Below are 113,506 nucleotides of genomic sequence, written 5' to 3' on the forward strand. Positions count from 1 at the left end.
AGACCCGATGGGGGTACGGGCCGCACCGGCAATTACCACTTCAACCATGGTTCCTCTCCTTGAAAGCGTGTTTGACAGGTTGTTTCACCCGTCCCTGCCCTCGGGCGTCAGATTAGGCGGAACCGGTCGGCCGGCGCAAGCCGGGCACAGGCCAATTCCCGCCCCGCGCGTACTATTGTCATGGATCAATCCCGCTTTCCCAGCAAAGTTTCAGCCGCAACCTTTTCTGGCGCCCGGCGGGGGAATACCAATGTAAACAGGGCCCCGCCCTCCGGCGCGTCCCCAACCGTCACCGTACCGCCCAGGCGCACGGTGACGATGGAATAAAGCAGGTAGAGGCCGAGCCCGGACCCGCCGCTGCCGCGCCGGGTGGTGAAGAACGGTTCAAAAATCCGCTCCCACAGGCTGGGGGGAATCCCCTGCCCGTCATCGCTGTAAACCAGTTCCACCCGATCCCCCGGCAGCAGCCGCGCCGACAGGCGCAGATGGCCCGGCCGTTCATCGGGATAGCCGTGCATGATGCTGTTCATCACCAGATTGGTGATGACCTGGGCCACTGCCCCCGGATAGCCATCCAGCTCGATCGCCTCAGGAATATCAACAGCCACCTTATGCTGGGCGCGGCGCAGATGCGGCGACAGGCTGGCCAGCACCTCCGCACTATACGGACCCAGCCGGAAAGCGCGGCGGGCGTCGCTGGACTGATCCACCGCCACATCCTTGAAGGACTGGATCAGCTCACCCGCCCGCAAGGCGTTGCGCTCGATCAGGGCGGAAAGCTCTTCCACCAGCCGCAGATATTCATCCAGCTCATGGCGGCGCAACCGGCCTTCCGCCACCCGTGCCACCAGTTCCCGCGTTTCCGCGCGCAGCTGGGAGGCACCGGTAACGGTCAGGCCGACGGGTGTGTTCACCTCATGCGCCACGCCGGCCACCATGCTGCCCAGGCCGGCCATCTTTTCCTGCAGCAGCATCTGCGATTGCGCGGCGCGCAAGTCGGCCAGCGCCTTTTCCGCCGTGCGCCGCTCGGCCACGGCGGCATCGCGGGCATCGCGCAGCCGGCGCCGGGTGCGCGTGCGCGCCGACTGCGCCGACAGGGTCGCCAGGATCATCAACACAATCGCCGTCACCATCAGGGCGAATCGCGAATGGAGATCAGGCGGCACCGGGGGCCGATAGAGCTGGCACAGATAGGTGCCGATGATGACCAGGGCGAATCCGCCGAAAAACACCAGAATGGCCCGGTTGCCACCGAAATTGCCCGTCGTGACCACCCCCACCAGGAACAGGGGCAACAGGGGGGAATGCAGTCCCCCGGTCAGATTCAGCAGATAGGCAATGGCCGTCAGCCCCATCAGGTTGTTGGCCAGCGTCACCGCATGAAAGCGGCCGGTCAGCCGCACCAGCACCAGATTGGCGGCCAGCAGCGTGGCATAGATCATCCAGGCCAGACTGGCCGGGGTGGACGGCCCCTCCTTGATGATCCAGACGCCGGAAATCACCAGCAGCCCGCCCAGAATCAGCAGGGTGATGCGCACAAAGGCGCGGGCGCGCTGAAGCTGGTTTTCATCAAAGCCAGGCTGGCGCATCGCGGTGGGGATGAACAGGTCGGTGACACGGCGCAGTGCCGCCGCCAACCTTCCCTGCAAACCCAATCGCGCCATCCCGCACCACCTCTCCGGTCAGCCCCATTCCAGGCTGAACGATATCGGGTGAAAGCTCAATCGCAACCGCGCGAGTTTTCGTGAAACTTTCGCCATTTATGACAAGGGTAGGCCGGAGGGCGGTTACAGCCCGTGGTGCTGGCGGGCCATCAGGCACGCCTCGTCCCCCGGCAGGCAGTCCCGGCAGACAATCGGCCGCAGCGCATAGATACCACAGCCTGTCGCCTCCCCCACCTTGCCGGTGAGCGCGACACAGCGATCCCCCTCGCAGCGCATCCCCGACCCGTTGGCCGCCACCATGGCCGGGGGAATGCGGGCAATATCCGCATCATCTTCCAGCGTGAAGCGCGGCCATTCGGCGGAATAGGCGCAGCAGGCGCCACAGGCCTGACAGTCAAAATCCGCCAGCGCTGGCAACCCGTCCCAATCATCCATGGTCTGTCCCCCAGCCCGCAAAAGGCATCCCCGCAGATAGGTGCATCACGCTGCTTTTTGCAAGCCTGCCCGTTAACACATGGCCGCCAGAACCACGAAATCCGGTATTGCCCTTGCAAGCGGGGGCGGGAGCGTCCATATCAGGCGGGTCATTCTTCCTACGGACTGCCGGCCTGCTGCCTTCGGGTTTCCAGATCGACGACCCATCTGGACACGTCTGATGCGGCGCGCCGGTGGCGTGCTGCCATCCCAAATCGAAGGAGAGGCACAATGCCGATCGGTTCCGTTAAGTGGTTCAACAGCACCAAGGGTTTTGGTTTCATTCAGCCGGAAAATGGCGGTTCGGACGTGTTCGTCCATATCTCCGCCGTTGAGCGCGCTGGCATGTCTTCCCTGAACGAAGGCCAGAAGGTCTCGTTCGAGGAAGAGCGCGATCCGCGCCGGGGCAAGACCTCCGCCGTCAATCTGAAGGCGGTCTGATCGCCGCAAGGCATCGGAATTGGGAAGGGGGACGCCGGGCAACCGGCGTCCCCCTTCTGCTTTATACCCTATCGTTTCAAGGAGTTGGCCCCATGGCCAAGAAGAAGGCGCCGGTGGAAACCGGCCATGTGCTGTTCGACGTCTATTATCAGGACGGTCAGCGCACCTCCAACCGCAAGGTTCCCCGTGCCCTGGTCGGCGGCCTGGATGGCGAAGATCCGGTGCGTGGGTTCATTGAGGAACAGGATCGGGAAATTGCCCAGATGTCCGGCAAGCCGCGCGGGCCGATCAAAAGCATCTCCCGCTCGCCAAACTGATCCTGTCGGGGCATTGTGCGGGCCTTATCCAATTCTTCTGCTGAAACACGCCCGCCATGCCTGAAATACTGATCGATGCCGATGCCTGCCCCGTGAAGGAGGAAACCTTCCGGGTTGCCCTGCGCTATGGGCTGACCGTGTATCTGGTCGCCAACAGCCCGCTGCGCGTGCCGGCGGAAGGCGATGTGCGGCTGGTCGTCGTCTCTGACGGGTTTGACGCTGCCGATGACTGGATCGTGGAAAAGGCGGCGAAGGACGATATCGTCATCAGCGCCGACATCCAGCTGGCCAAGCGCTGCCTGGACAAGGGGGCCCGTGTCGTCGGCCCCACCGGCCGGTCCTTTACCCCGGCCAATATCGGTTCCGCCCTGGCCAGCCGCGCCCTGATGCAGGATTTGCGCGACATGGGGGTGGTACAGGGCGGCAATGCGCCCATGTCCAAATCCGACAAATCGGCCTTCCTGCAGGAACTGGACCGGGTGATCAACGCGGTCAAACGCGGCCGGCCTTCCTGATCGTCACCTGGCCGGCGGCAGCGACCACAGCTCCCGCGTCGTGCGTTCCAGCCGCAGGGCCAGTTCCCGCATCACCGTGATGGCGATATGGGGGAACTCCATCAACATGCGAAAAAACGGGTCGCGGGCGATGCGCAGGGCAGTGACCGGGGCGATGGCCTGGGCACTGGCAATGCGGGGATGGTCGCACAGAATGCCGATCTCCCCCACGATGCCGCCCGCCGGCACATCGACAAAATCCCGCCGGCCGGTCGGCGTATCCACCACCAGCTTCACCTGCCCTTCCAGAATCAGGAAGGCCGCCTCCGGCGCCTCCTCCTGGCGGAACAGCATGTCGCCCGGATTGAAACTGACCCGCTCGCTGGTAAAGGCCAGCAGCTTCAGTTTCGACAGCTCAATATCGGCGAAGATGGGCAGGCGGCGCAATGCCTCCACCTCCGCAGCCAAGTTGGCGGCCATTATTCCCCCATGTTCCCCGATGCCGGTTGGTTCCGGTTTTTCCTTTGATTACCATAGTGGTGACTGATGACAGTCGCCTTGTCCAGCTTTGCCGCCCTGCAACAATGAACGCTGCACCGCCCCCTGATCTATTCTTCTGGGCCCAGCCGATGGCGCCGGGCGATGCAGAACGGCTGTTTGCCGCCGCACAGCGGCTGGCCGCGGGCGGCTGGAACGTGCAGCTGGCCTGGGGCGGGGAAGGCCCGCCGAGGTCGGGCCCGGCGCTGACCGTCGCCGCACTGACCCCGGCTGCCCATTGGCGGGCCGATCAACCAGAGTTGATTCTGGAGGGAGAAGGCAGGCTGGCGGGCCATGCCTGGAAGAAACAGCGCGCCGCCAGCCTGCTGGCCCTGTTCGCGCGCAGCCGGCCGGCCCTGCTGCTGCTGGACCGGTTTCCCTTCGCCCAGCAGGCTTTCCGATATGAGCTGCGGCCCATGCTGGAAATTGCCAGCCGCCGCACCCCCAAGCCCCGCATCGCCAGCCTGTCCACCGGGAACGGGGTGGCCGAACCGGCAATGCGGGACCTGATTGACCTGATCATCTGCGACCCGGCTGACCTGCCGCGCCCCTGATCGCTTACGGTTCGGCGGAAACCTGCACCGCCAGCTTGCCGGTATTGCCACCGCTGAACAGCTTGGCGAAAGAGGTCAGGGTATTTTCCAGCCCCTGATCCAGGTCCACCTTCCATTTGATCTTGCCGGCCGCCACCCAAGGGCCCATCTCGGCATACATTTCCGCCATGCGGGGCGCATAATCCAGCACCAGGAACCCTTCCATCCGCGCCCGGCGCGATACCAGAATGGACAGGTTGCGCGGCCCCGGCTGCGGCTCGGTGGCATTATATTGGCTGATGGCGCCACAGAAGGGGATGCGCCCCTTGATGTTCAGCAGTTCCAGCACCGTCTCGGTGATTTCCCCGCCGACATTTTCGAAATAAATATCCACGCCCTGCGGCACGGCGGCGCGCAGCTGCTTGCGCCAGCCCTGGGCCTTGTAATTCACGGCGGCGTCAAGGCCCAGCTCCCCGGTCAGCCAGTTGCACTTCTCCTCCGACCCGGCGATGCCGACGGCGCGGCAGCCCTTCAGCTTGGCAATCTGCCCGACCAGGGAGCCGACGGCACCGGCGGCGGCAGAGACCACCACGGTCTCCCCTTCCTTGGGCTTGCCGATATCCAGCAGGCCGAAATAGGCCGTGGCCCCCGTCATGCCCAGCGGCCCCAGATAGGCCAGCAGCGGCAGACCGGGGATATTGGGCACCTTGCCCATGCCTTCACCATTGGTGATGACGTAATCAGCCCAGCGCCCCATGCCCATGACAATGTCGCCAACCTTGATCCGGTCATGGTTGGAGATATCCACCACGCCCAGCACCAGCCCGCGCATGGTGGTGCCCAGCGGCACCGCCGGCAGATAGCTGTCATATTGCATCCAGACCGCATTGGTCGGGTCCAGCGACAGATAGATGGTGCGCACGCGATATTCGCCCGGCCCCGGTTCCGGTGCCTTCTCTTCCCGCAGGCTCAATACTTCCGCGAAATTGCCACCCTTGGGGCGGGCGTCCAGCAGCCAGTGCCGGTTCACGGCGGGGTCAAAGGCGGCCATGGTTTCCTCCGTCCATCATTGCACCGGACCGTTGATCCGGCCCTGCCGCAGCATCGTTCAAACGCCTGTTCGAGACAACCGATTTCCATCCGTCGATAGAACGAAGGAATTATATCTAAAACGATTTCAATATCGATATTTGCCAACTGTGCGCCGCCCCCTGCCCGCTGTACTATGCGGGAAAAATTGAAAAACAGCGCAACCGGCAGGCAGGAAGCGGACAAACAGGTATGGCCCTGGGTTTACCAAGCTTTGACGAAGCAACGGAACGGCGTTTCGACGAATGGCGGGAAGCCCGACTGCGCGATGCGCTGGCCTGGCCGATCGGTGCGGGTGCCCTCTCCCTGCTGACCTTCGTCATCTGGGATCTGGTGCTCGACCCGTCGCGCTTCTGGCTGGTGGTGCCGATCCGGCTGGCCGCGTCGGCATTGATGCTCTGGTGCGCCTGGTGCATTTCCCATCGCCCGGCGATGCCGTTGTTGCCCATGGCAATGGTGGCGGTGACCGCGGGCACCGGCTGTGTGGGGCTGACCCAATATCTGTTGCCCGATGGTTTTGTGTACGGCCCAGCCGGGCTGGCCATCTTTCCCACCGTCTCGGCCATTTGCGTCACCCGGGCGCAGTTGGTGCCTCTGGTCAACCTGCCCTCAGCCCTGCTGGTGGGCTTGTTGCTGTGGGCGGATGGGCTGACGGGCTTTCCCCTGTTCAATACGCTCAGCTTCTTCGCCACCGGCATTTTTGCCGCCTATGTGCTGGCCCATGCGCTGGAACGGACCGCCCGTTATGGCTTTCGTCTGGAATTGCAGCTGGAGGGGGAGGCGCGGCTGGACCCGCTGACCGGCATCGCCAACCGCCGCCGGCTGGAGGAACAGGGCGAACAGGAAGTGGCCCGCGCCCGCCGTTTCAAGCGCCCGCTGACCATGCTGCTGCTGGATTTGGACCATTTCAAATCCATCAATGACCGGTACGGCCATGCCACGGGTGACCATGTGCTGCAAGCGGTGGCGCGGCTGGTGGGCAATAATCTGCGCCAGACCGACCTGTTCGCCCGCCTGGGCGGGGAGGAGTTCGTCGCCCTGCTACCGGAAACAGACCTGGAGACGGCGCAGAGTCTGGCCGAACAATTGCGCCACCTGCTCTCCTTCACCCCCTTGCGCCATGAGGGGGCAGAGATTGAGGTGACGGCCAGTATCGGGGTTGCCGCCTATTGCCCGGAACTGTCCAGCCTTGCCGCCATCCTGCGCGCCGCTGACGAGGCGCTCTACGCCGCCAAGGCGGGCGGGCGCAATCAGGTGGTGGTGGTGCGCCGGGCAGCAGCCGGCTAAAGAGGCTTTCGCCGAAAGTCCATCTGGCAGACCCTAAGCTTTACTGCGTTTAATCCCTCTGCGGCCGCCCCAAAACAGGAAACAGCCCATGAGCTTCGCCACCGCCGACCTTGTTGACCAGCATGAACAGGTGATCAGCAGTTGCAGCACGCAGTTTCGCAATGTCGGCGGCCATGCCCGCTTCTTTGGCAAGGTGCGCACGGTGCGGTGCCACCGGGACAATGCGCTGCTGAAATCCCTGCTCTCCACCCCAGGTGACGGGGCGGTGCTGGTGGTGGATGGCGGCGGCACGCTGGCCTCTGCCCTGGTGGGCGATATCATCGCCGGGCTGGCGGTGAAAAATGGCTGGGCCGGCATCGTCGTGCACGGCGCCATCCGGGATTCCGTGGCCATCAGCACCCTGCCGCTGGGCGTCAAGGCGCTGGGCACCAACCCGCTGAAAAGTGCCAAAACCGGTGCCGGGGAAGCCGACATCACCGTGCATTTCGGTGGCTGCGACTTCACCCCTGGCCAATGGCTCTACAGCGACGAAGATGGCATCGTGCTGCTACCGCAGAAGGCCTGAGACTCAGGCCGTCCGCTTCAGCCGGGCAGCGAAGAAGCCATCCATGCCGCCCTGGTCCGCCAGATGGCCGGGATGGCAGCGCACGAAACCTTCCGGCGTCAGCAGGTCGGCCATGCCGCCCACCTCATCGGCGGTGACCGGCACCACCTTCATTTCCGGGCGGCGATAGAGCAGGTTGGTGATCTGCACCTCCCCCTCCTCCGGCTGTAAGGAACAGGTGCAGTAAACCAGCACGCCGCCCGGCTTCAGCATGTCGACAGCGCGATAGAGCATCCGGGACTGGATGCGGCCCAGCTTCTCCACATCCTCTTCATCCTTCAGCCGTGCGACATCGGGATGGCGGCGAATAGTGCCGGTGGCGCTGCAGGGTGCATCCAGCAGCACGGCATCGGCCGGTTGTTCCGGCCGCCATTCGGTGGCGTCGGCCACGACGGTGGTGACCTGACCGGCAAAGCCCAGCCGTTGCATATTCTCCGTCAGCCGCAGCAGCCGCTTGTCGGAACGGTCAACGGCGGTGACCTGGGCACCGGCAGCGGCCAACTGCGCCGTCTTGCCGCCGGGGGCGGCACAGAGATCCAGCGCCTGCTTGCCCGACAGATCGCCGAACAGCCGGGCCGGGATGGCGGCGGCGGCATCCTGCACCCACCAGACCCCGTCATCGAAGCCGGGCAGTTCCATCACCTGCCCACCGGCGGGGCGGCGGATGCTGCCGGTGGGCAGCAGCACCCCGCCCAGCTTTTCCGCCCAGGCGGCAGCATCACCCTTCACGGTGATATCCAGCGGCGCTTCGTTCAGCTGGCTTTCCACGATGGCGCGGGTGGGGCCGGTGCCGTAATGCTTGCGCCAGGCCAGCCACAGCCAGTCCGGCGTGTTCAGCCGGCCGGCATCCTGGGCCGCCAGCATGGTTTGCCCATCCCGCGCCAGCCGGCGCAGGACGGCGTTGATCAGGCCCTTATAGGGGTGCTGCTTGCGCTGAATGGCCAGTTCCACGCCCGTATCCACGGCGGCATGGGCCGGCGTGTTCAGGAACAGCAGCTGAGCCGCACCTAAGCGCAGAATATCCTGCACCACGGCCTTCAACTGCTGGCCCGGCTTGTCCAGGCAGGCGGCGATGCAGGCATCGATCTGGCCCAGCCGGCGCAGCACGGTGGCGCACAGCAGGCGCACAAAGGCGCGGTCGCGCGCCTCCAGCAGACGGATGCCGCGATGGCCTTCCCAGGCATCATCAAACGGCACGCGGCGCGACAGCACAGCGGAAACCAGATCAAGGGCGGCGATGCGCGCGGCCAGCGCGGCATCGGTGGCAGGGGTCTGTTCAGTCATGGCAGGCGGATTTAACGCGGCGCAAGCCGCTTGTCGAACGCCGATCACGCACGGGTGACCCATGATGGGCGCCGTCCCCCTGGATTTTACCCGGCCCCTCACCCACCTTATCCATCAAGTCGATTCCTTATGATCCGGGAGTGTGTTGCATGGGTACGCAAAGGGCCGTACTGGCCGGCGGCTGTTTCTGGGGGATGCAGGATCTGATCCGCAAGGTGCCGGGCGTGGTGACCACCCGCGTCGGCTATACCGGCGGCGGTCTGGCCAACCCCACCTACAAGGATGTGAAAACCGGCAAGACCGGCCATGCGGAGGCGATCGAGATCAGCTTCGACCCCGAAAAGCTGACCTATCGCCGGCTGCTGGAGTTCTTTTTCCAGATTCATGACCCGACGACGACCAACCGTCAGGGCAACGATATCGGTACGCAATACCGTTCCGCCATCTTCACCCTGGACGACACCCAGGCCGAAACGGCGCGGCAGGTGACGGCGGCGGTGGAAGCCTCTGGCCGCTGGCCCGGCAAGCTGGCGACAGAGATCACCCAAGCCGGCCCCTTCTGGGAAGCCGAAGATTTCCACCAGGATTATCTGGAACGCACCCCCAACGGCTATACCTGCCATTGGGTGCGGCCGGATTGGGTGCTGGAGGGGAATACCAGTTCCCATTGAACAGAACACATCGGCAAGTGGTACAGCATAGCCACTCCGCCAGAGGTGGCTCCGGTCATTAAAATAAAACCCTGTCATCGGTTCCGATCACGGGGACACGGTATCCGTGAAACCCGGGCAAGGGAGGATCAGGGATTAGCCCCCTCATCCTCCGTTTTCTCTTGTGTTTGTCCAGCCGCAGCAGAGGCTGCTTTGGCATCGGCAAATTTTTTGTCACACTCTTCCAGACCAGATTGCCGGGTCCAGCCGGTGCGCGAAAGTCGGGCGGCTGCCTTTACACGCGCACGGGCATATTCCTGATCATCATTGACCTTGCAGGCAAAAGCGGCACGCACATTGATCCAAAAGTCACTGGTCGGATACTGCTTTTCCAGAGCATCCAGGCCAGACAGCACCCGGCGCCATCGCATCCCAACCTTACTGATCATATCCAGATCATCGTTCTCCATATTAAGGTACATCCAGTATAAACGGGCATAAACCATATCCCCTTGACCTGTCGGTGCAGCAGCGGCCATATCTTCGATAAACTGACGAACTTCTTCGAAAGAGCCTAACCAGCGCGGCATAAGAATGCGCATCATCGCATGATGAGCGCGGTAATATTCTGGAAAGGCGGCGGCGGATTTATCAAAAATGGCGCGCAGCTCCTCTTTTGGACGGGAAATAGAAAGCCCGATACTCATTGAAAGACTGTACCAAACGGGATTATTGATCGCCTGTAGCTCGATATCCTTCAGCACCGTTGCCGCCATAAGGCTACGCGCCTTGAATGCTGCCATGGCCTGCGCTGTCACACCACTGGCGTAATCATGTCCCCGCGCGTTCCATGCCCATTGATCATAAGCCATCACTTCAACAAAGGCTGCCGCCAGGGAGTTGGGGTAGGAACGCCGCCAAGCGATAATCCGTCCAATCAGCTGGTCGCCCCGCAAGTTACCGTAGGAAATGAGGTCATCCAGACCCACAATAAGCGCATTCAAGCTGGAGCCGCCGTCTGGCAGATCAGAAAGCTTGGCGAGATAGCGTGTGAAGCGCCCCTCCAGCGCCTCATAATCCTCGGCCAGAAATTCCCGCTGGGACTGGCAGGAAATGGCATGAAAAAGCGCCGGACCATCATCCTTCCGATCCGTGTCAGCAACACCGGGACCGAGAACAGGAGGGTGTTCAACGCAGACGGCTTCATCTCCAAAAAGCCGCCGGTGTACATATTCCAATGCCGTGTTGCTGGCCAAACTGCTGGGGACATGGCTCATCGCGGTCCGCAATCGCAGAACCTCCATCCGGGCCAAGGCGACGTCCAGGCTATCCACGATTTCCTGAACTTTCTCCGGCGCCGGTAGCGCGTTCCGGCTTTCGTCGACCACAAGCTGGGCCACAGCCCGGCGGGCGCGTACAAAACCAAGGGTCGCTGCCGCGATCTCAGTCTGCTCGCCGGTCAGGCTCGCATCTTCCTTCAATAAGCGCTGCTCCGCGTCCCGCCAGAACGGCAGTATTTCCTTCTCTATCTGATCTGCCAGATCGCGGGGACTGATTTGCCCGGCGCCGGACTGTTGTACCAATTGCATCCATAATTCTTCACGACGGCTCCCCCCTTCCACATACCAGGCATGGGCCTGCATATATTGTTCCAAGGGTGCCAGTTGCAGGTTGGTGCCGCGCATGTGGGCATAGCTGCCGCCAAAGACCAGCAAAATGACCGCCAGCACGCCGCCGCCCTGTGCCCACGACCAGCGCTCCGGGCCGCGAATGCCCAGGGGACGTGCCGCAATCGAGCCCAGCCCCAGCCCGGCCAGAAGCCCACCCACATGGGCCGCGTTGTCGATACCGGTATTCAAGAAGCCGCTGGTCAGGGAGAAAACCAGAAACACCAGACTGCTGAGCCAGTGTGAACGGATCAACGGTCCCGGCACCCGGCGATAGTGGCGCAGCAAATAGGCAATGAAGAGTCCGAATACACCATAGATGGCGCCCGATGCCCCTACCCCGACCACGGTTGGATTCCAGAGCAGGCTGGCAAGGCTGGCCATGACGGCCATGACCAGATAAAGCAACCCATAGCGCCAGCGGCCATAAAGCCGCTCAGTCAAACGACCGACGCCCGCCAGCGCCCACATGTTGACCGCCAAATGCAGCCAGTCCAGATGCATGAAACTGGTGGACAGCAGGCGCCACCATTCCCCGCTGGCGGTCAAAGGGCCGTAATTGCCGCCCCAGGCCAGTATGTCGCCAGCGTTGAAAGCGGACAGACGTTCCCCTTTGACGGCCATGGCGGCGAAGATTGCGATATTCAGCAGGACCAGCGCATAGGTGACCCAGGCATATCGCCCACTGGCTTCCAGCGCTTGGGAAAACGCCCGCAATGCTGCCCAATTCTGATCGAATCCGGCGCTGTGCCCACCGGGCAACCGAGGTGCCAGCGCCGCTGCTCCCCCCGGTGACAGATGAAGTTCCACCTGCCCCCAACGCCCATGGTCAAAACGGATGAAGCCATCCGGCTGCACCACCACATTGCGGATTTTTGCGAATGGCAATCGGAGAATTGTCTGTGTCGCCATGCCTAGCCAGTTACGGCGCCAGCCGTGCAGAACCAGACAATCCGCCTCGACCGCGATCAGCCCTTCACCAAAAAGGGGCATACGCTGTTGAACGGCCATCCACCAGCCGATCACCCCCCCACGGGTCGTAAAACGCACCTTCCACGGACCGTCCGTCGGCTCATCGGTTGCTTGGGAAGCCGTGTTTCGGCGTTCGATTTCTGCCAGCACGCCTGCATGGTCGTGCGGGCGGGAAGCCGGATCAATCAACGACAGCAGATCATGCAGCTGAGATGTTGAATAGCTGCTGAAATTGATATGACTTACCTCTGTGCCCGTCTGTGGAGCAGTGTTCGTCACGTTTTCTTCTCCGGCAGCAACCAGAAGCCGCCCAGACGGCTGAAATTGGAGCATTTTCAAAAGCATACTCAATAATTGATGGATTTTGTAGTCAGAACTTAATGTTATTTCCGGTCACATTTCACTGGTCTTAAGAAAACCTGCTTGGATGAGAGGGGCTTTGCAGCCTAAGCAAGGATAAGGCCGGGCGACCACGGTAGCCACCCGGCCCACCTTTTACCGTTTCAAATACCGCTCCTCCAGCGCGCGCTGGCGGGTTTTCAGGGATTGTTCCACCCCGTTAATGAAAACCCGCTCGGCCAGCACCATCGGCTCCAGCGGGTCACCACCCCACAGCACCAGATCGGCGGGTTTGCCCACGGCGATCTGGCCGGCGCTGCCCGTACCGCCAAACAGCGCCGCCGGGCGGCCGGTGATGGCGGCCAGCGCCTTGTCTCGCGGCATCCCATAGGCCACCGCCGTGCCGGCCTGGAACCGCACCTGATTGGCATAATGGCCATCGGCGCTGCCGGTCAGGATCACCACCACGCCGGCCTTTTCCAGCAGGGCGGCATTGTCCAGCCGGGCATGTTGGGTTTCAAACCGGCCCGGCAGGTTGGTGGTGGGCTTGATGATGACGGGCACGCTGGCCGCGGCGATTTCCCCCGCCACCATCCAGCCTTCCTCCGCCCCCATCAGCACCAGCCGCAGCTTTTCCTCCCGCGCCAACCGCAGGGCGACGCGGATATCGGCGGCGCGGTGGACGGCCAGGAACAAGGGGGCTTCCCCCCGGACCACGGGCAGCAGCGCCTCCAGGTCCAGCCGCGACAGGCTATATTCCCGCGTGCCGCCCTGATTAAAGGCCCCCTTGTTGGCGGCGTAATGGCGCACATCCTCCAAAGCGGCCTTCAGGATGGCAACGGACAGCGCACGGCTGCCGCCGGCACTGCTGGCGGCACTTTCGCCAAAGGGCAGAGCCACGCCCAGACGGGGTTTCACCACGATGTCCGGAGCGGCCCCCAGATGGATCAGCGCCGGCTGGCCCTGGAACAAAGGTTCATCGACATGGCCCGCCGTCTCCCCATCATGGATATGGGCACCATCGCCAAAGGCCACGGCGGGCATCACCACGGCGCGGGTGATGCCACCCGCCCGCGCCAGCGGGATCAGGCTGCTGGCCGGGTTGACGGCGTAGGAGGGATCATAGGCCACGCTGATCCGGGGATTGGCGGCATTGCTGTCATTGGTCTCCTTGACCGCACTCACCTCCTCAATCCCGATATCGGAGGAGGAGACGAACAGGCCCGGCGTCACCACCTTGCCCTTGCCCTCCACCAGCGTGGCCCCCGCCGGCACGGCGGCACCCGGTGCCGCCGCCGTGACAATGCCATCCTTGATAATGATGGTAGCGTCGGGGGTGGAAACACCGCTGCCATTCACCAGGGTCGCCCCCTGGATGGCGATGGTTTCCGCCCCCGCTGTCGTGCCCAGGCCGGCCAGCAGCACGGCCCCGCCAAGAAGCATCTGTTTGAAGCCGCGCATCATTTCGCCCCCTTGCCCTGGAAGATTTCCGCCCCCGCCTGTCCCAGCTCAAAATCAGAGCGGGGTTCCGCAGGCGGGTGGGCGCGGTCGAATTGCGGCACGCCATCGATATAGACCAGATCGGCCAGCGTATAGATGCTGAAGGGATTGCCGTTCCACACCACCACATCGGCCATCTTGCCGGGTTCCAGCGTGCCGGTCTTGTCCTGCACGCCGATGGCCTTGGCCGGGTTGGCGGTGATCCAGCTGATCGCCTCCTCCTCCTTGATGCCAAGGCCCAGATAATTGCCCTCCGCCATGGCTTGGGCGGCTTCCTTGGGCAGATACTGGATCAATGTTTCGTCATCGGAATGAATGACGGCACAGGCCCCGGCCCGATGGACCATGGCGGCATTGGCCGGCACCCCGTCATAGGCTTCCATCTTGAAGCCCCACCAATGGGCCCAGGTGGCGATACAGACATTATCCTGCTTCAGCAGGTCGCTGATCTTGTAGGCCTCGGTGGCATGGTGGAAGGCCGCGACGCGATAGCCGAATTCCCGCGCCACCTCCAGCATCACCGACATTTCGTCGGCGCGGTAGCAATGATTCTGCACCAGGATATCGCCGGACAGCACGCCGGCCAGGGTTTCCAGTTGCAGGTCACGCTTGGGCGGATCGGGCTGCTTGTCACCCTTGGCCTCCTGCTTTTCCTTGTAATAGGCGTCCCATTTGCGGCGATATTCCGCCGCCTCAATCCAGGCCGCGCGGTACCCCGCCACATTGGCCATGCGGCTGCCAGGCGCCCGGCCCTTGTCGCCATAGACGCGCTTGGGATTCTCCCCGCAGGCCATTTTCAGCCCATAGGGGGCGCCGGGGAATTTCATCTCCATCACATTGCGGGCGGTGACATTCTTCACCGTCACGCTGCGCCCGCCGAACAGGTTGGCCGAGCCGGGCAGCAGTTGCAGCGTAGTGACACCGCCGCGCAGCGCCCGTTCAAAGCCGGGATCTTGCGGCCAGACCGAATGTTCGGCCCAGACCTGGGCCGTGTTCGGGTCCGTCATCTCATTCCCGTCGGAATGGGCCTCCACGGCCGGGGAGGCATAGACCCCCAGATGGGAATGCATGTCGATGATGCCGGGGGTGATCCAGCGGCCCGCCGCATCCACAATCGTGGCCCCCGCCGGCACGGGCAGGCCCGCCCCCACCGCCTCAATCCGGCCATCGCGGATGATGACGGTACCGTTTTCAATCCGCGCCCCGGTGCCGGTCAGCACCGTCGCCCCGGTCAGCGCCACCAGCCCGCTGGCGGCGGGCTTGTAACGGCTGGGGAACGGGTCGCGGCTGCTGGCCGCATCCAGCCCCGGCGCCAGCGCCTGCTTGTCCCCACCCTTGTCCTTGTTCCCGGAATGCCCGGTTCCCTGTCCGGTGGCGCAGCCAGCCAGCAGCAATGCCAGCCCCGTCACCAACCAGCGACCGCCCCGCGACCGCATCATGTCCGACCCCGTCTTGTTTGTGTATGGATCTTGCTTTGGGGTGCAGTGTGACGGGCCAATCACAACCGCGTCAATGGCCTGGACGCCGCCCGCGTCACCGGTTAAGCATTCCGGTCAAAGCGCAACATTGAACCAACAGGGTACGACGCCATGCACTTCATTCTGGAATGTATCGACAAGCCGGATTCGCTGGACCTGCGCATGGCGACCCGCCCGCCGCATCTGGAATATCTGACCAGCCTGTCCGATAAGATCACCATCGCCGGCCCGATTCTCAGCGAAGACGGCAAGCCCGTCGGCAGCCTGCTGATCCTGGACGTGGCCGATAAGGCCGAGGTGGAGGCGATTGCCGCCGGTGACCCCTATGCCAAGGCCGGTCTGTTCGCCAGCGTAACGATCCGCCCCTTCCGCAAGGTTCTGCCGGCCTGATCGACCAGGGGACGATAAGAAGATGGCCCATTGGCTGGTAAAATCCGAACCGTTCAAATATTCCTGGGACCAGTTCGTCAAGGATGGGCGCACCCATTGGGATGGGGTCCGCAACCATCAGGCCGCCAAGAACCTGAAAACCATGGCGGTGGGCGACCGGGTGTTCTTCTACCATTCCAATGAGGGGCTGGAGATTGTCGGCATTGCCGAGGTGGTGGCCACCGCCTATCCCGACCCCAGCGACCCCGCCGGCCGCTTCGTGATGGTGGACCTGAAGCCGGTGACACCGGTCAAGGCCCCGCTGACCCTGAAGCGGATCAAGGATGATCCGGTGCTGTCGGAAATGCAGCTGGTCAAGCAGTCCCGCCTCTCCGTCTGCCCGGTGACGGATGATCAATGGGCCTATGCCTGCGGCCTGATGGGTGTGCCAGCGTGAGCGGCGGGGGCCGTTTTCTCTGCCATCTGACAGAGATACCCGACGGCACGGCGCGCGGGTTTGACTGGGATCGCGGCGGTGAACGGCCGGTGCCGATCCTGGTCTTCCGCCGGGGGGAGCAGGTTTACGGCTATCGCAATGCCTGCCCCCATATCGGCGTACCGCTGGAAATGGACCCGGACCGGTTCATGAACCGCGAAGGCACCCACCTGCAATGTAGCACCCATGGTGCCCTGTTCCGGGTGGATGACGGGATGTGCGTGGAAGGCCCCTGCCTGGGCCGGCCGCTGCGGCCCGTGCCGCTGGTGGTGGATGGTGAAGGGCGTGTGATACCCGCCGGGGGGTAACCCCTTACCCCGCCTTGGCCAGTACCGCCTGCATGTCCTGGGTCGCCACCTGGATGCGTCTGGCCAGCAGGCGGGCATCCTGGGCGGCTTCCTGCACGGGGAAGCCGCCGGGGCCGGGTGCCAGACGCAGCAGCGTGTCCAGCGCCAGCAGGCTGGTGCGCAGGCCCAGACGGGAAAGCTCTGCCTCCGTTCCGGAAACCTCTGCCACGCATTCCGGCTTTTCGCCCGCCATGCCCCATCCCCCGTTTGGTTGCCCAACCTGTCCGGCTGCGCAACGGCTGGCTTTTTATATATCACAGCACGCGTCCGAATGCACGCACGCGGGCGGAGAGGACAACCAGCCGCCGGCTTCCTTGTCCACGCGACGAATGTACATGTTCCAAAATAGCTTAGGCTTGCTTACATAAGGTTACCGACGCCGGGTTGGGGGACGATTGAACCGCCATCCGTTCCGCCGGCCTATGGTCGAGAAGAACCGCAGCCATTGCCCACCGGGCAACCCGGACGGCGCTGCGACAACAGTGGGAGATTGAACGCCATGAGCAGCCCGACTTTCTTTCCGGTAGCGGAAGAAACCGCCCGCGGCGCCTGGGTTGACGCCGCCAAGTACAAGGAAATGTATGAGCGGTCGATTTCCGACCCGGACGGGTTCTGGGGCGAACATGGCAAGCGGATCGACTGGTTCACCCCCTATACCAAGGTGAAGAACACCAGCTTCGAAGGCGATGTCGCCATCCGCTGGTTCGAAGATGGCACCACCAACGTTTCCTATAATTGCATTGATCGCCACCTGGCAACGCGCGGCGACCAGACCGCCATCATCTGGGAAGGCGACAACCCCGCCGACAGCGCCCACATCACCTATCGCCAGCTGCATGAAAAGGTCAGCCGGCTGGCCAATGTGCTGAAGGCACATGGGGTGAAGAAGGGCGACCGGGTGACGATCTATCTGCCGATGATCCCGGAGGCAGCCTATGCCATGCTGGCCTGCGCCCGCATCGGCGCCATCCATTCCATCGTCTTTGGCGGCTTCTCCCCTGACAGCCTGAAGGACCGGGTCGAGGGCTGCGAAGGCAAGATCATCATCACCGCTGATGAGGGTCTGCGCGGCGGTCGCAAGGTGCCGCTGAAGGCCAATGTCGACAAGGCGCTGGAAAGCCTGCCCGACGTCTCCTCCGTCATCGTCGTCAAGCGCACCGGCGGCAATGTCGCCTGGAAAGAGGGCCGCGATTACTGGTACGAGGAGGAGATTGCCAAGGTCTCCGCCGATTGCCCGGCAGAGGTGCTGAACGCGGAAGACCCGCTGTTCATCCTCTATACCTCCGGTTCCACCGGTAAGCCCAAGGGCGTGCTGCACACCACCGGCGGCTATCTGGTCTATGCGTCGATGACGCATCAATATGTGTTCGATTACCATGATGGCGACATCTATTGGTGCACCGCCGATGTGGGTTGGGTGACCGGTCACAGCTATATCGTCTATGGCCCGCTGGCCAATGGCGCCACCACGCTGATGTTTGAAGGCATCCCCAACTATCCCAGCGTCAGCCGGTTCTGGGAGGTGATCGACAAGCACAAGGTCAATATCTTCTACACCGCCCCCACCGCCATCCGCGCCCTGATGCGTGAAGGCGAAGGCCCGGTGAAGAAGACCAGCCGCACCTCCCTGCGCCTGCTGGGCTCGGTCGGGGAACCGATCAACCCGGAAGCCTGGCTCTGGTACCATTCCGTGGTCGGCGATGGCCGCTGCCCCATCGTGGATACCTGGTGGCAGACGGAAACCGGCGGCATCCTGATCACCCCGCTGCCGGGCGCCATCGGCCAGAAGCCGGGGTCGGCCACCCTGCCCTTCTTCGGCGTGAAGCCGCAGGTGGTGGATAATGAAGGCACGGTGCTGGAAGGGGCGACGGAGGGTAATCTCTGCATCGCCGACAGCTGGCCGGGCCAGATGCGCACCGTTTATGGTGACCATGAACGGTTCGTGCAGACCTATTTCAGCACCTTCAAGGGCAAGTACTTCACCGGCGATGGCTGCCGCCGGGACGAGGATGGCTATTACTGGATCACCGGTCGCGTCGATGACGTGATCAACGTTTCCGGCCACCGGCTGGGCACGGCGGAAATCGAAAGCGCCCTGGTCGCCCATCCCAAGGTAGCCGAGGCGGCGGTGGTCGGTTACCCGCATGATCTGAAGGGCCAGGGCATCTATGCCTATGTGACGCTGAATGCCGGCGAGGAAACGTCGGATGAGCTGCGCAAGGAGTTGGTGGCCTGGGTCCGCAAGGAAATCGGCCCCATCGCCACGCCGGACCTGATCCAGTGGGCGCCCGGCCTGCCCAAGACCCGCTCGGGCAAGATCATGCGCCGCATCCTGCGCAAGATCGCCGCCAATGAGCATGAGGCGCTGGGCGATACCAGCACGCTGGCCGATCCCAATGTGGTGACGGAGCTGGTGGGCAACCGCATGAACCGCAGCTAAGCCCAAGGCACAGCCGCGATACAGGGAAGGCCGGCATCATTGCCGGCCTTTTCGTTCCCGATCCACCGCCGCATACAGGGCAGCATAGCGCTGGGCCTGCACCACCGGGGCATATTCCCGTGCCGCCCGCTGCCGCCCGGCCTGGCCCATGGCGGGCAGGTCGGCCCGCCGGCGCACCGCCGCCGCCAGGCCGACCGCCAGAGCGTCGGCATCGCTGCCGGGCGCCAGAAAGCCGGTGACGCCCGGCATGATCATGTCAGGCACCCCGCCACTGTCGAAGCCTACCACTGGCCGGGCGCAGGCCATCGCCTCCAGCACCACATTGGGCAGGTTATCCTGCCGGCTGGGCACCACCAGCAGGTCACAGGCGGCATAGAAACCGCAGAGATCAGCATCGCCGGATTGCGGCCCGGCATTGACGCAGGGCACGGAAAGGGGGACCGACGGCACCTCCCCTTCCCCGGCGACCAGCAAGGCCAGCCGGTCCGGCAGGCTGGGGGCCAGCTGGTTCAGCGCCTGCATCAACAGATCCAGCCCCTTGCGCGGATCGGCCAGCAGGTGGGAGACAAAGCCCAGCGTCAGCACATTATCCGCAATGCCCAGCCGGCGGCGCAGCGGCGCGCCATCCGCCGGCACCAAGGCGCGGATATCCACGGCATTGGGAATGACATGGATGGGCAAACCGGCGAACAGCCGGCTGTTCGCTGCCTCCGCCGCCAGCCAGCGGCTGGGGCTGACAAGATGGACCGGGCCGGGAAAGGCCGCCAGTGCTGCCCGTTTGCGGGCCAGCACCAAGGCCGAAAGATCATCGGCCACCGCCGATCCCAGCATCGGACAGCGGCCGCAGGCCATGGTGAAGCCCCGGCAGGCATCGGCGTAATGGCAACCGCCGGTGAACGGATTCTGATCGTGCAGCGTCCAGATCAGGCCCTGGTCCGGCCGGCGGCGGCGGAAGAACAGCGGCCAGTCCACCAGACCGCGCACCCAATGCAGGTGGAAAATATCGGTGGGCGGCAGCCGATCTTCCAGCAGATCGGCACGGCCCGCCAGACCGCTGTGGAAGGGCACGAATCCAGGCCCCTGAAGGGCAGGATAGGCCGCCAGCTCCGCCTGCCCTTCCGCCTCTCGCGCGGCCCAGGCCGCCTGCTCGGCAGCATCGCGCGGGCGCACCGGGGTGATATCGGGATCGTCACTATCCTTGCGAGCAACCAGAAACTGATGCGCCACGCCAATTTCCCGCAGCCCCTGATGCAGCCGATAGGCGGCGCGGGCAGCACCGCCGGCAATGTCAAACGTGTTGAGTAAGGTGATCCGCATCATGCCCACCCCATTGCGGAGCTGGCGCTGATCATATTGGCAATCAATCCCCCATGGATTGATTGTCCTTGGTGCCGAAAATAGGGTAGCATTACTCTGCTTTCGTCGAAATTTATGCTGGCGCCCCCGTGATGATGCCCCGTTATTCGGACCTGGCTTCCTATCTGAACACAGGCGGCAAGCCGATCTTCTTTGTCCATTGCGTGAAGACCGCCGGCACCTCGTTGAACGGCTATCTCACGCGGATGGACGGGCGCAGCCGGATGACCACCTATTATATCGACCGGCAATATACCGACCTTCTGCTGGCAGAAGCGGCACAGCCCGGTTTTTATGACAGCCACCATGCCACCCACCTGCCCTTCTCTGTGCTGGCGCCGATATTGGACCGGCTGGATGTCAGCCGGTTTCACTGGCTTGTCTGTGTACGCGACCCGGTGGCGCGGCAAATCTCCCATTATCGCTTCCTGCGGAAGATGCAGCATCTGCCGCTGATCCAGAATAACTGCATCGATTTTTCCTCGCTGGAGGCCTTTACCGACAGTATGCCGCGCAACAGCCAGTGCCGCTTCTATCATTCATCCGGACAGGCCGCCGATGCCATCGCCTTTCTCGACCGGCTGGATGTGCAGGTGGTGCCGGTGGAATTCATGAGCGCGGTGATCGATGATATTTATGTGCAGCGCGGCCTGCCGCCCCTGCAGGAAATCCGCGCCAACCGCACCGATCAGGAACCGCCGGCCCGCGACCTGTCGCCCACCGCCGCTGCCCTGATCGCTGAGCGCTTCGCCCAGGATGATCTGCTCTACCGCACCTATCATGCCCGCGTCGCCCCGCTGATGGCGGGGCTGGGGCGGCCGGTGCCGGTGGCGACATTGCAGCCAGGGGACGACCTGTCCTTTCTGCGCCCGGCGGCCCAGGCGGGGCAGTTATATATTTTCGGCAGCAGCCGCGTGGCCGAACAATTGCTGGGCCGGCTGCGCCAGGCTGGGCTGCAGCCGGCCGGTTTCATCGACAGCACGCGGGACGGCACACTGGCCAGGCTGCCGGTCTGGCGGGCCGACCAGCTGGACAGCGCGCGCTGGCAGGCCGCCAGCGTACTGATCGCGGCAGAGGCCTTTGGGCCGATTCATCGTTTGGCCCAGACCCGGGGCTGCCGCCAGATCATCGATGCCTTTGACTACGCCATCCAGAAGGAGATCTGGCGTGTCTGACGCCAATCCGCTGAAGCGGCAACATTCAGGGAAGCGGGGGAACCGAGCAGAAAATAAAAGAAAAACCAACTGCGATTAAAGGCAGATCAATACAAAATCAGGCAGGGGAAAAGAATGCATGAAAAACCATCAACGGTACGCGGATCTTTCATCTTACCTATCCACCGGCGGGAAACCGTGGTATTTCCTTCATTGTCTAAAGACAGCCGGAACCTCTCTTGTTCACTATTTTATGCGACTTCACGGGCGGGGTCATTGCAGTTTTCACTATGATGAACGTCAATCAGTACCAAAGCTGCTGGAGGCCCTCAGCCATCCGATAGAGCGGCTGCATCATCGCGCAAGCCATTTGCCCCTCGCCTTCATGGGGCCATTCCTGGACCAGATCGGTCGTCAGCATTTCCATTGGATGACCTGTGTGCGTGAACCGATGTCACGGCAGTTGTCATTGTACCGGTACCTGCGGGATCGGCAGGATCGGCCCATGCTGCAGAATCTCGGCCTGGATTTCAGCAGTCTGGAGCGTTTCATCGACGGCACCCCCCGCAACAGCCAGTGCCTTTTCTATCACCCGTCGGGGCGGGCCGATGCTGCGCTTGAAGCGTTGGATAATTTGGGCACACAGGTGATTCCGCTGCCTTTTCTGGGCACGGTGATCGACGCCCTGTTTGCCAGCCAGGGCGTGGCACCGCTGGCCCCCATCCATATCAACCGGTCACGCCGGGATAGCCGCGACGCCGATATCAGCCCCATGGTGGAGGCCATGATTGCGGAGCGCTTCGATCAGGATCAGTTGCTGTATGACACCTGTTACCAACGCGTCGCCCCGCTGTTGGCGGGGCTTGACCCTGCACGCCCAAGGGTAGAGACACTCACGCCAACCGATGGGCTGGAGAGGCTGCGCAGCATCACCGGGCCACTGCATATTTTCGGCACCAGCGCGCCGGGCCAGGCGCTTTCCGGGTGGCTGAATCAGGCCGGCATACGGGTCAGCGGCTTCCTGGACAGCCGCAGCCGGGGAGAAATATTGCTCGGGCGACCGGTGCTGCGGCCGGGCGTGCTGGACGCCACCCGGTTCCAGCACGCTACAGTGCTGATCGCGGCAGAAACCTATGGCCCGGTTTACCAACTGCTTGCCGCCCATGGAGGCGGCCGGATCATTGATGCATTTGATCTGGCAAAGGCGCTGATGCCGGCCCTGCGGGTGGGGGCTGAAGCCACCCACCCGCTACGGCCTGTCAATGCGCCCCGCCTTCCAGGTACGCCGCCCGCACCTCCGGGTTGGCCAACAGTTCCGGCCCCGCCCCCTGCAACACCACTTGCCCCTGCGCCAGCACATAGGCCCGGTGGGCCAGTTTAAGCGCGTGATAGGCGTTCTGCTCCACCAGCAGAATGGTCATCCCCCGCGTCTTGTTGAGATCGGCGATCACATCAAAGATGCGGCGGATGATCAGCGGCGCCAGCCCCAGGGAGGGTTCATCCAGCAGCAACAGGCGCGGCCGGCTCATCAAGGCGCGGGAAATAGCCAGCATCTGCTGTTCCCCGCCCGACAGCGTGCCGGCCCGCTGGTCCCGGCGTTTTTGCAGGATCGGGAACAGGTCGAAGCAATAGGCGATGTCGGCATCAAAATTGGCCGGATCGCCCAATGTGGCGCCCAGTTGCAGGTTTTCAAACACCGTCATGCGCGGGAAAATGCGCCGGCCTTCCGGCACCTGGGCGATGCCCAGCTTGGCCGTTTCATGCGGCGGCAGATCGACGATGGACTGGCCATCGAAGATAATGCTGCCCGCCGCCGGCTTGGGCTGGCCGCAGATGGTCATCAGCAAGGTGGATTTGCCGGCCCCATTGGCCCCGATCAGGGTGACAATCTCCCCCTGTTCAACCGTCACATCCACGCCGCGCAGGGCCTCGATGGGGCCGTAATTGGTGCGCACCCCCGTCAGTTGCAGCAGGCTCATACCCGGTCTCCTTCGCCCGCCACATCGGCGATATCCGCCGCCACCACGGGCGGCAATTCTTCCTCATCCGGTTCACCCAGATAGGCCTTGATCACGCGCTCATCGGTGCGGATTTGCGCCGGCGTGCCCTCGGCAATCTTGCGGCCATATTCAACGACATGGATATGGTCGGAAATGCCCATCACCAGCGTCATGTCATGTTCGATCAACAGGATACCGATGCCGAATTCGGCCCGGATACCCTGAAGCAACTCCCCCAGTGCCGCCGTTTCGCGCGGGTTCAGACCGGCGGCTGGTTCATCCAGGCAGAGCAGCAGCGGATCGGTGTTCATGGCACGGGCGATTTCCACCCGCCGCTGCATCCCATAGGAAAGGTTGCCCGCCTCCTCATTGGCGACAGCTGCCAAATCCAGCCGGTTGATCCAGAAGCGGGCGCGTTCAATCGCCTCCTTCTGCGCGGTGCGCCAGCCCTTCAGCCCCAGCAGCCCGGCAATGCCCAGCACCGATTTTTGCATCAGCCCGACATGCTGGGCCACCAGCAGGTTTTCCAGCACCGTCATGCGCGGGAACAGCCGGATATTCTGGAAGGTGCGCACCACCCCGTGGCGCGCCACCTGATAGCCCGGCAGGGTCTGCAAACTGACCTTGCCGCGCGTCGGATGGGCCAGCGACAGCTCGCCCGAGGTGGGTTTGTAAAACCCGGTCAGGCAGTTGAAAATGGTGGTCTTGCCGGCCCCGTTGGGGCCGATCAGGGCGGTGATGCGGCCGGTATCAGCCGACAGGTTCACGCCATCCACCGCCACCAGCCCGCCAAACCGCATGGTCAGGCCGGTGACATTCAGCAATGGTTCGCTCATGTCTCAGGCCCCCTTCTGATCCAGCTTCACGGTCGGCACCCGGGTGGACAGCAGCCCACCGGGGCGCCAGACCATGATGGTGATCATGGCAAGGCCGAACACAATCATGCGGTAATCGGCAAATTCACGCCCCAGTTCCGGCAGCATGACGATGAACAGGGCGGCGATGACCACCCCCACCTGGCTGCCCATGCCGCCCAGCACCACGATGGCCAGGATCAAGGCGCTTTCGATAAAGCCGAAGCTTTCCGGCGACACAAATCCCTGACGGGCAGCGAAGAAACAGCCGGCAAAGCCGCCCATCATGCCGCCAATGGCATAGGCCGACACCTTGCTGGCCGTGGGGTTGATGCCCAGCGACCGGCAGGCGATTTCATCCTCCCGCAGCGCTTCCCAGGCCCGGCCCACCGGCAGGGCGCGCAAGCGGTTGATCACCCAGACCGCCAGACAGACCAGCGCCAACACGATCAGATAGAGGAACATCAACCGGTGTTCGCCGGAAAAGCTGATGCCCGTCACCTCATGGAAGCTGCCCATGCCTTCCGGCGGGCGGCGGTCGAACGACAGGCCGAACAGGCCGGGGCGCGGAATGCCCGACACACCGTTCGGGCCACCGGTCAGCCCCTGCCAATTCAGGATGACGATGCGGGTGATCTCCCCGAAACCAAGCGTGACAATGGCCAGATAATCCCCGCGCAGCCGCAGGATGGGCAGCGACAGCACGGCCCCGAACAAGGCGGCGATCAGGCCCGACAAGGGCAGGCAGACCCAGAAATCCAGGCCGAAGAATTTCGACAACAGGGCGAAGCTGTAGGCCCCGATGGCATAGAAAGCCACGAAGCCCAGATCCAGCAGCCCTGCCAGCCCCACGGTGACATTCAGCCCCAGCGCCAGCAGGATATAGATCAGCACCGTGGTGCCCAGGTCGATGATGTACCGGTCGCTATAGGGCATGAAGGGCAGCGTCACCGCAAACAGCAAGGCTGCCACCATGAAGGCCCGCGTCAGCCGGGCCGCCAGCGTCGGCGCCCCCGCGACCACGGGTTTTGCCTGCTTCTTCGGCCGGCTGGCGGCGCGCGCGGCCAGCGCATCGCGGGCAAAGCCCAGCAGCAGCCGACCGATAAACACCAGCCCGACCGCCCAGGCCACCCAGGACCAGCGGCTTTCCACCACCAGTCCCTGGTCGGTGGAAATGGTGTGCAGGCCGATAAAGGGGATGGACAGCACCAGCGCCAGCCCGGCGGCAGCAACGCTGTCCTTCAGTTTTGTTTCAATGGGGGTCGCCATCTCACACCTTCTCGATGTCGGGGCGGCCCAGCAGGCCGGTGGGGCGGAAGACCAGCACGGCGATCAGCACGCTGAAACTGGCCACATCCTTATAGGCACCGGAGATATAGCCGGTGAAGAACGCCTCGATCAGCCCGATCAGCAACCCGCCCAGCATGGCCCCCGGCAGGGAGCCGATGCCCCCCAGCACGGCGGCGGTGAAGGCCTTCATCCCCGCCAGGAAGCCGATATAGAAATCGATTACCCCGTAATACATGGTGACCAGCACACCGGCCACGGCGGCCAGGGCTGCCCCCATCACGAAGGTCAGGCTGATGGTCCGGTCGACATTGATGCCCAGCAGCCCCGCCATGGTGCGGTCCTGCTCACACGCCCGCTGGGCGCGGCCCAGGGCGGTGCGGTTGATCAACTGGGTGAAGCCATACATCAAGGCGAAGGTCAGCACGATGATGAATAGCTGGATATAGGAGATGGACAGCGTAAACCCGTCCCCCTGCCACAGGCTGATGCCACCATTCATCACCGGGGCCAGCGGCTTGGGCCGCGATCCTTGTGTCTGCATCACATAATTCTGCAGGAAGATCGACATGCCGATGGCGGAAATCAGCGGCGCCAGCTTGGGCGCGCCACGCAAGGGGCGATAGGCCACCCGCTCCACCGTCCAGCCATAGGCCGCGGTGAAGAAGATCGAGACCAGCAGCACCAGCAACAGGGCCAGCGGCACGGCAACAATCCCCAGCGCCGACAGCAGGGAGAAGGTCGTCACCGCGACGAAGGCGCCGATCATATAGATTTCGCCATGGGCGAAATTGATCATGCGGATGATGCCGTAAACCATCGTATAGCCGATGGCGATCAACCCATAAATGGCACCCAAGGTGATGCCATTAATCAGGTATTGGAGAAACGTCCCCAGCGCTGACGCGTCCATGTGCCCCCATATGTCCGATACGGCCGGCGGTACCCTATTCATGGCCGGTGGCGTGGCCTTGCTCGGGAACTTCTTCCGGCACCCGGATGCACGGTAACGAACCGACACGCCCCCTTCAAGCATGGCGCGAATTGTCAGGGGGACATTTGTGGCCAGGACGCGGGTATCCCCGCCCCTGCGTGCCCCGCCGGTTGCCTATGCGGTGGGCGCCCGCACAGGGTGTTTGCCAGATGAGGTTATAGCTGTTAGGTTCCGCGCCGCTCGATTCCAAAGTTTGAGAAGCGTGTCATGAAGGTCAATGCGAACACCATGCGCAAGGGTCATATCCTTGAGCATAACGGCCGTCTCTATGTCATCACCGGCACCCAGATCGTGCAGCCCGGCAAGGGCGGCGCCTTCATTCAGCTGGAAATGAAGGACGTGAAGTCCGGCAACAAGAATATCGAGCGTTTCCGCACCGGCGAAGCCGTTGAGCGTGCGCGTCTCGACGATCACGAGATGACGTTCCTGTTCGCTGAAGACGACAACTTCACCTTCATGGACAAGGAAACCTTCGAGCAGGTGACCATCGGCGGTGACATCATCGGCGACGGCAAGATCTTCCTGCAGGACGGCATGGAAGTGGTCGTGCAGTCCTTCGAAGGCGCGCCGCTGTCGGTTGAACTGCCGCAGACCGTGACGCTGATGATCACTGAGGCTGACCCGGTGGTGAAGGGCCAGACGGCCTCTTCTTCCTACAAGCCGGCCCTGCTGGAAAATGGCGCCCGCGTCCTGGTGCCGCCGCATATCGATTCCGGTACCCGCATCGTCGTCAATATCGAGACGGGCGAGTATCTGGAACGCGCCAAGGATTGATCGGTACCTCCCGTTTGCCGTCTGACGGCGACCGGCTGGACCGTTCCTTCGCATAAGACGCCCGCGCTGAATACACAGCGCGGGCGTTTTGCTTTTGATATAAGGCTCTGAAATGTGGCCGCGACGACCGCGCGCCCTTCAGCGTTCGACCCGTTCTTAGACATTGTGGAGTGTTCGACCATGGCAGCCCGTTCGGCCATCCTGAACGTCATGACCCGTGCGGCGGAAAAGGCCGGTAAGGCCATCCTGCGCGATTTTGGTGAGGTCGAACATCTCCAGGTCTCCCGCAAGGGCCCCGCCGATTTCGTCTCCGCCGCCGATCAGAAGGCCGAGCGCATCGTGCGCGAAGAGCTGCAAAAGGCCCGTCCCGATTTCGGCTTCCTGATGGAAGAGACGGGCGAGATCATCGGCAAGGACACGTCCCACCGTTTCATCGTCGATCCGCTGGACGGCACCACGAACTTCCTGCACGGCGTGCCGCACTGGGCCATTTCCATCGGGCTGGAGCGTGAGGGCGAGATCATCGCCGGCGTCGTCTATGAACCCGTGCATGACCAGATGTTCTGGGCCGAAAAGGGCGCCGGTGCCTTTCTGAATCACCAGCGTCTGCGCGTCTCCAACCGCCGCGTCATGGCCGATGCCCTGATTGCTACCGGCATCCCCTTCAAGGGCCATGGCAATGCCAAGGAATTTCTGGTGCAGCTGGAAGCGCTGATGGGCCAGATTTCCGGCATCCGCCGCTTTGGTGCCGCCTCGCTGGATCTGGCCTATACGGCAGCCGGCCGTTTCGACGGCTTCTTTGAAGCCGACCTCAAGCCGTGGGATCTGGCCGCCGGCATGTTGATGGTGACGGAAGCCGGCGGCTTTGTCAGCGAGATCGGCCAGGGCAAGAGCCCGCTGACCTCCGGTTCCATCCTGGCCGCCAATGCCAACCTGCATTCGCATCTGGCCGTGGTGCTGCGCAACGCCGGCAAGCCCAAGGCCCCTGCCCCCGCCGCGCAGAAGTAATCCCTCTCTCAGCCCGCCCCCTCGGCGTCATACCAACGGCACGAAATCGCCGGCGCCAGCATCCGCTGGCTTGGCTACGCCGCTACCAAGCGGCGCGGCGGCGGTCGCCACCGACCGACGGTCATGAATTATGTCCGTCGGTTTCTGGCGGGGCGGTTCTGTTTGGCGCGCGGACAAGCGTCACATCGGCCAGCGTGCCCGGCTTCAACTGAAAGCCCGCAACGGCCAACTGGTCCAGCACCTGGCTGAATAAATGATCGGCCAGCCCCACCTGCCGCAGGGTCTGGCGGAAGCGGCACAGCGTCGTTTCGTCCGGCGTGCCGCCATCCAGCGTCAGGCCGCAGAAGCGGCGAAACGACACCCGGTCTAGCAACGCCTCTTCCAGCCCCGGATCGGACAGCCCGTACCATTGCGCCAGCAGCAGCGCCTTGAACATGGTCAGCGGCGCATAGGGCGGCCGGCCCGTGCCGGCGTGACGGACCTTATTCACCTGCCCCTCGATCAACCGCCAATCCACCAGGGCGGCAATGCGTTCCAGCACCGCCACCCGGCCAATGCCGGGCGGCAACAACGCATCAATGAAACTATGCTGGTTCATGGGGGGCTTTGGCAACGGTGACAAGGGCCAGTGTTGTAGCGCCCTTCGATCATCTGTAACAGATGAAAGGGCCCATTCCCATTGCTGCGCAGGGCCACGCTCCATTGAAGACCGCCCCATTTGGGAGCATTATGGATAAGCATAACAATTTTTTCAGCCAAACCGCATCGCAGGCCAACCTGAAATTATCATGATAATTAAGCATTTAGCCGGAAATCTCAAAATGATCGAAAACCGATTCATATAATTGTATTTATATACATATTTGCTTGTTTCAAGGCGTACGCCACGATAAGGTCTACCCCGAAAGAGGGGGAAAGCAGAATCACCCCCCATAAAGCGCGGAAATTGAGTGAAAGCTCTTCCATTAGATGAACAGGGGGATTAAGTGATTGATTATACAAAAAAGGTAGTCACTGCATCCATTCTGTCCCTCCTGCTCGCCGGGTGCCAGACAACCTCGGGCGGGAACAGCGTTCCGACGGGTGCCGCAGCGGGCGGCACCAGCGTGAATGCGCAGGCATCGTTGCAACGCTGCAGTGAACCGCTGGGGACATTGGCCATTGACGACGGGCGGGAACAGACATGGTGGGGCCCCTTCATGGCTGCCACGCAAGTTACAACACTTGAACCCATGATCCGGCTGATCGTTGCCCAATCAAATTGCTTCGTCATTACATCCATGGGCAATGCACGTCAAACGTCGCGCATGGAAAAGATGACGAATACTCAGCGTAGCGATGAATTCCGCGTCGGCTCTAAGCAAGAAAAAGGCCAACGCGTTGCCGCCGATTACTGGCTTGAACCCGCGATTGTCTTCGGTGAAAACAACACTGGCAAGATTGGTGGTGCCATCGGCGGGGCTCTGCTCGGCTCCTTGGGCAGTGCGATTGGCGGCACAATGTCCACAAAAAGCGCCACCACCACGCTGTCGCTGTTTGATGTCCGCACGCAGGTGCAGCTCAGCATTTCTACCGGCACCGCCGAAGCATCGGATTTCGGCATGATGGTCGGTGCTATCGGTGGTGGTGCTGGTGGGGCGCTTGGCGGTTACACGAAGACACCCGCCGGCCAGACAACCGTGGGCTCTTTCGTCAACGCCTATAATGATATGGTCGTTGCCCTGAAAAATTACAAAGCACAGGAAGTGCGCGGTGGTCTTGGCACTGGCGGTACATTGAAGGTCGGCAATTGAACTTTTGTATTCCGTGGGGGAGTTGCTTACTCCCCCACAGTTTTTCTCCGGGTAACGTAAATCAAAAAAATTCAGACGGTTGATTATCGCATTTTTGCGCCTCTAGGACGTGATACCAATCCGCCGAATGATTGACCCTTGGTCAACCCTTCAGCGGGCTCAGGCGCCGGCGCCAACATCCGTTGGCTTGGCTAACGCGGCACGAGCCGCGCGGCGGCAGTCGCCGCCGATACCAATCCACCGTGAGCCAAGCTCAAGGCGGATTGGTATGACATCAGGGCAGGCGGAATGATGACAAGATACATGCGGCTATTCCCCACCCTGCTGATCGGGGTGGCCATAGCGGGTTGCACCACGAGCAGCCCGCAGCAGCAGACGGCGCGTATTTGCAACAGCAGCGGCTGTGTGGATCAGGATCGGAACATCCAAACCTTTGTTCCGCAGGATGATCCGCGTTTCTCCCCGCCCCGCGATGTGGATAGTTATGCTGGGGAGAGGCTGGCCGACCTGGAGGCCAGTGCCAATGCCGGTAATCCCATTGCTGCCTATAAAAGGGGCATCGCGGCGCTGTCCGGCATTGGCGCTGGCGGGAAAAGCCCGGCGGAGGCAGCACGCTGGTTCCGTCTGGCGGCTGACGGTGGGCATACCTGGGCAGCCTATCGGCTGGGGGAGATGTACCGCAACGGTACAGGCGTTCCCCGCAACCTGGAGCTGGCGCTGAGTTATCTCAATGGCGCCGCCCAGGCCCGTCAACCCCTGGCAGCCAATAGTTTGGGGGTCATGGCCCTTAACGGCGAAGGTGTCGGCAAGGACACGGCCCGGGCCGCAGAATGGTTCACCATCGCCGCCGAACAGGGCGTCGCAGATTCACAGTATAATCTGGCATTGTTGACCTTCCAAGGCGATGGCATCCGCCAGAACCTTTACAATGCGTTGCAATGGATGCGGGCGGCAGCTGCCAATGGCAGCGCCAAGGCACAGACAGCAGTCGGCCGCCTCTATATGACCGGCCTGGACACGATGGGACAGGATATCAAGGAAGCAAAGAAGTGGCTTGGCATGGCCGCCGACAAGGGCGACCCGGAAGCGCAGAAGCTGTTGAGCGAACTGCTGCGTGAGGAAAAGGAGTATCGGGATTACCAGCGCCGGTTGACGGAACTGGCGGCACAAACCGCCGTCTATTGGGCCCAGGCTACCCTGGTGCGCGAGTTGAACACCACCACTATCCGGCATTACTGGTACTGGTGAAGGGCCGATGGCCCCATCCTATTATCGTGTAATCAGGATGGGGCCGCAGGGGCGCTGCTTTACCGCTTCAACCCGCCCATCAGCATATACTTGATCTCCAGATAATCCTCGATCCCGTACTTGCTGCCTTCGCGGCCGGTGCCGCTTTCCTTCACCCCGCCGAACGGGGCCACTTCGGTGGAAATGATACCTTCATTGATGCCGACAATGCCATATTCCAGCGCTTCCGCCACCCGCCAGACCCGGCCGATATCCCGGCTGTAGAAGTACGCCGCCAGACCAAATTCCGTGTCATTGGCCATGGCGATGGCCTCTTCTTCGTCCTTGAAGCGGAACAGCGGGGCCACCGGGCCGAACGTCTCTTCCTTCGCCACCTTCATTTCCGTGGTCACGCCCGTCAGGATGGTGGGCTCAAAGAAGCTGCCACCCAACGCATGGCGCTTGCCGCCCAGCGTCACCTTGGCGCCCTTGGACAGGGCATCGGCAATATGTTCTTCGGCCTTGGCCACGGCGGCATCATCGATCAGCGGGCCGGTAGTCACGCCCTCTTCCAGGCCATTGCCGATCTTCAGCTTGGACACCGCCTCGGCCAGCTTGGCGGCAAAGGCGTCATAGACGCCATCCTGCACCAGCAGCCGGTTGGCGCAGACGCAGGTCTGGCCGGCATTACGGTATTTCGACGCCATGGCCCCCAGCACGGCGGCATCCAGATCGGCATCATCGAACACGATGAAGGGGGCATTGCCGCCCAGTTCCATTGAGACCTTCTTCACCGTGCCAGCGCATTGTTCCATCAGCACCTTGCCGATTTCGGTGGAGCCGGTGAAGGACAGCTTGCGCACGATGGGATTGCCCGTCATCTCCCCGCCGATGGCGCGGGCCGAGCCGGTCAGCACCGACAGCACACCCGCCGGCACGCCCGCCCGTTCCGCCAGCACCGCCAGGGCAAAGGCGCTGTAGGGGGTGGCGGTGGCGGGCTTGATCACCATGGGGCAGCCGGCGGCCAGGGCCGGGCCGGCCTTGCGGGTGATCATGGCGGCGGGGAAGTTCCAGGGCGTGATGGCCGCCGTCACCCCGATCGGTTCCTTGGTCACCACAATGCGGGCATCGGGCTTGAAGGTGGGGATGGTGTCGCCATAGACACGCTTGCCCTCCTCCGCGAACCATTCGATGAAGCTGGCCGCATAGGCGATTTCGCCCCGGCTTTCCGTCAGGGGCTTGCCCTGCTCAGCCGTCATCAGAATGGCCAGATCCTCCTGGTTCGCCATCAGCAGCTCGAACCATTTGCGCAGGATGGCGGCGCGTTCCTTGGCGGTCTTGGCCCGCCAGGCCGGCCAGGCCTTGTTGGCGGCTTCAATGGCGCGGCGGGTTTCCGCTGCCCCCATCTCCGGCACGGTGCCAATCAGGGCGCCGGTGGCCGGATTGGTCACATTGAGGGTGCGCCCGCTGTCGGCCCTCACCCACTCGCCGGCCAGGAACGCCTGGGTGCGGAAAAGCGACGGGTCTTTCAGGGCCGGAAGGCCGGTGCTGCTGCTCATGCTGTTTCCATCCTGCAATTTTGATGGTGGGGCCGCCGGGGCGGCCTTGATGTCGTGAAGACATAGGCCCCTGACAGGTGGGCATGGCAAGAGCGCAGGGAAGGATCGACCGCAGGGCGGTAACGGTTACATCGCTTCCCCGTCAGGCGATGTAACCCGGCCCCGACAGTGGTAACCGTTACCGCCGTCGATCCTACCCCTTCCGCGCCTTCAGCGCCGCCTTGGCCTTGCGGTAGCGCGCGGCCCAGCCTTCCTTCACCACCTCGTCCGGGCGGGTGATGACCAGGGCATCGTCGGGCACATCGCGGGTCACCACGCTGGCCGCCGCCGTATAGGCACCGTCACCCAGTTCCACCGGGGCCACCAGCGTGCTGTTGGAGCCGACGAAGACATTCTCCCCGATCACCGTGCGATGCTTCAGATAGCCATCATAATTGCAGGTGATGGTGCCGGCACCGATATTGCTGCCGCCGCCAACATCGCTGTCACCCAGATAGGTCAGGTGATTGGCCTTGGCCCCCGGCCCCATCTTCGTGTTCTTCAGTTCCACGAAATTGCCGACATGCGCGCCTTCCCCCACCTCGCTGCCGGGGCGCAGGCGCGCATAGGGGCCGATGATGGCGCCTTTGCGCACGATCACCCCTTCCAGATGGCTGAAGGCGCGGATTTCTACCCCGTCTTCCACTGTCACACCCGGCCCGAACACCACATTCTGGCCCACCGTCACGTCACGGCCCAGCAAAGTGTCGGCAGCAAACCACACCGTATCCGGGTCCAGCAGGGTGGCGCCATTGGCCATGGCGGCCTGGCGCAGACGGTTCTGGAAAATCTTTTCCACGCCGGCCAGTTCGGCCCGGGAATTCACGCCCAGCGCATCCTCCACCGGGCCTTCCACCACGGCGCAGGCATGGCCCTGGGACCGGGCGACCGCGACGGCATCGGTCAGGTAATATTCGCCCTTGGCATTATCATTGCCGATGGCGTCGATCAGCCCCGTCATCCGCGCCCCGTCAAAGGCCATGAAGCCGGCATTGCACAGGCCGATGGCGCGTTCGGCCGGGCTGGCATCCAGGAATTCGACAATCCGTTCCAGCCCGCCATCAGCCCCCTGCACCAGCCGACCATAGGCACCGGGATCGGCCGGCCGCATCCCCATCACCACCACGGCGGGATTGCTGGCCCCATTGCGGGTGGCCACCATGGCGCGCAGCGTCTCCACCGTGATCAGCGGCGTGTCGCCATAGAGCACCAGCACATCACCGGTGAACCCCTCCAGCAGCGGCAAGGCGGCCTTCACGGCGTCCCCCGTGCCCAACTGGTTTTCCTGCACCATTGTGGCATGGGGTGCCACAGCCTGGGCCACATTCTCCATCCCCGGCCCCACGACGACGACGACGCGTTCAGGTGCCAGCGCCTGGGCAGCATCCAGCACATGGCGCACCATGGGCAGGCCGCCCAGCGGGTGCAGCACCTTGGGCAGGGCTGACTTCATGCGCGTACCCTTGCCAGCGGCAAGAATGATGCAAGCGATCGGTCGTTCGGTCATGGCAATCCGCCCATGGCTGCGATAGGGGAACTTGTGCTGGGTGTAGCATAGAGCACCCCGCTTCCGACAAGATGCCTGCGATCTGAACAGAGGTTTTATCCGCCATGCCCACGGCCGACCGCTTTCCCGCCTTATTGTTCGATTTCGACGGCACGCTGATCGACAGCGCCCCCGATATCGCCCTGGCACTGAACCAGCTGCTGGCCGAATCCGACCGCCCGACCTTGACCCTGGATCAGGTAAAGGGCCTGATCGGCGATGGGGCCCCCCGGTTGGTGGAACAGGCCATGGCCGTCACCGGCCACCCGGTGGCGGGCGACGATCTGGCCCGGCTGACCGGGCGCTATCTGGACATCTACGGAGCCCTGCCGGCGGACCCGGCCTGCGTCTACCCCGGCGTGGCCGAGACCCTGGCCGCCTTGAAACAATCCGGCCACCATCTGGCGCTTTGCACCAACAAGCCGGCAGGCATTTCGCTGGAACTGCTGCCGGCGCTGGGGCTGGGCAATCTGTTCAACGTGGTGGCCGGCGGCGACACCGCGCCCCGCCGCAAACCCCACCCCGATCCGCTGCTCTGGGCGCTGGACAAGCTCGGCTGCCGTCCCGATCAAGCGGTGATGGTAGGCGACAATGGCAATGACGTGGCCGCCGCCCGCGCGGCGGGAATACCGGTGATCGCCGTCGCCTATGGCTATCCGCGCATGGCCCTGGCCGATCTGGGGGCCGATTGCATCATTGAACAGTTTGCCGATCTGCCGGCGGCATTGGCGGGGTTGTGAAGGGGGGCGTCGACCCCACCAAGACATTCGCCAGTAGAGAATTTTTTTACTTGACGCATTTTCTCTATCGGCGAATATCTGAGCATGAAACTCGCACTCAGCAAAGCCGCCTTGAAGGGCCTGTCGAAGATGCCGCCAAAGGCCCGCGCGACCATGATGACGAAGCTGGAAACGGTGGCGGCATCGCCTTTCGCCAACCACCCGTTCGACGTCAAGGCGCTGACCGGCGTGCCGGACACGTACCGTATCCGTCAGGGGGACTGGCGCGCCGTATATGCGCTGGTGCGTGTTGAGGACACGATGATGGTGATCATCATCGACATCCGTGGAGAGGTGTATAAATGAACGCCATTACCCCCCTGGACATCACCGCCGATACGGTCACGTTGGCCCGCGCCGATTATGACGCCCTGCTGACGGAGTTGGAGGAAGCGCGGGACATCGCCACCGTGCGGCAATTCAACGCCGATCTGGCCGCCGACCGCACGGAAACCCTGCCCTGGGAGATGGCCCGCACTCTGCTGGATGGGGCCAACCCGGTCCGTGTCTGGCGCGAGCATCGCGGCATGACTGCCCGCGCACTGGCCGCCGCCGCCGGCATTGCACCGGGCTACCTGTCGGAAATTGAAACGGGTAAGAAACCGGGCAGCGCTGCCGCACTGAAGGCCCTGGCCACGGTCCTGCGGGTAGATATGGAGGATCTGGTTCCTGACAGCGCCCCAACCGCCGATACCGCCGGCTGAGTAATCACTTCATTTCGCACACTTGCATTTCGGTTAAAAAGCGAAGCGATAGCCTGTTACCATAGGACCACGCCCGGCGGACGGGCAACCATTTTATGGAGATAACAATGAGAATAGAAATAATACAGGACAAAAATAAACTGTCACCCCTTCAAGAAACACTTGACAATGAAGTATCAGCCGCATTTCCAAATTACGACGGTATAGTTGATATATTTTATACTCGAAATCCAACATATTTTGGCGCGTTTGAAGATAATCATCTTATCGGAGTTGCCACTATAAGCGGAACAATTGATAACACATGTGAGCTTTATAAACTTTATATATCACCTACACATAGAAACCGTGGTTATGGCGAGTCACTCTTGAGACACGTCTTGGATGAAATAAAACGCTCGGAAGTGAATCGAGTATGTGTAGAAATATCAGGTAGCAGTTTAAGTTTTTGGAAAAAAATTGTTACTATCTTTCAACTTGATGTGGACGTAATTCCTCCGAAAAATTTTATAATAAAATTATCGTAATTTATCATTGAGCTTCCAAACAAATGATCTCTGATGTAGCTCTGCTCCGAAATGGACCGACGCCATAATTAGAGCCCCTTTGAAGGCGCTGGCGACCATTGAAGCCGACCCGGTCGAGCACCTGATACGTGTCGTTATAGAGAGTCAGAGGAAGGAGCGTGCCTTAAACAAGGCTCGCTAAGTCAGCCGTCAGGCGGCCCGCTATTGTAGCCTTATCCTGGTTAAATTATCCGATGTGCAGATAGCCTAAGGCCCAATCGTGGGTGTGGCAGTCCAAAGATGTGCGGCGTCAATGGCTGTCCCCAAGCCCCCCCTCACCCCACCCTATCCAACTTGGCCAGATGCACCATCACCGGCCCCAGCGGGCTGTCCATTTCCAGCCGCACCGGCACCGCTGGGCCGCCGGGCGTGGCGGGGGCGATCCACAGTGTCACCTCCCGCCCCGCACGCCGAGCCCCTTCCCCGTCGCGGTCACGCCGGTCGGGGCGGTTCTCCTTCCATTTGCCGGCCAGCGGCTTATACGTCACGGCACAGCGCCGCGCCGGGCCGCTGAACACCGACAGGTCGCTGGCCACCACCTGATCCTGCCCCCGGTCGCTGAAAGCCAGATCATAGCGCTGGCGCCCATCATAGACCGGCACAGTCAGGTCGCACGTGCCGCCCCGCCCCACGCGGTCCAGCACCGCCACAATGGCCGACACCGGGTCCAGCGTGCCCTGGCGCAGTTCATCGGGCACCGGCTCCCGGTCCTTTTCCGGTGCCGGGTCGGCCAGGGACAGCAGGGGCGCCCCGCCCACCGGATAATCCAGCGTCGTCAGGCGCGGTTCATCCCGCCAGGCCCCATGGGCGGTGAAACGCACCGGCTGCGGCATCCCCGTCCCATCCAACCGACCATAGGCACGCACATCGGTTTTCCAGTTGGCGATCCGACCCAAGAACCCATCCGTTTGTAAAGACAGACCCACGCGATACATCTCCGCCAGCGGGCCGATATGGGCGCCGGCATCAATCACATGCACCCCGCCGACATAGATGGCATAGGTCAGCCCCAGATCGCCCGGCTGGGCGCTGGTGGCCGGTGCGGTCGGCGGCGGCAGGGCCGGAACCGCGGGGTTGCCGGCACTGCCCCCGGCAAAGGCCAGCAGGCCGACGCCAAGGCAAAGCGGGGCGAGCAGGCGGGAACGTGTCGCACGCATCGGGCAGGTTTCCTGTTCGTCCATGGCGGCCATTGCTGACAAGGATGGCAACGTTGCCCACCGGGTCAACCGCCCCGGTGCCAAAAAAAATCGCAACACCCTGTTTTTTCCCTTTGACACCCCCGCCAACCCTCTTTATAAGCCCGCTCCACCGACGGCGACGAACGAACGAAACAGTTCGAACGAAGCGTCAGATGGACGGATGGGCGCGTAGCTCAGCGGGAGAGCATCGCCTTCACACGGCGGGGGTCGCAGGTTCAATCCCTGCCGCGCCCACCATCCGATCCAAGATTTGCACGATATGTGCCGAACCCCACCTGGGAAACCGGGTGGGGTTTTTGCTTTGTCCCCCAACATCATTTCTCCAACATACTGATCTTCCTTGCGCGTGACCGAACAAGGAGGATTTCGTGTTCCCTCAGCGCCGGGCGCTGCCATCCGGCAGCTTGGCTCACGGCGCACGAGCGCCGGGCTGGCGGTCGCAAGCCTCCACTCTGCCGAGGGTAGACCCTCCGCAGAGTGACCGCAGAACTATCGAGTCGACCTGACGGCCCGCCTGCGGCAGCCTGTCGCACGACCTAGGTCGCATTTCCTCTGCCGCCGCACCCTGCCATGCCTGATCCGATTATATCCGTGAAAACAGGCGTTTGGCGTCGGGGCTGCTGTGGGGTGGCTGTCCGGTGCCGCTTCTGCCGCTGGTAATGACCGGTGTGTTTCTGGCCTTTCCCCGCCGTTCAGCGTTTCATGGTGAACGGGAGGAAAGGGGGAGAAACACCCCCGGCACCTGGGAGAGACTGAATGCCCAAATCCATCCAAAACCTGATCTGGATCGCCATCGGGGTTTTCGGGGCCGCCTGTCTGGGCGGCATCGCCATCCATCGGGGTGAAACCATCAATGCCTTCTGGTTCATCGCGGCCGCCTTCGGCATCTATGCGGTGGCCTATCGTCTTTATGCCGGCTGGATCTGCACCAAGGTGCTGATCACCGATCCCAGCCGCGCCACCCCGGCGCTGCGCATCAATGATGGGCGCGATTATGTGCCCACCCATCGTTGGATCACCTTTGGCCACCATTTCGCCGCCATTGCCGGCGCGGGGCCGCTGGTGGGGCCGACGCTGGCGGCCCAGTTCGGCTATCTGCCGGGCACGCTCTGGCTGCTGACCGGTGCGGTTATCGGCGGCTGCGTGCAGGATATGGTGGTGCTGTGGGCCTCCACCCGCCGCGATGGCCGCACGCTGGGCCAGATGGCGCGGGATGAGCTGGGGCCGGTGGCCGGCGGTGCCGCCCTGGTCGGCACGCTGATGATCATGGTGCTGATCGTGGCGGTGCTGGGGCTGGTGGTGGTGAACGCCATGAAGCACAGCCCCTGGGGCACCTTCACCGTGGCCATGACCATTCCCATTGCCATCCTGGTTGGCATCTATATGCGCAATATCCGGCCAGGCCGGGTGCTGGAAGGCTCCCTGATCGGTCTGTTCCTGCTGCTGGCCGCCACGGCGGGTGGCGGCTGGGTGGCGCATCACCCGGTGCTGGGGCCGATGTTCAATTACGAGGGCACGACGCTGGCCCTGCTGGTCATCGGCTATGGCTTCTTCGCCGCCATCATGCCGGTCTGGCTGCTGCTGGCCCCGCGTGACTATATCTCCACCTTCATCAAGATCGGGGCCATCCTGCTGCTGGCCTTTGCGGTCATCATCCTGCGGCCGGAGCTGCACATGCCGGCGCTGACCCAGTTCACCGACGGCACCGGGCCGGTGGTGGCGGGCGGGCTTTACCCGTTCCTGTTCATCACCATCGCCTGCGGTGCCGTTTCCGGCTTCCACGCGTTGATCAGTGCCGGCACCACGCCCAAGCTGATCATGTCGGAACGGGATCTGCGGCTGGTCGGCTATGGCTCCATGGCGATGGAAAGCTTCGTCGGCGTCATGGCGCTGATCGCCGCCTGCGTGCTGGACCCCGGCGTCTATTTCGCCATCAACAGCTCGGCCGGCATTGTCGGTTCCACCCTGGAACAGGCCACGGCGACCATCTCTTCCTGGGGCTTCCCGGTGGAAGCGCAGCATATGATGGATCTGGCCAAGGAGATGGGGGAAACCACGCTGCTGGCCCGTACCGGCGGTGCGCCCTCGCTGGCGGTCGGCATGGCGCAGATTTTCGCTGGCGCCTTCGGGCAGAGCCTGCTGGCGCTCTGGTACCATTTCGCCATCATGTTCGAGGCCCTGTTCATCCTGACGGCGGTGGATGCCGGCACCCGCGTGGGCCGCTTCATGTTGCAGGATCTGCTGGGCAATATCTGGAAGCCGCTGGGCAATACCGCAGCGCGCGGGCCTGCCATCATCTGTTCGGCCGTCTTTGTCGCCAGTTGGGGTTATTTCCTCTATATCGGCGTCATTGATCCCTATGGCGGCATCAATATCCTCTGGCCGCTGTTCGGCATTTCCAACCAGATGCTGGCCGCCATCGCGCTGGCCATCGTCACCACCATTCTGGTGAAAAAGGGCCAGGCGCGTTATGCCTGGGTGACCGGCCTGCCCATGGTCTTCCTGGCCATCACCACCAGCTATGCCGCCTGGCTGAAGCTGTTCGATCCCGATCCGCGCGTCGGCTTCCTGGCCGGGGCCAACACGCTGGAGGCCAAGCTGCAGGCCGGCACGCTGACCGGCAAGGCGCTGGAATCGGCCCCGCATCTGATCTTCAACCAGCGGCTGGATGCCGGGCTGACGGTGTTCTTCATCGTGGTGCTGTGGGTGGTGATCATCGAAATGGCCCGCATTTCCATCCGCCACCTGCAGGGCAAGCCAGTGCCGGCCCTGTCGGAAGTGCCCTATGTGAACGAGGCGACCCTGCCCCACCCGACCGGCGTGGGGGGCCACTGACCATGATGGCGGGGCCTGCCAGCTTCCTGAAAACGGCCTGGACCGTGCTGCGGGAAGTGTCCGGCGATGCGGCTTACGAGAATTATCTCACCCGCCACCAGGAACGCCACCCGGACCAGCCGGCGCTGGACCGGGAGGCATTCTACCTGTCGGAACTGGACCGACGCTGGAGCGGGGTCAACCGCTGCTGCTGATCGGCAATCATGATAATGGCGGGCGGTCAGTGACCGTCCGCCATTATCATGTCAAAAGCAGGCGTGCGGACAAAAAGGGCCGCATATCCATCCTTATACCAATCTCCCTTGATCGTGACCGATCCAGGGAGATTTTTGTTCCCTCACGCGCCGGGCGGCGGCATCCGCCGCCTGGGCTTGACAGCGGGCACGAGCCCGCGGGCCAGCGGTCGCTGGCCTCCAATCCGCCAAGGGTCGAACCCTCGGCGGATTGGTATTATATGGACCTCGACCAGGACAGTACTTGAATGCCCGCCCCCACCGTTCCACCGCGCTTCGATGTTGAGACCTTGCGAACCTTGGCCGGCGACCGGGCATTCGTGCGGGGGCGGGATTATCACCAGGCGGGACAGGTCACCATCCTGTCGCTGGATGCGAACCGGGTACTGGCCCGGGTGGCGGGCAGCGAGACCTATCGGTCCGTGCTGACAGGCACGGGCAAGCGGATCCGCGGCGAATGCACCTGTCCTGCCTTCGGGGATTATGGCTTCTGCAAGCATCTGGTGGCCGTCGGCCTGACTGCCAATGACGCGACCAGCGCGGGTCTCCCCCCGTCGAGCAACCCGCTGGATCGCATCCGCCGCCATCTGCGGGGACTGGATATCGACACACTGGTCACGATGCTGACCGAGCTGGCCGCGCAGGACGATGCGCTGTTCCATCGGCTGGACCTGGCCTCCATCACGGCCGAGGGGGATGACGAAGCGCTGCTGACCCGCTTCCGGCAAGCCATCAACGACGCCACCCGCACAAACGGCCATGTTGATTATGGGGAGGTCGACGATTGGGCAGCGGGGGTGGAGGCGGTGCTGGACGCCATCGCCGACCTGATTCCGGCCGGCAAGGCCGCCCTGGCCCTGCGGCTGGCCGACCATGCCGACTCCCGGATCGGGGACGCCTTGGCCGATACCGACGAAGACGGGCAGGGCTCCGGCCTGCTGGAACAGGTTGCCGCGCTGCATCTGGATGCTTGCCGCGCTGCCCCTCCGGCCCCCATCGATCTGGCCCGCGACCTGTTCGAGCGGGAGATGGAGGATGAGTGGGGCCGTTTCAGCGGCGCCGCCGAAACCTATGCCGATATCCTGGGTGAGGCCGGTCTGGCGGAATATCGACGGCTGGCCACCGAGGACTGGAACCGGCTGCCGACCCTGTCCCCAGGGCGCAAGGCGACCTATGGCGCGGACACGGGGCGGTCACGCCTGATGGCGATCCTTGATTTCTTCGCAGCGCGCGATGGCGATGTCGAAACACGCATCGCCATCCGCGCCAAGACGCTGCAAAATCCCTGGCACTATCTGCAATTGGCGGAATTCTGCCTCTCGGCTGGGCGGCCGGCGGCGGCCCTGCAATGGGCGGAGGATGGGCTCTGGCTGTTCGAAGATGATCGCCCCGATGAACGTCTGGTCAAGCTGACGGCAAAGCTGCTGCTGGATGCCGGGCGCCCCGAGAAGGCCGCATCATTGTTGTGGAAATGCTTCACGCGGCAGCCCAGCCTGGATCTCTACCGGTATGTGCATGGGGTGCTGGGTCCGGCTTTCCGCGATCGCGCCATCGACTGGCTGCGCGGGAAGCTGGCCAAGGCAGTCCCTGGGAACGGTTGGGACTTTACAGCCGACCTTCTTGTCCGGGTGTTGCTGGAAGAAGGCCTGGTGGCCGACGCCTGGGACACCGCCCGTCGGCACCGCCTTTCCGACGGGCTGCTTCTGTCGCTGGCCGCCGCCGGGGAGGCGACACACCCCGGCGATGCGCTGGTCATCTATGCCGCGCATATTGACAAGCTGGTCGAACAAGGCGGCAACGGCAACTATGCCGAGGCCTGCCGACTGCTGGCCCGCATGGCCGCCCTTCAGGCCCCGGCCGCGCAAGCGGCCCTGGTGGAGAAGCTGCGCAGCCGGTTCAAAGCCAAGCGCAACTTTATCAAGCTGCTGACGGGCACGAAAGCTTGACCATCGGTCATGATTTCGTACTGCTGGTGTTATTTTTCAAACACTTTAAGAGAAACCATCAACATTGATCAATTATTGAGAATTGCAATAAATAGTTAAATCATTGAAATTGATCAATAAATTGTAATTTGATGAATTTGACAATCAAATAACAAGGAAATACACTTTTGTTGCAATCATGAATTGCGGTTAACCAGACAGAGAACGGAGATACCAATGTCCATCCCCTCCATCGCAGAACTAAAAAAACAAAAAGTTCCCGCCGAACAGCTAGCAGCGGCAATAGAAAGTATTAAAAATAGAATTAAATCATCGAAAAATAACAATCAAAAAAATCCACCAGAGACAATCATATCACATGCTATAATTATTATCCAAAATATCGATTACCAGGTGTGGGACGTTAATGCAAATCCTGATTTAACTAAATATACTTTATTATTTATTATAGAAAACACAGATACAGCATTCAGTTTTGTTGGAAACGCATTCAATAAAATTCCTAACGATGCCAGCGCGATCGGTTTTGGCTTGTGGGCTGGCCCCACTTTCGAAGGCGCAGCTTCCCTGATCTTTGATACAACAACGGATCCAACGCAACCCATCGCTGGCATCGTCGACAGCTCAGGCACTCTTCATGGGTGGGTAGCGTTTACTGCCTATGATCCAAATACGCCGCTGGAGAACGTCAGCGGCTACCTGTCTCAGATTCAAAACAACTGAAACTATACCCTACCTGTCGGAACTTGACCGACGCTGGAGCGGGTCAACCGGTGCGGTTAAACACCGGTACCAAGCATAAAAAAGGCGCCGGGGGATCGCTCCCCCGGCGCCTTTTCTGTGCCCCAGCGCTGCTTACCAGCTTTTGCGCAGGCCCGCCTGCACCGTCCGGGTGGCGCCATACCAGCACCAGGAGGCGGAATAGCAGGAGGTGACATGCGTCTTGTCGAACAGGTTGTTGATGCTGGCATCAAACCGCCAGCCTTCAAACCGGTCCGACAGCCGTGCCAGATCGTAGCGCAGGGCCAAATCGACCAGGGTGTATGAGGGCACACGGAAACTATTCTCCGCGTCGCCCCAGCTTTTGCCGACGTAACGAACACCGCCCCCCAGGCCCAGCCCCTGCAAGGCGCCTTCCTCAAACCGGTTATAGAGCCAGAGGCTGGCCGTATCATCGGCCACGGCCACCGGGGTCTTGCCCTTCAGGCCGCTGTTATCCTTGGTATATTCCATATCCAGATGGGTGTAGGCGGCATTCACCTCCAGCGTTTCCGTCAGGCCCAGCCGGCCTTCCAGTTCCACCCCGCGTGACCGCGCCTCCCCGGTCTGGATGGAAAAGCTGGGATGATCCGGGTCGGTGGTCTTGATCTTGTCGCGGGTCAATTCAAACACGGACAGCGTCACCAGGGTGCGCTGGTCGCGGCTTTCATATTTCACGCCCCCTTCCAGCTGATCGCCATTGGTGGGGCTGAAGGTCTTGCCGCTGAAATCGACGCCGCTTTCCGGCTCGAAGGACTGGCTGTAGCTGATATAGGGCGCAAAACCGCTGTCGAAATGGTGCAGCAGACCGACGCGGTAGGTCGTCTTGCCCTGGTCCACCTTCTCTTCCGCCGGGGCCGGCACGGTATTTTTCGTGCTCTGCTTGTACCAGTCATGGCGCAGGCCCGCCAGCAACACCCAGTTGCCCAGCTTCATCTGATCCTGCAGATAAAGCCCCGTCTGTTTCTGGTCGATATCCAGGTCATAATAGGGGGCCGGCATGGCCACTGCGGTGCCATAGACCGGGTTGAACACATCAATGCTGCCGGCGGTGCCATAGCCGATTTCCATGCTGGCGTCGGTATTTTGGTAGTCCAATCCCGCCAGGGCATTATGGCTGACGGGGCCAGTGTTGAATTTGGCTTTCAGCACCGTATCAACCCCCACACCCGACGTATCCTCAATCGAATAAACAGAGCCGCGGGACAGGGTGCGGTTGTCGCTGGCCAAGGTACCGGAATAGACTTGGCGGTAGAAACTATCCACTTCCTGCCAGCGCAGATTCTGCTCAACGCTGAACACATCACTGAACCGGTGTTCCAGTTGATAACCCGCCATCACCTGGGTGCGGTTATAGCGGTCGAATGCTGGCTCCCCATCGTAAAAGCGCACCGAAACCTTACCCAGCGGGTTGTTCAACACCGAGCCCACGGCCGGCACACCGCCATAGCCGTCGGATTTCGGGTCGCGCTGGTAAAGCCCCAGCAGGGTGATACTGGTGTCCTCTCCCGCCTTCACGGTCAGCGAGGGCGCAAGCGAGACGCGTTCATTTTCCGTATGCCGGGCCTGCCCATCGCCTTCGCGCCCGGTGGCAACGACGCGGTAAAGCACCTTGCCCTGTTCATCCAGCGCCCCACCCAGATCGGCGGAAAGCTGGTGATAGGCGCGGGTGCCGACGGACAGTTCCACCGAATTGACCGGATCGGCCACCGGCTTTTTGCCCACCAGATTGATCAGGCCGCCCGGCCCGCTGGTGCCATACAGCACGGAGGCCGGGCCCTTCAGCACCTCCACCCGTTCCAGGGTGGAAACATCGGGCTGCATCATGGCGTACCAGCCGGCATACATGCCCGACAGGCCGTTATAGAAGACGTTGTTTACCGCAAAGCCGCGCAGGGTGAACTGGTCATAACGGGTGACGACGCCACCGCGCGTTTCCGGCGTGATGCCGGCCGTATAGCGCAGGGCCTGATTGACCGTGACCTGCCCCAGCAGATCCATGCGGTCGCCGTCGATGACGCTGATAGAGACGGGTGTTTCCACCAGTGGCGCGTCGCTTTTGGTGCCGGTCCGGGCCTGTTCCTTGTGGCCGATCACCACAACCTCATCCGTTGCGGTCGCCATCTCCGCCCAGGCCGGCCCGGCGGCTGCGACCATGGCCGCCAGCGCGGCACCGGACATCAGCCTTCCCTGCCGCACCATCTTCTGTCGCTGTCTCATCAACCCCTCACCCCTTACCAATCATGCGCCCCATCAATCAATAATGCGAATTACTATTAATATCTCTTTATGGCTACAGGAATGTGTGTTGGCCCTGTAAAGGTCAGCCATGTTTGCAGCGCAGCGAAAAAGGGCCCTAAGTCCCTGTTCAGCGAGTGGATTCACGCTCCAAAGCGATTCCGCTTTAATCCGCCAAAGACCGATCTGCCCCCGAGCGCGGGAAGACGAAACGCTGATAGACCCAGCCCACGCCGATCAGGCTCAACCCCAGGCCCAGGAAGGAGAGGATACGGGGAACCCCGTCCAACCCGGACATATCCAGCAGGAACACCTTGGCCACCGTGCCCAGCAGCACCGCCATGGCCGTATAGCGAATATCGGCCCGCCCGGTGCGAATACCCAGCAGGATCAGGCCCGCTGCGGCCAGCAGCCCCACGCCCGAATAGGCATACATCTCCCAATCCGACGGCCAGCCGGCCACAGCGATGGAAATGATATTGCCATGGAAAAGCTGCCGCACCGCCAGCAGGGCATAGGTGAGCAGCAGCAGCAAGGCCGGCGCATCGATCACCACACGCCTGATCGGCAGGTGAGACAGCAAGCGGCGGCGAACCAGCAGCAACATGCAGGCCGGCAGCAGATAGGCCAACAGCAGCAGGTTCAACAGCGGCCATGGCCCCACCGCCGCCCCGCTCCATAGCGGGTTCAACGCCAGCACCTGCAACGCGAAAATATGCAGCAGCGCCAGCCCCGTCATCCCCACGCCGAACCCGCGGACCCAGCGCCCCCGGCCCGGCATCAGGGCGCCAAGGCCGGCCACCAGCCAAACGACGCCGCGCAGTGCCACTTCCAGCAAATCAACCCGGTCCTGGCTGTGCAGCGTCCCATTCGTCAGAACACGGATTTCCAGGCTGGCCGCCGCCACGGCCAGCACCAGGGCTGACACCAGCAACCCATCCGCCGCGCTTGTCCCCTGTTCCTTCCGCGCCAGCCGGGACGCCAGATAGATCAGTGCCGCCGATCCCCCCATCGCCCAGACGGGCCAGTGCAGCAAGCCTTGCAGCGGATAATCCAGCACCGCCCCGTTCAACATGAACCGCGCCAGCACCGTGCCGGTCAGCAAACCAGTGGCCCGCAGCAGGTTCTTCGCCGCCATCATCTGCGCCAGCACTACGCCCAGCGGGATCAGCGGGGCGACAGCCAGGGTCAGGGCCGCGCCTTCCAGCCAGAAGGCGGGCATCACCCCCAGCAGCAACAGGCCCATGGCCGCATAGAGGGTCAGCGCCGGCCCGGCCCGCATCGGTGCGCGGGACAGGCTGGCTAGCCGTGCCCGCACCGTCGGCCAGCCCAGGGCCAACCCAGCCAGCGCCAACAGCAGCACGGCCAGGGGTAGAATGGCGAAGGTCCGTTCCTCCAGCCACAGCAGGCGCAGCGCCGCCAGGGCCAGCACCGCCGGCACCACGGCCCCCGACAAGGCCACAATCAGGGGGCGGCGCACCCAGCGCACGCCGGCCAGCGTCAGCCCCAGATGCACCAGCACCAGGGGCAGCAGGGGTGCAAGGTTCCCCTGTTCGGACACCAGCGCCCACAGGCCATTCAGCAGCACCGTCCCCGCCGCGATGGGCCACAGCATCAGGCACAGCGGCCCCCGTCGCCCCAGCCAGCCACTCAGCGCTGCCATCAGCCCCGTCGCCACCCAGACAGCCAGTGGCATATCCGTCAAGATCGGGATCAGCAGCAATTCCATGGCCGTCAACACGGCCATCACCAGACAGGCACGCTCAAATTGCCGCCGCAGCCGCCAGCGCCCGCGTTCCACCAACGCCAGCAGCAGCAGGGGCAACAAGGCCAGCCCGCTGACCACCCAATAGGCCAGACGGGCGCTTTCCGCATCCGGCAGATCAAAGATCATGCTGCCGGTCAGCAGCCAGTGGAAAAAGCCCCCGACCAGCAGCAACCAGCCCCTGCCCAAACGCGCCGCCACCCCATAAAGGCTGGCCAGCAGCACAGCAACCCAGGCGGCATCGCCCAGCGATTGGCCATTGCCCAGCAATAACGGCAACAGCAGCCCCCCGGCATAGGCCAGCAGCGCGACAAAGGGGCCATGGCGCAGGGCCAGCGGAAACCCGGCCAGACTGGTCACAGCCAACAGGGCGAAGGTCGCACCGGGGGTGATCAGGCCATGCACCGCGTGGCTGGCATAAATCGCGGCGAACAGCACGGAAAGGCCGGCCGCCACCAGGGCCACCGGCACCTGATCGGGTTTCAGAAAACCCAGGGCGCGGGCCATGGGCCGACGGGACAGCCATTCCCCCGCCCCCATCAGGGCCAAGCCCAGCAGGCCGGTCAGCCCCATACGCGGCCCCGGCCCCAGAATGCCATTTTCAACCGCGTAGCGGGCCAGGAACAGGCCCGAGAGCGCCAGCGTCAACGCACCCAGCCAGACCAGCCAGCGGGTGGTGAACATCTTCTCGAACCCCTGGCCTTCCCCGTCCGCCTGGGGTGGCGATGGCGTCATTGGCGGCTGGGCTGCCCCAGTCACCGTGCGTTCTGGCGGGGCTGGAGACAGGGGCTTGGGTGGTTCAACTGCCGCATCCACAACCCTATTCGCCGGGGTCGGCGCAGCAGCGACAACCGCCCTGGCAATCGGCGGACGTGCCGCAGAGGCCGGTGGCAACCCTTCCTCCGTCAGCTTCTCCAGCGCTGTGCGGAGCCGCTGCACTTCTTCCGACAATTTCTGCTGTCTGACAGCGACCCAGAGAACAAGGCCCAGAAACAACAAAATGATGAAGGAGAGGGAGAAATCTTGACCGGCCATTGCTTGCGGCTTTCGCGGTTGAGCCGGGCATGGTTGTGGAATTAACCACGCCAGTCAACCAGCCGGCCCAGACCTGCCCATCAGGGGTAAGCCCCTACCGGCTATCCAGCTTCAGCTCAATGCGCCGGTTGCGGGCCAGCGCGTCGGCGCTGTTGCCCGGTTCCAACGGCTGATATTCACCAAAACCGGTGGCCGCCAGCCGTTCCGGCGGCACGCCCTGGCTGATCAGGAAATTCACCACCGAAATGGCGCGCGCGGTGGACAGTTCCCAATTGCTGGCAAAGCGGGGGGAGCGGATGGGCACCACGTCGGTATGCCCGTCCACCCGCAAGATCCAATTCAAATCCTTGGGCAATTTGCCGGCAATATCCAGCAGCGTGCGGGCCAGATTGCCAAGCCGCACCTGGCCCGCCTCCCCCAGATCGGCGCTGCCACTGTCGAACAGCACTTCGGACTGGAAGACAAACCGGTCGCCGACGATGCGCACATCATCGCGGTTGCCCAGCACCTCCCGCAGCCGCCCGAAAAATTCGGAGCGGAACTTGGCCAGTTCCGCCACCTTGCCGGCCAGCGCCGCGTTCAGCCGCTTGCCCAGGTCGGCAATCTGCACATCCTGCGCCTTGGCCTTGGTTTCAGAGGCCTCCAGGGCGGCCGCCAGATCGGCCAGTTGCTGGCGCAGGGCGGCAATCTGCTGGTTCAGCAGTGCCACCTGATCCTGTGCTGCCGCCAGCGCTGCCTTGTCGCTCTGCGTGCTGTTCATCTGGGCGGCCAACTGGTCGCGTTCCCCGCCCAGCGCGTTCAACTGGCCCTGTAGCTGTTCCTTTTCCGACAAAGTGGCGCGCAGCCGTTCGGTCAGGGCCGCCATGTCGCCCTGCATCTTGGCGCTATTATCCTTTTCCAGCGCCAGCGCCTCGGCCAGGGCGGCGATGCGGCTGTTCAGGTCGGCCAGTTGCCGGTCACGCCCGGCCAGCGCGTTGGACAGGTAGAACTGGCCCAGCACAAAGACCATCAGCAGGAAGACCACCACCATGATCAGGCTGGACAGCGCGTCCACCCAGCCGGGCCAGATATCCACCCTGTCGCGCGAACGGCTGAACCTTGCCATGATCAGCGATCCGTCTCAGCCTGACGGGCGGCGATGGTACGGGCCAATATCTTGATCTCGTTGCGCAATTCCTGGGTTGTCTGCTGGCGGCCCTGCACCGTCTCCTCCAGGATGCGGGCGGTATAGATTTCCAGGTTGCGGATATGGGTGCGGGTGGCATCGTCAATGCCCAGGCTGCCGCCGCCGGAAAGCCCATCCGCCAGCTTCTCCAGGATGGGGCGCATTTGCAGGTTGCTTTCCGCCAGCCGTACCATCAGCGACTGTTCGGTGCGCATCTGGTCGGTCAGGGTGGCCAGCCGTTCGGTCAACTGCATCAGATGCTGGTTCTGCGTCTTGCGGCCATCCTCTGCCCCGGCCATGGTATATTGCAGCCGTTCGATATTCTCCGCCGTCTGTTCCAGCAGGGCCTGGAGATAGGCTGGCACCGGGGCGCCACCCTCCCCCGTTTCCGCCAGCGCACCGCTGGACAGCCTTGTCAGCCCGGCCAGCCAATCCTCCAGCTCTGTATAAAACCGGTTCTGTGCCTGGCTCGCCTGCAATTCCAGGAACCCCAGTACCAGCGACCCGGCCAAGCCGAACAGGGAGGACGAAAACGCCATCCCCATGCCGCCCAGCGGCGCGGACAGGCCCTGCTGCAATTTGGCGAACATCTCCGCCGCATCGCCGGCCCCATCCATGCTGAGCCCGCTGATCACCCCGCCGATGGAGGAGATCGTATGCAGCAGGCCCCAGAAGGTGCCGAGCAAACCCAAGAAGATCAGCAGCCCGATCAGGTATTTGGAGGTCTCCCGCCCTTCATCCAGGCGGCTGCCCACCCCATCCAGCAGCGACCGGCTGGCCACCGCTGACAAGGTGAAGCGGCCGGCGTGCCGTTCGCCCAACATGCGGGCCATCGGGGCCAGCAGGCGCGGCGTGGGGGCGGGCCGGCCGGCCTGGAAGGCATCCAGCCAGGCCACTTCCGGGCGCAGCACCAGCACCTGGCGGAAAATGAACCAGATGCCCAGCAGCAAGGTGAACAGGATCAGCGCATTCAGCGCCGGATTGGCCAGAAAGGCACCCAGCAAGGTCGGCGACAGTACCGCCGCCACCACCGCCACCATCAAGGTGAAGCCCGCCATACGGGTCAGGAAGCGCTGCGGCGGGGTGGCCGGCGGCAGGGCCGGGGCCGGTTGCGATGGGGGGCGGCGGTGGTCGGCGGACAGGTTCGTCATGGGCGAAACACCAGATCGACTCGGTCAGGGGGCGGGGCCTTTGGGTCGGGCACCGGCAGCGGCTGGCCGGGGGCCGGTGTGGATACCAACGTCCCGTCGGCGAAGATGTTCAGGCGCAGCGGATCGATCCCGCCGGAAACCAGCCGGTCCCGCACCGCCCGCGCCCGCAGCAGGGCCGTACGCCGGGCATCGCTGGCCCGGTCGGCCGGGCCCGTGGCATGGGCGTGGACATCCAACCGCTCACCGGGCCGGACCTTCAACCTTGCAGCCACATCGCCCAAGACGGGGATCATGCCATCATCCAGGCTCTCCGCCCCGGCGCGGAACAGCAGGGTCAGGCTCCCCTGCGCCACCCGCGCGGGCAGCCCCCCCGCCTCCGCCACGGCGGCACTGACGGGCAGGCGCGGCGGCGGCAGCGTATAGGGGGCGGCGGCCGGTATCTCCCCCTGATCAGCCGGTGCCGGCAGGGGGGCGACATTCAGGTCCGGGGGCTTTGGTACCGGCAGCGGCGCGCGCTGGGCCGCCGGTTTGGTGGCAGCGGGAACCGCCTGTGCCAGGGCCGGTGCGGTAACCCCCAGGGCCACGGCCATCGCCAGCAACGCCATCAGGGGACGCGCAGCGGCAACAGAACGGGTGGCTTGGGGCGGGGTGGTGGGGTGCGGGCGTGTCATCACGGCCGACATGGAACCTCACAATTATGGCCCGGAAATGTCATGGCGTGCCAAAGGTACGCCGAGACCGACCTTAAAGCAGGGGCAGCGGCGGCTCAACCCTGCTGCCTTCCCTTCCCCTCAATGGCATTGGCCGATGGAGCCCGGGCCGCAAACCTTGATCCCGTCGGCCCAGGTGGCACCGCTCAGGTCGGCATTGCGCAGATCGGCCCCACCGATCAGCGCCCCGGTCAGGTCGGCGCCCACCAGCTTCACCCCCACCAGCTTGGCATTACGCAGGTCGGCCCCGGCCAGTGTCGCCCCCGTCAGGTCGGCATTGGTGAAATCCGCCTCGATCAGCCGGGCCCGGTCCAGGTGCGTCTGCGTCAGTTTGGCGCTGAAGAATTTGGCGCGATAGGCATCGCTGCCGGTCAGGTCGGCGCCGGACAGATCGCTGCGCATGAAGGTGGCCTCTCGCAGCATGGCATCCGTCAGCACCGCCCCTTTCAGGTCGCGCCCATCCAGATAGCAGCGGCGCCAGTTCACCGCCGCTGCTGCCGGGTCGGTGCAGGCGGCCAGGGCCGGACCGGCCAGACAGGACAGCAGCAGAAGGGCCAGGGCGATGAAAGGGAACTTATTTTTGAATTTGTGCATGAAACTGAAGATAAGCAGCCGCCCCCGTTCTGCCAATAGCAGGCGCGTCCCTTTCCGCTGCGTCGTCCCTGCCCGCCACCCCAAGCAAAGATGGAAAGAATAGCGGGTCATTGAACGCATCATTTGCGTCTTCCGCGCCACTGACGCACATTCCGGTATTAACGGGGCGGGATGGGGCGTGCAGGATCATGCGGGCATGGGGCCAAACGGGCCGTGCGGGTTTGATGCGATGGGCGGGGCTGCCCCTTATCGGCTTGCTGCTATTCTCGCTGCTCTGGTCGGGCATCAGCGCTGCCCTGGAAAGCCGGCCGCTGGCACGGGACGGTGTGCTGGATCTGCGCGGCTGGGATTTTGGCCGGCAGGGGCAATTATCCCTGCAAGGTGACTGGGATTTCTGGCCCGACCGGCTGGTCGGGCCGCAGGAAATCGCCGATGGCAGCGCCCCGCCCCCGGACCGTTTGGCCGTGCCCGGCCGCTGGACCAACCAGACCATCAATGGCCGCCCGCTGACGGCCGAAGGCATCGGCACCTACCGGTTGCGCGTATTGCTGCCACCGGGGGCGCCCGCCCTGGCCATGCGGCACAATCAACGTTTCGTTGCCTGGAATATCCTGATCAATGGCGCACCGGTGCTGCGCGCAGGCCATGTCGGCCCCGATGCCGACAGCACCGACAGCGTCGGCCAGCGGGCCATCGCCGCCATCGCCCCCGGTAAGGGGGAGCTGGATATCATTGTGCAGGTGGCCGCCTTTGGCGGCTATGGCGGCATGCCGCGCGCCCTGCTGCTGGGCAATGCCGACAGCGTCTATGGTGACTGGCAGGTGGAACTGGCGCTGCGGGCCGCCTTTCTCAGCCTCTGCCTGTCCATCGGCATTCTGTATCTGATTCTGTTCCTGCTGCGCCCGCGGGACCGGATTTGTCTGGTCTTTGCCGTGATGTCCGGGGCCATCGCCCTGGTACAGGTGACATCCAACACCCCGCTCAGCAGTGAATTGCTGGGCGACCAGTCGGGCAAGCTGCTGGGGCTGTTGAACAATACCATGTTCCCCGCTGTCTGGCTGTCCTGTCTGGCGGGGGCGGCATTGCTGTTTCCCGGCTGTCTGCGCCGGGCTATGGTCTGGCCCACGGTGGCGGCGATCTGCGCCGTTCCGGTGGTCAGCCTGTTCACCTTGCAGGTGCCCTGGCTGTTGACGGCGGCGGCGACACTGGGCCTGCTGCTGTCCATGGCCACGCTGTTGACCGCCACCTTTATCGCGTTCCGGCGACAGATCGCCCTGGCCCTGCCCATGGCCCTGGCCTGGACCGTGCTGGGGCTGGCCAATCTGGCCCTGACCCATCGGGTCGGCTTCAATGGCGTGATGGAGGCGGGCTATTGCTTCATGCTGCTGATGCAGGCCTCCATGCTGATCGACCATCTGCGCCATATGCTGGATCAGGCGCAGCAATCGAACGCCCGGCTGGCGGCAATGAATGGCGACCTGGAAGATCAGGTGCAGGACCGCACCCGCCACCTGACCGATACGGTGGACCGGCTGCGGCTGGCCCAGGAACGGCTGGTCCAGTCGGAAAAGCTGGCCAGCCTGGGCCGGCTGGTGGCCGGGGTGGCGCATGAGGTGAATACGCCCGTCGGCACCGCCCTGACCACCGCCACCCACCTGTCCACCCAGGTGCGCGATGCCGAACAGTCAATGCGCGCCGGCACCCTGACCCGCCGCCAACTGGCGGATTTCCTGGCGGAGACGCGGGAGGCCGCCAGCCTGCTGACCGCGACGGTCGAACGCACCGCCGCCATCGTGCAAAGCTTCAAGCAGGCCATGGCCGACCGCACCGATGACCGGCCCCGCCGCTTCGATCTGGCCGATCTGGCCCGCGAACTGCGCCCCACGATGGAAACACGACTGACCAACCGGCCAGTGACCGCAGCGGTGGAGATACCGCCCGGCTTGCTGCTGGAAACCTATCCCGGTGCCCTGGCCCAGGTGCTGGGCCAGCTGATTTCCAACGCGCTGGACCATGGCTTTCCCGCCGACCGTTCCGGTCACATCCAGATAACGGCCAGCGCCACCGCCGATGATTGGGTGGAAATCCGGCTGGAGGATGATGGCGTGGGCATTGCCGATGCCATCAAGCCCCGCCTGTTCGAACCTTTTGCCACCACCGGCCGGGCGGCCGGCCGCACCGGCCTGGGCCTGCACATGGCCTATACGCTGGTCACTGGCCTGCTGGGGGGCAGCATCAGCATCATCGACCGGCCCGGCGGCGGCACCAGCGCCCTGATCCGCCTGCCCGCCGCCGACCAGGAAGCCCCCCTGCCCCCACCGCCAGCCATGCCCACATGACGATATTTTTCCTCGATGTTCCGGCATGGGCACGAAATTACAGCCATTTCAGCGTGTATTGGCTGCTGGTTCCTGTCGGTATCCAATTGGATCAAGTTACGGAAACAACGCCTGCGCTAGCCGAATGACATTGCCTGCGCCCGCCGCTATGGTGCGGATGCCCCTTTTCCCAGCAACCGCCCTGTCTCAATATGCCCATGAAGCGCTGGTACCGGCGACATTCCCTTGCCCTGCATTGGCTGTTCGCCGCCTTGGCACCCCTGCTGTTTCTGGCCGGAACCATGGTAAATGTACCAGCCGCCAAGGCACAGGTGGTGCTGCCCTCCATCAAGAAAGACCTCTCAACCGGCAAGGCCGCACAGCCGGTGGCGGTCAATGGCGTTCTGGATCTGCGGCACTGGGACTTTCAGCGTGACGGGGCGGTTTCGCTGTTTGGCGACTGGCATTTCTGGCGTGATCGGCTGGTGGATACCAACGCGATCCAAACCGGCACGGCCCCACCCCCCGGCCTGTTGGCCGTTCCCGGACGCTGGACCGACCAGAGCGTGGATGGGGTGCCGCTGACACCGGAGGGGGTGGGCACCTATCATCTGCGCGTCTTGTTGCCGGCACATGCCCCCGAGCTGGCCATCCGGCATCGACAGCGTTTCATCGCCTATAACATGCTGATTAATGGCAAGCGGGCACTGTACAGCGGCACGGTCGGGCTTGATCCGCAAAGCACCGACACTTTTGGCAACCGCGCCATCAGCGTCGTTTCCCCCTCCCAGGGCGTGCTGGAGATCACGGTACAGATGGCCGCCTTTGGCGGCTATGGCGGGATACCCGGCATTCTCCGGCTGGGGGACGTGGAGCAAATATATGGGGATTGGCATAATGAGCTGGCCCTGCGCACGGCCTTCCTCTCGGTGTGCCTGTCGATTGGTATTTTATATCTGGCACTGTTTATTCTACGGCCGGCGGATCGGGAATGTTTGGTCTTCGCGGTCATGTCCGGATTATTTGCCTTGGCCCAATTGACCGGCAACACACCCCTTGCAAATGATATATACAATATAATTTCCGGACGTTGGCTATCCAATATAAATGTTGCCATGTTTAGTTTTATATTTTTTATAAACATTTTAGATATTGTGGTAAAATTCAATCGCACTGTAAATAATAAACTGCTTATATTGTCGATAATTTTAACGTCTGCTGTTCCTTTTGCCAATCTCTGGGCACTTTCTTCTCCCTGGCTGCTGCCCCTGGCCATCTCGGCCAGCCTGTCATCCATCATGCTTATGCTGATTTCGGCGGCCATCGCGGATGGCCGCCGGGCCGAGACAACGCCGACCATCCTCACGGTGACCATCCTGTGTTTTGCGAATGCCGCCATGGTGGTGGGCATTGGTTTCAAAGGGAGTGTAGAGGCGGTCTATTGTTTGGTCCTGATCTTCCAGGCCGTCATGCTGTTCGACAGGCTGCGCCAGATGCTGGACCAATCAAGACAGGCAAATGCCAGACTGGCCGCCCTGAACGATGCGCTGGAAAATCAGGTGGCGGATCGCACCCGCCACCTGTCGGAAACGGTTGACCGGCTGCAGGCGACGCAGAAACGGTTGGTGCAATCTGAGAAATTGGCCAGCCTGGGGCGTCTTGTCGCCGGGGTTGCACATGAGGTGAACACGCCGGTGGGAACCGCCCTGACCACGGTGACCTATCTCTCCCAGCAAGTGCAGACAGCCGAGCAGACGTTGTCGGCCGGCAGCTTGACCCGCCGCAACCTGGTTAACTTTCTGGCGGAGGCGAAGCAGGCAACAGAGCTTCTGACCTCGTCTGTGGAACGTACTGCCCATATTGTACGGAACTTCAAGCAAATGGGCACCGAGGGCATGGACAAGGAGCCAGCGCGACTGGATTTGCACGACTTTCTTGCCGAACAATGCCCGGTGATGGAGATTCGGGCACAGGCCCCCCATGTGAGTTTGCACATCGATACGCAACCGGGGTTGCTGCTTGACACCAACGTCTGGGCGCTGACCCAGGTGCTGGGCCAACTGGTTTCCAACGCGCTGGACCATGCCTTTCCAGCCGATCGGCCGGGCCATATCCATCTGACAGCCCGAACGACACCCGATAATTGGGTGGAGATTGTGCTGGATGATGACGGGGTCGGCATCGCCGATGCCATCAAGCCCTGGCTGTTCGAACCCTTTGCCACCACCGGCCGGGCCGCCGGTCGCACCGGGCTGGGGCTGTACATGGCCTATACGCTGGTGGCCGGCCTGTTGGGGGGCAACATCGCGGTTGACGACCGGCCGGGCGGCGGTACCCGCGCCATCATCCGCCTGCCTGCCGCCGATCAGGAAAGCCCCTCGCCACCCATGCACGGCGCAACGGCCACGCCCACATAAATTATAGTCATCAGATATATTTTTGTAGTCTAGATTGCGCCGTTGCACGAAATCAAAACGATAGCAGTATACATGGCGACCGGTTCCAGCCGGTGGGGACTCTTGACACATGTTAAGCAAAACAAGGTTGCCGCCATTGGCAAAGGTTAGGCACCTCAACACTGATCACGCCGACGCTCATCCCCCCACATTACACTCACCAGCATTGATCACGCCCGGTGGCCCTGATAAAGGCCTCTCTGAATTGCCGGGCGCCAACCATGTTGCGATAAGGGCCACCTATCGAAACATGACATTCCGTACCGATACACTATTTAAGAAGAATTTTATCCTGGTTAGCATCGGAATATCGCCATGAAGCAATGGCACTATCGCCAGTCCGTTGCCGGATTTTGGCTATTGGCAACCTTTGCCGCGCTGCTGGCCCTGGCAGCGTTTACGGCACTTTCACCAGCCATCCAGGCGCAGGTGGTGCCCCCATCGACAAAGGAACGCCTGGCCGCCGCCAAATTGGAACAACCGAGGGCGGTTGATGGGATATTGGATTTGCGTCACTGGGATTTCCAACGCGATGGGGACGTTGCGCTTTCTGGAAACTGGCATTTCTGGCGCGACCAATTGTTGGATCAGCAATCCATTCTGTCCGGCGCAGCCCCCTCCCCCAGCGTTTTGGCGGTACCGGGACGCTGGCCCAGCAATGGCGCCGATGGTCTGCCACTGCCGGAGGAGGGACTGGGCACCTATCATCTCCGCGTCCTGCTGCCCCCGCACGCCACCGAACTTGCCGTGCGCCATAATCACCGGTTCATCAGTTTCAATATAGTGATCAATGGCAGGCGGACACTCTACAATGGCACGGTGGGAAACGACAGAGAAACCACCAATACGATCGGCCGCCGGGCGATCAGCGCTGTTTCCGCCTCACAAGGCATTCTGGAGATCACAGTGCAAATGGCCGCTTTCGGCGGATATGGCGGGATAACCAATGCAATCATGCTGGGGGACATAAATCCGTTTTATGACGATTGGCAACGCGAACTGATGTTGCGCACGGCTTTTCTCTTCATCTGTCTATCGATGGGGCTCCTCTATCTGATGCTCTATCTTCTGAGGCCGCAGGATCGGGAATGTTTGATATTTGCTGTCATGTCGATCTCTTTTGCGTTGGTTCAGTTAACCGTTAACTCTCCCCTTGGGATCGAGGTTCAGAAATTTTTATCGTCCAGATTTTTATCATCACTAAGTATAATTTTATATAGTATTACATTATTATGCCAAATTATGCATACAAAATTTCTTTTCCAAAAGAAGGTAAATCAAGCACTATTTATAACCTCAATAATATTAACGATACTTGTCCCGATTTCCAGCTTCAAGCCATTCTTAACAAGCTGGTCAATACAGCTCGCCATGACAGCCAGTTTTATAAGCATAACGCTTACTTTAATTTTTCCTATTATCGCTGGAGACCGACGACCGGAGAACATGCCGATAGTTGTCACCTGGATTATCATGGGCCTCGCCAACGTTGTCATCGTTTTTGGCGTTGGCTTCAAAGGTGTCGTTGAAACTGTCTATTGTTTTGCCTTGATTTTACAGGCCGTCATGCTGTTCGACAGGCTGCGCCAGATGCTGGATCAATCAAGACAGGCAAATGCCAGACTGGCCGCCCTGAATGATGCGCTGGAAGATCAGGTGGCGGATCGCACCCGCCACCTGTCGGAAACAGTGGATCGGCTGCAGGCGACGCAGAAACGTCTGGTGCAATCCGAAAAGCTGGCCAGCCTGGGCCGCCTTGTCGCCGGCGTTGCGCATGAGGTGAACACCCCGGTGGGGACCGCCCTGACCACGGCGACCTATCTTTCCCAGCAGGTGGACAGTGCGGCGCAGGCGCTGGCGGCCGGCAGCCTGACCCGCCGCAATCTGGTGGATTTCCTGGCAGAGGCGCAACTGGCCACGGGGCTCCTCACCTCCACGGTGGAACGAACCGCCACCATTGTGCGGGACTTCCGGCAAATGGGCACGGAGGGTATGGACAAGGCACCGACGCGGCTGGATCTGCACGATCTTCTGGCTGAACAGCGCCCGGCGATGGAGATGCAGGCGCAGGCCGCCCATCTGACCCTGCAGATCGATACGCATCCAGGGTTGCTGCTGGTCAGCAATGGCTGGGCCCTGACCCAGCTTATCGGCCAGCTCTTTTCCAATTGCATCAACCATGCCTTCCCGGATCGCCGGCAAGGCACCATCCGTATCAGCGGCACGCTGGACCCGCAGGGGTGGCTGGACCTGATCGTGGAGGATGATGGGGTTGGCATCGCGGCTGATATCCGGCCCCATCTGTTCGAACCTTTTGCCACCACCGACCGGGCATCGGGCCGAACCGGGCTGGGCCTGCACATGGCCTTTACCTTGGCAACCGGCGTGCTGGGTGGCAGCATCCAGATGGATGATCGGCCCGGCGGCGGCACCCGCGCCCTGATCCGCCTGCCCGCCGCCGCCGACCCGGAAGCCCCCCTGCCCCCCGCCCAGGGCACAACCGCCATGCCTACATAAAGATATCTTTATGTTTACATGCGTTATCTGTTGGGCGTAAAAACGAAAAACATGGCTATCTTCAGGGATGGCCGGTTCCGGCAGGGGTGGGAGGTTCTGGATCATGACACGGGAAGAACGGCTGCGGCGGTTGGATGATATTGCTCGCACGCGCATCCTGGTGATTGACGGGGCCATGGGCACCATGATCCAGCGCCACAAGCTGGAAGAGGAAGATTACCGGGGGGAGCGGTTCAAGGATTGGCCGCATGATGTGAAGGGCAATAACGACCTGCTCTCCATCACCCAGCCGGCGATCATCCAGGGCATCCATCAGCAATATCTGGATGCCGGGGCCGATATCATTGAAACCAACACCTTCAATTCCACCAGCATTTCCATGGCCGACTATCACATGGAAAAGCTGGCCTATGAGCTGAATTTTGAAGGCGCCAGGCTGGCCCGCCAGGCCGCCGACGCGGCGGAGGCGGCCGACCCGTCCCGCCCGCGCTATGTTGCCGGCGCGCTTGGCCCCACCAACCGCACGGCCAGCATCAGCCCGGTGGTCACCGACCCCGGCTTCCGCAATGTCGATTTTGATGAGCTGCGGCTGGCCTATAAGGAACAGACCGCCGGCCTGATCGATGGCGGGGCCGACCTGCTGATGGTGGAAACCATCTTCGACACGCTGAACGCCAAGGCGGCCTTGTTCGCCATTGAGGAGGTGCTGGAGGAAAAGGGGCTGGTGCTGCCCGTGCTGATCTCCGGCACCATCACCGACCGTTCCGGCCGCACCCTGTCAGGCCAGACGACGGAGGCTTTCTGGAACAGCCTGCGCCATGTCCGGCCCTTCTCCATCGGGCTGAACTGTGCCTTGGGTGCCGACCTGATGCGCCCCTATATCCAGGAACTGGCGCGCATCGCGGATGTCTATGTCTCAGCATATCCCAATGCCGGCCTGCCGAATGAGTTCGGCCAGTATGATGAGAAGCCCGAGCACATGGCCAGCGACCTGCAAGGCTGGGCCAAGGATGGGCTGGTGAATATTGTCGGCGGCTGCTGCGGCTCCACGCCCGACCATATCCGCGCGATTGCCGAAAGCGTGAAGGGTGTCCCCCCCCGCGCCCCTGCCCAGCCGGAAAAGCTGATGCGCCTGTCGGGGCTGGAGCCGTTCACCATGCCGGCTTTCTGACGCGCTCATATCGCCGCCCCGTTTCCTGACGCCACCGCCCCCAACCCCCGAGCCGCCGCCATGACCAACGCCCCCCGCACCGCCAGTTTCGTCAATATTGGCGAGCGTACCAACGTCACCGGCTCGGCCAAGTTCAAGAAACTGGTGCTGGAGGGACAGTATGAGGCCGCGCTGGATGTCGCGCGGGAGCAGGTGGCCAACGGCGCCCAGGTGATCGACATCAACATGGACGAGGCGATGCTGGACAGCGAGGCGGCGATGGTCCGCTTCCTGCGCCTGATCGCCTCGGAACCGGACATTGCCCGCGTGCCGGTGATGATCGACAGCTCGAAATGGAGCGTCATCGAGGCCGGGTTGAAGAATGTCCAGGGCAAGGCCATCGTCAATTCCATCAGCCTGAAGGAAGGCGAAGATCTGTTCGTCGCCCAGGCCAAGAAGATCCGCCGCTATGGTGCTGCCGTGGTGGTGATGGCGTTTGATGAGAAGGGCCAGGCCGACACCCGCGCCCGCAAGCTGGAAATCTGCAAGCGTTCCTATGATGTGCTGGTGAACAAGGTCGGCTTCCCGCCGGAAGATATCATCTTCGATCCCAACATCTTCGCCGTCGCCACCGGCATTGAGGAACATAATAACTACGCCGTCGACTTTATTGAGGCGACACGCGATATCCGCCGCACCTGCCCCGGCGCGCATATTTCCGGCGGTCTCTCCAACGTCTCCTTCAGCTTCCGCGGCAACAACACCGTGCGCGCGGCGATGCATTCGGTCTTCCTCTATCACGCCATCCCGGCGGGGATGGATATGGGCATCGTCAATGCCGGCGAACTGCCGGTGTACGACGATATCCCGGAAGAACTGCGCGAGCGGGTGGAGGATGTCATCCTCAACCGCCGGGAAGACGCCACCGACCGGCTGCTGGAGGTGGCGGACAAGTATAAGGGCGGGGAGAAGAAGAAGGCCGCCGACCTGTCCTGGCGGTCACTGCCGGTGAACGAACGGCTGGCCCACGCCCTGGTGCATGGCATTGACGAATTCATCAACGAGGATGTGGAGCAGGCGCGGCTGGCCGCCACCCGGCCCCTGCATGTCATCGAAGGCCCGTTGATGGATGGCATGAATGTGGTGGGCGACCTGTTCGGCGCGGGCAAGATGTTCCTGCCCCAGGTGGTGAAATCCGCCCGCGTGATGAAAAAGGCCGTCGCCTGGCTGCTGCCCTATATTGAGGCGGAGAAGGAAGGCGGCAAGTCCGAACCGGCCGGTCGCGTGCTGATGGCCACGGTGAAGGGCGACGTGCATGATATCGGCAAGAACATTGTCGGCGTCGTGCTGCAATGCAATAATTTTGAGGTGGTGGATCTGGGCGTCATGGTCCCCGCCGCGAAAATCCTGGATGAGGCCAAGGCGCATCGCTGCAACATTATCGGCCTGTCCGGCCTGATCACCCCGTCGCTGGATGAAATGGTGTTCGTGGCCCGCGAAATGCAGCGCCTGGGCCTGAAAATGCCGCTGCTGATCGGCGGGGCCACCACGTCCAAGGTGCATACCGCCGTCAAGATCGACCCCAACTATGACGGGCCGGTGGTGCATGTGCTGGATGCCAGCCGCGCCGTGGGCGTGGCGCAGAACCTGCTTCATGCCGATAACGGCCCCGGCTATATCGCTGGCATCAAGGCCGATTACGCGGCGATGCGGGAGGCGCACGCCCGCAACCAGTTGACCCGCGCCCGCCTGCCCCTGGCTCAGGCCCGCGCCAATGCGCTGAAGCTGGATTGGGCCAGCTACCAGCCGCCGCAGCCGCTGAAGCCCGGCCTGACGGTGCTGGAGGATTACGATCTGGCCGAACTGGTGGCCCGGATTGACTGGAAGCCCTTCTTCCAGGCCTGGGAACTGCACGGCAATTTCCCCGCCATCCTGGACGATGCGAAGGTGGGCGAGAGCGCCCGCGCCCTCTGGGCCGATGCTCAGGCCATGTTGCAGCGGATTGTCGGGGAGAAATGGTTGACGGCGCGCGGCGTTGTCGGCTTCTGGCCCGCGAATGCCGTGGGCGATGATATTGAGCTGTACACGGATGAAGGCCGGGGCACGGTGCTGGAACGGCTGCATATGCTGCGCCAGCAGATGGCCCGCGACCCCGGCCGCGACCGCGCCCATCTCTGCCTGTCCGATTATGTGGCGCCGAAATCCAGCGGTCTGGCCGATTGGGTGGGCGGTTTTGCCGTCACGGCGGGCCATGGGCTGGAAGAACGCGCCAAGGCGTTTGAGGCGGCACACGATGATTACAGCGCCATCCTGCTGAAGGCCCTGGGCGACCGCCTGGCCGAAGCCTTTGCCGAGCGCCTGCATGAACGGGTGCGGACCGAGCTGTGGGGTTATGCGGCAGGCGAAAGCTTGACCAACGAGCAGTTGATTGCCGAGGCCTATCGCGGCATCCGTCCGGCGCCCGGCTATCCCGCCTGCCCCGATCATACGGAAAAATCCACCCTGTTCCGCCTGTTGGGCGCCACGGAGCAAGCCGGCATCACCCTGACGGAAAGCTTCGCCATGATGCCGACCGCCGCCGTGTCGGGCTGGTACTTCGCCCATCCGGATGCCAAATATTTCGGCGTGGCCAAGGTGGAACGCGATCAGGTGGCCGACTATGCCCAGCGTAAGGGCATGAGCCTGCCCGACATGGAACGCTGGCTGGCCCCCAACCTGAATTATGAACCGGGCACCGAGGACCGGGCAGCGGTGACGGCGGCGTAAGGGGGGCGTTGCGCCTCCCGCCCGCCATCACGCACCCATTCTCCGCATCCGCTGATTCCCGTCTTTGCCCGTCATCCCGGCACAGATGGCAATGGCGGCGTTGAATGCCACCATCCGCGCGTTCCCTTCTTTTCCCGTCATCCCGGCGAAGGCCGGGATCCAGTGCGCGCGTCTGCGCGCCACATGGCTCACCCCCACGCTCGCCTTGCTCACCTGATTGTAGAATGGCATATTGAAAGCGTAATATGCAAATTGACACGCGTTAGCATAATTTATGATGGCAGAAGGGAAAAATCCAATGTTAAATTCTGAAAATACATGGAAAAATTCGGTATTTCCAGTGCTGGTCTTAGTTGGATCTGATTTTAAACTTCTGGGAACAGCATTTTCTATAACAGATAATGGGATTTATATTTGTGCTCGCCATGTTGTGAATGAGATATCCGAGCAAGGCGGCATACCAGTTATTTGCAATTTTATGGACAGCAATAATTATGTTATGCGCCCAATTTTAAATGTTGTCTCACATGACATTGCAGATATCTGTGTATTGGTAGGGGAAAATATGGCTCACCCGCAAAAGGGGCTGTTAAAAAACCACGCCCTCAAATTAAAATTCTCATGTCAGGCTATGGGTAAAAATATTTGGACGTTTTCTTATCCGGATAGCCAAATAAAACAAGCAAATGGTAAGACCATGATGGATTTCAAGCCAAACATCTACAGAGGAACATTAGAAGATTTTCACTCCATAGGAAGAGATCGCGTAATGCTTCCATTCCCATGTTACAGAGGAACAATTAATCTTGCCGGCGGAACTAGCGGCGGTCCAGTGTTTGATGATTCCTCTGAAGGAGTATTTGGCGTTTGTCTTTCAAGCTTTTCTGGACAAGAAGATGTTAGCTATTATGCAGACATTAAATTAATATCCACCCTTCTGCTTCCGAAATGCATCATCGCTGATCAACCGGAGAAAAAAGTCCGAGTGATTGATCTGATAAACAGAGGATTTATCCAAGTTTGTTAATCCACCTGCGCTTCCGGCGCATAGATAATAACCCGCTTCACGCCGACGCCTTCGCCCGCCTGCCATGATGCGCCAATATCGCCGCTTCCACCTCACCGGCCCCAATACCCCGCGCCGGGTTGGCCTTCATCGCATCAAATGTCGGGGCCACCTCGTCGCGCAGCCATTGTTCAACCGTGTCTTCACGGTCGCGCAGGGCCTGAAGGCCCGCCCGGATAACATCCGCCGCGTCGGCATAATCCCCGCGCGCCACCAGATCGTCCACGAAGCTGCCCATATCCTCGGGCACCGGCACGGACCGTGTTGCTGACAGAGCCATCGCAATTTCCTCCGCAGAGTGACGGGCAATAAGATAGCATAGGGCCATCCCGCTTCCCAATCCCCGGCGCGGTGCCCCCATCATGCCAGAACATCCTCCTGCCAGCGCCGCCGCCACCCCACCCCTGCCCACCGAACCAGCGGTGCAGGGTGGCAGGGCGGCCATCGCCAAGGACTGTACGCCCATCGCGCCGTTGGCCTCCAAACCCCATAACGGGTTCAAGATCGGCATCCTGCAAGGGGAACTGGGCGACGCCCCCAACTTTCTGGAACCCTTGGAAGCAGAAGAGCTTGCCCTTTGGGAGGGGCATCCCTGAACCCCCGTGTGCCCCCCAACTGTGGCAGGCACGCCTTGCCAAACCAACCGCCCCAATATAGGATTTAATTCCCTAAAACCACCCGCCGGCCACCGCCATGCCGCTGCCCAGCCACCCCCAGCACAGAGCCCGCAGCGGCATTCATTCGGAGCAGGTGCGCACCCCTACTCCGGCCAAAAACCCGCAACCCCTTGAAAAAACACCCCTCCCCCACACCCGCCCCACGCAACACAAAGCGTTTTTCTGTTGCGTAGTGTTGCGCAGGGCCAGCAAGCCCAGCCACCGCCAGCACACAACCCGCAGCGGCATTCATTCGGAGCAGGTGTGCACCCCCACTCCGGCCCAAAACCCGCAACGCCTTGAAAACACACCCCTCCCCCACACGCCCCCCACGCAACACAAAGCGTTTATCTGTTGCGTAGTGTTGCGTAGGGCCGGGCATCCCGGCCCGCGCTGCCGCTCAGGGCTGCAAGCCGCGGGCGCCGTCCAGCATCATGCCGGTGGTGTCGGCGCCGTCCAGCACCACGCCGGTCAGGTCGGCGCCGCTGAAATTCACCCCCACCAGCTTGGCCTGGCGGAAGATGGCGGCGGCCAGCCGGGCGCGGACCAGGGAGGTGCGCACCTCATGCCCGCGCGCGGTTTTCAGCATGGACAGGTCGGCCCGTTCCAGATTGGCGTCGATCAGGTTGGCGCGGTCCATCACCGCACCCCGCAGATCGGCAAAGCGCAGATCGCTGGAGCGCAAATCCACGCCCGACATCTGCACCGCCTGCATCTGGGCGCCCCGCAGGTCCGCCCCGCGCAGGCGGGTATTATTGGCCTTCATCAGGGTCAGCACCCGGCCGGACAGGTCCATGCCGGACAAATCCTGGCCGCTGATATCCAATTGCTGTCCGGTGCGGCCGGCGCTGCCCACCCATTGCGCATGGGCGGCCAGCATCGCCTCCAGCTGTTCCGGGCCGGGGCGGGTGATGGCGGGGGCCGGGGGTTCCGGCTCATAGGCCGCCTCTTCCACCGGTTCCGTCGGGGCCTCCCGGCGGCGCGCATCGGCGTCGGTGCGGATGGAGGCGGCCAGCGCCTCCGCCCGCACCTTGGCCCCGGCCAGATTGGCGCCGCGCAGATCGGCATCGGCCAGATCGGCCCCATCCAGATTGGCCCGCACCAGCTTGGCATCGCGCAGGTCCAGCCGGGTCAGTTGCGCGCCGGTCATCACGGCACCGGAAAAATCGGTCGCGCGCGCGGTGGAGCCGGTCAGGCGCGCCCGGGTCAGATCGGCATCCACCATCACGGCGGCGCTGATATCGGCCGGCCCGATCTCCATCCCCAGAATGCGAAAATCGGTGCGGGTGGCGCTGGCCATGGCGCCATCCCGCAGATCGCATTCCACCATGCGCGCGCCGGTCAACACGGCCCCGCGCAGCGTCGCCGCCCGCAAATCCGTCCGGTGCAGTTGGGCACGGCTGAGGTCCGCCTCGCTGAGGTCACAGCCAAACAGGTCGGCATAATCCAGCTTGGCCCCGATAAAGCTGGTGCGGCGCAGGATGGCGCCCGACAGGTTGGCATTGGTCAGGTTGCGCCCATTGAAGGACATGCCCGACAGGTCAAAGAAAGGCAGGCTGAGCTTGGCGCCCCCCGCTATGCCGGATAGGTAGGCCAGATGCCGTTCGCACGCACGATCCAGTTGCGCCTGGGTCAGGCGCACGCGGGGGGCGACATGATTGGCATCTGTTCCCATGGGCTTTGCTTATCCGAACAAGGCGTCGATATCAGCTTGTGAAACCGTTCCCCCCGAAGAGGGCGGCGGCGGTGGGGGAGGAGGAGGTGGTGGTGGAGGGGGCGGCGGCGGTGGCGGCGGGGGAGGAGGAGGTGGAGGCGGCGGCGGTGGAGGGGGCGGTGCCATCTCCTCCTCTGTCAGGCCCCAATCATCCATGGAGGTCATGTCCCCGCCAGCGGCAGCCGGCGGGCCGGAATCCAGGCTGTCGAACAGGGCATCGATATTGGCCTGGCTCACCGCCTCCAGCGCCGGGCCGTGCAGCAGATGCTTGTCCGGCCGGTCATCATCGGGGCGCAGCGCGATCAACCCGTCGGCACCAAGCTTCTTGGCGCCGGCATCGGTATCTTCCACGCCCCAGATCTCGATCATCGTATTCACCCGCTGCTCGATATAGCGCAGGGTGTTGACGACCTTGGTGGTGCGCTGACCGGTAATGTCCTGGAAGGAGCAGGCGGTCATGATCTCGATTGTCTGGGCATCGATATCGTTGGTAATGTCGCTGGATGGCAGGCGGGCGACCAGCGCCTGTATCCGCTCCGTCGCGTTGAGAATGTCGGAGGTGGCGCGTTCGGTGGCGGTGACGATGGCATCCAGCTCGTTGGTGGCGGCCATGATGCGGTTGGCACCGGCATCCATGGGGCGAAGCTGGGCGATTTCCTGGCGCGTCTGTTCGATATAGTTGGAAAGCTGCTTCAACTCCTCCCGCATGATGTGCAGATGCGGGCTCTGGGTATCGGCCACGGCGGCCGGCGTGCCCGCCTGGGACAGGCGCGCCACCTGCTCCGTCATCTGGCCCAGCAGGGCCCGCCAGTCATCCTGGGCGACAATGCGGGTCTGGCGGTCACGCATACGCAGGAAGGCGCGCCCCCGGGCGGAAGCCAGCAGCGCTTCCTCCAGCGCCGTGTATTCCTTCTCGGAAAGCTCCAACGGATCCATTACGCCTCCAAGCCCGATCATGGGCCCACCCCTTGCCGCCATTCCGGTGTAACGTTGATCATACATGACACTCCCTTGCAACGTCACCGGGGGCACACGCAAAGACCAGCGAAACCGGTATATCCTAAAGCATATGATCGATACCGGGATAAATCCTTTCACCCCGCCGCGCCACCAACAAGTGTTGGCGGACCTCACAGAGGTGATTTGATCCGTCGCAAGGCCGGTGTACCCTGCAAGCGATAAAGAAATCGTCACCAGCCACAGGCTGGGCAAAGGATTTACTGAGGAACGACGCGATGGAAATATTGATCGGCTTTCCAGAAGGGGAAATGCTGGCGACCCGGCTGGCCGAGGCGCTGGCCCTGCCGCTGCATCAGGCGGCCCTGCATCGTTTCCCCGATGGCGAAAGCCTGGTGCGGCTGGAGGCAGCCCCGACGCGGGCCATCATCGTCCGTTCGCTCAATCAACCCAATGACAAGCTGGTGGAGCTGCAATTGCTGGCCGGCGCCCTGCGGGAGCGCGGCTGTACGGAGCTGACGCTGGTGGCCCCCTATCTGGCCTATATGCGCCAGGATATTGAGTTCAACCCCGGCGAGGTGGTCAGCCAGCGCATCATGGGGCGCTGGCTGGGGGGCCTGTTCGACTGTATCGTCACCGTCGATCCCCACCTGCACCGCACCCATGATCTGGGGGAGGTGTTCCCCGGCAGCCGCTGTGCCGCCCTGACGGCCGGTCCCCTGCTGGGCGACTGGGCCCGCAGCCAGGGGGCGGATGCCAGTTGGGTGATTCTGGGGCCGGATGAGGAATCGGCGCATCTGGTGCAGGGTGCCGCCCAGGCTGCCGGCGCGCAGCCGCTGGTGGGGCTGAAGGTGCGGCGCGGCGACCATGATGTCTCCGTTGGTCTGCCTGATGGCACCGACCTGACCGGCCGCACCGTGCTGTTCGTCGATGATATTGTCAGTTCCGGCAGCACCCTGATCGATGCGGCCAAGGTGGCCTATGCCCATGGCGCCGCCCGCGTGCTGGCCGCCACCGTCCATGCCGTGTTCCCGATGGAACGGATGGCGGCCTTTCAAGCGGCAGGCATTGACACGGTGGTATCCGCCGACGGCATCCCCCACCCCACCAACGCCATCGGCCTGTCTGAGCTGATCGCAGAAAGCCTCGTAACGGTATAATACCAATCCGCCGAGGGCTTGACCCTTGGCGGATTGGAGGCCGGCGACCGCCGGCCCGGCGCCCATGCGCCGCGAGCCAAGCCGCCGGATGGCGGCGCCCGGCGCCTGAGGGAACGCGAAATCTCCCTTGATCGGTCATGATCAAGGGAGATTGGTATAGGTTACCCCCACGGCCCCGGCCGGCGGCTGCCACCGCCGGCACCGGGCACGCTGCCGCCGGACCGGCGGGGGCCGAAGGGGCTGCTGCCCGTCACCATGGCCCGCAAACGGCCCACCCGCTCGGCCGTGCTGGGATGGGTGGAAAACAGGCTGTCCACCCCGCGCCCATGCAGCGGGTTGATGATGAACATATGGGCGGTGGCGGGGTTATTTTCCGCCGCCACGTTGGGCACCAGCCGCGCCCCGTCATGGATGCCTTCCAGCGCGTCGGCCAGCCAGTCGGGCCGACCGCAGATTTCAGCGCCGATACGGTCGGCCTCATATTCGCGCGACCGGCTGATGGCCATCTGCACCAGCATGGCACCCAGCGGTGCCAGAATGGCCACCAGGATGGACCCGACAATGCCCAGCGGGTTGTTGCGGTTATCATGCCCGCCAAAGAACAGACCGAAATTGGCCAGCATGGACAAGGCACCCGCCAGCGTGGCGGTGATGGTCATGATCAGCGTGTCGCGGTTCTTGATATGCGCCAGCTCATGCGCCATCACGCCCGCCACCTCCTCCGGGCTCAACCGCTCCAGCAGGCCGGTGGTGGCGGCCACGGCGGCATTTTCCGGGTTGCGGCCGGTGGCAAAGGCGTTGGGCTGGTCATTGTCGATAACGAAGACGCGCGGCATGGGCAGCCCGGCGCGCTGCGCCAGCCGCTGCACCATGCCGAAAAATTGCGGGGCGCTGGCGGCATCCACCTCGCGCGCACCATACATGCCCAGCACCATCCTGTCCGCATTCCAATAGGCGAACAGGTTGGTGGCCAGCGCCAGACCCAAGGCGATCATCATGCCGCCCTGGCCGCCTAGCATAAATCCGACCGCCAGGAACAGGCCGGTCAGACCCGCCAACAACATTGCGGTACGGAAATAGCCGCTCATCTCTCTCCTCCGGCTCTGCGCCGTCATTAGAAGGGCGGATCACCGCCCCGTTGCTTGAGATATGGGAATGCCGCACCCGTTCCATCAAGGCTTGGCAGAATGGCGGGGCCGCGCCATATCAACAGCAGACCAGACTGAAAGGCCCGGACCATGACGGAAAAGAATCAGGAAAAGACCACCGGCGCGGCCACGCCAACGGCAGAAAACACGCCGCCGCCCGCCCGGCCCGCCGCCATCCAGCAGCCGCCCGGTGAAATTGGCGGGCGCGAGGGACCGGAGCCGACCCGCTATGGCGATTGGGAAGTGAACGGTCGGTGCAGCGACTTCTAACCTTCCCGGTTGTATCTGTACCTACTTGTATGCATGAGGGGGATGATCGTCCCCTCTTGTATGCACTTTAGGATAATGATCTCAAAATCGCTTCTGTGGCGGCGCATAATGCGGTAGGTTTGGGGCAGTGATATCCTGCACCCAAGGCCGCATCCCCCGTGTTCCCCCGCTGGCTTCCCACCACCCTGTTTGCCCTGGCGCTGGCTTTGCCCGGCGCCAGTTTGGCTGCCCCGCGCCTGAACGGGCCGGTGGAGGCGCGGGTGGTGGAGGTGGTGGATGGCGATACGCTGGCCGTGCGCGTCACCGTCTGGTTAGACCAGGAGGTGGTGACGCGGGTGCGGCTGGAAGGGATCGACACACCGGAAAGCCGTTCCACCTGCGCCACTGAAAAGACCATGGCCCGCGCCGCCAAGGACAAGCTGGCCGGGCTGGTGCGCGACGCCATGGTGGATCAGGGCAAGGGCACCATCACGCTGTATAATGTCGTCTATGACAAATATGGCGGAAGGGTGCGGGCGCAGGTGCGGCTGGCCGATGGCACCGACCTGTCAGAGGCGCTGATCCGCGCCGGCGCTGCCCGCGCCTATAATGGCGGCAAGCGCCAGCCCTGGTGCGGGGTGGCCGACGCTGGTACCAGCGCGGCGCAGGATGAGGAAGGCTGATACCAAGTTGCGATGAGCAGAACGCATCGCAACTTGGTACGGCGGCGACCGCCGCCGCGCGGCACGTGCCGCGTGAAGCCAAGCCAACGGATGTTGGCGCCGGCGTTTGAGGGCCTTGATCAGAACCTATAGGTTCTGATCAAGGCAACAGAGTATGAATCCACAGGGAACGATCCAGGCGATGGCGCGTTCTTGACGCGGATAACCATCCCTGGTGCGAACCCGTGGAGGCCTTTCGCCTTGTCCAGAATTCTGCTGACCGCCCTCGTCGCCATCACGTTGACAGGCCCCGCCCGGGCGCAAACCGCCGACCAACCGCCTGATCCCGGTTTCTCGCTGGAGGTACGGGGCGGCCCGACGGATATCCCGCCTGAACAGTTCCGCCGCGACGTGCTGGCCGCGCTGCCGCCCGATCTGCTGGACCCGGCGCGCAATTTCACCCGCGCCGACGGCTATCAGCGCGATGGGCGCTATCGGATGGTGCTGTTGTTCCATCGCGGCGCGGAAGAGGTGGCAACGGGCAATCTCTGCACCGCCGCCCAGGCCCAGACATTGCCGGCCCCGCCGGCCAAGTTGAAGGATCTGCGTAGCACCACCCATCTGGTGGCGGCCTTCTGCGAAAATAACAAGCCCCGCGCCAGCGCGCGGGACCAGACCGTTGGGGAAACCGGCCCGCAACAGGCGAGTTTCCGCTTTCTGGTGGCCGATGTGGCCAAACAGCTGTTCCCCAGCGGCTTTGATGTGCTGCCGGGTGTGGGGGCGGCCGCACCGGTGGCCTCCCCCTGACCGGGGGTCAGCCCGGATGCACCATCTGGGCCGGCACGACCCATTGCTGGAACTGTTCCTCCGTCAGCAGGCCCAGCGCCAGCCCGGCCTCCAGCAGCGTCGTCCCCTCATGATGCGCCTTCTTGGCGATCTTGGCGGCATTGTCGTAGCCAATATGCGGGTTCAATGCCGTGACCAGCATCAGGCTCTCGCTCATCAGCTTGGCGATGCGGTCGGTATTGGCGGTGATGCCGACCACACAATTCTCGGCAAAGCTGCGGCTGGCATCGGCGATCAGCCGCACCGACTGCAACAGGTTATAGATCAGCACCGGCTTGAAGACATTCAGCTCAAAATGGCCGGTGGCGCCGGCATGGGTGATGGTGACATGGTTGCCCATCACCTGGGCGCAGACCATGGTCATGGCTTCCGACTGGGTGGGGTTCACCTTGCCGGGCATGATGGAGCTGCCCGGCTCATTCTCCGGCAGGCTGATCTCCCCGATGCCGCTGCGCGGGCCGCTGCCCAGCAGGCGGATATCATTGGCGATCTTCATCAAGGAGACGGCCAGCGTGTTCAGCACGCCCGACGCTTCCACGATGCTGTCATGGGCGGCTAAAGCCTCAAACTTGTTGGGGGCGGTGACGAAGGGCAGGCCGGTGATATCGGCCACTTCCGCCGCAAAGGCGGCATCAAAGCCGACGGCCGCATTCAGGCCGGTGCCCACCGCCGTGCCGCCCTGGGCCAGCCGCAGCAGGGCCGGCAGGGCCGCCCTGGCCCGTTCCACCCCATAGGCCAGCTGCTGGGCATAGCCGGAGAATTCCTGGCCCAGCGTCATCGGCGTGGCATCCTGAAGATGCGTGCGGCCGATCTTGACGATGGCGCTGAATTCCGCCGCCTTGGCCGCCAGTGCGGCCTGCAACTGCTCCAGCGCCGGGATCAGTTCATGGTGGAACTGCTCCGCCGCCGCGATATGCATGGCGCTGGGGAAAGTGTCGTTGGAGCTTTGGCCGCGATTGACATGATCATTGGGGTGGATCGGCTTTTTCGAGCCCATCTCCCCGCCCAGCATCTCGATGGCACGGTTGGAGATCACCTCATTGGCATTCATGTTGGTCTGGGTGCCGGACCCGGTCTGCCAGACGACCAGGGGGAAATGGTCATCCAGGCTGCCATCGATCACCTCCTCCGCCGCGGCGGCAATGGCCTGGCCCAGCTTCGTGTCTAACGTACCGAGCGCGACATTGGCGCGGGCGGCCGCCTTCTTGGCAATGCCCAGGGCGCGGATCAGCGGCTTGGGCATCTGCTCCCCGCCGATCTTGAAATTCTGCAGCGACCGCTGGGTCTGCGCGCCCCAGTAACGGTCTGCCGGCACCTCAATCGGGCCAAAACTGTCAGTTTCGATGCGGATAGTGGCGGCCATGGGGCCTGCTCCTCGAAAATTATGCAGCGATGGGCGTCGGGCGGGAACCGGGGGCATTGCCGCCGCGTCATTCATATGGGAATCTGATGGTGCGATGGGAGGGGCAATTCCGATGCGCGGCCAGGTGGGAAACTATCAGGGGAGCAGTAGCCGCAACCGCTGGCTGGCATTATGCTGCGCCGGCTGGCTCTGCGCAAACCCGGTTTGGGCGTTGGCCGACGCACAGCCGCAGGGTGGGCTGGCCCAATTTCGCCTGAAGACCGAGCGTAGCAAGCCGATGATTCAGGCTGGCAAGGTAAAGGAGAAGAAAGCCGCAGCAGCACCTTCACGCCATAAAACGCTGCCGCAGACGCTGCAAGCCCCTGCCTTGGCCCTGACACCAGCTGAACCGGAGTTGCTACCGCAAAGGCAAACCGGCAATCCCTTCAGGCCTCCGCCGAAAAACCCGGGCGACGTATCCAGCCGCGTGCATGTGGTCGGCAAAGGACTGACTGTAGGGATTCAAATGCCGTTTTGAAGGAAATCACCAAATGCCCGGAGAGAGCGAAATATTAATAAATGTAAAAGCGTTGATCCATTTATTTTCGTCAGAGGAAAGCGGCAAAGTTAACCCAATAGTGGGAAATTACAGACCTAATCATAATTTTTTCAACAAAAACAATACTAACATGCATATCGGGCAAATTAACGTCCCAGAAGGAGTAAGCCTGCATCCAGAACAACAGATGGAAATACTTGTATCATTTTTGTTCAATAAAGATCTTGTAACGGAAATTTATCCCGGTCGGCAATGGTATATCCAGGAAGGACATCGTGTTGTCGGCATTGGCATAATTACCCAGATCATCGAATGATCAACAGTGGAATAATCTTACCAATATTGCCGGTGCCATTCCTTGTACAGTCGCGCCGCCTCTTCTGATCCGGCGACGATTTCCACCAAACGCAGGCTGTTGAACATATGGCGGGCGCCTTCCGGTGACAGGGTACCGTCGCGGTTACGGGGGATCTTGCGCAAGGCGGCGTTGGTCTGCTGTTCCAGCCGCCGCCTGATATCGGTGATGCGGTTGGAGACTTCCTTCTGAATGCCCAGCGCCCCCGCCATCCGGGAGGCGCGGCGCAGGGCCAATACCTGCTGTTCGGCCTTCTTGATGGTGTCAATGTCGGCGGCCCGGCCATCGCTTGGGAAAACCGCGTCAATCGCCGCTGTACTGACCTTGTCACAGACATTCTTCAGCACGAATTGGGCCACTTCCCCCCGTGCTGTCTGCATCTTGGCGGACAATTCCTTGTCCCGCATCCCCTGCACCATATCGTGGATGGAGCCCAGGCCATCGGCCAGCCGCTCCGCCACAATGGCCAGCCCATCCAGTTCCTCCTGCCGCGGAACCAGGCTGTCAGAGGCGAGACCGCTGGTCTGGCGCAGCAGATTGCCGACGACATAGCCGGACATTTCCCGCGTCATCACCTCCTTCTCCTGCGGGGGGCCGCCCAGCCGCAGGTCACCCAGCAGGCGCAGCAGATCACCCGGCCGCTGCATCCGTGATGACAGCACGCGCACCAAAGGCATGGTCTGGCGCACATCATCCCGGCCCATGTCCAGCAACACCTTGCGCAGGGTTTCCAGATGACTTTCCGACAGGGTGGCAATGGGGCGGGGCGGCAGGGTGGATTTCAGCTTTTCCACCGGTGCCGCGATGCTGACGATTTCCTTGATCACCTCCAGCTGGCGGATCACATCATCGTCACGACCGAACAGGGCCACTTTCTGTTTCAGGTTGGCATCGCATTCCGCCAGCACCCAGCCCAGGATTTCGGCACCGGTCTGCCATAACGGATCGCAGAGATTGGCCAGCAGTTCCCCATCATTGGGGTCAATCCGGCTTACCGCCTGCTGCACCTGCTGTTGCAGGGCCGCCGGTATCCGGTCCTTCAGCGCCCGCCAGCAGGGGGTCAGCGTGCTGCGGCTGATGCGGCCCAGACGGCGGCTGTAATTTTCCTGATCATCCAGCAGGTCTTCCACCGGGCGAAAAAACAGACGGCAAGCTGTCTGGCGGCGCGGTGGCCGCAGATTGGCCAGACGTGGCCGGATGGCGGCGAACACGCTGCTGATCTCCGGCTTGTCGCCGACCTGATCCAGCAGGCGGTAAATTTGCAGCAGTTTGGCATCCGACAGGCGACTGGCATCGCCCATCAGCGCCATCCAGTCGCCGCCGCCAGCATTTCCCGTCGCCTGCTCCTGGCCCGATTGCGGGGGCCGGTTGATCGCTGCCATCCCCACCCTCACGCCATCGCCGCTTTGAAAGCTTCAATCCGCATGACCGCCTCAAGATCCAGCACGCCGGTGCCCATATCCTGGCTGCCCCGGACCCAGCGGCGCTGCAGCCGGTTGATTGTCTCAATATCGGCGGTTGCCGTCAGGACGGGGCCAATCTCCTCCCGCGGGATGGCGGGGATCATGTAGGAAAGCTCACCCAACAGTTCGCGTTTGGCCGACGGGGTGCCATGGCGAACATTATCCCAGAGAATCAGCAGGAAATCCCAGCCATCCAGCAGCCAGGCGACCCGCCCGACCTGATCGGCCACTTCTTGCCGAAGGCGGGAAGCATCATGCACGATCTGCATCGGGTCGCGGCAGAGGACATCCAGGCGGCCGATCCGCTGTTGCACCTGGGCCAATGTCTGTCGCACCAGGGCGGCACAATGGGCACCCAGGGGCGCCGCCTCCGACCCGTCCCCTTCCGCCCATTCCGTCAACTCCGACGCAAAAGCCTCCAGCCGAAGGGCCAGAATGCGCAGCCGGCCCGGCCGGGGACATTGGGACAGGCCCACTGGGGCCACCACCGCCCCCAGCTCATCCACCCGGTTGGCCAGCTCGTCAGGGGCGATGCCGACCATGCCGGCCACCTTGGCCAGGGCCACCCGGGCCATGCGCTTCCTGTCTTCCGTGCTCATGCTCGGACGCAGCAGGTCGGCCGCCCCGATCCCCACCAGCTTCAGCAGTTCGGTGACCAGGATGAACTGAGTCAACACCAGATACTGGCTGTCCAGTTCCAGCAGTTCCGCCGCGCGGGCCGCCGCATCCGGCCCGCAGATGCCGGTGGCCTGTACGGTCAGCACAGCTTGGCGCACCTGCTCCGGCGAATGGCTTTCCAGCGCCTCAATCTGTTCAAACAGGATACGGTCATGCACCGTCAGCGTCATCACCGAGGAAAGGCCCTTCATCGGCATGACATAATTGCCCTTGCTTGCCGTGAAATTGGGCAGCAGAAATTCAAAACGATTGTCGCCATCCCGGCGTAACCGGGCCTGGCTGAGCAAAGGTGTAGTGAAGGGGACGGAAATCCCCCTTTCCTGAAAGGTTGCCGGCTGCTGATCGCCCGACACCAGCCGCGCATTCCGCGCGATACCACTCTCATCTGTCATCGCGCCCGCCACCCAACATCACTGTCCAGGATTTTAGCACTGCATTCAGTCGATTAATATTTCATATTCAGGGTAATATGTCAGTCTTCTCCTCTGGCGCTCTTCGCTTTCCCTCCAACCGCCCTCCGCTGGCCGCAGTGCAGCCGTGCGCGCCCGTTCAGCTTGACCAGGGGTCAGGGCACTGCCTACATTTCATGTCGAGAGGCGGCCGACCGGCCGCAGAGAACCCGAATCCGCCGAGGATATGATGACGACCCCGATCAAAATCACCGATGCCAGCTTCGAAGCCGATGTCCTGAAGGCGTCCGGGCCGGTGCTGGTTGATTTCTGGGCTGAATGGTGTGGCCCCTGCAAGCAGATCGCCCCCGCCCTGGATGACATTGCCGCCGCCCTGGGCGACAAGGTGACCATCGCCAAGCTGAACATTGATGATAACCCGATGACCCCGGGCCGCTATGGCGTGCGCGGCATCCCCACCTTGATGCTGTTCAAGGATGGTCAGGTTGCCGCCACCAAGATCGGCGCCCTGCCGAAGACCCAGCTGCAGAACTGGATTGCCGATAATATCTGATATCAACGGTCATCATTCATGACCGTTGATAAGGCGGCGAGGGCTGGTTTCCACAAAGGGAAACCAGCCCTTTTCTTTGGCTGTTTGCGACAGGTCATAGCCGCGTAACAGGCCGCGTCTATGCTGCCCCCATCTTCGCCCAAGGGGAGCAGCGACATGGATGACGGTCAGCCGACCAGCCGGGACAGCCTGGAACTGGCAGGATTGTTGGCAGAAATGGCGGCCCTGCGCGCCACCCTTCTGGAAGGGGCGGCCCCATTCCTGGCCCGCCTGGGCCAGCCGACAGCGGAAAGCCCGCTGGCCAATCTGGCCCATTATCTGGCCTTGCGCCATCATGACCTGCGGCCGTTGCAGCGCCGGCTGATGCGATTCGGCCTGTCGTCGCTGGGCCGGCTGGAAAGCCGGGTGCTGCCAACGCTGGATGCCGTGCTGGTGGCACTGGCCGGGATGCAGGGGGCGCCCTCATCCCTTCTGTTGCCAACGGAGGGGCAATTCTTTGCCGGGGAGCAGGCGCTGGCAGTGGCAACGGAAGGGCTGTTTGGCCCGGCCCACACGCATCGCCGCTGCCGCATCATGGTCACGCTGCCCAGCGAGGCAGCCGCAGACGCCGACATGGTACTGGAACTGGCCCGGCTGGGCATGGATTGCGCCCGTATCAACTGCGCCCATGATGATGCCACCGCCTGGCACAGCATGGCCGCCCATGTACGGGCGGCCAGCCTGGATGTCGGTCGGCCCATCCGCATCCTGATGGATATTGCCGGGCCGAAGATCCGCACCGGCGATCTGGTCGCCACCCCGGAGAAGGGCAAGCTGCGGGCCGGCGACAGCCTGTGGCTGACCGTGGAAGGGGCGCCGCTGCCGCCCGGTGACGGTTATGCCATCGCCGTCTCCCTGCCGGAAATCGTCAACCGCGTCGCCGTGGGCGACCGCGTGCTGTACGATGATGGCAAGCTGGAAGGTCTGGTGGAGGCGGTCCGGGAAGGGGCAGCCCTGGTGCGGGTCGGCCGGGTGAAGGAAGGCGGGCTGAAGCCCAAGCCGGAAAAAGGCCTGAACCTGCCCGACACCGCCCTGGGCCTGTCACCCCTGACCGCCAAGGATGAGCGCGACCTGGCCGCCGTGATCGAATGTGCGGACATGATCGGCTATTCCTTCGTCTCCCGGCCGGAGGATATTGACCTGCTGGAAGCGGCGCTGGCCCAGCTGCCGGCGCGGGCAACACCCTTGGGACTGGTGGCCAAAATCGAGCGGCCGGACGCCGTGCGCAACCTGCCCGACCTGATCGCCCGCGCCGGCCGCGACCGTCCCTTTGGCGTGATGATCGCGCGCGGCGATCTGGCGGCGGAAATCGGCTTTGAACGGCTGGCGGAAATGCAGGAAGAAATCCTCTGGATCTGCGAGGCGGCGGCCGTGCCGGTGATCTGGGCCACCCAGGTGCTGGAGGATCTGGTGAAATCCGGCGTGCCGTCGCGCGGGGAGATGACGGATGCCGCCATGGCCGCGCGGGCGGAATGCGTGATGCTGAACAAGGGCCCGGCCGTGGGCGCCGCCGTGTCCCTGCTGGACCGGCTGCTGGGCAGCATGGATGGGCATCTGCTGAAAAAGACACCGGTGCTGCGGCCGCTGAAATCCTGGTGATCGACAGGCGGGCGCAAAGGGGGTCTCCCCCACGCGCCCGCCTTCCTCAGCCGTTCTGCGCCAGCACCGTTCCGGCCAGATAGAGCGAGCCACAGATCAGCAGCCGTGCCGGCGGTTCCCCCGCCCCCAGGGCGGCCAGTTCCGTCACCGCAGCGGCCACATCCGGACAGGATGATGCCTGCATCCCCGCCTGCCGGGCCAGGGCGGCGGCATCATCGGCCGTCACGCTGGCAGTCTCCCCCGGAATGGCAACGGCGCGCAGGCGGCGCACATAAGGAGCCAGCGGGGCCAGGAAATCCAGCGGGCGCTTGCTGCCCAACATGCCGAAAATCAGGTCCAACCTGCGGCCATCGGCCGTCCAGGCGGCCAGATGGCGGGCCAGTACCTGCCCGGCACTGTCATTATGGCCGCCATCCAGATGCAGCTCCCACCCCGCCGGCAGCAGTTCCACCAGCGGCCCCCGGCGCAGGCGTTGCAGTCGGGCCGGCCATTCCACCGCCGCCAGCCCCTGGCGGATGGCCGCCGCGGGAACGGCAAAGGGCAGATGGCGGGTGGCGGCAATGGCCGTGCCGGCATTGTCGATCTGATGCGCACCGGGCAGCGCCGGCAAGGGCAGGTCCAGCGTGCCCTGGGCATCGCTGTAGCGCCAGCCGCTGTCGCCCAGCGGTTCCGCCCGCCAGTCCCGCCCGGCCAGTGCCAGGGGGGCACCGGCGGCTTCGGCAGTAGCCTGGAAAACACCTGTCACCGCCGGATCGGCCTGCGGCCCGGCCACGGCCGGACAGCCGGGCTTGATGATGCCCGCCTTCTCCGCCGCGATGGCCCCAATCGTCTCTCCCAGGAACTGCATATGATCCATGGAGATGCGGGTCAGCACCGAGACGGCGGGGGCCGTGATCACATTGGTGGCGTCCAGGCGGCCGCCCAGCCCCACCTCCAGCAGCAGCAGGTCGGCCGGTTCCTCGGCAAAGGCCAGGAAGGCGGCGGCGGTGGTGATCTCAAAAAAAGTGATCGGATCGCCGCCATTGACCTGCTCGATCCGCTCCAGCAGGTCGGCCAGCCGGTCATCGGCAATGAAATGGCCGGCCAGCCGGATACGCTCGTGAAAATGCACCAGATGCGGGGACGTATACACATGCACCCGTTTGCCCGCTGCCTCTGCCATGGCGCGCAGGAAGGCAACGGTGCTGCCCTTGCCGTTGGTGCCGGCCACATGCACGATGGGCGGCAGCCGGCGCTCCGGGTTGCCCAGCTTGGCCAGCAGCCCCTCGATCCGGCCCAGCGACAGGTCGATCACCTTGGGGTGCAGGAGGCGCATCCGCTCCAGCACCGCCTCCAGCCGGGGGGAGCCCGGCACGATGGGGGCGGCCTTGATCATCGCGCGCCGGCACCACCCTTGATGCTGACCGGCTTGCGGGACGGCCCGCCGCGATCCGGCCCGTCGCCGCGCGGCATCCGCACAATCTCCGCCCCCGGCCCCGGCCGGCGCAGCAGATCGATGACGCGGGCCAGGGTTTCCCGCAGCTCCTTGCGATGCACCACCATATCGACCATGCCATGGTCCAGCAGATATTCGGAGCGCTGGAACCCTTCCGGCAGCGTCTCCCGGATGGTGCTTTCAATGACGCGGGCGCCGGCAAAACCGATCTGGGCGCCCGGCTCCGCCATATGGATGTCGCCCAGCATGGCAAAGCTGGCCGTCACCCCGCCGGTGGTGGGGTCGGTCAGCACCACGATATAGGGCAGGCCGGCTTCCTTCACCATTTCCACGGCGATGATGGTGCGCGGCATCTGCATCAGCGACAGGATGGCTTCCTGCATCCGCGCGCCACCCGATGCCGGAATGGCGATCAGCGGCACCTGCTGCAGCACGGCCAGCTTGGCGGCGGCCAACAGCCCCTCACCCACCGCCATGCCCATGGAACCGCCCATGAAATTAAAGTCGAACACGGCGGCCACGGCACCCTGGCCGTCAATTTTGCCATGGGCGACGACGATGGCGTCCTGCCGGTTGGTCTTGGACTGGGCTTCCTTCAGCCGGTCGGTATAGCGCTTCTGGTCGCGGAATTTCAGCGGATCGACCAGCACCTTGGGCAGTTCAATCGTCTGATAGCCCGGATCGAACAGCATCTTCAGCCGGCGGGCCGGGTCCAGCCGCATATGGTGGCCGCAATGCTGGCAGACATGCAGGTTCTCTTCCAGATCACGATGGAAGATCATCGCGCCGCAGGAGGGGCACTTATGCCAAAGATTGTCCGGAACCTCCTTCTTCGCAACGAGGGCCTGGATCTTGGGTTTGACGAAGTTAGTCAGCCAGTTCATGGGATACCTTCAAGGCGGGAGAGTATCCCGCTGAGTTTGGCCGCAATCGCGGGCACGTTCGGCTTGGTTTCGGCAAACCTGCCGTGGGCAATGGCGTTGCGGTCCTTATAGAGCTCTTGGATGTCTCGGTAATCCGAACCACCCTTGTCCGTCAATAAGGCGACGTGGTTCAGGAAGTATAAGCCGTCATGACTGACCACATCCCACGCCCGTCTTTCGGGGCCTTGCGCCTGACAACGCATTGCACTGATTACCTGCTGTGAGCGCGCCTTGATGGCCGCCTCAAATCGGGCGAACAGCAGGAAGCAATAAGCATTGTCATTAACCTCCGACATCAGGTTCAGTTCCTGAAGGCGGGCATTATCGCCCGCATTCAGCGCCTGCCTGATCTGATCGAACATTGCCTGGTCCGCAACGGCGTGGGCGAACAGGATATCACTGAAAAGCGTCACTGAAGACGCCCCAGCAAGTCATGCAGCACATCCCGGGTGAAGGGGATGAGATGTTCCGGGTCAGCGCGGCGGATCAGACGCCAATCCGGCTGTTCCGGGGTGCCAATATCCGCGATCGTATCAAAAATCTTGTCCGACCGTATCCAGACCTGCCCCCGCGTACCCATCACCCAACGCGCATCCGGCGTGATGGAAAGGGTGGCCTCGTGGCGGAGAATACGCCCGGGAAGGCCCTGCCGCACCGTATAGTCGGTGCGCTGATCCACGGGCAGGGGACGGACCGACTGTGTCACAAGCCGGCGGAGCAGCAAGGCGGGCAGCTCAACCGGCTTGGTCAGCCCGACCATCTGCATCTTGCGTTCGATCTTGGCAACGCTTCCCCGTTCGCACAGCACGCCGGGAAAGTCCCCCGCCCAAAGGCAGATATTCGCCATCAAGCGATCCAGCCGGGCTTTCCAGTCGGCCAGATCTGCCTCCACCCCCGCCCGGGTGGGCGGATCGGGCAGGTCATCACCAATCTCGAACGCATAGACCATGACACACCTCGCGGCTGGTGCCGTCAGATGCGGGCGTTGCGCACCCCCTGGGCCAGCGTTTCGACGAATCCTAACACATCACCCACCAGAGTGGCACCCGGCTTCCCGTCGCCATCCAGGCCGGTTTCGATCTTGCGCACAATGGCGCTGCCCACCACGGCGGCATCGGCCACGCGGGCGACGGCAGCAGCGGCCTCCGGTGTGGAGATGCCGAAGCCCACGGCCAGCGGCAGATCGGTATGGCGGCGCAGGCGGGTCACCGCCTCCTCAATCGCCGCACTGCTGGCGCTGCCGGCCCCGGTGATGCCGGTGACGGAGACGTAATAGACAAAACCCGATGTATTGGCGAGCACGGCCGGCAGACGGGCATCATCGGTGGTGGGCGTGGTCAGGCGGATAAAATTCACGCCGGCCTTCAGGGCCGGTTCGCACAGCTCGCCATCTTCTTCCGGCGGCAGATCGACAACGATCAGCCCATCCACCCCGGCGGCGCGGGCATCGGCCAGGAACGTGTCGACGCCATAGCTGTAGATGGGGTTGTAGTAACCCATCAACACGATCGGCGTTTCATCATCCTGGGCACGGAAATCGCGCACCATGGCCAGCGTGCGGGTCATGCGGGCGCCATTGTTCAGCGCGCGCAGGCCGGCGGCCTGGATGGCCGGGCCGTCGGCCATGGGATCGGTGAAGGGCATCCCCAGTTCGATCACATCGGCACCGGCCCCCGGCAGCCCCTTCAGGATGGCGAGGCTGGTGTCGTGATCCGGGTCACCGGCGGTGATGAAGGTGACGAGGCCGGCCCGTCCCTCCTGCTTCAGCCGGGCGAAGCGGCGGTTGATGCGGCCGGAATCGGCTTCACGGGCGGGGGCAACAGGGGTCATGGCGCTGGCTTCGGTTGTCACGAAAAGGCGGCGCACCATACCCCCCGCTCCCTTCGGAGACAATCGGCCAATATGCGCGGGCAGGTGCCAGGGGTAACATTCTGCATGGAATGATTGCTTGTGCTCCACGCAATCGATAACGTCCCTCAGTTGTTTCGTCGACAGGACTGGTCAACCCGCATCGTGCCGACACAAACCGCCGAGGAAGCCAATCCTTCCTCCTCCCCCTCTCCCCGCATTCTGGATACGGCCCCGTCGCGGGCGGTGATCTGGCTTGCGGTCTCCGCCTTGCTGATCGCCATGGCCCTGTTCGGCATGGAACTGGTGGTGGGCCGCGACCGGGTGATGGACCGCGCCGCCGCCGACGCGCGGGCCGGGGCACGGCAGCTGGCCGAACATGCCGCCAAGGTGATCGGCACCCATGCCCTGATCCTGAAGAATGCCGAATGGGTCTTCCAGAACGACGGCTGGGACAAGATGGCGGCGACACCGTCGCTGTATGACTGGCTGCGCCACATGGCGACGGAAGCGCCGGAGGTGCAATCCTACTGGCTGGTGGATGCCAAGGGGGAGGTGCGGATCAATACCCTGCGCTGGCCCAGCCAATCGCTGAATGTCGCCGACCGGCCCTATTTCAGTTTCCATGTCGATCAGCAGAGCGGTCCTTATATCGGTCCCCGGATGATCGGGCGCATTCATCCGGAAATCTTCTTTCCCATCAGCCAGCGGATCGAGGGGCGCGACGGCTCCTTCCAGGGGGTGGCGCAGGTTTCGCTGCGCCCCGGCTATTTTGAAAGCTTCTATGCCTCCGTCGCCCTGATGCCGGGGACGGAGGTGATGCTGGTGCTGGATGACGGCACCGTGCTGGCGCGTCACCCGGCGACCATGGCGGCGGAGCTGGGACTGCCCATGGTCGCCACCCTGCTGGCACAGGCCGGACAGGCAGAAGCGTCGGGTGCCGTGGGCGACCGGCTGTTTAATGTCGCCTCCCCCTTTGACGGTGTGCGGCGCTATTACGCCGTCGCCGGGGTGGACCGGCTGCCGGTTAAGGTGATCTATGGGCTGTCGCAGGACCATCTGGATGAGGTGTGGCTGCAATCGGCGCTCGGCCATATCGGCTTCGCCCTGGTGGCCACCATGCTGTTATTGCCGCTGGCGGCCATCGCCATGCGGCAGACCAAACAGGCCGAACAGGCCCAGACGGACCTGCGCAAGGCCAACAGCGCCTTGGAAAGCCGGGTGGCGGAGCGTACCGACCACCTGCATTCCGCCCTGACCGATCTGCGCCGCAGCGAGGAACGGTTGAGCCGGCTGGTCGCCACCATCCCGGTGGGGGTGGTAGAATATAATGCCAGCGGCATTATCACCGACATCAATGTGGCGGGTGAGCGCATTTTCGGCATGTCAAAGGAGGAGCTGGCCGGCCTCAGCCATGATGCACCCCTGTGGCAGGCCGCCCTGCCCGACGGGAAGCCCCTGGCCGGGCCGGACCATCCCGTGGCCCGCGCCCTGGCGGGGGAGACGATCAGCGAGATGGAATATACGGTGCGTGACCCGCGCACCGGCGCACGGCAGGTATTATCGGTCAATGCCGCCGCCATCCGCGATCCGGGCGGGCAGGTCATCGGCTGCACTGCGACCATCGTCGATGTCACCGCCCGGTACGAGGCGGAGGATCGTCAGCGCCTGCTGATGCGGGAGGTGGATCACCGGGCCAAGAACGCCCTCGCCGTGGCCCAGGCCGTGGTGCGGTTGAGCAAGGGGGACAGCATTGCCGAATTCACCCGCGCCGTGGAAGGCCGCATCTCCTCCCTGGCGCGGTCCCACAGCCTGCTGGCCCAGGCATCCTGGTCGGGGGCCGACCTGAAACGGCTGCTGGAGGATGAGCTGAACGGCTTTGTCGAAGGGCCGGGCCGGCTGGTGCTGTCCGGCCCGGCCGTTCAGCTGGGGGCCGATCTGGTGCAGTCGCTGGGCCTGACCTTCCATGAGCTGGCCACCAATGCCGCCAAGCATGGCGCCCTGTCGGCCGACGATGGCTATATCAGCGTGCGCTGGTCGGTGCAGCGCCAGGTGCTGAACCTGCATTGGGAAGAACATGGCGGCCCGAAAGTAACCGCCCCGCCCGATCATAAGGGCTTCGGCTCCACCCTGCTGGGCCAGGTGTTGCGCCACCAGCTGGGCGGCAAGATGGAGATGGAATGGGCCGAAACCGGCCTGAAATGCCACCTGACCCTGCCATTGACGGAGGCATGAAAAAAGAGGTGCAGAGCCAAGCCCCGCACCCCTTTTTCTTTAATTTCAATCTCCCTTGACCGTGACCGATCAAAGGAGATTTCATGTCCCCTCAGGCGGCGACGCGCTTGGCGTCCTTGCCCTGCTTGGCAGCCGTCAGAATTTCCCGCGCCATCTCATCCGCCACATCGCTGGTGGGGCGGTTGTCACGGTCGGCGCGGCGGAAAATTTCCGTCAGGGTGACGGGAATGCGCTCCACCTGCCGCAGCACGTCATCCTTGTCATAGGATTGCGTCACCTCGGCCGAGACATTGATGATGCCGCCACCATTGATGACATAGTCCGGCGCATAGAGGATGCCGGCCTGGCGCAGCGCCTCGCCGATTTCCGCCGTGGCCAGCTGGTTATTGGCCCCGCCGGCCACCACCTTGGCCTTCAGCTCACCCAGGCTGACCGGGTTCAGCACCGCGCCCAGCGCGCACGGGGCATAGACATCAACCTCGGCCGCATGGATATGGTCGGCGGCCACGGCCGTGGCGCCGAACTGGTCCACCGCGCGCTGCACGGCATCGGCATGGATGTCGGCCACGGTCAGCACCGCACCTTCTTCGGCCAGCCGGCGCAGCAGGTTGGAACCGACATTGCCCAGCCCCTGCACGGCCACGCGCACGCCCTTCAGGCTGTCGCTGCCCAGCTTGTGCCGCACGGCGGCCTTGATGCCCAGATAGACGCCATAGGCGGTGAAGGGCGAGGGATCGCCGCTGGCATCATGGCCGCTGGACAGGCCGGCCACATGGCGAGTGGTCTGGCCCATCTGCATCACGTCGGCCACGCTGATGCCCACATCTTCGGCGGCGATATAGCGGCCGCCCAGGCTTTCCACCACCCGGCCGAAGGCGCGGAACAGCGCTTCGGACTTGTCCTTGCGGCTGTCACCGATGATGACGGATTTGCCGCCGCCCAGCGGCAGGCCGGCCATGGCATTCTTGTAGCTCATGCCGCGCGACAGGCGCAGCACATCCTTCACCGCGTCGGCTTCGCTGGCATAGGGCCACATGCGGCAGCCGCCGCAGGCCGGCCCCAGCGCCGTGGAATGCACGGCGATGATCGCCGACAGGCCGCTGTCGGCATCGCGGCCGAACAGCACCAGTTCATGATGATCAAAGTCGGGGAAATCAAACAGCATTGTCGGAATCTCCAGCCCGCAAAGCCCTGTCAGTGCCGGTCTTTCACGACCGGTCGGCAAGGCCAAGTCTAGGCCCGGGAGAGGTCCGGGGTCGATTTCGTTGTTGGGGGGCTGAATGCACGTTTCGACCGCCCAACCGCCGGTTCGGGCAATTCCATGTCCCGCACGGGCGGGATCAGCCCAGACGACGCGGGTCGCGGGCCGGCGCGGTGAAGGCCGGCTCTCGCCGCGCCGTCGGCCCGCTGGGCGCGCCGAATGTCGGTTCGCGCCGCACACCTGCCGGACCGGCACTGGCGGCGGGGCGGGGTGGCGGCGGGGCCGCCGGGCGGGTAGCGGCGGGACGGCGGGCAGCCGGGCGACGCCGGCGACCGCTCCACCAGAGATTGGCGACAATCCCCAGGACGAAGACGCCAATGCCCCCCATCAGCCCGTAGCGCGCCCAGTCCGGCACGGTCATGTTTGTCGGATCGAAGCCGGCCGGGTCCGCCGCCCCGCCATCCAGCCCCTCCGCCTGCACATCGCTGCGCGGGGCGGCTTCCGGCATGCTGGTCTCTGCCCCGGCTGACCGGTTGGCGGTGGCGGGGGCTGGCGTGGACGCATGACCCAGAATGGAGGGTCCGCCCCCCTGCCCTCGTTCCACCGCAGCGGCGGGCGGGGCAGCAGCGGGGGCCGCACCGGTGGCCCGGCTGGCCCCCAGCAGGGTGCTTTCCGATCCCTGACCGCGATCCACACCGGGGGCGGCGGGGGCTGCCTGGGGCTTCACCTCGCTCTCCTTCAGCATGGGGCTGGAGGAACGGGCGCGGCTGTTGGGATCGGCCAGATTGCCCACGCCCTTGCGTTCCGGCTGGTCACGCATCAACTGGTCGATGGTTTCCGGATCCAGCCGGCCGGTCGCCTTCAGCCCATGTTTGCGCTGATAGGCGGAAATGGCCGCAGCGGTGGCGCTGTCCATCTTGCCGCTGGCCCGGCCCTGATAGAGGCCCTGCTGATCCAGTATCTGCTGGGCCCATTGAATGGTCGCACTGTTGGGTTGCTTGTCCTGTGCCAGCACCGCAGGGGCGGCCAGGGTCAGGCTGGACAGCACCAGCAGAACAGCGCCACCACGGGCAGCGCGCGGAAAGAACGGGGGACGGGGGACCGACATCGACACTTGGCGGATATCCTGCGAAAGGCCGCTGCCGCAATGCGGCATGACGCCTGACCATGGCACTTCTGGCCAGCGATATCAAGAACCGGCGGGGAGCCATCGTCGATGATAGACCCATGACCGGTGAAGCCTGTAGGATTGAAGGCGATTGAGACAATTCGATGGCCGTTTTGCCCGACCCGTCCCCTTACCCCGTGAAAGTTCCCCGTATGCTCGGCTGGGCAGGCTCGGTCTGGCTGGCTGCAATGCTAATTGCTGATCTGCTGCTGCTGGGGCCGACGGCAGGAAGCCTGTTGTGCCGCCTGCCGGCACTGCTGTGCCTGCTGGGCTGGTTGGCCGGCCGGCTGACCGGATGGCCCTGGCCCGCCCTTACAGCGCTGACCGCCATTGCGGGACAGGCTGTTGCCATCGGCCTCTGGGCAGAGGCAGCGGCACCCGGGCCGCTGCTGGTGGCCGGCGGGCTGGCGCTCAGCCTGCCGGCCATCCTGCTGGGCCGGCTCTTACGCTCCGACCATTCATTTCCCGCCGACAGCAACCCCGAGGGTGAGGGCGCTCCCGACCCGATGGCAGTGGAATCGGTCCCCAAACCGGTTTTGCGCATCGCCGGGGACAATATCCAGGCACGGCTGGCCGTGCTGGGCGATGGGCTGGACCGGCTGGCCTATGGGGCGGACGGCGCCCGCATCCGCCCGCTTTGCGCCGAGGTGAAGCAAATCCGCACAGCGGTGGAACAGACGCTGGGCGCCCCGCCGCAGCAGCCGGCCCGCCCGCTGCGCGATCCGCCGCAGCCCCACGCCGCAGCAGCACCGACCGTATCGCCGGCCCCACCCGTACGGCGCGCCCTGTCCATCCTGCTGGTGGATGATGATGTGGTCGGCCGCACCCTGACCCGGCTGCTGCTGGAAAAGGACGGGCATGAGGTGGAGGAAACGGACGACGCCAAGATGGCGCTGGAAATGGCCCTGATGGAAGGGCCGGAACTGGCGCTGGTCAGTGCCCGCATCGGCCGCCATCGTGGCCTGGCACTCGCCTGGTGCATCCATCGCGGCAAGGGGCCACCGGTCATTCTGCTGCGCGGGCCGGCCGATCGGGCGATGGAGGCGGATATTCTGCGGGCCGGGCTGCGCGGCGTGCTGGACAAGCCGGTGACCCCAGCCGGCCTGGAGACCGTTCTGGATGCCTTCCTGGCCAGCAGCGGCCCCACAGAGGCGGCATCACCGGACGTGGGCAATGGCGCCGACCTGAACCAGGAACTGCTGGCCGATCATCTGCGCCTGCTTGGGCCGGAACGGCTGGGCCAGATTATCGACAGTTTCCTGTCCAACGCGCCGGAGACACTGGAGAGTGCGGCCAAGGCCGCGCGGGAAGGCGATGTGCATAATCTGGGCAGGGCCGCGCATAAGCTGGCCAGCGGCGCCCTGACTGTGGGGGCTGCCACGCTGGCCGCCCTGGCCAAGGGCATTGATACCGCCGCAAAGCGGAACGAGGGGGAGGCCGCCCTGAGCCAGGCAAGGCAACTTCCCACCCAATGGCTGGAAGCGAAGGCCGCCCTCACCCGGTTCCGTCAGGGGCTGTAGGCCCCCGACCCTTCAAATCTGATCGGTAACCTCGACCGACAGCCGGTAACCCAGCCCTTTTTCCGTCAGGATCAGGTCCATGGAGCCGCTATCCTGCATCTTTCGGCGCAGGCGGCTGACCAGCACGTCGATGGTACGGTCATTGGGGTTGCGGTCGGTGCCGCTGACCGCATCGATCAGCTGGTCACGCGTCACCACGCGGCCGCCGGAACGCACCAGCAGGCCCAGCAGCTCAAACTCCCCGCGCGTCACCCGCACTTCCTGGCCCGCCGGGTCCAGCAGGCGGCGGCGGGCCAGATCCATGGTCCAGCCGCCAAAATACCGCACCGTCCCTTCGGCCTTGTACATCTTGCTGGGATGGGTGCGGCGCAGCAGGTTGCGAGCGCGGGCCAGCAATTCACGCGGGTTGGGCGGCTTGGTCACATAATCATCGCCCCCCGTCTCCAGCCCGAAGACGCGGTCGCCATCATTGGCGCGCTGGGTGACGATGATGATGCCGACATTGGAAATTTCCCGGATCGACTTGGCGAGCGTGAACCCGTCCTCGTCCGGCAGTTCAATATCCAGCAGAACCAGATCGGGCGGCTGGCGCAGCATCGCTTCGCGCGTCTGCTTACCATTCTCCGCTTCCGCCACCATGAAGCCGGCCTCATGGAAATAGCCGGCAAGCAACGCACGGGTGGCCGGCTCATCCTCCACAATCAGAACCAAGGGCGCGTCGGCGATCTCAGCCATACCGGAACCATCTCCATGCCAGATCGGCGTCAGTCACGCTGTCACGCAAGACAGACATCGTGCGACGCCATGTTAACGGCTATACCGCGTTTCCGCATGGAAATGAAGTCAATGCAATAGGTAAAATACTGTTTAATTTTGGTTAATATAAGGAACTATAAGGAAAATCTGCTGTCAAAGGGGCGGCGCGGCGATCCTCGCCACGCCGCCAGCACCGGTCACGCCCCCAGTTCCAGCAGGGAAGCGTTTCCACCAAAGGCTGTGGTGTTGACGGTCAGGGTTTTTTCCGTAACGAAACGGTGCAGATAATGCGGCCCCCCTGCCTTCGGCCCCGTGCCGGACAGGCCCTGGCCGCCAAAGGGCTGCACACCAACCACCGCCCCCACCATATTGCGGTTGATATAGGTGTTGCCAACCGGCAACGATCGGAACAGGGCCTGCGCCCGACCTTCCAGTCGGCTATGCACGCCAAAGGTGAGTCCGTAACCCGTGGCGGCGATCTCTGCCGCCACCTTGTCCAGATCGGCCGCCCTGAAGCGGACGATATGCAGGATGGGGCCGAAGACTTCCCGCTTCAGCATCGACAGCGACGGGATTTCATAAAGGCGCGGGCCGAAGAAGCTGCCCTTGGCCGGGGCGTCAATGGCCTTGATCAGCCGTGCTTCCTTGTCCATGCGCTGGGCATGGGCGGCCAGCAGGGCCTTGGCCTCTTCATCAATCACCGGGCCGACATCGGTGGCCAGATCCATCGGGTCGCCCAGGCGAATCAGCTCCATGGCACCGGCCAGCATATGGGCCAGCTTGTCGGCAATATCATCCTGGGCAAACAGCACCCGCATGGCCGAACAGCGCTGACCGGCAGACTGAAAGGCGGAGGTGACGCAATCATCCACCACCTGTTCCAGAAGTGCCGTCGAATCGACAATCATGCAGTTCTGGCCACCCGTCTCCGCGATCAGCGGTACAATGGCGCCTTCGCGGTTGGCCAGGCTGCGGTTAATGGCGCGGCCGGTTTCGGTGGAGCCGGTGAAACAGACCCCGGCCACACGGGCGTCAGCCACCAGGGCCGCCCCCACCACCGCGCCATCGCCCGGCAGCAGGTGCAGCACATCGCCCGGCACACCGGCCTGCAACAGCAGCCGCACAGCCTCTGCCGCCACCAGCGGCGTCTGTTCGGCGGGCTTGGCCACCACGGCATTGCCCGTCACCAGGGCTGCCACCACCTGACCGATGAAAATGGCCAGGGGGAAGTTCCAGGGGCTGATGCAGGCAAACACACCGCGCCCGGCCAGATGCAGCTCGTTGCGCTCCCCCGTCGGGCCGGGCAGCAGCACCGGCTTCAGCCCGCTGCGCGCCTGGGCCGCGTAATAGCGACAGAAATCGACAGCCTCCCGCAGCTCGGCCACCGCGTCGGGCAGGGTCTTGCCGGCTTCGCGCACCAGCAGCGCCATCAGGGCCGCGTGGTTGGCCTCCATCAAGGCAGCGGCACGATCCAGAATGGCAGCACGATGCTCCACCCCGGCGCGATCCCAGCCCGGCTGGGCCGCCACGGCCAGCGACAGCGCCCGGTCCACCCCGGCCGGATCGGCCAGCACCACCTTGCCCACCACGAAGGTGCCATTGGCCGGGTCGATCACATCCTGCACCGCCCCGGCCAGCTCCGTCCCGCCAATGATGGGGCCGGCCGTCCAGCTGCGCGTCAACGCCTTCGCCATCTCCGCCTGCAGCGCCGCCACCCGGTCGGGGGCGGTCAGGTCGATGCCCATGGAATTGGCGCGTTCAGCCCCATAGATATCGGCGGGCAGCGGGATACGCGGGTGACGCAGCATACCATCATTCTCCAGGAAAGCGGCCGGATCGGCCACCACATCGGACACCGGCACGTCGGGGTCCATATAGGCATTGACGAAATTGCTGTTGGCGCCGTTTTCCAGCAGGCGGCGCACCAGATAGGGCAGCAGGTCTTCATGGGTGCCGACCGGCGCATAGATGCGCACGCGCGGCATGTTCGGCAGCACCTCGCGCGCCGCCGAGTACAGCAGCTCGCCCATGCCATGCAGGCGCTGGAATTCCAGGTCTCGGTTATCGCCGGCCAGATGCAGGATGGCGGCGATCGTATAGGCATTATGGGTGGCGAATTGCGGGAAGATGGCGTCCTTGGCCGCCAGCATCTTCCGCGCGCAAACCAGGTAAGACAGGTCCGTCGCCGCCTTGCGGGTGAAAACCGGGTAGTCGGCATGGCTGGCGATCTGGGACATCTTGATCTCGCTGTCCCAATAGGCGCCCTTGACCAGCCGCACCATGAAGCGACGGCCGGCATCGCGGGCCAGGGCCACCAGCCAGTCAACCGTAAGCGTAGTGCGCTTCTGGTAAGCCTGAATGGCCAGCCCCAGCCCTTCCCAATCCTTCAGGTCGGCATCATAGGCGAGTGCGGCAAGCACTTCCTGGCTGAGGTCCAGACGGTCGGCCTCCTCCGCATCGATGGTCAGGTTGATGTCCCAGCGCTTGGCCTGCAGGGCCAGCCCCTTCACCGCCGGCACCAGCCGGGCCAGCACGTCAGCCTGCTGGGCATAGACATAGCGCGGATGCAGGGCCGACAGTTTGATGGACACGCCAGGGGCCGCCATCGGGCCCCGGCCCGCCGCTTCCTCCCCCACCGCATCGATGGCCTTCTGATAGGCTTCCAGATAGCGCTCCGCCTGTTCCCAGGTCCGCGCGCCCTCGCCCAGCATGTCATAGGAATGCACGGTGCCGGCGGGCTTGGCCTTGCGCGCCTCCGCCATGGCTTCCTTAATGGTGCGGCCCAGCACGAAATGGCCGCCCATCACCCGCATGGCCTGGCCCATGGCGGCGCGGATGACGCTTTCGCCCGAGCGGGCCACCATGCGCTTCAGGAAATTGCCGGCATCGCGTTCCCCGCCGCGTTCCAGATCGCTGATCTTGCCCGTCAGCATCAGGCCCCAGGCGGCGGCATTAACAAAGGCGCTGTCGCTGCGACCCAGATGGGCATCCCACTGGCCCTGCGCGATCTTCTCGGCGATCAGCCGGTCCGCCGTCTCCGGGTCGGCGATGCGCAGCAGGCATTCGGCAATGCACATCAGGGCGATGCCCTCATTATTGGACAGGCCGAATTCCTGCAGGAAGCTGTCCAGCGGCCCCAGTTCCTTGCGGCGCAGGCGGGCCGCGTTCACCACAGCACTGGCGCCGGCATGGATGCTGCCGCGTTCCGCCGCACTCAACCCCAGCCCGCGCAGCAGGCCCTTCACGGCCTCCACCTCATCGGCATGTTTGGTCTGGCGCATGGTGGTGCGGATGGCGTCGAGCGTCGTCATCTGGATGGTTCCGGCGGTTAAGTATCAGGGGATATGCCGGATTATCGCAGAGAAGCCGGGCGATTTTTCTCCAAACTTAGGCGTTTGGCCGGATATTATCCGGTGAAAGAAGCCTTTCACCGGATTTCATCATGCGCGCCAGCGACAGCCTTGACCGGATCGACCTGAACATCCTGCGCATCCTGCAGCAGGATGGCCGCATTGCGAATGTGGAGCTGGCGCGCCGCGTCAACCTCTCCCCCACGCCCTGCCTGGAACGGGTGCGGCGGCTGGAGCGGGACGGCTATATCCGCCAATATGTGGCGTTGCTGGACCCGGAGAAGCTGGAACGCGGGCTGGCCGCCTTCATTGAGGTGCGGCTGGACCGCACCACCCCCGACGTATTCCAGATTTTCGCCGATGCCGTGGGACGGATGGATGAAATCCAGGAAGCCCATATGGTGGCCGGCGGCTTCGATTACCTGATCAAGGTACGGGTGGCCGATATGGCCGCCTATCGCGCCTTTCTGGGCGACAAGCTCTCCTCCATCCAAGGGGTCGCCCAGACCCATACTTACATGGTGATGGAAGAGGTGAAGAATACCCATATGGTGCCGGTGCCCAGGGCCGGCGGGTAAGGATTACTCAAACGTCTGCAAGGGCGGCGGTGCCGTTTTCAGCAAACCATCCAGCAGCAGCAGGATGGCCTCCATCTGCTCCCGCACCTTGTCCAGTTCCATGGATGTCTTGTCATCCAAGGCTGCTTCCATCAGCAGATTATCGAAATCATTCAGCAGGCTCTGCAGGCTCTCCCGCTCCTCCTGCAACAGATCATAGGCGCCCAGCGCATGGATCAGCAGGTCAGGCGGGTTCTGGAAAAAAGATAGCGAGAGCCGGGTGAAGGTGGCAATGCCACGCAGCCGCATCCGCGCCAGCCAGCCGGTCAAATCCGTTGGCACCCCCCGATTCGGCGCCTCGGCCGCCTTCTCGGTGATGGTGAAGATCATCGCCTGGATTTCCAGATAGCGCGCCCGCGCCTTCTTGAAGGCGGGGAAGGTTGGCAGCTTGGTGCCTTCCTGCTTTTCAAACAGGCTGACCGCACCGGCCAGCGATTGCGACAGGTGCCGCAAGACTGTTGCCCGCTGTGCCGCTTCCTGTTCGTAACGCATGAAAATCCCCGTATGTGCGGCTTGATCATGGCGTAACGGGTGCCTGCCGCGCAAGGGTGGGTGCCCCATCTTTCGCACGGGCAAGCCTGCGGTCAAACGCTCAAGGCAGGCGCGCTTGGCCGCCGGCTTGTGCCGGATCGGGGGGAATGATACATGCCGCCCATGATGATGCAGCCATCGCCCCTTGGCCTGGAAAACACCACCCCGTCGGCCCCCCGCCCGCGGGGTTCCGCACGCGTGGTTGATCTGGTGATCGACGCCCTGATCGGCATTTATGATCACGAGCTGACCCGGCCCCAGCGCCTGCGCATCAACCTCGACCTGACCCCGCTGCCGGACAGCCTGCCGCTGGACCCGGCCCAGATCGCCACCCAGGTGACCGAGCATATCCAGGCCCGCCACACCAACTTGCTAGAAAGCCTGGCTGAACGGCTGGCCGCCCTGCTGCTGTCCGACCAAAGGGTCGCCAGCGTAATGGTGCGGCTGGAAAAGCTGGACGCCTTTCAGGAATGCGAGGCGGTGGGGGTGGAGATTCTGCGGCGTCGGTAAGGGGAGAGGTTTACTCTACCCCACCCGCCAGCACCTTCACCTCAAACCCGCCCTTCTCCCGCAGCGCGGCCACCACACGCTCGGCGTGGCGTTTGGAGCGGCACTCGATGGTCAGGTCGATATCGGTGGCCTTGACCGAGGTGGTGGTGAACAGGCGCTGGTGCAGCGCCTCGATGATATTGCCGCCGGCATCGCCCACCAGACCGGCAATACGGGCCAGCGTGCCGGGCCGGTCGGGGATCATCACCCGCACGGCGATCAGGCGGCTTTCGCGCACGGCATGGCGCATGATCACCTGGGCCAGCACGCGGCTGTCAATATTGCCGCCACACAGCACCAGCCCGACCTTGCGGTCCTTGAACTTTTCCGGCTGAGCCAGCACCGCCGCCAGACCGGCCGCCCCCGCCCCTTCCGCCACCGTCTTTTCAATATTCAGGAACAGGGCGACGGCATTTTCCACGTCCGCATCGCTGACCAGGATCAGGTCATCCAGCAGGGCGCGGCAGATTTCCAGCGTGTGGCGACCGACATTCTTCACCGCGATACCTTCGGCGATGGTATCGCCGCCCACCTCGATCGGCTGGCCCTTCAACGCCTGATCCATGGCGGGATAGGCCTCCACCTCCACCCCGACAATGCGGATGGAGGGTTTCAGCGCCTTGGCCGCCACGGCAATGCCGCCGATCAGCCCGCCGCCGCCGATGGGCACCACCAGCGTATCCAGTTCCGGGGCAGCGGCCAGCATCTCCAGGGCGATGGTGCCTTGGCCGGCAATCACCGCCGGATCATCATAGGGATGGACGAAGACCAAGCCTTCTTCCGCCGCCAGCCGTTCCGCCTCTGCCGCTGCTTCGGCCAGCACGGCACCCTTCAGCACCACGCGCGCGCCATGTTCCTCCGTCCGCTCCACCTTACTGAAGGGCGTGCCCTCCGGCATCACGATGGTGGCGGGAATGCCCAGCCGGCCGGCATGATAAGCTACCCCCTGGGCATGGTTGCCGGCCGACATGGCGACCACGCCGCGCGCCCGTTCCTCCGCATTCAACTGGCGCAGCTTGTTCAGCGCCCCGCGCTCCTTGAAGCTGGCGGTGAATTGCAGATTCTCGAACTTCACCCAGATATTGGCACCGGTCAGTTGCGACAGGGTGCGGGACGGCACACAGGGTGTGTCCACCAGATGCCCGTGCAGCGCCTTGGCGGCATCGACAACATCATCATGGGTGATGGCAAGCGCGGCGGTCATTGGTGCTGAACCCCTGATTTCTGATTTTGTGCGCCTATAGTGCGGATGGGATGCCGGGTGTAAAGCCGCAATGCCGCCAGCCCCCGCGCATGACAGCCCGGCAGCACGATCAGCTATGGACGGCGGGCCGCCGCACGCGCCACACTCCCGTCCTCATTCTGGGTACCGGCTGAAAGGATCAGGGCATGGGTTCGCGTTGGCAGTTCTGGATCGACCGTGGCGGCACCTTCACCGACATTGTCGCCCGCCGGCCAGATGGCACCCTGCTGACCCACAAGCTGCTATCGGAAAACCCTGAGCGCTACAAGGATGCCGCCGTGCAAGGCATCCGGGAACTGCTGGGCGTGGCAGCAGGGGAGCCGGTGCCGGCGGATGCGGTGGAAGCCGTGCGCATGGGCACCACGGTCGCCACCAATGCGCTGCTGGAACGCAAGGGGGAACCGGTGCTGCTGGTCACCACCGCCGGGTTGGGTGACCAGTTGCGCATCGGCTATCAGGCCCGCCCGAAGATTTTCGCCCGGCATATCCAGTTGCCGGAACAGCTTTATACGCGCGTGCTGGAGCTGCCGGAGCGGGTGGCGGCCGATGGCACCATCCTGCTGAAGCTGGATGAGGACGCCGCCCGCGCCGGGTTGCAGGCCGCCTTTGATGGGGGTTTGCGCGCCTGCGCCATCCTGTTCATCCATGGCTATCGCCATACCGCGCATGAAGCCCGGGTGGCGGACATCGCGCGGGAAATCGGCTTCACCCAGATATCATCCAGCCATCAGGTCAGCCCGCTGATGAAGATGGTGGGGCGCGGCGACACGACGGTGGCGGACGCCTATCTCTCCCCCATCCTGCGCCGCTATGTGGCGCAGGTGGCCGATGCGCTGCCGGGCATCCCGCTTTACTTCATGCAATCCAACGGCGGGCTGACCGAGGCCCAGCGCTTCCAGGGGCGTGATGCCATTCTATCCGGCCCGGCCGGCGGCATTGTCGGTGCCGTGCGCACGGCAGCGGCCGAAGGGTTCGGCCAGATCATCGGCTTTGATATGGGCGGCACCAGCACCGACGTATCGCACTATGCCGGGCAGTATGAACGCTCGCTGGAAACCGTGGTGGCCGGGGTGCGGCTGCGGGTGCCGATGCTGCGTATCCATACGGTGGCGGCGGGGGGCGGGTCGATCTGCCGGTTTGATGGGGCGCGGCTGCGGGTGGGGCCGGAATCTGCCGGCTCCAACCCCGGCCCCGCCTGTTACCGGCGCGGTGGGCCGCTGACGGTGACGGATTGCAATGTCATGGTCGGCAAGCTGCATCCGGATTTCTTCCCCCCCGTCTTCGGGCCGGAAGGAAATGAGAAGCTGGACGCCGCCGTCGTGCGGGAGAAGTTTGCCGCTTTGGCAGCCGAGGTATCGGCCGCCAGCGGCACGGCGATGACGCCGGAGGCGCTGGCCGAAGGTTTCTTACGGATCGCTGTGGAGAATATGGCCAATGCCATCAAGCATATCTCCGTCCAGCGCGGCTATGATGTCACCCGCTACGCGCTGAACTGTTTTGGCGGGGCGGGCGGGCAACATGCCTGTCTGGTTGCCGATGCCTTGGGCATGAAAACCGTTTATCTGCACCCGTTCGCCGGCGTGCTGTCGGCCTATGGCATGGGGCTGGCCGATCTGGGGGCTTTGCGCGACCGGGCGGTGGAAAATGTGCTGGACGAGAGCAGCTTCCCCAGCCTGATCCAGACCATCGGGGAACTGGGGCGCGACGCGGCGGCCGAATTGCAGGCCCAGGGGGTGGAGCCGGCCCGCATCGGCCTGCACCCCACCGCACGGGTGAAGGTGGCCGGCACCGATGCCGCCTTGGAGATCACCTTCGGGGAGGTGCCGGCCATGCGTGCCGCCTTTGCCGAGGCGCATCGCCAGCGCTTCGGCTTTGACGTGCCCGATCGCGCCCTGGTGGTGGAAAGCCTGTCGGTGGAGGCCGTGGCCGCCAGCGGGGAACATGTGGATATCGGCACCGGCCCTGCCGATGCCCCCACGCCCCTGACCCCGCCACCGGCCCTGGCCGACGTGCCGCTGTGGCTGGGTGGGGAAACCCGCGCAGTGCCGGTGCATGACCGGGGCAGCCTGCCCCCCGGCACCCAGGTGCCTGGCCCCGCCATTCTGCGCGAACCGACGGGCACCACCATCGTGGAACCCGGCTGGCGGGCCGATGTGACGGCACGCGGCGGGCTGGTACTGCGCCGGGTGGTGCCGCTGCCAGCCCGGGTTGCCATCGGCACTGATGCCGATCCGGTGATGCTGGAGGTGTTCAACAATCTGTTCATGTCCATCGCCGAACAGATGGGGCTGGCGCTGGAGAACACGGCCCATTCGGTGAATATCAAGGAGCGGCTGGATTTCTCCTGCGCCCTGTTCGATGCCGGCGGCAACCTGATCGCCAATGCCCCGCACATCCCGGTGCATCTGGGCTCCATGGGCGACAGTGTGAGGGCGGTGATTGAAACGCGCCGCGACAGTTTGCGCCCCGGCGATGCGGTGATGCTGAACAATCCCTATCGCGGCGGCACCCACCTGCCCGATGTCACGGTGGTGACGCCAGTCTTTGATGAAGCCGGACGCCATATCCTGTTCTGGGTGGCGTCACGCGGGCATCAGGCGGATATTGGCGGCATCACCCCCGGCTCCATGCCGCCCGACAGCCAGACCATCGACCAGGAAGGCATCCTGATCGATGATTTCCTGCTGGTGGAAGGGGGACGCCTGCGCGAACAGGCGGTGGTGGAGCTGCTGTCCAGCGGCCCCTACCCCGCCCGCAATATCAGCCAGAATCTGGGCGACCTGCGCGCCCAGGTGGCCGCCAATGCGCGCGGCCGGGATGAGTTGATGAAGATGGTCAGCCTGTTCGGGTTGGATACCGTGGCCGCCTATATGGGTCATGTGCAGCGCAATGCCGAAGAACAGGTCCGCCGCGTCATCAAGGTGCTGAAGGACGGGCACTTCACGGTGGCGATGGATAATGGCGCGGCCATCACTGTTGCCATCAGCATCAACCATGAGCAGCGCACGGCGAAGATCGACTTCACCGGTACCAGCCCGCAGCAGCCGAATAATTTCAACGCCCCCTCGGCCATTGTGCGGGCAGCCGTGCTCTATGTTTTCCGCACCCTGGTGGATGACGACATTCCGCTCAACGATGGCTGTCTGGCGCCGCTGGAAATCATCATCCCCGAAGGCTCCATGCTGAACCCGAAGTCGCCCGCCGCCGTGGTGGCCGGCAATGTGGAGGTCAGCCAGGCCGTGACCAATGCGCTTTATGGCGCGCTGGGGGTGCTGGCCGCCGCCCAGGGCACGATGAATAACTTCACCTTCGGCAATGACACCCACCAATATTACGAGACGATCTGCGGCGGGGCCGGCGCCGGGCCGGGGTTCGACGGCACCGACGCCGTCCATACCCACATGACCAATTCCCGCCTGACCGATCCGGAAGTGCTGGAATGGCGCTTCCCCGTGCGGCTGGAGAGTTTCCGTATCCGCCAGGGCTCTGGCGGCCAGGGGCGGTACAAGGGCGGTGAAGGGGTGGAACGGCGCATCCGCTTCCTGGAAGCAATGACCGCAGCCATCCTGTCCAACAACCGCATCAACCGGCCTTTCGGGCTGGCCGGCGGTGGCGATGCCTTGCCGGGGGCGGCGCGGGTGGAACGCGCCGATGGGCGGGTGGAGGAGTTGCCTGCCACCGCCAAGGCGGCGATGCAACCGGGTGACGCTTTTGTCATCGTCACGCCGGGCGGTGGCGCTTATGGCGGGTGAGGCCTAGGGCCGAATCGGAAGGGTCTGATTCGGTCCGCGACTCTGATTTCAGGTAAGGATGAGGGGTGAAATCACCCCCTATCCAAGGATTCGTTTCGACCCAGAAACAAGGAAAGCCGGCCCTTTCGGGCCGGCTGTTGGGAAAGGATGGCTGATCCTATCCTTACTTGGTCACTTGGATACAGGTGGGGCCAGCGTGTAAAGCCCCCGCTGACCATCCATCGGCTTAAACTTCTCCGTGATGCCCAGCACCGTCTCCGCCCCGCCCAGATACAGCACGCCGTCAGCAGGCATCTGCTTGGCGATGGCTTCCAGCACCTTGCCCTTGGTCGGCTGATCGAAATAGATCAGCACGTTGCGGCAGAACACGACATCGAACTGCCCCAGCGGAGAGAGATCGCCCAGCAGATTATATTCCCGGTACTGGACCTTGTTGCGGATCTCATCGCTGATCTGCCACTTGTCCCCCGTCTGCTTGAAATACTTCACCAGCAGGGTTATCGGCAGGCCGCGCTGCACCTCGAACTGGGTGTAAAGGCCGGCACGGGCCTTCGCCACCATCTCGCCCGACAGGTCGGTGCCGATGATCTCAATCTTCCAGCCGGCCAGCTTGGCGCCTTCCTCGTTCAGCAGCATGGCCAGCGAGTAGGCCTCCTGCCCCGAGGAACAGGCCGCCGACCAGATACGGATCGTCTTCTTCGCCTGCCGGTTGGCCAGCAGCATCGGCAGCACGACCGCCTTGAACTGGTCGAACGGCTTCTGATCGCGGTAGAAGGAGGATTCGTTGGTGGTCATGGCCTCCGTAATGTCGCGCAGCATCGCTTCATCGCGTTTGCTGCGGACGGCCGCGGCCAGTTCCTCCAACCCCTTCAGGTTCCATTTGCGGGAAACCGGCATCAGCCGGCTTTCCAGCAGATAGGCCTTGTCCGAGGTCAAGACCAATCCCGACCGCTGCCGAAGCAGGGTGCAGAACATATCGAAGTCTTCGACCTTCATGCTGCCTGCCTCAATGCGATCTTCCGAATAAAGGGTCCGATTTCTTTCAAGGGCAATACCGCACTGCAGAGACCGGCGGTCGCCACAGCACCCGGCATACCCCAGACGACGCTGGATGCCTCGTCCTGGCCGATGACAGCGCCACCAGCCTGCACCACATTTTCCGACCCGCGCTGGCCGTCATGGCCCATACCGGTCAGGATTGTCACCAAGACCCGCTTGCCATAGGAACGGATGATGCTGCGCAGCATCGGGTCCACGGCGGGGCGGCAGAAATTCTCCGGCGGGTCCTTGGTCAGGGTCAGGCAATTGACCCCGTTCTTCTGGACCACCAGCATATGGAAATCACCCGGCGCCACATAGGCACGGCCGCCAACAATGGGTTCCCCCTCCTTGGCTTCCGTGCAGGGTATCCCGCATTGGCGGGTGATATGCTCGGCCAGGATGGTGGTGAAGGTGGCTGGCATATGCTGGGTGATCAGGATCGGCTGCTTCAGATCCTTCAGATGACTCAAGACCTCAAACAAGGCCTGCGGCCCGCCGGTCGAACTGCCGATTGCCAGCACATCCGGCCGGAAGTCCGGCATCGGGCGCAGCGAGATCGGCGCCGGTTCCGGCTTGGGCCGCACAATCGGCGCCAGCGTATAGCTGGTGGTCGGGGCCACGCTGGGGGTTGGACCAATCGGACGTGGTGCCACACCGGGCGCACCCGGTGTCGGGGCAGGACCAGCCTTGCGCGGGTCCGCCCGGCGCGCGGCCATGCCCAGCGCCTTGACCTTTTCGGTCAGCTCGCGCTTGAAGTCCGCCGCACTGGTCAATTCACGCGTGGAGGATGGTTTGGGGATGTAATCCGCCGCCCCGGCCTTCAGCGCCCGCAAGCTGATATCCGCGTTCTTGGCCGTCAGGGTCGATGCCATGACGATCTTGACATTGGGATCAATCGCCAGCAGATGCGGCAGGGCCGACAGCCCGTCCAGCACCGGCATTTCAATGTCCAGGACGATCACGTCAAACGTCTGGCGTTGCAGCGTATTGATCGCCATCTGCCCATTGGCGACGGAGGCGACAACCTTCACCTCCGGATCGCCTTCCAGCGAACGGGTCAGCAGACCGCGGATGACAGCACTGTCATCCACCACCATGACTCTGTAGGGTTCTGTTCCGGCCGGGGCCGTTGCGGCCCCGGTTTTTCCGGGAAGCTCATTCATTGTTTGCAATCCCGGAAGGCTCAGAGGAGCCCGACCTGCTGGAACTTGGTTTGGATGATGTCGCTGTCGAAGGGCTTCATGATGTACTCATTCGCCCCGGCCGACAGCGCTTCCTGGATGTGCGCCAGGTCGTTTTCCGTGGTGCAGAAAACGACCTTGGGCGCCTGTCCCCCGGTCATCTTGCGCAGCCGGCGCAGGAACTCGATACCGGTCATGACCGGCATGTTCCAGTCCAACAGGATGGCTTCGGGCATGGCCTTGGCACAATGATCCATGGCCTGCTTGCCATCTTCTGCCTCGGAGCAGGTGAAGCCAAGCTCTTCCAGGATCTTGCGCGCCACCTTGCGGACCACGCGGCTGTCATCAACGACCAGACAGGACTTCATCAATCGACCTCGCCAAGGGGGCGCGTTGGTTACGCCGCTTCGATATTAGCAAAATTCAGCAGCTTGGAGACATCGAGAACGACCAGCAACGTCTCTTTCAGACGATAAATGCCGGTGGAGATCTCACGCCAGCGCTGATCCATGGTGGCCGGGTGGCGTTCAAAATCATGGCTGGTCAGGCTCAGCACCTCACCGACATGATCGACCATCAGGGAGTAAAGCTCCCCTTTATGGTCCACCACAATGCTCATCACCGGCTTGCCGTCCGCCGGGCGGGGCGGCAGGCCCAGCCGCAGACGGACATCAATGGCGGTGACGATACGGCCGCGCAGGTTCAGGCTGCCCGCCACTTCCGGCGGGGCCAACGGGATGCGGGTGATCTTTTGCGGACCCAACACATCCTGCACCTGCAAGACGGGGATGCCGAACAGCTGACCGGCAATGGTCGCCGTCACGAAATCCTCGTTCTTAATGGTGGCGACTTCCTGGGAGCCGGCCTTCTTGACGACGGGGAGACGCGCGCTCATGCGGCACCTTTTTCGGAGATGGTCTGCTGCAGGGTGAAGAGCAGGGCTTCACGATCGAACTTGGCGACATAGTCGTTGAAACCGGCCTCGCGGCCGCGATCCAGGTCGCGCGGGGTGGAATGGCTGGACAGGGCCACCAGCGGGATGGAGGACCAGCGGGTACCGTTGCGCACCGCCTGGGCAAAGTCCAGACCGCTCATGCCGGGCATTTCGATATCGGAGACGATGACATCGAAATCTTCACCCGAGTCGCACAATGCCAGTGCCTCATCGGCACTTTCCACTGCCGTGACGTCATAACCGGAGACGGTCAGCAGCGGGGTCAGCAGGTTGCGGAAGAACGGGCTGTCATCCACCAGCAGCACGCGGTGCTGCCGCAGATCCTCAAACCCTTCATGGGCATTGCCGAACCAGTCCTTGAAGGCACGGGTGAGGTAGAAGCCGGCATCAATGACATCTGTGGCCTTGCCAGCGATGATGGCCGAGCCCAGGAAGCCGGGACGTTCCGTGCCCAGTTCAACCGCCAGCTTGTCCTCGACGATATCGACAATCTCGTCCACCACCAGACCCATGGACCGTTCGCCATCGGCGAACACCACCACCGGCTGGCGCTTGTCGCGCACGATCTTCCAGGTCGGATCGATGGGCACCAGCGGCATCAGCTTGCCGCGATACTGCACCACCGGTTCCCCGTTGGAGAGTTCGACATGGTTGAGATCGACATCTTCCAGGCGGGCGACCAGCGACAGCGGCACGGCCTTCGGCCCGCCTTCCCCGGCGCTGAACAGCAGCAGGGCCATCTTGTCGTCCTCCCGGCGGGTGGCCTTGGCGGCTTCCTGGGTGGCAACCTGGGTATCCTGCAGGGTGGCCATGTTGCCCGACGCCGTGGCGATGCCGTTCGGATCCAGGATCATGATCACCGAGCCATCGCCCAGGATCGTGTTGCCCGAGAACAGCTCGATATGGCGCAGGATCGGGGCCACCGGCTTGACCACGATTTCTTCGGTATCGAAGACGCGATCAACGATGATGCCGAAGGTGTAATTGCCCACCTGGCTGACGACGATGAAGGTTTCGCGCTTATCGTCATCCTCCGCGGTGCCCAGCTTCAGCAGGCGCTGCAGGCTGACCAGCGGCAGCAGACGGTTGCGCAGACGCAGCACCGGCGCGCCATTGATGCGCTCGATCTTGTGCTCGCTGTCATCGGCGGCGCGCACCAGCTCCACCACGCTGATCTGCGGCACGGCGAACCGTTCGGACGCGCATTCCACGATCAGGGCGGAAACGATGGCCAGCGTCAGCGGGATCTTGATGGTGAAGGTCGTACCGCGACCTTCGATCGACCGCATCTCGATCGTGCCGCCGATCTTTTCGATATTGGTCTTCACCACATCCATGCCGACGCCGCGGCCGGAAACGGACGTGACCTTGGCGGCGGTAGAGAAGCCCGGCTTGAAGATGAACTGCTGGATCTGCTGATCCGACATCTGGGCCAGTTCAGCCTCGGTCGCAAGACCATTCTGGACGATCTTGGCCTTGATCTTGGCCAGCGCCAGACCCTTACCGTCGTCGCTGATCTCAATGATGATGTGACCGCCTTCATGGAAGGCGTTCAGGGTGATGCGGCCGGTTTCCGGCTTGCCAGCGGCGATACGTTCCGCCGGAATTTCCAGCCCATGGTCGCCGGAATTGCGCACCATGTGGGTCAGCGGATCTTTGATCAGCTCCAGCACCTGACGGTCCAGTTCCGTCTCGGCGCCCAGCATCTGCAGATCGATCTTCTTGTGAAGTTCGTGGCTGAGATCGCGCACCAGACGCGGCAGCTTAGCCCAGGCATTGCCGATGGGCTGCATCCGCGTCTTCATGACGCCTTCCTGCAGCTCCGACGTCACATGGTTCAGGCGCTGCAGCGGGGCGGCGAATTCGCTGTCCTTCTGCGAACGCAGGATCTGCAACAGCTGGTTACGGGTCAGCACCAGCTCGGAAACCATGGTCATCAGGTTTTCCAGCAGATCGACATGTACACGAATCGTCTGCTGGGCCAGCGCGCTTTCCTTGGCGCCCTCGCCACGCACGTCTTCGTTATTGGAAGCGGCTTCGGCACGGGGCGGCGGCGGGGCGGCAACGGCGGGCTCGGCCGGCGGTGCCGGCTCCGCCACCGGGGCGACATCGCGGCTGGCGGCGGGCTTGGTCGCCACGGGCACCGACGGCGGCGGGGGCGGCGGCTCTTCCTTCTTCGGCTCCGGCTGGGCAACCGGCGCCAGCGTATGGGTCAGAGCGGCCGGCACCGGCTCGAACAGCTGGTCAGGATCGTTGGTCGCCACCACCGGAGCGGGTGCAGCGGCCGCACCGGCGCGTGGCAGCTCCTTACCTTCGGCCATGGCGTTCAGCCGGTCGATCAGATCCTGATCATTGCCCGGCGGTTCCGCCTCGGTCTGTTCCAGAACCGACAGGATACCCTTGATCGTGTCCAGCGATTCGAGGATCAGCGACACGGCATAGGGCGACACATGCAGTTCACCATCGCGGAACTTGCCCAGCACATTCTCGGCCGCGTGCGCCACCGATTCCAGGCGGGGCAGCCCCAGGAAACCGCAGGTTCCCTTGATGGTATGAACCAGACGGAAAATATTACTCAGCAACCCCGGATCATTGGGGTTCTGTTCCAACTTGACCAGTTCCACGTCGAGAACGGCGAGATTTTCGTTCGTCTCGGTGAGGAATTCACTCAGCAGATCATCCATGGTCCACGCCCCGCTCCGGGAAAACTCTGTTTCCGCGATGTCGCCAATTCGTGCCAGCCTTCCAGAGGATCAGCCCCCTGGTCGATTACGGCCTGTCAGCCACGATAGTGCCAGAATCTCGTTTAAATCATCTTACCCTTGCCCAAATTGATGACGCGCCGAGGGGGGGCATTGCAAGCGGAAGATTACCTCTTTTCGGGTAGGTTCGACCATTCGATTATGGCCCAACCCACCCTTAAGATAGCATTAACGCTCTTGCCCAAGCGAAATCGTCAGTTTCCCCTCCGCGACATCACGCCCTGGCGTGAAAGCCAGTTTGTAGAAGCGCGCCATCACCAGACCGACATGCATCAGGATACCGCGTGGTGTCAGCTCCGCTTCCGGCACCCCGCCATGCAGCACCCGTAACGCCTCCTCCCGCAGGCCGCAGCCGGTACCGGCTGCCACCAGTTCCAGCCCCCCATCATCCCCGGTCAGGGTCAGGGTGCCACCCCGCGGCAGCGCCTCTTCCGCGATCAGGGCCGACAGCAGAACCAGTTTCAACAGGCCGGGCGGCGGCACGATCAGCGCCGGCCGCCAGATGAACTGGATGCGACCGCCGGCGAACCACCCCTCCAGCGCCTCCCGCGTGCCGGGGATGGGCAGCACCCCGCCGCCCGACCCGGCGCCCAGCGCCAGCCGGAACAGGGCCAGACGGCGCGCGGCCGTGCGGGCGCTGTCGGCAACAAGGTCCAGGGCCTCCCCCATCGCCTCACCACCACCCCCTTCCTCGATCAGTTCCACCCCGTTATTGATGGCGCCGACCGGGCCGATCAGGTCATGGCACAGCCGGGAGCAGAGAAGCTCCACCGCCCGGACACTGAAAATTGCCTCCATGCCATGCCTCCCGTCCTGATCATTTGTTTACGAAATAACCATATCATTTCCATGACAGTTGGCGGTCAGCTTGAGATCACCGCCTGACAGGAAGGAAAAAAGCAGATGGATGATACCCTGGTACCCGGCGCCTTTGTCCGCCATCCGGGCCAGCCCGACTGGGGGCTGGGCCAGATTCAGTCCGTCATCGGCCCACGGGTGACAGTCAATTTCGAAAATGCGGGAAAATTGCTGATCAATATCGCCACCGTCTCCCTGACCGTTGTGGACGAGGACGACCCAGCCCTGCATTGATCTGGGACATTTCTGCTTCGCCCCGTTGGGTGGATACAGCAACACCCCTGCACGCCACCTTGGAGGGCGGGAGCCAAGGCTCTATATCTGCTGTCACCAACCCGCCCCCGTCCATCCGGAGTTGCCCCGTCCCATGCCGCTTGCCGATGGCCAGCCCTTTGCCGTGCCCGCCCCCCTGATCGATCCATTCGGGCGGGCCATCACCTATGTGCGGGTCTCCGTCACCGACCGCTGCGATTTCCGCTGCACCTATTGCATGTCGGAAGACATGCATTTCCTGCCCAAGGCCGACATCCTGTCGCTGGAGGAACTAGAGCGGCTTTGCACCGCCTTTATCCGGCTGGGCACGCGGCGGCTGCGTTTGACGGGGGGCGAACCGCTGGTCCGGCGCAATATCATGGAGCTGGTGCGCAATCTGGGCCGGCATGTGGCCAGTGGCGCGCTGGAGGAATTGACCCTGACCACCAATGGCAGCCAGCTTTCCCGCTATGCGGATGAACTGCGCGCTGCCGGCGTCCGCCGGATCAATGTCTCCCTGGATACGCTGGACCCGGCGCGGTTCCAGGCCATCACCCGCTGGGGCCGGCTGGCCCAGGTGATGGAGGGGCTGGAGGCCGCCCGCCAGGCCGGGCTGGCGGTCAAGATCAATGCCGTGGCCCTGAAGGGCGTCAATGATGGGGAACTGGATGAGATGCTGGCCTGGTGCGGCCGGCAGGGATTTGACCTGACCCTGATCGAGGTGATGCCGCTGGGCGACATGGACGGCAATGGCGGCGGGGCCGTGCGGGAAGAACAGTTCCTCTCCCTGCGCACCGTGCGGGCGGATCTGGAAAAGCGCTGGACCCTGCGGGACAGCGACCACCGCACCGGCGGCCCCGCCCGCTATGTCACGGTGCAGGAAACCGGGCAGCGACTCGGTTTCATCACCCCGCTCAGCCACAATTTCTGCGAAAGCTGCAACCGGGTGCGGGTCACCTGTACCGGCACCCTGTTCATGTGCCTGGGCCAGGAGGATGCGGCCGACCTGCGCACGCCTTTGCGGGCGGAGGCGGGTGATGGCGCCCTGGTCCAGGCCATCCGCGACGCCATCACCCGAAAGCCCCAGGGCCATGATTTCATCATTGACCGGCGGCGCGGCCCGGCCGTGGGCCGGCATATGAGTGTCACCGGGGGCTGACCGGGGCATCGAAGCGGTATAAGGTGACGCCCCCATTCGGCCTTTGTTGGAAACAAGCCCTTGCCCGGTTTCCCCGCCTCCCCTGGTTCCGTCCCCCTCGCCTTCGTCGCTGCCGATACGGTGGAGGCCCGCAGCGCACGGGAGCGCTTGGCTATCCGCTATGGCGGCGTGCCGGCGGAAGAGGCCGGCATCATCGTCGCCCTGGGGGGCGATGGCTTCCTGCTGGAAACGCTGCACCGTTTCCTGGCCCGCGGCACCCCCGTTTATGGGATGAACCGGGGCTCTGTCGGCTTCCTGCTGAATGATTACAGCGAGGATGGGCTGACCAACCGGCTGTTGCGCGCCCAGCGCGTCACCCTGCACCCGCTGCGGATGACGGCCACCAGCAATGATGGGCAGGTGCAGGAAGGTCTGGCCTTCAACGAGGTGTCGCTGCTGCGCGAAACCCGCCAAGCTGCCAAGCTGCGGATCAGCGTAGACGGGGTGGAACGGCTGGCGGAACTGACCTGCGATGGCGCCCTGGTCTCCACGCCGGCCGGCAGCACCGCCTATAACCTGTCAGCCCATGGGCCGATTCTGCCACTGGGGGCGGATATCCTGGCCCTGACCCCGATCAGCGCCTTCCGGCCCCGCCGCTGGCGCGGCGCCCTGCTGCCCCATACGGCCAAAATCCGCTTCGATGTGATGGAAGCCAGCAAACGGCCGGTCAGCGCCGTGGCTGACTTTACCGAGGTGCGCGATGTAGCGCGGGTGGAGATCCATGAAGATCGTGGGGTCGCCAGCACCCTGCTGTTTGATCCGGAATTGGCCCTGGAAGAACGCATCCTGAAGGAACAGTTCGCCCCCTGAGCGGCGTTTCTGTTCACCCCCTTTGGAGAGAACGCCATGCCCTTTATGGACCGCGAGAATTTCATCGATCTGCTGAACCGGCTGGGGGACGAGGATGATCAGGTGGTGCTGGCCGCCGCCCGCACCATCCATGCCCGTGTCGCCGAATCCGGCTTCGGCTGGGACGGGCTGCTGCTGCCGGCCGGGGCGCGCAGTGATCAGCCCATCCCGCCCCCGGCCATCGCCGCCCCGCCGGACGTGGACGAAACCGATGCGGCGTTGATCGACCGGCTGCTGCGGGATTACGCCCTGTCGGACATGACCCGGGGAGACCTGCTGGAGATGAAGGCCCAGGCCGAGCACGGCAGCCTACCGGCCGAGGACAGCAAATATCTGCGCGATCTGGCGCTGCGGCTGGCACAGGCCGGGCCATAAGAACGCTTAGCGCAAAGGGCGGAAATAGCGCAGCAGGTTCTGCAATTCCGCCCGCAGCGCCTCATCCTCCCGCAGCCGCGCCTGCAAGGCGGCATCGCGCTTGGCCAGAAACACCACATGTTCCTTGGGCGGCAATTGGCGATAGGACGGCTTGGTGCTGATGCTGCCATCATCCTGGATGGTGGAGAGAAAAAACGATACCCGCATGAATTTGGAAAACAGTTTCGCCGCCGACTCCGGCGGCTCGCGCGAGATGATGGCGCAGATATAATAAAGCCGGAAGAAATAATAGCTGTTATAAATACGCTGGATGGTGTGGAACTGTTCATTCGGGCTGCTGGTCTTGCTCAGCAGCTGCTGTTCCTTGAAACCGGCATGAAAATGGTTGGAGGCTTCCTTGCCAAACAGCAGGGGGCGTTCCCGGCCCGCGCTCATCCGTTTGCGGTAATCGATCAGGGCGCGGCCGACCAGCGTGTGGATCATCCGGCGTTCCACATCCAGTTCCGCCGGCAGACCCATCAGGAAATCGATCGCCGGCATCAGCTGGGCCGGATGCACAATGGCGGCGCGGCGCGCCCGCCCTTTGCCCAGCAGGGCCGCCTGCAACCATTCCACCATGTCATGCGCCTGCCAGCGCAGCCGCACGGTAAAGGGAATGGTGCTGAGCCCGCTGGATTGCAGGAACAGGCGCACATGGTCGCGCCATGTCTTCTGCGGCAGGCGGACATATTCCACATCCGTCAGCTTGATGGGATTGCCCAATGTCTCAGCCGTCGGCGGCGCGGGCCGGAAATCAAGGCTACGCCCGTAAATGACGCCCTTCAGCTTGGATTCCCCTGACGGCGGCATCGCCCCTTTTCCAACCCCAATCAATCGACCAGCCGGGCGAGCAGCCTGCGGCCCGCCGTTAACATGTCGTTATTACCACTAAAGGCGATGGGGCGCACGGCGATTCGCGTGATGGGCATCCCCAATCCTGAAAGGGTGTGACCTGTTTCACCCGCCCCATCCGGCTGGGGCGGAGAAAGTGGGGGCAGCGTCCCAAAAATTGGAAAATTCCCATGCAGGGTCGCCCCCCGGCCCCCGTATCAGCAATGAACGAGGCGGCATGGCGCCGTGTCCGGCCTCGGGACCAGGCGGTGGGGATCCACCGCCCGTTTTCCTGAACTCGGAGATCGCAACCATGCATAGCTCTTCCCGTACCCTTTTGTGGACCACGCTCGCCGCCGGCCTGTTGCTGGGCACCGTCGCCGTTCAGGCCCAGGATGCACCGCCGCCCCCGCCGCCGGGTGCCCCGGGGCCGATGGATCGCGCTGCCGGCCCGCTGCGTCAGGAGATGCTGGCCAAGTATGATACCAACAAGGATGGCAAGCTGGACGAGAGCGAGCGCGCCGCCATGCGGATGGATCATTTCAAGGCGATGGACAAGAAGGGTACCGGCAAGATCAGCAAGGCTGACTTCCCCGCCGCCATGGAAGCCGCCCGCGACGCCGAGCGTGCCCGTGCCGAAGCCGCCCTGTTCGACAAGATGGACACCAACAAGGACGGCTATGTCACGGCGGAGGAATTCGCCGCCTTCAAGCCGGATTGGCCCGGCAAGGACCGCCCGCGCCGTCACAAGCACGATTGATCCGGTACGCCATGACCATGCCGGCCACCGCCAGGGCACGCCCCTTGCCGCCGCCCCCCGACCCGACCGATAAGGGATCAGCGGGGGCAATGACGGCGGCCGGCATGGATCAGGCCAGCAACCAGCGGGGAATGATGGAGAGCGGGGACGAGCGGGAGGCGATGGGTGACGAGGCGCTGGTGGCCCTGGTGGCCGCTGGTGACCGCCGCGCCTATGGCATCCTGGTCACCCGCCATCTGGACCGCACCATCACCATCGCCCAACGCGTGCTGAACAACCGGGCCGAGGCGGAGGATGTGGCGCAGGAGGCTTTCCTGCGGCTCTGGCGCCATGCCGACCGTTTCGACCCCGGTGCCGCGCGCTTTTCCACCTGGTTTTATCGCATCACCACCAACCTGTGCCTGGATCGGACACGGCGCCAGCAGCCGCTGGCGCTGGAAGCGGCGGGCGATCCGCCCGATCCGACCGCCGATGCCGAAACCGCCCTGGTCGGCCAGCGCACCCGCAACGCCGTGCTGGCCGCGGTGGCGGAACTGCCGGATCGGCTGCGCGCGGCCGTGACCTTGACCTATGATGCCGGACTGTCCAACGCAGAAGCCGCCCGCAGCATGGATATCAGTGTGAAAGCCTTTGAAAGTCTGCTGGTACGTGCCCGCCGGTCCTTACGGGACCGGCTGGCCGCCTGGGGTGCCGCCGATGGCAAGGGCGGGCCCGCCAGGGCCGGCACGGAACGTTGAGAAGGGGGATTGGACCCATGAACGAAACGGAATTCCATAACCTTCTCGACCGGTTCGGCGCGGATCTTTCGCAATGGCCGGCCGACAGGCGCCGTGCGGCCGAACAGGCCATGGCGGCGGATGCATCGCTGATTGATCTGCTGGCGGCAGAGCAGCTGCTGGCCGCCTGCCTGCCCGATCTGCCGCCCGTCGCGACGGCCTCTGCCGATTTGCGCCAACGCATCATGGCCCTGCCGCTGGCCCATCCCCGCCCGCTTGCCGCACCCGGTCTGCTGACCGAGCTGTGGCAAAGCATGACGGCAAGCTGGCGGCAATGGTCGATGGGCATGGCCACCGCCAGTGCCGCCGCCGTGCTGGGTTTCGTGCTGGGCTATGGCCAGATGCTGCCCCCGATGTCGGGGACGGAGACGGCCAGCAGTGATAATCTGGTCACCATGCTGAACGCGGCCGCCGATTACGAGACGGCCGATACGGAGCAGGCACAATGAAACGGTCCACCCTTCTGCTGACCGGGGCGCTGGTGCTGTCGGTCTCCATCAATCTGGGGGTGGCCGGCCTGTGGGCGGGCCATTGGCTGCGCGGCGAACCAGAAGGCCCCGTCGACCGGGTGCTGGGCGCCGTGCCGCCCCCCATCCATGAGCGTATCCGCGAGGCCATGCGCTCCTCCCCCCGCACGCCGGAAGTGAAGGAGCGGATGGAGGCGATGCGCGCCGCCCGTCGCGCCGTCAATGACGCTTTGCGCGCACGTCCCTTCGATGTCACAGCCGCCGAGCAGGCTTTTGCCACATTCCGCGAAGAGACTAGCCGCGCGCAGGAAAAGTTCCATCAGTCCCTGATTGAAACCATGGCGCAGGCCCAGGCCGACGGCACGCTGCCCCCACCGCCGACAAAGGGCGGGCGGGATGGCAGACCGGACGGCCGGCCCGATGGCCCCCCCGGCCCGCCCCCGCCGGGCGGGCCGGGGGGCGCTGCGCCGCCGCCTCATGCTCCCCCTCCCCCGCCACCGGGTGAATAGCCCGGTTCCGTGGGACCGGGCCAGGGCGTTCCCCACCGGAGGATCGTTCCATGGTGATGACTGGTCCCGCATCGGCCGCGCTGGCGGCCCATGCCACTGCCCGGTTCGGTTATGGTGCCGCACCGGGTGACCTTGCCCAAATCAGCCGCGACCCGCGCGGCTGGGTGGAAACCCAACTGGGTGGTTTGCCCCCCGGCCTGCCGGCCGGCTTTATCGATCATCCCGGCAGTGCCCCCCGCCTGATGGAGCTGCTGGCCGTGCGCAAGCTGGGCCAGAGCGAGGAGGCGATGGCCCGCCGCAAGGCCTTGCAGGAGGCCTATCGCAGCGATGCCGCCACCCGCACCCGGGTGGCCGCCAGCAGCGACCGGCCGCTGATTGAACGGCTGACCCAGTTCTGGTCCAACCATTTCACCGTTTCCACCCAGCGGGGCGAGGTGGCCCCCCTGGCCGTGGCCTTTGAAAATGAAGCGATCCGGCCCTATGTGCTGGGCCAGTTCGAAGAAATGGCCAGGGCCGCCATTCTGCATCCGGCCATGCTGGTCTATCTGGACAATGCCCAATCCATCGGCCCCAACAGCAAGGCCGGGCAGAAGCGCAAGCGCGGCCTGAA

103 protein-coding genes and 1 tRNA gene (2 of these 104 only partly in view) are annotated in these 113,506 nt (G+C 63.5%); 54 read left to right on the forward strand and 50 right to left on the reverse strand.

Annotated features, from left to right (window positions below; translation table 11 throughout):
- The 3 genes from CHB97_RS07910 to CHB97_RS07920 all read right to left on the reverse strand — a co-directional run.
- Positions 1 to 48: the 5' end (the start) of an acetyl-CoA C-acetyltransferase gene (locus CHB97_RS07910; RefSeq protein WP_089287430.1), read on the reverse strand. It extends 1,128 nt beyond the left edge of the window; only the first 48 of its 1,176 coding nucleotides appear in the window; its start codon is at positions 46 to 48; its stop codon lies beyond the left edge, outside the window.
- Between the two features lie 137 nt (positions 49 to 185).
- A complete protein-coding gene (locus CHB97_RS07915; RefSeq protein WP_089287431.1) occupies positions 186 to 1,664 on the reverse strand; it encodes a sensor histidine kinase in 1,479 nt (492 codons plus the stop codon).
- A 123-nt stretch (positions 1,665 to 1,787) separates the two neighbouring features.
- The gene (locus CHB97_RS07920; RefSeq protein ID WP_089287432.1) at positions 1,788 to 2,099 is read right to left on the reverse strand and encodes a YkgJ family cysteine cluster protein; all 312 of its coding nucleotides are present in this window, start codon (positions 2,097 to 2,099) and stop codon (positions 1,788 to 1,790) included.
- A gap of 270 nt (positions 2,100 to 2,369) precedes the next feature.
- Here CHB97_RS07920 and CHB97_RS07925 point away from each other — a divergent pair, with 270 nt between their 5' ends.
- The 3 genes from CHB97_RS07925 (at position 2,370) to CHB97_RS07935 (ending at position 3,411) form a co-directional block, all read left to right on the forward strand.
- On the forward strand, positions 2,370 to 2,579 hold the full coding sequence (locus CHB97_RS07925; protein WP_089287433.1) for a cold-shock protein: 210 nt from the start codon (positions 2,370 to 2,372) through the stop codon (positions 2,577 to 2,579).
- A 92-nt stretch (positions 2,580 to 2,671) separates the two neighbouring features.
- Complete coding sequence (locus tag CHB97_RS07930; protein ID WP_089287434.1) at positions 2,672 to 2,896, forward strand: hypothetical protein; 225 nt, start codon at positions 2,672 to 2,674, stop codon at positions 2,894 to 2,896.
- A 56-nt stretch (positions 2,897 to 2,952) separates the two neighbouring features.
- Positions 2,953 to 3,411, forward strand: a complete 459-nt coding sequence (locus tag CHB97_RS07935; RefSeq protein ID WP_089287435.1) for a YaiI/YqxD family protein — start codon at positions 2,953 to 2,955, stop codon at positions 3,409 to 3,411.
- A 3-nt stretch (positions 3,412 to 3,414) separates the two neighbouring features.
- Here CHB97_RS07935 and CHB97_RS07940 read toward each other — a convergent pair whose 3' ends face one another.
- Positions 3,415 to 3,870, reverse strand: a complete 456-nt coding sequence (locus tag CHB97_RS07940; RefSeq protein ID WP_089287436.1) for a cyclic nucleotide-binding domain-containing protein — start codon at positions 3,868 to 3,870, stop codon at positions 3,415 to 3,417.
- A gap of 149 nt (positions 3,871 to 4,019) precedes the next feature.
- Between CHB97_RS07940 and CHB97_RS07945 the strand changes: the two genes are divergently transcribed.
- A complete protein-coding gene (locus CHB97_RS07945; RefSeq protein WP_089367408.1) occupies positions 4,020 to 4,481 on the forward strand; it encodes a hypothetical protein in 462 nt (153 codons plus the stop codon).
- A gap of 4 nt (positions 4,482 to 4,485) precedes the next feature.
- Here the strand turns inward: CHB97_RS07945 and CHB97_RS07950 are convergent, their stop codons facing one another.
- A complete protein-coding gene (locus CHB97_RS07950) occupies positions 4,486 to 5,511 on the reverse strand; it encodes an NADP-dependent oxidoreductase (protein ID WP_089287438.1) in 1,026 nt (341 codons plus the stop codon).
- A gap of 230 nt (positions 5,512 to 5,741) precedes the next feature.
- On the opposite strand from CHB97_RS07950, the gene CHB97_RS07955 reads away from it, so the two are divergent.
- Together CHB97_RS07955 and rraA are read left to right on the forward strand one after the other, a co-directional pair.
- Positions 5,742 to 6,836, forward strand: a complete 1,095-nt coding sequence (locus CHB97_RS07955) for a diguanylate cyclase (protein WP_089287439.1) — start codon at positions 5,742 to 5,744, stop codon at positions 6,834 to 6,836.
- A gap of 88 nt (positions 6,837 to 6,924) precedes the next feature.
- Complete coding sequence (gene rraA / locus CHB97_RS07960) at positions 6,925 to 7,401, forward strand: ribonuclease E activity regulator RraA (protein ID WP_089287440.1); 477 nt, start codon at positions 6,925 to 6,927, stop codon at positions 7,399 to 7,401.
- Positions 7,402 to 7,404: 3 nt separating this feature from the next.
- Here the strand turns inward: rraA and CHB97_RS07965 are convergent, their stop codons facing one another.
- Positions 7,405 to 8,724: an RsmB/NOP family class I SAM-dependent RNA methyltransferase gene (locus CHB97_RS07965; protein ID WP_089287441.1), complete on the reverse strand. Its 1,320-nt coding sequence runs from the start codon at positions 8,722 to 8,724 to the stop codon at positions 7,405 to 7,407.
- Between the two features lie 149 nt (positions 8,725 to 8,873).
- Between CHB97_RS07965 and msrA the strand changes: the two genes are divergently transcribed.
- Positions 8,874 to 9,395: a peptide-methionine (S)-S-oxide reductase MsrA gene (gene msrA / locus CHB97_RS07970; protein WP_089287442.1), complete on the forward strand. Its 522-nt coding sequence runs from the start codon at positions 8,874 to 8,876 to the stop codon at positions 9,393 to 9,395.
- A 128-nt stretch (positions 9,396 to 9,523) separates the two neighbouring features.
- On the opposite strand, the gene CHB97_RS07975 is transcribed toward msrA, so the two are convergent.
- The 3 genes from CHB97_RS07975 to CHB97_RS07985 all read right to left on the reverse strand — a co-directional run bounded on the left by CHB97_RS07975 (position 9,524) and on the right by CHB97_RS07985 (position 15,291).
- On the reverse strand, positions 9,524 to 12,292 hold the full coding sequence (locus tag CHB97_RS07975) for a rhomboid family intramembrane serine protease (protein ID WP_160105666.1): 2,769 nt from the start codon (positions 12,290 to 12,292) through the stop codon (positions 9,524 to 9,526).
- A gap of 216 nt (positions 12,293 to 12,508) precedes the next feature.
- Positions 12,509 to 13,816, reverse strand: a complete 1,308-nt coding sequence (locus CHB97_RS07980; RefSeq protein WP_200819867.1) for an amidohydrolase family protein — start codon at positions 13,814 to 13,816, stop codon at positions 12,509 to 12,511.
- On the reverse strand, positions 13,813 to 15,291 hold the full coding sequence (locus tag CHB97_RS07985; RefSeq protein ID WP_089287444.1) for an amidohydrolase: 1,479 nt from the start codon (positions 15,289 to 15,291) through the stop codon (positions 13,813 to 13,815). The genes CHB97_RS07980 and CHB97_RS07985 overlap by 4 nt, the downstream gene beginning before the upstream one ends.
- 150 nt (positions 15,292 to 15,441) lie before the next feature.
- Here CHB97_RS07985 and CHB97_RS07990 point away from each other — a divergent pair, with 150 nt between their 5' ends.
- From CHB97_RS07990 to CHB97_RS08000, 3 genes are read left to right on the forward strand one after another with little or no spacing between them, the layout of a single operon-like run.
- Positions 15,442 to 15,720: a YciI family protein gene (locus tag CHB97_RS07990; protein ID WP_089287445.1), complete on the forward strand. Its 279-nt coding sequence runs from the start codon at positions 15,442 to 15,444 to the stop codon at positions 15,718 to 15,720.
- Positions 15,721 to 15,742: 22 nt separating this feature from the next.
- Positions 15,743 to 16,156, forward strand: coding sequence for an EVE domain-containing protein (locus tag CHB97_RS07995; RefSeq protein WP_089287446.1), 414 nt, complete (start codon positions 15,743 to 15,745; stop codon positions 16,154 to 16,156).
- Positions 16,153 to 16,503 carry a Rieske (2Fe-2S) protein gene (locus CHB97_RS08000; protein ID WP_244559458.1) on the forward strand — a complete coding sequence of 117 codons (351 nt, stop codon included), beginning with the start codon at positions 16,153 to 16,155 and terminating at the stop codon, positions 16,501 to 16,503. The genes CHB97_RS07995 and CHB97_RS08000 overlap by 4 nt, the downstream gene beginning before the upstream one ends.
- 4 nt (positions 16,504 to 16,507) lie before the next feature.
- Here the strand turns inward: CHB97_RS08000 and CHB97_RS08005 are convergent, their stop codons facing one another.
- Positions 16,508 to 16,735, reverse strand: a complete 228-nt coding sequence (locus tag CHB97_RS08005; protein ID WP_089287448.1) for a hypothetical protein — start codon at positions 16,733 to 16,735, stop codon at positions 16,508 to 16,510.
- A 306-nt stretch (positions 16,736 to 17,041) separates the two neighbouring features.
- Between CHB97_RS08005 and acs the strand changes: the two genes are divergently transcribed.
- Positions 17,042 to 18,982, forward strand: a complete 1,941-nt coding sequence (gene acs / locus CHB97_RS08010) for an acetate--CoA ligase (protein WP_089287449.1) — start codon at positions 17,042 to 17,044, stop codon at positions 18,980 to 18,982.
- A gap of 36 nt (positions 18,983 to 19,018) precedes the next feature.
- Here acs and CHB97_RS08015 read toward each other — a convergent pair whose 3' ends face one another.
- On the reverse strand, positions 19,019 to 20,302 hold the full coding sequence (locus tag CHB97_RS08015) for a glycosyltransferase (RefSeq protein WP_089287450.1): 1,284 nt from the start codon (positions 20,300 to 20,302) through the stop codon (positions 19,019 to 19,021).
- A gap of 128 nt (positions 20,303 to 20,430) precedes the next feature.
- On the opposite strand from CHB97_RS08015, the gene CHB97_RS08020 reads away from it, so the two are divergent.
- Positions 20,431 to 21,513, forward strand: coding sequence for a sulfotransferase family 2 domain-containing protein (locus tag CHB97_RS08020; protein ID WP_089287451.1), 1,083 nt, complete (start codon positions 20,431 to 20,433; stop codon positions 21,511 to 21,513).
- A gap of 1,238 nt (positions 21,514 to 22,751) precedes the next feature.
- Here CHB97_RS08020 and CHB97_RS08025 read toward each other — a convergent pair.
- From CHB97_RS08025 to CHB97_RS08040, 4 genes are read right to left on the reverse strand one after another with little or no spacing between them, the layout of a single operon-like run.
- A complete protein-coding gene (locus CHB97_RS08025; RefSeq protein ID WP_200819877.1) occupies positions 22,752 to 23,465 on the reverse strand; it encodes an ABC transporter ATP-binding protein in 714 nt (237 codons plus the stop codon).
- Positions 23,466 to 23,467: 2 nt separating this feature from the next.
- Entirely contained in the window at positions 23,468 to 24,328 is an 861-nt protein-coding gene (livG, locus tag CHB97_RS08030; RefSeq protein WP_089287453.1) for a high-affinity branched-chain amino acid ABC transporter ATP-binding protein LivG, read from the reverse strand.
- A 3-nt stretch (positions 24,329 to 24,331) separates the two neighbouring features.
- Positions 24,332 to 25,615, reverse strand: coding sequence for a high-affinity branched-chain amino acid ABC transporter permease LivM (gene livM, locus CHB97_RS08035; protein WP_089287454.1), 1,284 nt, complete (start codon positions 25,613 to 25,615; stop codon positions 24,332 to 24,334).
- A gap of 1 nt (position 25,616) precedes the next feature.
- Positions 25,617 to 26,546, reverse strand: coding sequence for a branched-chain amino acid ABC transporter permease LivH (locus CHB97_RS08040; protein ID WP_244559459.1), 930 nt, complete (start codon positions 26,544 to 26,546; stop codon positions 25,617 to 25,619).
- A 288-nt stretch (positions 26,547 to 26,834) separates the two neighbouring features.
- On the opposite strand from CHB97_RS08040, the gene efp reads away from it, so the two are divergent.
- Positions 26,835 to 27,401, forward strand: a complete 567-nt coding sequence (gene efp, locus CHB97_RS08045) for an elongation factor P (protein ID WP_089287455.1) — start codon at positions 26,835 to 26,837, stop codon at positions 27,399 to 27,401.
- Between the two features lie 180 nt (positions 27,402 to 27,581).
- The gene (locus tag CHB97_RS08050; protein ID WP_089287456.1) at positions 27,582 to 28,409 is read left to right on the forward strand and encodes an inositol monophosphatase family protein; all 828 of its coding nucleotides are present in this window, start codon (positions 27,582 to 27,584) and stop codon (positions 28,407 to 28,409) included.
- A 121-nt stretch (positions 28,410 to 28,530) separates the two neighbouring features.
- Here the strand turns inward: CHB97_RS08050 and CHB97_RS08055 are convergent, their stop codons facing one another.
- On the reverse strand, positions 28,531 to 29,007 hold the full coding sequence (locus CHB97_RS08055) for a transposase (protein ID WP_160105668.1): 477 nt from the start codon (positions 29,005 to 29,007) through the stop codon (positions 28,531 to 28,533).
- A 388-nt stretch (positions 29,008 to 29,395) separates the two neighbouring features.
- On the opposite strand from CHB97_RS08055, the gene CHB97_RS08060 reads away from it, so the two are divergent.
- Together CHB97_RS08060 and CHB97_RS08065 are read left to right on the forward strand one after the other, a co-directional pair.
- Positions 29,396 to 30,202, forward strand: a complete 807-nt coding sequence (locus CHB97_RS08060) for a hypothetical protein (protein ID WP_089287458.1) — start codon at positions 29,396 to 29,398, stop codon at positions 30,200 to 30,202.
- A gap of 288 nt (positions 30,203 to 30,490) precedes the next feature.
- Positions 30,491 to 31,450: a tetratricopeptide repeat protein gene (locus CHB97_RS08065; RefSeq protein ID WP_089287459.1), complete on the forward strand. Its 960-nt coding sequence runs from the start codon at positions 30,491 to 30,493 to the stop codon at positions 31,448 to 31,450.
- Positions 31,451 to 31,509: 59 nt separating this feature from the next.
- Here the strand turns inward: CHB97_RS08065 and gabD are convergent, their stop codons facing one another.
- Entirely contained in the window at positions 31,510 to 32,988 is a 1,479-nt protein-coding gene (gene gabD, locus CHB97_RS08070) for an NADP-dependent succinate-semialdehyde dehydrogenase (RefSeq protein WP_089287460.1), read from the reverse strand.
- Between the two features lie 193 nt (positions 32,989 to 33,181).
- Positions 33,182 to 34,534, reverse strand: coding sequence for a bifunctional UDP-N-acetylglucosamine diphosphorylase/glucosamine-1-phosphate N-acetyltransferase GlmU (gene glmU / locus CHB97_RS08075; RefSeq protein WP_089287461.1), 1,353 nt, complete (start codon positions 34,532 to 34,534; stop codon positions 33,182 to 33,184).
- 104 nt (positions 34,535 to 34,638) lie between these two features.
- Here glmU and gph point away from each other — a divergent pair, with 104 nt between their 5' ends.
- The 4 genes from gph to CHB97_RS08095 all read left to right on the forward strand — a co-directional run bounded on the left by gph (position 34,639) and on the right by CHB97_RS08095 (position 36,583).
- On the forward strand, positions 34,639 to 35,313 hold the full coding sequence (gph, locus tag CHB97_RS08080) for a phosphoglycolate phosphatase (protein ID WP_089287462.1): 675 nt from the start codon (positions 34,639 to 34,641) through the stop codon (positions 35,311 to 35,313).
- A gap of 84 nt (positions 35,314 to 35,397) precedes the next feature.
- Positions 35,398 to 35,658: a type II toxin-antitoxin system RelE/ParE family toxin gene (locus tag CHB97_RS08085; protein WP_089367409.1), complete on the forward strand. Its 261-nt coding sequence runs from the start codon at positions 35,398 to 35,400 to the stop codon at positions 35,656 to 35,658.
- On the forward strand, positions 35,655 to 36,056 hold the full coding sequence (locus CHB97_RS08090) for a helix-turn-helix domain-containing protein (protein WP_089287464.1): 402 nt from the start codon (positions 35,655 to 35,657) through the stop codon (positions 36,054 to 36,056). Before CHB97_RS08085 ends, CHB97_RS08090 begins: the two co-directional genes overlap by 4 nt.
- Positions 36,057 to 36,163: 107 nt before the next feature.
- Complete coding sequence (locus CHB97_RS08095; protein ID WP_160105670.1) at positions 36,164 to 36,583, forward strand: GNAT family N-acetyltransferase; 420 nt, start codon at positions 36,164 to 36,166, stop codon at positions 36,581 to 36,583.
- A gap of 314 nt (positions 36,584 to 36,897) precedes the next feature.
- Here CHB97_RS08095 and CHB97_RS08100 read toward each other — a convergent pair whose 3' ends face one another.
- Positions 36,898 to 37,779, reverse strand: a complete 882-nt coding sequence (locus tag CHB97_RS08100; protein WP_160105672.1) for a DUF3108 domain-containing protein — start codon at positions 37,777 to 37,779, stop codon at positions 36,898 to 36,900.
- A gap of 204 nt (positions 37,780 to 37,983) precedes the next feature.
- Here CHB97_RS08100 and CHB97_RS08105 point away from each other — a divergent pair.
- From CHB97_RS08105 to CHB97_RS25840, 5 genes are all read left to right on the forward strand, one after another.
- A tRNA-Val gene (locus CHB97_RS08105) sits at positions 37,984 to 38,058 on the forward strand.
- A gap of 519 nt (positions 38,059 to 38,577) precedes the next feature.
- Positions 38,578 to 40,656: a carbon starvation CstA family protein gene (locus CHB97_RS08110; protein WP_089287467.1), complete on the forward strand. Its 2,079-nt coding sequence runs from the start codon at positions 38,578 to 38,580 to the stop codon at positions 40,654 to 40,656.
- Positions 40,657 to 40,658: 2 nt separating this feature from the next.
- Positions 40,659 to 40,850: a YbdD/YjiX family protein gene (locus tag CHB97_RS08115; RefSeq protein ID WP_089287468.1), complete on the forward strand. Its 192-nt coding sequence runs from the start codon at positions 40,659 to 40,661 to the stop codon at positions 40,848 to 40,850.
- Between the two features lie 287 nt (positions 40,851 to 41,137).
- Complete coding sequence (locus CHB97_RS08120; protein WP_089287469.1) at positions 41,138 to 42,835, forward strand: SWIM zinc finger domain-containing protein; 1,698 nt, start codon at positions 41,138 to 41,140, stop codon at positions 42,833 to 42,835.
- Between the two features lie 216 nt (positions 42,836 to 43,051).
- The gene (locus CHB97_RS25840) at positions 43,052 to 43,558 is read left to right on the forward strand and encodes a hypothetical protein (protein ID WP_143270774.1); all 507 of its coding nucleotides are present in this window, start codon (positions 43,052 to 43,054) and stop codon (positions 43,556 to 43,558) included.
- Positions 43,559 to 43,690: 132 nt separating this feature from the next.
- Here CHB97_RS25840 and CHB97_RS08125 read toward each other — a convergent pair whose 3' ends face one another.
- The 6 genes from CHB97_RS08125 to CHB97_RS08150 form a co-directional block, all read right to left on the reverse strand.
- Complete coding sequence (locus CHB97_RS08125) at positions 43,691 to 45,814, reverse strand: TonB-dependent siderophore receptor (protein ID WP_200819868.1); 2,124 nt, start codon at positions 45,812 to 45,814, stop codon at positions 43,691 to 43,693.
- 184 nt (positions 45,815 to 45,998) lie between these two features.
- The gene (locus CHB97_RS08130; RefSeq protein WP_089287470.1) at positions 45,999 to 48,632 is read right to left on the reverse strand and encodes a DUF2339 domain-containing protein; all 2,634 of its coding nucleotides are present in this window, start codon (positions 48,630 to 48,632) and stop codon (positions 45,999 to 46,001) included.
- Between the two features lie 94 nt (positions 48,633 to 48,726).
- Positions 48,727 to 49,737, reverse strand: coding sequence for a peptidoglycan -binding protein (locus tag CHB97_RS08135; RefSeq protein ID WP_089287471.1), 1,011 nt, complete (start codon positions 49,735 to 49,737; stop codon positions 48,727 to 48,729).
- 2 nt (positions 49,738 to 49,739) lie between these two features.
- On the reverse strand, positions 49,740 to 50,948 hold the full coding sequence (locus CHB97_RS08140; RefSeq protein ID WP_089287472.1) for a flagellar motor protein MotA: 1,209 nt from the start codon (positions 50,946 to 50,948) through the stop codon (positions 49,740 to 49,742).
- Entirely contained in the window at positions 50,945 to 51,631 is a 687-nt protein-coding gene (locus CHB97_RS08145; protein WP_089287473.1) for a hypothetical protein, read from the reverse strand. Before CHB97_RS08145 ends, CHB97_RS08140 begins: the two co-directional genes overlap by 4 nt.
- A 108-nt stretch (positions 51,632 to 51,739) precedes the next feature.
- Positions 51,740 to 52,252 carry a pentapeptide repeat-containing protein gene (locus tag CHB97_RS08150; RefSeq protein ID WP_089287746.1) on the reverse strand — a complete coding sequence of 171 codons (513 nt, stop codon included), beginning with the start codon at positions 52,250 to 52,252 and terminating at the stop codon, positions 51,740 to 51,742.
- A 224-nt stretch (positions 52,253 to 52,476) separates the two neighbouring features.
- Between CHB97_RS08150 and CHB97_RS08155 the strand changes: the two genes are divergently transcribed.
- The 6 genes from CHB97_RS08155 (at position 52,477) to CHB97_RS25850 (ending at position 64,486) form a co-directional block, all read left to right on the forward strand.
- The gene (locus CHB97_RS08155; protein WP_160105674.1) at positions 52,477 to 54,591 is read left to right on the forward strand and encodes a sensor histidine kinase; all 2,115 of its coding nucleotides are present in this window, start codon (positions 52,477 to 52,479) and stop codon (positions 54,589 to 54,591) included.
- Between the two features lie 197 nt (positions 54,592 to 54,788).
- Positions 54,789 to 56,987, forward strand: coding sequence for a sensor histidine kinase (locus CHB97_RS08160; protein WP_160105676.1), 2,199 nt, complete (start codon positions 54,789 to 54,791; stop codon positions 56,985 to 56,987).
- Positions 56,988 to 57,341: 354 nt separating this feature from the next.
- Positions 57,342 to 59,543 (forward strand): sensor histidine kinase, encoded by a 2,202-nt coding sequence (locus CHB97_RS25845; RefSeq protein ID WP_143270777.1) that lies wholly within the window; start codon positions 57,342 to 57,344, stop codon positions 59,541 to 59,543.
- A 103-nt stretch (positions 59,544 to 59,646) separates the two neighbouring features.
- The gene (locus CHB97_RS08180; protein WP_089287478.1) at positions 59,647 to 60,714 is read left to right on the forward strand and encodes a homocysteine S-methyltransferase family protein; all 1,068 of its coding nucleotides are present in this window, start codon (positions 59,647 to 59,649) and stop codon (positions 60,712 to 60,714) included.
- Positions 60,715 to 60,774: 60 nt separating this feature from the next.
- On the forward strand, positions 60,775 to 63,459 hold the full coding sequence (gene metH / locus CHB97_RS08185; RefSeq protein WP_089287479.1) for a methionine synthase: 2,685 nt from the start codon (positions 60,775 to 60,777) through the stop codon (positions 63,457 to 63,459).
- Positions 63,460 to 63,733: 274 nt separating this feature from the next.
- Entirely contained in the window at positions 63,734 to 64,486 is a 753-nt protein-coding gene (locus CHB97_RS25850) for a trypsin-like peptidase domain-containing protein (protein ID WP_143270779.1), read from the forward strand.
- A 37-nt stretch (positions 64,487 to 64,523) separates the two neighbouring features.
- On the opposite strand, the gene CHB97_RS26325 is transcribed toward CHB97_RS25850, so the two are convergent.
- Entirely contained in the window at positions 64,524 to 64,805 is a 282-nt protein-coding gene (locus CHB97_RS26325) for a type II toxin-antitoxin system ParD family antitoxin (RefSeq protein ID WP_160105678.1), read from the reverse strand.
- Positions 64,806 to 64,887: 82 nt separating this feature from the next.
- Between CHB97_RS26325 and CHB97_RS26330 the strand changes: the two genes are divergently transcribed.
- Positions 64,888 to 65,121 (forward strand): type II toxin-antitoxin system prevent-host-death family antitoxin, encoded by a 234-nt coding sequence (locus CHB97_RS26330; RefSeq protein WP_160105680.1) that lies wholly within the window; start codon positions 64,888 to 64,890, stop codon positions 65,119 to 65,121.
- Between the two features lie 460 nt (positions 65,122 to 65,581).
- Here CHB97_RS26330 and CHB97_RS08200 read toward each other — a convergent pair whose 3' ends face one another.
- Positions 65,582 to 66,856, reverse strand: a complete 1,275-nt coding sequence (locus tag CHB97_RS08200) for a pentapeptide repeat-containing protein (protein WP_089287482.1) — start codon at positions 66,854 to 66,856, stop codon at positions 65,582 to 65,584.
- 9 nt (positions 66,857 to 66,865) lie between these two features.
- On the reverse strand, positions 66,866 to 67,831 hold the full coding sequence (locus CHB97_RS08205) for a protein phosphatase CheZ (RefSeq protein WP_160105682.1): 966 nt from the start codon (positions 67,829 to 67,831) through the stop codon (positions 66,866 to 66,868).
- A 299-nt stretch (positions 67,832 to 68,130) separates the two neighbouring features.
- Between CHB97_RS08205 and CHB97_RS08210 the strand changes: the two genes are divergently transcribed.
- Positions 68,131 to 69,012: a ribose-phosphate diphosphokinase gene (locus tag CHB97_RS08210; RefSeq protein ID WP_089287484.1), complete on the forward strand. Its 882-nt coding sequence runs from the start codon at positions 68,131 to 68,133 to the stop codon at positions 69,010 to 69,012.
- Between the two features lie 161 nt (positions 69,013 to 69,173).
- Here CHB97_RS08210 and htpX read toward each other — a convergent pair whose 3' ends face one another.
- Positions 69,174 to 70,100 carry a zinc metalloprotease HtpX gene (htpX, locus tag CHB97_RS08215; RefSeq protein ID WP_089287485.1) on the reverse strand — a complete coding sequence of 309 codons (927 nt, stop codon included), beginning with the start codon at positions 70,098 to 70,100 and terminating at the stop codon, positions 69,174 to 69,176.
- A gap of 150 nt (positions 70,101 to 70,250) precedes the next feature.
- On the opposite strand from htpX, the gene CHB97_RS08220 reads away from it, so the two are divergent.
- The 3 genes from CHB97_RS08220 to CHB97_RS08230 all read left to right on the forward strand — a co-directional run bounded on the left by CHB97_RS08220 (position 70,251) and on the right by CHB97_RS08230 (position 71,878).
- The gene (locus CHB97_RS08220; protein WP_089287486.1) at positions 70,251 to 70,430 is read left to right on the forward strand and encodes a DUF1674 domain-containing protein; all 180 of its coding nucleotides are present in this window, start codon (positions 70,251 to 70,253) and stop codon (positions 70,428 to 70,430) included.
- 158 nt (positions 70,431 to 70,588) lie between these two features.
- Positions 70,589 to 71,092 (forward strand): thermonuclease family protein, encoded by a 504-nt coding sequence (locus CHB97_RS08225; RefSeq protein WP_089287487.1) that lies wholly within the window; start codon positions 70,589 to 70,591, stop codon positions 71,090 to 71,092.
- A 240-nt stretch (positions 71,093 to 71,332) separates the two neighbouring features.
- A complete protein-coding gene (locus CHB97_RS08230; protein ID WP_089287488.1) occupies positions 71,333 to 71,878 on the forward strand; it encodes a hypothetical protein in 546 nt (181 codons plus the stop codon).
- Between the two features lie 7 nt (positions 71,879 to 71,885).
- Here the strand turns inward: CHB97_RS08230 and fumC are convergent, their stop codons facing one another.
- A complete protein-coding gene (gene fumC, locus CHB97_RS08235) occupies positions 71,886 to 73,280 on the reverse strand; it encodes a class II fumarate hydratase (RefSeq protein WP_089287489.1) in 1,395 nt (464 codons plus the stop codon).
- Positions 73,281 to 73,392: 112 nt separating this feature from the next.
- Between fumC and CHB97_RS25855 the strand changes: the two genes are divergently transcribed.
- The gene (locus CHB97_RS25855) at positions 73,393 to 73,797 is read left to right on the forward strand and encodes a hypothetical protein (protein WP_143270784.1); all 405 of its coding nucleotides are present in this window, start codon (positions 73,393 to 73,395) and stop codon (positions 73,795 to 73,797) included.
- Between the two features lie 13 nt (positions 73,798 to 73,810).
- Positions 73,811 to 74,134, forward strand: a complete 324-nt coding sequence (locus CHB97_RS25860) for a hypothetical protein (RefSeq protein ID WP_143270786.1) — start codon at positions 73,811 to 73,813, stop codon at positions 74,132 to 74,134.
- Between the two features lie 17 nt (positions 74,135 to 74,151).
- Here the strand turns inward: CHB97_RS25860 and CHB97_RS08240 are convergent, their stop codons facing one another.
- Both CHB97_RS08240 and CHB97_RS08245 read right to left on the reverse strand, forming a co-directional pair.
- Positions 74,152 to 75,555: a hypothetical protein gene (locus CHB97_RS08240; protein WP_089287490.1), complete on the reverse strand. Its 1,404-nt coding sequence runs from the start codon at positions 75,553 to 75,555 to the stop codon at positions 74,152 to 74,154.
- An 8-nt stretch (positions 75,556 to 75,563) separates the two neighbouring features.
- Positions 75,564 to 76,706, reverse strand: coding sequence for a hypothetical protein (locus tag CHB97_RS08245; RefSeq protein ID WP_143270788.1), 1,143 nt, complete (start codon positions 76,704 to 76,706; stop codon positions 75,564 to 75,566).
- A gap of 247 nt (positions 76,707 to 76,953) precedes the next feature.
- Between CHB97_RS08245 and trxA the strand changes: the two genes are divergently transcribed.
- The gene (gene trxA, locus CHB97_RS08250; RefSeq protein WP_089287492.1) at positions 76,954 to 77,277 is read left to right on the forward strand and encodes a thioredoxin TrxA; all 324 of its coding nucleotides are present in this window, start codon (positions 76,954 to 76,956) and stop codon (positions 77,275 to 77,277) included.
- Positions 77,278 to 77,433: 156 nt separating this feature from the next.
- On the forward strand, positions 77,434 to 78,915 hold the full coding sequence (locus CHB97_RS08255; RefSeq protein WP_089287493.1) for a pyruvate kinase: 1,482 nt from the start codon (positions 77,434 to 77,436) through the stop codon (positions 78,913 to 78,915).
- Positions 78,916 to 78,961: 46 nt separating this feature from the next.
- Here CHB97_RS08255 and CHB97_RS08260 read toward each other — a convergent pair whose 3' ends face one another.
- The 5 genes from CHB97_RS08260 to trpA are packed head-to-tail and all read right to left on the reverse strand — an operon-like array spanning position 78,962 to position 83,103.
- The gene (locus CHB97_RS08260; RefSeq protein ID WP_089287494.1) at positions 78,962 to 80,290 is read right to left on the reverse strand and encodes a folylpolyglutamate synthase/dihydrofolate synthase family protein; all 1,329 of its coding nucleotides are present in this window, start codon (positions 80,288 to 80,290) and stop codon (positions 78,962 to 78,964) included.
- Entirely contained in the window at positions 80,287 to 81,234 is a 948-nt protein-coding gene (gene accD, locus CHB97_RS08265; RefSeq protein WP_089287495.1) for an acetyl-CoA carboxylase, carboxyltransferase subunit beta, read from the reverse strand. The genes CHB97_RS08260 and accD overlap by 4 nt, the downstream gene beginning before the upstream one ends.
- Positions 81,231 to 81,686, reverse strand: coding sequence for a hypothetical protein (locus CHB97_RS08270; protein WP_089287496.1), 456 nt, complete (start codon positions 81,684 to 81,686; stop codon positions 81,231 to 81,233). Before CHB97_RS08270 ends, accD begins: the two co-directional genes overlap by 4 nt.
- Positions 81,683 to 82,222, reverse strand: a complete 540-nt coding sequence (locus tag CHB97_RS08275; protein WP_089287497.1) for a hypothetical protein — start codon at positions 82,220 to 82,222, stop codon at positions 81,683 to 81,685. The genes CHB97_RS08270 and CHB97_RS08275 overlap by 4 nt, the downstream gene beginning before the upstream one ends.
- 23 nt (positions 82,223 to 82,245) lie before the next feature.
- Positions 82,246 to 83,103 (reverse strand): tryptophan synthase subunit alpha, encoded by an 858-nt coding sequence (gene trpA / locus CHB97_RS08280; RefSeq protein WP_089287747.1) that lies wholly within the window; start codon positions 83,101 to 83,103, stop codon positions 82,246 to 82,248.
- A gap of 183 nt (positions 83,104 to 83,286) precedes the next feature.
- On the opposite strand from trpA, the gene CHB97_RS08285 reads away from it, so the two are divergent.
- Positions 83,287 to 85,356, forward strand: a complete 2,070-nt coding sequence (locus tag CHB97_RS08285; RefSeq protein WP_143270790.1) for a sensor histidine kinase — start codon at positions 83,287 to 83,289, stop codon at positions 85,354 to 85,356.
- A gap of 91 nt (positions 85,357 to 85,447) precedes the next feature.
- Here the strand turns inward: CHB97_RS08285 and CHB97_RS08290 are convergent, their stop codons facing one another.
- Together CHB97_RS08290 and CHB97_RS08295 are read right to left on the reverse strand one after the other, a co-directional pair.
- A complete protein-coding gene (locus tag CHB97_RS08290; RefSeq protein WP_089287499.1) occupies positions 85,448 to 86,521 on the reverse strand; it encodes a Glu/Leu/Phe/Val dehydrogenase in 1,074 nt (357 codons plus the stop codon).
- A gap of 175 nt (positions 86,522 to 86,696) precedes the next feature.
- Entirely contained in the window at positions 86,697 to 87,665 is a 969-nt protein-coding gene (locus CHB97_RS08295) for a peptidoglycan-binding domain-containing protein (protein WP_160105684.1), read from the reverse strand.
- A 248-nt stretch (positions 87,666 to 87,913) separates the two neighbouring features.
- Here CHB97_RS08295 and CHB97_RS08300 point away from each other — a divergent pair, with 248 nt between their 5' ends.
- Entirely contained in the window at positions 87,914 to 89,245 is a 1,332-nt protein-coding gene (locus CHB97_RS08300; RefSeq protein WP_160105686.1) for a response regulator, read from the forward strand.
- Positions 89,246 to 89,257: 12 nt separating this feature from the next.
- On the opposite strand, the gene CHB97_RS08305 is transcribed toward CHB97_RS08300, so the two are convergent.
- Both CHB97_RS08305 and putA read right to left on the reverse strand, forming a co-directional pair.
- Positions 89,258 to 89,980 carry a response regulator transcription factor gene (locus CHB97_RS08305; RefSeq protein ID WP_089287502.1) on the reverse strand — a complete coding sequence of 241 codons (723 nt, stop codon included), beginning with the start codon at positions 89,978 to 89,980 and terminating at the stop codon, positions 89,258 to 89,260.
- 218 nt (positions 89,981 to 90,198) lie between these two features.
- Positions 90,199 to 93,312, reverse strand: a complete 3,114-nt coding sequence (gene putA / locus CHB97_RS08310) for a bifunctional proline dehydrogenase/L-glutamate gamma-semialdehyde dehydrogenase PutA (protein ID WP_089287503.1) — start codon at positions 93,310 to 93,312, stop codon at positions 90,199 to 90,201.
- A gap of 131 nt (positions 93,313 to 93,443) precedes the next feature.
- Between putA and CHB97_RS08315 the strand changes: the two genes are divergently transcribed.
- A complete protein-coding gene (locus CHB97_RS08315; protein ID WP_089287504.1) occupies positions 93,444 to 93,929 on the forward strand; it encodes an Lrp/AsnC ligand binding domain-containing protein in 486 nt (161 codons plus the stop codon).
- 3 nt (positions 93,930 to 93,932) lie between these two features.
- On the opposite strand, the gene CHB97_RS08320 is transcribed toward CHB97_RS08315, so the two are convergent.
- Positions 93,933 to 94,460 carry a hypothetical protein gene (locus CHB97_RS08320; RefSeq protein WP_089287505.1) on the reverse strand — a complete coding sequence of 176 codons (528 nt, stop codon included), beginning with the start codon at positions 94,458 to 94,460 and terminating at the stop codon, positions 93,933 to 93,935.
- A 153-nt stretch (positions 94,461 to 94,613) separates the two neighbouring features.
- On the opposite strand from CHB97_RS08320, the gene CHB97_RS08325 reads away from it, so the two are divergent.
- Positions 94,614 to 95,009 (forward strand): dihydroneopterin aldolase, encoded by a 396-nt coding sequence (locus CHB97_RS08325; RefSeq protein ID WP_089287506.1) that lies wholly within the window; start codon positions 94,614 to 94,616, stop codon positions 95,007 to 95,009.
- Positions 95,010 to 95,019: 10 nt separating this feature from the next.
- On the opposite strand, the gene CHB97_RS08330 is transcribed toward CHB97_RS08325, so the two are convergent.
- Entirely contained in the window at positions 95,020 to 96,252 is a 1,233-nt protein-coding gene (locus CHB97_RS08330; RefSeq protein ID WP_089287507.1) for a threonine ammonia-lyase, read from the reverse strand.
- 185 nt (positions 96,253 to 96,437) lie between these two features.
- On the opposite strand from CHB97_RS08330, the gene CHB97_RS08335 reads away from it, so the two are divergent.
- Positions 96,438 to 100,043 carry a hydantoinase B/oxoprolinase family protein gene (locus CHB97_RS08335; RefSeq protein WP_089287508.1) on the forward strand — a complete coding sequence of 1,202 codons (3,606 nt, stop codon included), beginning with the start codon at positions 96,438 to 96,440 and terminating at the stop codon, positions 100,041 to 100,043.
- A gap of 171 nt (positions 100,044 to 100,214) precedes the next feature.
- On the opposite strand, the gene CHB97_RS08340 is transcribed toward CHB97_RS08335, so the two are convergent.
- The 6 genes from CHB97_RS08340 to CHB97_RS08365 form a co-directional block, all read right to left on the reverse strand.
- Positions 100,215 to 101,039 carry a protein-glutamate O-methyltransferase CheR gene (locus CHB97_RS08340; protein ID WP_089287509.1) on the reverse strand — a complete coding sequence of 275 codons (825 nt, stop codon included), beginning with the start codon at positions 101,037 to 101,039 and terminating at the stop codon, positions 100,215 to 100,217.
- The gene (locus CHB97_RS08345; RefSeq protein ID WP_244559460.1) at positions 101,036 to 102,247 is read right to left on the reverse strand and encodes a chemotaxis response regulator protein-glutamate methylesterase; all 1,212 of its coding nucleotides are present in this window, start codon (positions 102,245 to 102,247) and stop codon (positions 101,036 to 101,038) included. Before CHB97_RS08345 ends, CHB97_RS08340 begins: the two co-directional genes overlap by 4 nt.
- A 20-nt stretch (positions 102,248 to 102,267) precedes the next feature.
- Entirely contained in the window at positions 102,268 to 102,633 is a 366-nt protein-coding gene (locus CHB97_RS08350; RefSeq protein WP_089287511.1) for a PleD family two-component system response regulator, read from the reverse strand.
- A 29-nt stretch (positions 102,634 to 102,662) separates the two neighbouring features.
- The gene (locus CHB97_RS08355) at positions 102,663 to 103,160 is read right to left on the reverse strand and encodes a chemotaxis protein CheW (RefSeq protein WP_089287512.1); all 498 of its coding nucleotides are present in this window, start codon (positions 103,158 to 103,160) and stop codon (positions 102,663 to 102,665) included.
- Positions 103,157 to 105,904 carry a chemotaxis protein CheW gene (locus CHB97_RS08360; RefSeq protein ID WP_089287513.1) on the reverse strand — a complete coding sequence of 916 codons (2,748 nt, stop codon included), beginning with the start codon at positions 105,902 to 105,904 and terminating at the stop codon, positions 103,157 to 103,159. Before CHB97_RS08360 ends, CHB97_RS08355 begins: the two co-directional genes overlap by 4 nt.
- A gap of 246 nt (positions 105,905 to 106,150) precedes the next feature.
- On the reverse strand, positions 106,151 to 106,780 hold the full coding sequence (locus tag CHB97_RS08365) for a histidine phosphotransferase family protein (RefSeq protein ID WP_089287514.1): 630 nt from the start codon (positions 106,778 to 106,780) through the stop codon (positions 106,151 to 106,153).
- Positions 106,781 to 106,885: 105 nt separating this feature from the next.
- Between CHB97_RS08365 and CHB97_RS08370 the strand changes: the two genes are divergently transcribed.
- The 4 genes from CHB97_RS08370 (at position 106,886) to CHB97_RS08385 (ending at position 109,514) form a co-directional block, all read left to right on the forward strand.
- Positions 106,886 to 107,074, forward strand: coding sequence for a DUF3553 domain-containing protein (locus CHB97_RS08370; RefSeq protein ID WP_089287515.1), 189 nt, complete (start codon positions 106,886 to 106,888; stop codon positions 107,072 to 107,074).
- 133 nt (positions 107,075 to 107,207) lie between these two features.
- On the forward strand, positions 107,208 to 108,251 hold the full coding sequence (gene moaA, locus CHB97_RS08375) for a GTP 3',8-cyclase MoaA (protein ID WP_089287516.1): 1,044 nt from the start codon (positions 107,208 to 107,210) through the stop codon (positions 108,249 to 108,251).
- A 60-nt stretch (positions 108,252 to 108,311) separates the two neighbouring features.
- The gene (locus tag CHB97_RS08380; RefSeq protein ID WP_089287517.1) at positions 108,312 to 109,100 is read left to right on the forward strand and encodes an NAD kinase; all 789 of its coding nucleotides are present in this window, start codon (positions 108,312 to 108,314) and stop codon (positions 109,098 to 109,100) included.
- 36 nt (positions 109,101 to 109,136) lie between these two features.
- Positions 109,137 to 109,514, forward strand: a complete 378-nt coding sequence (locus tag CHB97_RS08385; RefSeq protein ID WP_089287518.1) for a hypothetical protein — start codon at positions 109,137 to 109,139, stop codon at positions 109,512 to 109,514.
- Between the two features lie 6 nt (positions 109,515 to 109,520).
- On the opposite strand, the gene CHB97_RS08390 is transcribed toward CHB97_RS08385, so the two are convergent.
- On the reverse strand, positions 109,521 to 110,363 hold the full coding sequence (locus CHB97_RS08390) for a hypothetical protein (protein WP_089287519.1): 843 nt from the start codon (positions 110,361 to 110,363) through the stop codon (positions 109,521 to 109,523).
- A 334-nt stretch (positions 110,364 to 110,697) separates the two neighbouring features.
- Between CHB97_RS08390 and CHB97_RS08395 the strand changes: the two genes are divergently transcribed.
- The 5 genes in view from CHB97_RS08395 to CHB97_RS08415 are tightly spaced (at most 50 nt apart) and all read left to right on the forward strand, a layout consistent with a single transcriptional unit that may run on beyond the window.
- Entirely contained in the window at positions 110,698 to 111,144 is a 447-nt protein-coding gene (locus CHB97_RS08395) for an EF-hand domain-containing protein (protein ID WP_160105688.1), read from the forward strand.
- Between the two features lie 11 nt (positions 111,145 to 111,155).
- Positions 111,156 to 111,881 (forward strand): RNA polymerase sigma factor, encoded by a 726-nt coding sequence (locus CHB97_RS08400; protein WP_244559461.1) that lies wholly within the window; start codon positions 111,156 to 111,158, stop codon positions 111,879 to 111,881.
- A 17-nt stretch (positions 111,882 to 111,898) separates the two neighbouring features.
- Positions 111,899 to 112,369, forward strand: coding sequence for a hypothetical protein (locus CHB97_RS08405; protein WP_089287521.1), 471 nt, complete (start codon positions 111,899 to 111,901; stop codon positions 112,367 to 112,369).
- A complete protein-coding gene (locus CHB97_RS08410; protein WP_089287522.1) occupies positions 112,366 to 112,896 on the forward strand; it encodes a periplasmic heavy metal sensor in 531 nt (176 codons plus the stop codon). The genes CHB97_RS08405 and CHB97_RS08410 overlap by 4 nt, the downstream gene beginning before the upstream one ends.
- Positions 112,897 to 112,946: 50 nt before the next feature.
- Positions 112,947 to 113,506, forward strand: the beginning of a protein-coding gene (locus tag CHB97_RS08415; protein WP_089287523.1) for a DUF1800 family protein. 784 nt of this gene lie beyond the right edge of the window; the window shows 560 of its 1,344 coding nt (coding positions 1-560); the start codon lies at positions 112,947 to 112,949; its stop codon lies beyond the right edge, outside the window.

This window comes from Azospirillum sp. RU38E (genome assembly GCF_900188385.1).
Lineage (GTDB): Bacteria > Pseudomonadota > Alphaproteobacteria > Azospirillales > Azospirillaceae > Niveispirillum.

Bases quoted from the DNA above. Each gene is read 5' to 3' on its own strand.
- CHB97_RS07915 (WP_089287431.1), bottom strand. From the start codon at position 1,664: ATGGCGCGATTGGGTTTGCAGGGAAGGTTGGCGGCGGCACTGCGCCGT.
- CHB97_RS07920 (WP_089287432.1), bottom strand. From the start codon at position 2,099: ATGGATGATTGGGACGGGTTGCCAGCGCTGGCGGATTTTGACTGTCAG.
- CHB97_RS07925 (WP_089287433.1), top strand. From the start codon at position 2,370: ATGCCGATCGGTTCCGTTAAGTGGTTCAACAGCACCAAGGGTTTTGGT.
- CHB97_RS07930 (WP_089287434.1), top strand. From the start codon at position 2,672: ATGGCCAAGAAGAAGGCGCCGGTGGAAACCGGCCATGTGCTGTTCGAC.
- CHB97_RS07935 (WP_089287435.1), top strand. From the start codon at position 2,953: ATGCCTGAAATACTGATCGATGCCGATGCCTGCCCCGTGAAGGAGGAA.
- CHB97_RS07940 (WP_089287436.1), bottom strand. From the start codon at position 3,870: ATGGCCGCCAACTTGGCTGCGGAGGTGGAGGCATTGCGCCGCCTGCCC.
- CHB97_RS07945 (WP_089367408.1), top strand. From the start codon at position 4,020: ATGGCGCCGGGCGATGCAGAACGGCTGTTTGCCGCCGCACAGCGGCTG.
- CHB97_RS07950 (WP_089287438.1), bottom strand. From the start codon at position 5,511: ATGGCCGCCTTTGACCCCGCCGTGAACCGGCACTGGCTGCTGGACGCC.
- CHB97_RS07955 (WP_089287439.1), top strand. From the start codon at position 5,742: ATGGCCCTGGGTTTACCAAGCTTTGACGAAGCAACGGAACGGCGTTTC.
- rraA (WP_089287440.1), top strand. From the start codon at position 6,925: ATGAGCTTCGCCACCGCCGACCTTGTTGACCAGCATGAACAGGTGATC.
- CHB97_RS07965 (WP_089287441.1), bottom strand. From the start codon at position 8,724: ATGACTGAACAGACCCCTGCCACCGATGCCGCGCTGGCCGCGCGCATC.
- msrA (WP_089287442.1), top strand. From the start codon at position 8,874: ATGGGTACGCAAAGGGCCGTACTGGCCGGCGGCTGTTTCTGGGGGATG.
- CHB97_RS07980 (WP_200819867.1), bottom strand. From the start codon at position 13,816: ATGATGCGCGGCTTCAAACAGATGCTTCTTGGCGGGGCCGTGCTGCTG.
- CHB97_RS07985 (WP_089287444.1), bottom strand. From the start codon at position 15,291: ATGATGCGGTCGCGGGGCGGTCGCTGGTTGGTGACGGGGCTGGCATTG.
- CHB97_RS07990 (WP_089287445.1), top strand. From the start codon at position 15,442: ATGCACTTCATTCTGGAATGTATCGACAAGCCGGATTCGCTGGACCTG.
- CHB97_RS07995 (WP_089287446.1), top strand. From the start codon at position 15,743: ATGGCCCATTGGCTGGTAAAATCCGAACCGTTCAAATATTCCTGGGAC.
- CHB97_RS08005 (WP_089287448.1), bottom strand. From the start codon at position 16,735: ATGGCGGGCGAAAAGCCGGAATGCGTGGCAGAGGTTTCCGGAACGGAG.
- acs (WP_089287449.1), top strand. From the start codon at position 17,042: ATGAGCAGCCCGACTTTCTTTCCGGTAGCGGAAGAAACCGCCCGCGGC.
- CHB97_RS08015 (WP_089287450.1), bottom strand. From the start codon at position 20,302: ATGATGCGGATCACCTTACTCAACACGTTTGACATTGCCGGCGGTGCT.
- CHB97_RS08020 (WP_089287451.1), top strand. From the start codon at position 20,431: ATGATGCCCCGTTATTCGGACCTGGCTTCCTATCTGAACACAGGCGGC.
- livG (WP_089287453.1), bottom strand. From the start codon at position 24,328: ATGAGCGAACCATTGCTGAATGTCACCGGCCTGACCATGCGGTTTGGC.
- livM (WP_089287454.1), bottom strand. From the start codon at position 25,615: ATGGCGACCCCCATTGAAACAAAACTGAAGGACAGCGTTGCTGCCGCC.
- CHB97_RS08040 (WP_244559459.1), bottom strand. From the start codon at position 26,546: ATGGACGCGTCAGCGCTGGGGACGTTTCTCCAATACCTGATTAATGGC.
- efp (WP_089287455.1), top strand. From the start codon at position 26,835: ATGAAGGTCAATGCGAACACCATGCGCAAGGGTCATATCCTTGAGCAT.
- CHB97_RS08050 (WP_089287456.1), top strand. From the start codon at position 27,582: ATGGCAGCCCGTTCGGCCATCCTGAACGTCATGACCCGTGCGGCGGAA.
- CHB97_RS08055 (WP_160105668.1), bottom strand. From the start codon at position 29,007: ATGAACCAGCATAGTTTCATTGATGCGTTGTTGCCGCCCGGCATTGGC.
- CHB97_RS08065 (WP_089287459.1), top strand. From the start codon at position 30,491: ATGATGACAAGATACATGCGGCTATTCCCCACCCTGCTGATCGGGGTG.
- gabD (WP_089287460.1), bottom strand. From the start codon at position 32,988: ATGAGCAGCAGCACCGGCCTTCCGGCCCTGAAAGACCCGTCGCTTTTC.
- glmU (WP_089287461.1), bottom strand. From the start codon at position 34,534: ATGACCGAACGACCGATCGCTTGCATCATTCTTGCCGCTGGCAAGGGT.
- gph (WP_089287462.1), top strand. From the start codon at position 34,639: ATGCCCACGGCCGACCGCTTTCCCGCCTTATTGTTCGATTTCGACGGC.
- CHB97_RS08085 (WP_089367409.1), top strand. From the start codon at position 35,398: ATGAAACTCGCACTCAGCAAAGCCGCCTTGAAGGGCCTGTCGAAGATG.
- CHB97_RS08090 (WP_089287464.1), top strand. From the start codon at position 35,655: ATGAACGCCATTACCCCCCTGGACATCACCGCCGATACGGTCACGTTG.
- CHB97_RS08095 (WP_160105670.1), top strand. From the start codon at position 36,164: ATGAGAATAGAAATAATACAGGACAAAAATAAACTGTCACCCCTTCAA.
- CHB97_RS08100 (WP_160105672.1), bottom strand. From the start codon at position 37,779: ATGCGTGCGACACGTTCCCGCCTGCTCGCCCCGCTTTGCCTTGGCGTC.
- CHB97_RS08110 (WP_089287467.1), top strand. From the start codon at position 38,578: ATGCCCAAATCCATCCAAAACCTGATCTGGATCGCCATCGGGGTTTTC.
- CHB97_RS08115 (WP_089287468.1), top strand. From the start codon at position 40,659: ATGATGGCGGGGCCTGCCAGCTTCCTGAAAACGGCCTGGACCGTGCTG.
- CHB97_RS08120 (WP_089287469.1), top strand. From the start codon at position 41,138: ATGCCCGCCCCCACCGTTCCACCGCGCTTCGATGTTGAGACCTTGCGA.
- CHB97_RS25840 (WP_143270774.1), top strand. From the start codon at position 43,052: ATGTCCATCCCCTCCATCGCAGAACTAAAAAAACAAAAAGTTCCCGCC.
- CHB97_RS08125 (WP_200819868.1), bottom strand. From the start codon at position 45,814: ATGAGACAGCGACAGAAGATGGTGCGGCAGGGAAGGCTGATGTCCGGT.
- CHB97_RS08130 (WP_089287470.1), bottom strand. From the start codon at position 48,632: ATGGCCGGTCAAGATTTCTCCCTCTCCTTCATCATTTTGTTGTTTCTG.
- CHB97_RS08135 (WP_089287471.1), bottom strand. From the start codon at position 49,737: ATGGCAAGGTTCAGCCGTTCGCGCGACAGGGTGGATATCTGGCCCGGC.
- CHB97_RS08140 (WP_089287472.1), bottom strand. From the start codon at position 50,948: ATGACGAACCTGTCCGCCGACCACCGCCGCCCCCCATCGCAACCGGCC.
- CHB97_RS08145 (WP_089287473.1), bottom strand. From the start codon at position 51,631: ATGTCGGCCGTGATGACACGCCCGCACCCCACCACCCCGCCCCAAGCC.
- CHB97_RS08150 (WP_089287746.1), bottom strand. From the start codon at position 52,252: ATGCACAAATTCAAAAATAAGTTCCCTTTCATCGCCCTGGCCCTTCTG.
- CHB97_RS08155 (WP_160105674.1), top strand. From the start codon at position 52,477: ATGCGATGGGCGGGGCTGCCCCTTATCGGCTTGCTGCTATTCTCGCTG.
- CHB97_RS08160 (WP_160105676.1), top strand. From the start codon at position 54,789: ATGAAGCGCTGGTACCGGCGACATTCCCTTGCCCTGCATTGGCTGTTC.
- CHB97_RS25845 (WP_143270777.1), top strand. From the start codon at position 57,342: ATGAAGCAATGGCACTATCGCCAGTCCGTTGCCGGATTTTGGCTATTG.
- CHB97_RS08180 (WP_089287478.1), top strand. From the start codon at position 59,647: ATGACACGGGAAGAACGGCTGCGGCGGTTGGATGATATTGCTCGCACG.
- metH (WP_089287479.1), top strand. From the start codon at position 60,775: ATGACCAACGCCCCCCGCACCGCCAGTTTCGTCAATATTGGCGAGCGT.
- CHB97_RS25850 (WP_143270779.1), top strand. From the start codon at position 63,734: ATGATGGCAGAAGGGAAAAATCCAATGTTAAATTCTGAAAATACATGG.
- CHB97_RS26325 (WP_160105678.1), bottom strand. From the start codon at position 64,805: ATGGCTCTGTCAGCAACACGGTCCGTGCCGGTGCCCGAGGATATGGGC.
- CHB97_RS26330 (WP_160105680.1), top strand. From the start codon at position 64,888: ATGCCAGAACATCCTCCTGCCAGCGCCGCCGCCACCCCACCCCTGCCC.
- CHB97_RS08200 (WP_089287482.1), bottom strand. From the start codon at position 66,856: ATGGGAACAGATGCCAATCATGTCGCCCCCCGCGTGCGCCTGACCCAG.
- CHB97_RS08205 (WP_160105682.1), bottom strand. From the start codon at position 67,831: ATGGATCCGTTGGAGCTTTCCGAGAAGGAATACACGGCGCTGGAGGAA.
- CHB97_RS08210 (WP_089287484.1), top strand. From the start codon at position 68,131: ATGGAAATATTGATCGGCTTTCCAGAAGGGGAAATGCTGGCGACCCGG.
- htpX (WP_089287485.1), bottom strand. From the start codon at position 70,100: ATGAGCGGCTATTTCCGTACCGCAATGTTGTTGGCGGGTCTGACCGGC.
- CHB97_RS08220 (WP_089287486.1), top strand. From the start codon at position 70,251: ATGACGGAAAAGAATCAGGAAAAGACCACCGGCGCGGCCACGCCAACG.
- fumC (WP_089287489.1), bottom strand. From the start codon at position 73,280: ATGGCCGCCACTATCCGCATCGAAACTGACAGTTTTGGCCCGATTGAG.
- CHB97_RS25855 (WP_143270784.1), top strand. From the start codon at position 73,393: ATGCGCGGCCAGGTGGGAAACTATCAGGGGAGCAGTAGCCGCAACCGC.
- CHB97_RS25860 (WP_143270786.1), top strand. From the start codon at position 73,811: ATGCCCGGAGAGAGCGAAATATTAATAAATGTAAAAGCGTTGATCCAT.
- CHB97_RS08240 (WP_089287490.1), bottom strand. From the start codon at position 75,555: ATGGCAGCGATCAACCGGCCCCCGCAATCGGGCCAGGAGCAGGCGACG.
- CHB97_RS08245 (WP_143270788.1), bottom strand. From the start codon at position 76,706: ATGACAGATGAGAGTGGTATCGCGCGGAATGCGCGGCTGGTGTCGGGC.
- trxA (WP_089287492.1), top strand. From the start codon at position 76,954: ATGACGACCCCGATCAAAATCACCGATGCCAGCTTCGAAGCCGATGTC.
- CHB97_RS08255 (WP_089287493.1), top strand. From the start codon at position 77,434: ATGGATGACGGTCAGCCGACCAGCCGGGACAGCCTGGAACTGGCAGGA.
- CHB97_RS08260 (WP_089287494.1), bottom strand. From the start codon at position 80,290: ATGATCAAGGCCGCCCCCATCGTGCCGGGCTCCCCCCGGCTGGAGGCG.
- accD (WP_089287495.1), bottom strand. From the start codon at position 81,234: ATGAACTGGCTGACTAACTTCGTCAAACCCAAGATCCAGGCCCTCGTT.
- CHB97_RS08275 (WP_089287497.1), bottom strand. From the start codon at position 82,222: ATGGTCTATGCGTTCGAGATTGGTGATGACCTGCCCGATCCGCCCACC.
- trpA (WP_089287747.1), bottom strand. From the start codon at position 83,103: ATGACCCCTGTTGCCCCCGCCCGTGAAGCCGATTCCGGCCGCATCAAC.
- CHB97_RS08290 (WP_089287499.1), bottom strand. From the start codon at position 86,521: ATGCTGTTTGATTTCCCCGACTTTGATCATCATGAACTGGTGCTGTTC.
- CHB97_RS08295 (WP_160105684.1), bottom strand. From the start codon at position 87,665: ATGTCGGTCCCCCGTCCCCCGTTCTTTCCGCGCGCTGCCCGTGGTGGC.
- CHB97_RS08300 (WP_160105686.1), top strand. From the start codon at position 87,914: ATGCTAATTGCTGATCTGCTGCTGCTGGGGCCGACGGCAGGAAGCCTG.
- CHB97_RS08305 (WP_089287502.1), bottom strand. From the start codon at position 89,980: ATGGCTGAGATCGCCGACGCGCCCTTGGTTCTGATTGTGGAGGATGAG.
- putA (WP_089287503.1), bottom strand. From the start codon at position 93,312: ATGACGACGCTCGACGCCATCCGCACCACCATGCGCCAGACCAAACAT.
- CHB97_RS08315 (WP_089287504.1), top strand. From the start codon at position 93,444: ATGCGCGCCAGCGACAGCCTTGACCGGATCGACCTGAACATCCTGCGC.
- CHB97_RS08320 (WP_089287505.1), bottom strand. From the start codon at position 94,460: ATGCGTTACGAACAGGAAGCGGCACAGCGGGCAACAGTCTTGCGGCAC.
- CHB97_RS08325 (WP_089287506.1), top strand. From the start codon at position 94,614: ATGCCGCCCATGATGATGCAGCCATCGCCCCTTGGCCTGGAAAACACC.
- CHB97_RS08330 (WP_089287507.1), bottom strand. From the start codon at position 96,252: ATGACCGCCGCGCTTGCCATCACCCATGATGATGTTGTCGATGCCGCC.
- CHB97_RS08335 (WP_089287508.1), top strand. From the start codon at position 96,438: ATGGGTTCGCGTTGGCAGTTCTGGATCGACCGTGGCGGCACCTTCACC.
- CHB97_RS08340 (WP_089287509.1), bottom strand. From the start codon at position 101,039: ATGAAGGTCGAAGACTTCGATATGTTCTGCACCCTGCTTCGGCAGCGG.
- CHB97_RS08345 (WP_244559460.1), bottom strand. From the start codon at position 102,247: ATGAATGAGCTTCCCGGAAAAACCGGGGCCGCAACGGCCCCGGCCGGA.
- CHB97_RS08350 (WP_089287511.1), bottom strand. From the start codon at position 102,633: ATGAAGTCCTGTCTGGTCGTTGATGACAGCCGCGTGGTCCGCAAGGTG.
- CHB97_RS08355 (WP_089287512.1), bottom strand. From the start codon at position 103,160: ATGAGCGCGCGTCTCCCCGTCGTCAAGAAGGCCGGCTCCCAGGAAGTC.
- CHB97_RS08360 (WP_089287513.1), bottom strand. From the start codon at position 105,904: ATGGATGATCTGCTGAGTGAATTCCTCACCGAGACGAACGAAAATCTC.
- CHB97_RS08365 (WP_089287514.1), bottom strand. From the start codon at position 106,780: ATGGAGGCAATTTTCAGTGTCCGGGCGGTGGAGCTTCTCTGCTCCCGG.
- CHB97_RS08370 (WP_089287515.1), top strand. From the start codon at position 106,886: ATGGATGATACCCTGGTACCCGGCGCCTTTGTCCGCCATCCGGGCCAG.
- moaA (WP_089287516.1), top strand. From the start codon at position 107,208: ATGCCGCTTGCCGATGGCCAGCCCTTTGCCGTGCCCGCCCCCCTGATC.
- CHB97_RS08385 (WP_089287518.1), top strand. From the start codon at position 109,137: ATGCCCTTTATGGACCGCGAGAATTTCATCGATCTGCTGAACCGGCTG.
- CHB97_RS08390 (WP_089287519.1), bottom strand. From the start codon at position 110,363: ATGCCGCCGTCAGGGGAATCCAAGCTGAAGGGCGTCATTTACGGGCGT.
- CHB97_RS08395 (WP_160105688.1), top strand. From the start codon at position 110,698: ATGCATAGCTCTTCCCGTACCCTTTTGTGGACCACGCTCGCCGCCGGC.
- CHB97_RS08400 (WP_244559461.1), top strand. From the start codon at position 111,156: ATGACCATGCCGGCCACCGCCAGGGCACGCCCCTTGCCGCCGCCCCCC.
- CHB97_RS08405 (WP_089287521.1), top strand. From the start codon at position 111,899: ATGAACGAAACGGAATTCCATAACCTTCTCGACCGGTTCGGCGCGGAT.
- CHB97_RS08410 (WP_089287522.1), top strand. From the start codon at position 112,366: ATGAAACGGTCCACCCTTCTGCTGACCGGGGCGCTGGTGCTGTCGGTC.